Origin of the sequence: Marinobacter salexigens, assembly GCF_018860765.1 — a bacterium.
Taxonomy (GTDB): domain Bacteria; phylum Pseudomonadota; class Gammaproteobacteria; order Pseudomonadales; family Oleiphilaceae; genus Marinobacter; species Marinobacter salexigens_A.
In genome coordinates this window covers 1-114361 of sequence record NZ_JAHKPV010000006.1, presented here as the reverse complement: position 1 = coordinate 114361, position 114361 = coordinate 1, and the positions used below count along the sequence as shown (strand labels likewise).

The 114361-nt window shown below is 52.2% G+C and carries 109 protein-coding genes and 1 pseudogene (1 of these 110 cut by a window edge); 62 read left to right on the top strand and 48 right to left on the bottom strand.

All coding sequences use genetic code 11. From position 1 onward, the window contains the following. From KO508_RS06105 to KO508_RS06060, 10 genes are all read right to left on the bottom strand, one after another. Positions 1–184 carry the start of a carboxypeptidase-like regulatory domain-containing protein gene (locus tag KO508_RS06105; RefSeq protein ID WP_252737947.1) on the bottom strand. It extends 350 nt beyond the left edge of the window, so 184 of the gene's 534 nt are visible here — the first part of the coding sequence; its start codon is at positions 182–184; its stop codon lies off the left edge, out of view. A gap of 327 nt (positions 185–511) precedes the next feature. Continuing rightward, positions 512–1693 carry an AAA family ATPase gene (locus KO508_RS06100; protein ID WP_216007466.1) on the bottom strand — a complete coding sequence of 394 codons (1182 nt, stop codon included), beginning with the start codon at positions 1691–1693 and terminating at the stop codon, positions 512–514. An 11-nt stretch (positions 1694–1704) separates the two neighbouring features. Continuing rightward, positions 1705–2325, bottom strand: a complete 621-nt coding sequence (locus KO508_RS06095; RefSeq protein WP_216007465.1) for a DUF2894 domain-containing protein — start codon at positions 2323–2325, stop codon at positions 1705–1707. Continuing rightward, positions 2325–2975 carry an OmpA family protein gene (locus KO508_RS06090; RefSeq protein ID WP_216007464.1) on the bottom strand — a complete coding sequence of 217 codons (651 nt, stop codon included), beginning with the start codon at positions 2973–2975 and terminating at the stop codon, positions 2325–2327. Before KO508_RS06090 ends, KO508_RS06095 begins: the two co-directional genes overlap by 1 nt. Then, positions 2975–4834, bottom strand: a complete 1860-nt coding sequence (locus tag KO508_RS06085; RefSeq protein ID WP_216007463.1) for a DUF802 domain-containing protein — start codon at positions 4832–4834, stop codon at positions 2975–2977. The genes KO508_RS06090 and KO508_RS06085 overlap by 1 nt, the downstream gene beginning before the upstream one ends. Next, a complete protein-coding gene (locus KO508_RS06080; RefSeq protein ID WP_216007462.1) occupies positions 4831–5505 on the bottom strand; it encodes a DUF3348 family protein in 675 nt (224 codons plus the stop codon). Before KO508_RS06080 ends, KO508_RS06085 begins: the two co-directional genes overlap by 4 nt. A 164-nt stretch (positions 5506–5669) precedes the next feature. Next, positions 5670–6407, bottom strand: a complete 738-nt coding sequence (locus KO508_RS06075) for a glutathione peroxidase (RefSeq protein WP_216007461.1) — start codon at positions 6405–6407, stop codon at positions 5670–5672. Between the two features lie 59 nt (positions 6408–6466). Beyond that, positions 6467–7729, bottom strand: coding sequence for a TRAP transporter large permease (locus KO508_RS06070; protein WP_216007460.1), 1263 nt, complete (start codon positions 7727–7729; stop codon positions 6467–6469). Then, positions 7726–8244 (bottom strand): TRAP transporter small permease, encoded by a 519-nt coding sequence (locus KO508_RS06065; protein ID WP_216007459.1) that lies wholly within the window; start codon positions 8242–8244, stop codon positions 7726–7728. Before KO508_RS06065 ends, KO508_RS06070 begins: the two co-directional genes overlap by 4 nt. After that, a complete protein-coding gene (locus KO508_RS06060; protein WP_216007458.1) occupies positions 8245–9240 on the bottom strand; it encodes a TRAP transporter substrate-binding protein in 996 nt (331 codons plus the stop codon). It lies immediately after the preceding gene. A 260-nt stretch (positions 9241–9500) separates the two neighbouring features. Here KO508_RS06060 and KO508_RS06055 point away from each other — a divergent pair, with 260 nt between their 5' ends. The 12 genes from KO508_RS06055 (at position 9501) to KO508_RS06000 (ending at position 22454) form a co-directional block, all read left to right on the top strand. Further along, the gene (locus KO508_RS06055; protein ID WP_216007457.1) at positions 9501–12530 is read left to right on the top strand and encodes a sensor domain-containing protein; all 3030 of its coding nucleotides are present in this window, start codon (positions 9501–9503) and stop codon (positions 12528–12530) included. A 248-nt stretch (positions 12531–12778) separates the two neighbouring features. Further along, positions 12779–13702, top strand: coding sequence for an urease accessory protein UreD (locus tag KO508_RS06050; RefSeq protein ID WP_216007456.1), 924 nt, complete (start codon positions 12779–12781; stop codon positions 13700–13702). Positions 13703–13874: 172 nt separating this feature from the next. Beyond that, positions 13875–14177 carry an urease subunit gamma gene (gene ureA / locus KO508_RS06045; protein WP_200367259.1) on the top strand — a complete coding sequence of 101 codons (303 nt, stop codon included), beginning with the start codon at positions 13875–13877 and terminating at the stop codon, positions 14175–14177. A 10-nt stretch (positions 14178–14187) separates the two neighbouring features. After that, a complete protein-coding gene (locus KO508_RS06040; protein ID WP_216007455.1) occupies positions 14188–14505 on the top strand; it encodes an urease subunit beta in 318 nt (105 codons plus the stop codon). After that, the gene (gene ureC, locus KO508_RS06035) at positions 14502–16205 is read left to right on the top strand and encodes an urease subunit alpha (RefSeq protein WP_216007454.1); all 1704 of its coding nucleotides are present in this window, start codon (positions 14502–14504) and stop codon (positions 16203–16205) included. Before KO508_RS06040 ends, ureC begins: the two co-directional genes overlap by 4 nt. A 20-nt stretch (positions 16206–16225) precedes the next feature. Then, positions 16226–16726 carry an urease accessory protein UreE gene (ureE, locus tag KO508_RS06030; RefSeq protein ID WP_216007453.1) on the top strand — a complete coding sequence of 167 codons (501 nt, stop codon included), beginning with the start codon at positions 16226–16228 and terminating at the stop codon, positions 16724–16726. Next, positions 16710–17402: an urease accessory protein UreF gene (locus tag KO508_RS06025; protein WP_216007452.1), complete on the top strand. Its 693-nt coding sequence runs from the start codon at positions 16710–16712 to the stop codon at positions 17400–17402. The genes ureE and KO508_RS06025 overlap by 17 nt, the downstream gene beginning before the upstream one ends. A 168-nt stretch (positions 17403–17570) precedes the next feature. Continuing rightward, complete coding sequence (gene ureG, locus KO508_RS06020) at positions 17571–18209, top strand: urease accessory protein UreG (RefSeq protein WP_216007451.1); 639 nt, start codon at positions 17571–17573, stop codon at positions 18207–18209. A 44-nt stretch (positions 18210–18253) separates the two neighbouring features. Beyond that, positions 18254–18829 carry a HupE/UreJ family protein gene (locus tag KO508_RS06015; protein ID WP_216007450.1) on the top strand — a complete coding sequence of 192 codons (576 nt, stop codon included), beginning with the start codon at positions 18254–18256 and terminating at the stop codon, positions 18827–18829. Positions 18830–19430: 601 nt separating this feature from the next. Beyond that, positions 19431–21491 (top strand): P-loop ATPase, Sll1717 family, encoded by a 2061-nt coding sequence (locus tag KO508_RS18810; protein ID WP_252737946.1) that lies wholly within the window; start codon positions 19431–19433, stop codon positions 21489–21491. A 53-nt stretch (positions 21492–21544) separates the two neighbouring features. Then, positions 21545–21967 (top strand): DUF4174 domain-containing protein, encoded by a 423-nt coding sequence (locus tag KO508_RS06005; RefSeq protein ID WP_252737945.1) that lies wholly within the window; start codon positions 21545–21547, stop codon positions 21965–21967. A 103-nt stretch (positions 21968–22070) separates the two neighbouring features. Continuing rightward, positions 22071–22454, top strand: coding sequence for a hypothetical protein (locus KO508_RS06000; protein WP_216007448.1), 384 nt, complete (start codon positions 22071–22073; stop codon positions 22452–22454). 922 nt (positions 22455–23376) lie between these two features. Here KO508_RS06000 and KO508_RS05995 read toward each other — a convergent pair. The 3 genes from KO508_RS05995 to KO508_RS05985 all read right to left on the bottom strand — a co-directional run bounded on the left by KO508_RS05995 (position 23377) and on the right by KO508_RS05985 (position 25919). Continuing rightward, a complete protein-coding gene (locus KO508_RS05995) occupies positions 23377–23700 on the bottom strand; it encodes a thioredoxin family protein (RefSeq protein WP_216007447.1) in 324 nt (107 codons plus the stop codon). Positions 23701–23771: 71 nt separating this feature from the next. Further along, positions 23772–24509, bottom strand: coding sequence for an NYN domain-containing protein (locus KO508_RS05990; RefSeq protein ID WP_216007446.1), 738 nt, complete (start codon positions 24507–24509; stop codon positions 23772–23774). Between the two features lie 63 nt (positions 24510–24572). Further along, positions 24573–25919: a hypothetical protein gene (locus KO508_RS05985; RefSeq protein WP_354668013.1), complete on the bottom strand. Its 1347-nt coding sequence runs from the start codon at positions 25917–25919 to the stop codon at positions 24573–24575. A gap of 145 nt (positions 25920–26064) precedes the next feature. Between KO508_RS05985 and KO508_RS05980 the strand changes: the two genes are divergently transcribed. The 3 genes from KO508_RS05980 (at position 26065) to KO508_RS05970 (ending at position 27791) form a co-directional block, all read left to right on the top strand. Beyond that, complete coding sequence (locus tag KO508_RS05980; RefSeq protein WP_354668012.1) at positions 26065–26289, top strand: nuclease-related domain-containing protein; 225 nt, start codon at positions 26065–26067, stop codon at positions 26287–26289. Between the two features lie 111 nt (positions 26290–26400). Continuing rightward, positions 26401–27420: a hypothetical protein gene (locus tag KO508_RS05975; protein ID WP_216007445.1), complete on the top strand. Its 1020-nt coding sequence runs from the start codon at positions 26401–26403 to the stop codon at positions 27418–27420. A 5-nt stretch (positions 27421–27425) separates the two neighbouring features. Then, on the top strand, positions 27426–27791 hold the full coding sequence (locus KO508_RS05970; protein ID WP_200367293.1) for a hypothetical protein: 366 nt from the start codon (positions 27426–27428) through the stop codon (positions 27789–27791). 137 nt (positions 27792–27928) lie between these two features. On the opposite strand, the gene KO508_RS05965 is transcribed toward KO508_RS05970, so the two are convergent. Together KO508_RS05965 and KO508_RS05960 are read right to left on the bottom strand one after the other, a co-directional pair. Continuing rightward, a complete protein-coding gene (locus KO508_RS05965; protein ID WP_216007444.1) occupies positions 27929–28609 on the bottom strand; it encodes an arginine N-succinyltransferase in 681 nt (226 codons plus the stop codon). A gap of 243 nt (positions 28610–28852) precedes the next feature. Then, positions 28853–29593, bottom strand: a complete 741-nt coding sequence (locus tag KO508_RS05960) for a hypothetical protein (protein ID WP_216007443.1) — start codon at positions 29591–29593, stop codon at positions 28853–28855. 388 nt (positions 29594–29981) lie between these two features. Here KO508_RS05960 and KO508_RS05955 point away from each other — a divergent pair, with 388 nt between their 5' ends. After that, positions 29982–31244, top strand: a complete 1263-nt coding sequence (locus KO508_RS05955) for a dicarboxylate/amino acid:cation symporter (protein WP_216007442.1) — start codon at positions 29982–29984, stop codon at positions 31242–31244. 48 nt (positions 31245–31292) lie between these two features. Here the strand turns inward: KO508_RS05955 and KO508_RS05950 are convergent, their stop codons facing one another. After that, positions 31293–32099 carry a DUF3750 domain-containing protein gene (locus KO508_RS05950; RefSeq protein ID WP_216007441.1) on the bottom strand — a complete coding sequence of 269 codons (807 nt, stop codon included), beginning with the start codon at positions 32097–32099 and terminating at the stop codon, positions 31293–31295. A 238-nt stretch (positions 32100–32337) separates the two neighbouring features. On the opposite strand from KO508_RS05950, the gene KO508_RS05945 reads away from it, so the two are divergent. Beyond that, positions 32338–32907: a DJ-1/PfpI family protein gene (locus tag KO508_RS05945; protein WP_200367303.1), complete on the top strand. Its 570-nt coding sequence runs from the start codon at positions 32338–32340 to the stop codon at positions 32905–32907. A gap of 51 nt (positions 32908–32958) precedes the next feature. Then, entirely contained in the window at positions 32959–33339 is a 381-nt protein-coding gene (locus KO508_RS05940; protein WP_216007440.1) for a ribbon-helix-helix domain-containing protein, read from the top strand. Between the two features lie 45 nt (positions 33340–33384). On the opposite strand, the gene KO508_RS05935 is transcribed toward KO508_RS05940, so the two are convergent. Further along, the gene (locus tag KO508_RS05935; RefSeq protein WP_216007439.1) at positions 33385–34272 is read right to left on the bottom strand and encodes an alpha/beta fold hydrolase; all 888 of its coding nucleotides are present in this window, start codon (positions 34270–34272) and stop codon (positions 33385–33387) included. A 222-nt stretch (positions 34273–34494) separates the two neighbouring features. On the opposite strand from KO508_RS05935, the gene cysK reads away from it, so the two are divergent. The 3 genes from cysK (at position 34495) to KO508_RS05920 (ending at position 36510) form a co-directional block, all read left to right on the top strand. Then, entirely contained in the window at positions 34495–35466 is a 972-nt protein-coding gene (gene cysK / locus KO508_RS05930; RefSeq protein WP_216007438.1) for a cysteine synthase A, read from the top strand. Positions 35467–35548: 82 nt separating this feature from the next. After that, complete coding sequence (locus KO508_RS05925) at positions 35549–36163, top strand: 2'-5' RNA ligase family protein (RefSeq protein WP_216007437.1); 615 nt, start codon at positions 35549–35551, stop codon at positions 36161–36163. Between the two features lie 185 nt (positions 36164–36348). Next, positions 36349–36510 (top strand): hypothetical protein, encoded by a 162-nt coding sequence (locus tag KO508_RS05920; RefSeq protein WP_216007436.1) that lies wholly within the window; start codon positions 36349–36351, stop codon positions 36508–36510. A 93-nt stretch (positions 36511–36603) separates the two neighbouring features. Here the strand turns inward: KO508_RS05920 and KO508_RS05915 are convergent, their stop codons facing one another. After that, the gene (locus tag KO508_RS05915; protein ID WP_216007435.1) at positions 36604–37152 is read right to left on the bottom strand and encodes a hypothetical protein; all 549 of its coding nucleotides are present in this window, start codon (positions 37150–37152) and stop codon (positions 36604–36606) included. A gap of 187 nt (positions 37153–37339) precedes the next feature. On the opposite strand from KO508_RS05915, the gene KO508_RS05910 reads away from it, so the two are divergent. From KO508_RS05910 to KO508_RS05900, 3 genes are all read left to right on the top strand, one after another. Beyond that, complete coding sequence (locus KO508_RS05910) at positions 37340–37819, top strand: FKBP-type peptidyl-prolyl cis-trans isomerase (protein ID WP_216007434.1); 480 nt, start codon at positions 37340–37342, stop codon at positions 37817–37819. A 78-nt stretch (positions 37820–37897) separates the two neighbouring features. Further along, a complete protein-coding gene (locus KO508_RS05905; protein WP_216007433.1) occupies positions 37898–38203 on the top strand; it encodes a hypothetical protein in 306 nt (101 codons plus the stop codon). Between the two features lie 12 nt (positions 38204–38215). Beyond that, positions 38216–38545, top strand: coding sequence for a thioredoxin family protein (locus KO508_RS05900; protein ID WP_216007432.1), 330 nt, complete (start codon positions 38216–38218; stop codon positions 38543–38545). Between the two features lie 42 nt (positions 38546–38587). On the opposite strand, the gene KO508_RS05895 is transcribed toward KO508_RS05900, so the two are convergent. Beyond that, entirely contained in the window at positions 38588–40336 is a 1749-nt protein-coding gene (locus KO508_RS05895) for a sensor domain-containing protein (RefSeq protein ID WP_252737944.1), read from the bottom strand. Between the two features lie 224 nt (positions 40337–40560). Between KO508_RS05895 and KO508_RS05890 the strand changes: the two genes are divergently transcribed. The 4 genes from KO508_RS05890 to KO508_RS05875 all read left to right on the top strand — a co-directional run bounded on the left by KO508_RS05890 (position 40561) and on the right by KO508_RS05875 (position 45068). Continuing rightward, complete coding sequence (locus tag KO508_RS05890; RefSeq protein WP_216007431.1) at positions 40561–42339, top strand: DEAD/DEAH box helicase; 1779 nt, start codon at positions 40561–40563, stop codon at positions 42337–42339. 107 nt (positions 42340–42446) lie between these two features. Further along, entirely contained in the window at positions 42447–43340 is an 894-nt protein-coding gene (locus KO508_RS05885) for a DUF4124 domain-containing protein (protein ID WP_252737943.1), read from the top strand. A gap of 95 nt (positions 43341–43435) precedes the next feature. Beyond that, a complete protein-coding gene (locus tag KO508_RS05880) occupies positions 43436–44578 on the top strand; it encodes an iron-containing alcohol dehydrogenase (protein WP_216007430.1) in 1143 nt (380 codons plus the stop codon). 28 nt (positions 44579–44606) lie between these two features. Next, positions 44607–45068, top strand: coding sequence for a DUF4112 domain-containing protein (locus tag KO508_RS05875; RefSeq protein ID WP_216007429.1), 462 nt, complete (start codon positions 44607–44609; stop codon positions 45066–45068). 62 nt (positions 45069–45130) lie between these two features. Here KO508_RS05875 and KO508_RS05870 read toward each other — a convergent pair whose 3' ends face one another. Further along, positions 45131–45628, bottom strand: a complete 498-nt coding sequence (locus tag KO508_RS05870) for a DUF2780 domain-containing protein (protein WP_216007428.1) — start codon at positions 45626–45628, stop codon at positions 45131–45133. A gap of 85 nt (positions 45629–45713) precedes the next feature. After that, positions 45714–46610 (bottom strand): haloalkane dehalogenase, encoded by an 897-nt coding sequence (locus tag KO508_RS05865; RefSeq protein WP_216007427.1) that lies wholly within the window; start codon positions 46608–46610, stop codon positions 45714–45716. Between the two features lie 108 nt (positions 46611–46718). On the opposite strand from KO508_RS05865, the gene KO508_RS05860 reads away from it, so the two are divergent. After that, positions 46719–47174, top strand: coding sequence for a GatB/YqeY domain-containing protein (locus tag KO508_RS05860; RefSeq protein WP_216007426.1), 456 nt, complete (start codon positions 46719–46721; stop codon positions 47172–47174). Between the two features lie 72 nt (positions 47175–47246). Here the strand turns inward: KO508_RS05860 and KO508_RS05855 are convergent, their stop codons facing one another. The 3 genes from KO508_RS05855 to KO508_RS05845 form a co-directional block, all read right to left on the bottom strand. Next, positions 47247–47915 (bottom strand): glutathione S-transferase, encoded by a 669-nt coding sequence (locus KO508_RS05855; protein ID WP_216007425.1) that lies wholly within the window; start codon positions 47913–47915, stop codon positions 47247–47249. Between the two features lie 91 nt (positions 47916–48006). Continuing rightward, complete coding sequence (locus tag KO508_RS05850) at positions 48007–48900, bottom strand: patatin-like phospholipase family protein (protein ID WP_216007424.1); 894 nt, start codon at positions 48898–48900, stop codon at positions 48007–48009. A 94-nt stretch (positions 48901–48994) separates the two neighbouring features. Further along, entirely contained in the window at positions 48995–51976 is a 2982-nt protein-coding gene (locus KO508_RS05845) for an EAL domain-containing protein (RefSeq protein WP_216007423.1), read from the bottom strand. A 153-nt stretch (positions 51977–52129) separates the two neighbouring features. On the opposite strand from KO508_RS05845, the gene KO508_RS05840 reads away from it, so the two are divergent. From KO508_RS05840 to KO508_RS05820, 5 genes and pseudogenes are all read left to right on the top strand, one after another. Next, positions 52130–52765 carry a DsbA family oxidoreductase gene (locus KO508_RS05840; RefSeq protein WP_289851834.1) on the top strand — a complete coding sequence of 212 codons (636 nt, stop codon included), beginning with the start codon at positions 52130–52132 and terminating at the stop codon, positions 52763–52765. A gap of 213 nt (positions 52766–52978) precedes the next feature. Then, positions 52979–54997 (top strand): oleate hydratase, encoded by a 2019-nt coding sequence (locus tag KO508_RS05835; RefSeq protein ID WP_216007422.1) that lies wholly within the window; start codon positions 52979–52981, stop codon positions 54995–54997. Positions 54998–55114: 117 nt separating this feature from the next. Continuing rightward, positions 55115–56233: a cell division protein ZapE gene (gene zapE / locus KO508_RS05830; protein ID WP_354668011.1), complete on the top strand. Its 1119-nt coding sequence runs from the start codon at positions 55115–55117 to the stop codon at positions 56231–56233. Positions 56234–56355: 122 nt separating this feature from the next. Further along, positions 56356–57648 carry a diguanylate cyclase domain-containing protein gene (locus KO508_RS05825; RefSeq protein WP_216007420.1) on the top strand — a complete coding sequence of 431 codons (1293 nt, stop codon included), beginning with the start codon at positions 56356–56358 and terminating at the stop codon, positions 57646–57648. 234 nt (positions 57649–57882) lie between these two features. Then, positions 57883–59527 (top strand): annotated as a pseudogene (locus tag KO508_RS05820) (cation:proton antiporter domain-containing protein). 27 nt (positions 59528–59554) lie between these two features. Here KO508_RS05820 and KO508_RS05815 read toward each other — a convergent pair. After that, positions 59555–60355 carry a DUF1206 domain-containing protein gene (locus KO508_RS05815; RefSeq protein ID WP_216007419.1) on the bottom strand — a complete coding sequence of 267 codons (801 nt, stop codon included), beginning with the start codon at positions 60353–60355 and terminating at the stop codon, positions 59555–59557. Positions 60356–60579: 224 nt separating this feature from the next. On the opposite strand from KO508_RS05815, the gene KO508_RS05810 reads away from it, so the two are divergent. After that, entirely contained in the window at positions 60580–60951 is a 372-nt protein-coding gene (locus KO508_RS05810; RefSeq protein ID WP_354668010.1) for a hypothetical protein, read from the top strand. 12 nt (positions 60952–60963) lie between these two features. Here the strand turns inward: KO508_RS05810 and KO508_RS05805 are convergent, their stop codons facing one another. Then, entirely contained in the window at positions 60964–62106 is a 1143-nt protein-coding gene (locus KO508_RS05805; protein WP_216007418.1) for a cytochrome P450, read from the bottom strand. Between the two features lie 137 nt (positions 62107–62243). Further along, positions 62244–63671, bottom strand: a complete 1428-nt coding sequence (locus KO508_RS05800) for a PLP-dependent aminotransferase family protein (RefSeq protein WP_216007417.1) — start codon at positions 63669–63671, stop codon at positions 62244–62246. A gap of 93 nt (positions 63672–63764) precedes the next feature. Here KO508_RS05800 and KO508_RS05795 point away from each other — a divergent pair, with 93 nt between their 5' ends. The 3 genes from KO508_RS05795 to KO508_RS05785 all read left to right on the top strand — a co-directional run bounded on the left by KO508_RS05795 (position 63765) and on the right by KO508_RS05785 (position 65291). Beyond that, on the top strand, positions 63765–64361 hold the full coding sequence (locus KO508_RS05795; protein ID WP_216007416.1) for a pyridoxamine 5'-phosphate oxidase family protein: 597 nt from the start codon (positions 63765–63767) through the stop codon (positions 64359–64361). A gap of 122 nt (positions 64362–64483) precedes the next feature. Beyond that, a complete protein-coding gene (locus tag KO508_RS05790; protein ID WP_216007415.1) occupies positions 64484–64828 on the top strand; it encodes a PBPRA1643 family SWIM/SEC-C metal-binding motif protein in 345 nt (114 codons plus the stop codon). A gap of 37 nt (positions 64829–64865) precedes the next feature. Next, positions 64866–65291 carry a DUF3010 family protein gene (locus KO508_RS05785; protein WP_216007414.1) on the top strand — a complete coding sequence of 142 codons (426 nt, stop codon included), beginning with the start codon at positions 64866–64868 and terminating at the stop codon, positions 65289–65291. Between the two features lie 28 nt (positions 65292–65319). On the opposite strand, the gene KO508_RS05780 is transcribed toward KO508_RS05785, so the two are convergent. Continuing rightward, a complete protein-coding gene (locus KO508_RS05780) occupies positions 65320–65763 on the bottom strand; it encodes a YtoQ family protein (RefSeq protein ID WP_216007413.1) in 444 nt (147 codons plus the stop codon). A gap of 86 nt (positions 65764–65849) precedes the next feature. Then, entirely contained in the window at positions 65850–66359 is a 510-nt protein-coding gene (locus tag KO508_RS05775; RefSeq protein ID WP_216007412.1) for an acyl-CoA thioesterase, read from the bottom strand. Between the two features lie 163 nt (positions 66360–66522). On the opposite strand from KO508_RS05775, the gene KO508_RS05770 reads away from it, so the two are divergent. After that, a complete protein-coding gene (locus tag KO508_RS05770; RefSeq protein ID WP_216007411.1) occupies positions 66523–67482 on the top strand; it encodes a DnaJ C-terminal domain-containing protein in 960 nt (319 codons plus the stop codon). A 16-nt stretch (positions 67483–67498) separates the two neighbouring features. Further along, complete coding sequence (locus tag KO508_RS05765) at positions 67499–67846, top strand: chaperone modulator CbpM (protein ID WP_216007410.1); 348 nt, start codon at positions 67499–67501, stop codon at positions 67844–67846. A 34-nt stretch (positions 67847–67880) separates the two neighbouring features. Here the strand turns inward: KO508_RS05765 and KO508_RS05760 are convergent, their stop codons facing one another. Continuing rightward, complete coding sequence (locus KO508_RS05760; protein WP_216007409.1) at positions 67881–68054, bottom strand: DUF6435 family protein; 174 nt, start codon at positions 68052–68054, stop codon at positions 67881–67883. Between the two features lie 198 nt (positions 68055–68252). Here KO508_RS05760 and KO508_RS05755 point away from each other — a divergent pair, with 198 nt between their 5' ends. The 4 genes from KO508_RS05755 (at position 68253) to KO508_RS05740 (ending at position 74670) form a co-directional block, all read left to right on the top strand. Continuing rightward, positions 68253–69683, top strand: a complete 1431-nt coding sequence (locus KO508_RS05755; RefSeq protein WP_216007408.1) for a DUF5666 domain-containing protein — start codon at positions 68253–68255, stop codon at positions 69681–69683. Between the two features lie 77 nt (positions 69684–69760). Continuing rightward, positions 69761–70639, top strand: coding sequence for a DUF6502 family protein (locus KO508_RS05750; protein WP_216007407.1), 879 nt, complete (start codon positions 69761–69763; stop codon positions 70637–70639). Positions 70640–71091: 452 nt separating this feature from the next. Then, positions 71092–72573: a DUF5666 domain-containing protein gene (locus tag KO508_RS05745; protein ID WP_216007406.1), complete on the top strand. Its 1482-nt coding sequence runs from the start codon at positions 71092–71094 to the stop codon at positions 72571–72573. Positions 72574–72729: 156 nt separating this feature from the next. Then, complete coding sequence (locus tag KO508_RS05740; protein WP_216007405.1) at positions 72730–74670, top strand: methyl-accepting chemotaxis protein; 1941 nt, start codon at positions 72730–72732, stop codon at positions 74668–74670. 31 nt (positions 74671–74701) lie between these two features. Here the strand turns inward: KO508_RS05740 and KO508_RS05735 are convergent, their stop codons facing one another. After that, complete coding sequence (locus KO508_RS05735) at positions 74702–75667, bottom strand: NAD(P)H-dependent flavin oxidoreductase (RefSeq protein ID WP_216007404.1); 966 nt, start codon at positions 75665–75667, stop codon at positions 74702–74704. 125 nt (positions 75668–75792) lie between these two features. Between KO508_RS05735 and KO508_RS05730 the strand changes: the two genes are divergently transcribed. The 3 genes from KO508_RS05730 (at position 75793) to KO508_RS05720 (ending at position 78431) form a co-directional block, all read left to right on the top strand. Beyond that, positions 75793–76524: a thioredoxin domain-containing protein gene (locus tag KO508_RS05730; protein WP_216007403.1), complete on the top strand. Its 732-nt coding sequence runs from the start codon at positions 75793–75795 to the stop codon at positions 76522–76524. Between the two features lie 140 nt (positions 76525–76664). Then, the gene (gene trhO, locus KO508_RS05725; protein ID WP_216007402.1) at positions 76665–77651 is read left to right on the top strand and encodes an oxygen-dependent tRNA uridine(34) hydroxylase TrhO; all 987 of its coding nucleotides are present in this window, start codon (positions 76665–76667) and stop codon (positions 77649–77651) included. Positions 77652–77681: 30 nt separating this feature from the next. Continuing rightward, entirely contained in the window at positions 77682–78431 is a 750-nt protein-coding gene (locus KO508_RS05720) for a DUF481 domain-containing protein (RefSeq protein WP_216007401.1), read from the top strand. Between the two features lie 19 nt (positions 78432–78450). Here KO508_RS05720 and KO508_RS19040 read toward each other — a convergent pair whose 3' ends face one another. From KO508_RS19040 to KO508_RS05695, 5 genes are all read right to left on the bottom strand, one after another. Continuing rightward, complete coding sequence (locus tag KO508_RS19040) at positions 78451–79398, bottom strand: YbgA family protein (RefSeq protein ID WP_216007400.1); 948 nt, start codon at positions 79396–79398, stop codon at positions 78451–78453. Continuing rightward, entirely contained in the window at positions 79395–81632 is a 2238-nt protein-coding gene (locus KO508_RS05710) for a glycosyltransferase (RefSeq protein WP_216007399.1), read from the bottom strand. Before KO508_RS05710 ends, KO508_RS19040 begins: the two co-directional genes overlap by 4 nt. Then, on the bottom strand, positions 81629–82687 hold the full coding sequence (locus tag KO508_RS05705; RefSeq protein WP_216007398.1) for a lysylphosphatidylglycerol synthase transmembrane domain-containing protein: 1059 nt from the start codon (positions 82685–82687) through the stop codon (positions 81629–81631). Before KO508_RS05705 ends, KO508_RS05710 begins: the two co-directional genes overlap by 4 nt. Before the next feature lie 39 nt (positions 82688–82726). Further along, complete coding sequence (locus tag KO508_RS05700; protein ID WP_252737942.1) at positions 82727–83749, bottom strand: DUF6160 family protein; 1023 nt, start codon at positions 83747–83749, stop codon at positions 82727–82729. Positions 83750–83938: 189 nt separating this feature from the next. Beyond that, complete coding sequence (locus KO508_RS05695) at positions 83939–84601, bottom strand: GntR family transcriptional regulator (RefSeq protein ID WP_216007397.1); 663 nt, start codon at positions 84599–84601, stop codon at positions 83939–83941. A gap of 194 nt (positions 84602–84795) precedes the next feature. Here KO508_RS05695 and gloA point away from each other — a divergent pair, with 194 nt between their 5' ends. After that, positions 84796–85344 carry a lactoylglutathione lyase gene (gloA, locus tag KO508_RS05690; protein WP_216007396.1) on the top strand — a complete coding sequence of 183 codons (549 nt, stop codon included), beginning with the start codon at positions 84796–84798 and terminating at the stop codon, positions 85342–85344. 105 nt (positions 85345–85449) lie between these two features. On the opposite strand, the gene KO508_RS05685 is transcribed toward gloA, so the two are convergent. Both KO508_RS05685 and KO508_RS05680 read right to left on the bottom strand, forming a co-directional pair. Then, entirely contained in the window at positions 85450–85719 is a 270-nt protein-coding gene (locus KO508_RS05685) for a ComEA family DNA-binding protein (protein WP_216007395.1), read from the bottom strand. Positions 85720–86174: 455 nt separating this feature from the next. Then, positions 86175–86318, bottom strand: a complete 144-nt coding sequence (locus KO508_RS05680; RefSeq protein WP_216007394.1) for a DUF3096 domain-containing protein — start codon at positions 86316–86318, stop codon at positions 86175–86177. Positions 86319–86478: 160 nt separating this feature from the next. Between KO508_RS05680 and KO508_RS05675 the strand changes: the two genes are divergently transcribed. Beyond that, positions 86479–87273, top strand: coding sequence for an SDR family oxidoreductase (locus tag KO508_RS05675; RefSeq protein ID WP_216007393.1), 795 nt, complete (start codon positions 86479–86481; stop codon positions 87271–87273). A gap of 18 nt (positions 87274–87291) precedes the next feature. On the opposite strand, the gene KO508_RS05670 is transcribed toward KO508_RS05675, so the two are convergent. From KO508_RS05670 to KO508_RS05655, 4 genes are all read right to left on the bottom strand, one after another. Then, positions 87292–88137 (bottom strand): DUF72 domain-containing protein, encoded by an 846-nt coding sequence (locus KO508_RS05670; RefSeq protein WP_216007392.1) that lies wholly within the window; start codon positions 88135–88137, stop codon positions 87292–87294. 37 nt (positions 88138–88174) lie between these two features. Further along, positions 88175–89302 (bottom strand): hypothetical protein, encoded by a 1128-nt coding sequence (locus tag KO508_RS05665; protein ID WP_216007391.1) that lies wholly within the window; start codon positions 89300–89302, stop codon positions 88175–88177. A 105-nt stretch (positions 89303–89407) separates the two neighbouring features. Then, the gene (locus KO508_RS05660; protein WP_216007390.1) at positions 89408–90313 is read right to left on the bottom strand and encodes a response regulator; all 906 of its coding nucleotides are present in this window, start codon (positions 90311–90313) and stop codon (positions 89408–89410) included. Then, on the bottom strand, positions 90300–93683 hold the full coding sequence (locus KO508_RS05655) for an ATP-binding protein (RefSeq protein ID WP_216007389.1): 3384 nt from the start codon (positions 93681–93683) through the stop codon (positions 90300–90302). Before KO508_RS05655 ends, KO508_RS05660 begins: the two co-directional genes overlap by 14 nt. 307 nt (positions 93684–93990) lie before the next feature. Between KO508_RS05655 and urtA the strand changes: the two genes are divergently transcribed. The 9 genes from urtA to KO508_RS05610 all read left to right on the top strand — a co-directional run bounded on the left by urtA (position 93991) and on the right by KO508_RS05610 (position 102812). Further along, a complete protein-coding gene (gene urtA, locus KO508_RS05650; RefSeq protein ID WP_216007388.1) occupies positions 93991–95259 on the top strand; it encodes an urea ABC transporter substrate-binding protein in 1269 nt (422 codons plus the stop codon). Between the two features lie 84 nt (positions 95260–95343). Further along, on the top strand, positions 95344–96270 hold the full coding sequence (urtB, locus tag KO508_RS05645; RefSeq protein WP_216007387.1) for an urea ABC transporter permease subunit UrtB: 927 nt from the start codon (positions 95344–95346) through the stop codon (positions 96268–96270). Positions 96271–96279: 9 nt separating this feature from the next. Continuing rightward, positions 96280–97467, top strand: a complete 1188-nt coding sequence (gene urtC / locus KO508_RS05640; protein WP_216007386.1) for an urea ABC transporter permease subunit UrtC — start codon at positions 96280–96282, stop codon at positions 97465–97467. After that, positions 97467–98225, top strand: coding sequence for an urea ABC transporter ATP-binding protein UrtD (urtD, locus tag KO508_RS05635; RefSeq protein ID WP_216007385.1), 759 nt, complete (start codon positions 97467–97469; stop codon positions 98223–98225). The genes urtC and urtD overlap by 1 nt, the downstream gene beginning before the upstream one ends. 2 nt (positions 98226–98227) lie before the next feature. Further along, positions 98228–98917 (top strand): urea ABC transporter ATP-binding subunit UrtE, encoded by a 690-nt coding sequence (urtE, locus tag KO508_RS05630; protein ID WP_216007384.1) that lies wholly within the window; start codon positions 98228–98230, stop codon positions 98915–98917. Positions 98918–98977: 60 nt separating this feature from the next. Beyond that, positions 98978–100024, top strand: a complete 1047-nt coding sequence (locus tag KO508_RS05625) for an aliphatic amidase (protein ID WP_216007383.1) — start codon at positions 98978–98980, stop codon at positions 100022–100024. 15 nt (positions 100025–100039) lie between these two features. Then, positions 100040–101083 (top strand): AAA family ATPase, encoded by a 1044-nt coding sequence (locus KO508_RS05620; protein ID WP_216007382.1) that lies wholly within the window; start codon positions 100040–100042, stop codon positions 101081–101083. A gap of 136 nt (positions 101084–101219) precedes the next feature. Then, the gene (fmdA, locus tag KO508_RS05615; RefSeq protein WP_216007381.1) at positions 101220–102452 is read left to right on the top strand and encodes a formamidase; all 1233 of its coding nucleotides are present in this window, start codon (positions 101220–101222) and stop codon (positions 102450–102452) included. A 6-nt stretch (positions 102453–102458) separates the two neighbouring features. Beyond that, positions 102459–102812: a zinc ribbon domain-containing protein gene (locus KO508_RS05610; RefSeq protein WP_216007380.1), complete on the top strand. Its 354-nt coding sequence runs from the start codon at positions 102459–102461 to the stop codon at positions 102810–102812. A 154-nt stretch (positions 102813–102966) separates the two neighbouring features. On the opposite strand, the gene KO508_RS05605 is transcribed toward KO508_RS05610, so the two are convergent. The 5 genes from KO508_RS05605 to KO508_RS05585 form a co-directional block, all read right to left on the bottom strand. After that, the gene (locus tag KO508_RS05605; RefSeq protein WP_216007379.1) at positions 102967–103710 is read right to left on the bottom strand and encodes a class I SAM-dependent DNA methyltransferase; all 744 of its coding nucleotides are present in this window, start codon (positions 103708–103710) and stop codon (positions 102967–102969) included. 90 nt (positions 103711–103800) lie between these two features. After that, positions 103801–105669: a protein kinase domain-containing protein gene (locus KO508_RS05600; RefSeq protein WP_216007378.1), complete on the bottom strand. Its 1869-nt coding sequence runs from the start codon at positions 105667–105669 to the stop codon at positions 103801–103803. A gap of 5 nt (positions 105670–105674) precedes the next feature. Then, the gene (locus KO508_RS05595) at positions 105675–106970 is read right to left on the bottom strand and encodes a 2-oxo acid dehydrogenase subunit E2 (protein ID WP_216007377.1); all 1296 of its coding nucleotides are present in this window, start codon (positions 106968–106970) and stop codon (positions 105675–105677) included. Positions 106971–106996: 26 nt separating this feature from the next. Next, entirely contained in the window at positions 106997–107974 is a 978-nt protein-coding gene (locus tag KO508_RS05590; protein WP_216007376.1) for an alpha-ketoacid dehydrogenase subunit beta, read from the bottom strand. A 1-nt stretch (position 107975) separates the two neighbouring features. Further along, entirely contained in the window at positions 107976–109160 is a 1185-nt protein-coding gene (locus KO508_RS05585; protein WP_216007375.1) for a thiamine pyrophosphate-dependent dehydrogenase E1 component subunit alpha, read from the bottom strand. A gap of 328 nt (positions 109161–109488) precedes the next feature. On the opposite strand from KO508_RS05585, the gene KO508_RS05580 reads away from it, so the two are divergent. From KO508_RS05580 to trxC, 3 genes are read left to right on the top strand one after another with little or no spacing between them, the layout of a single operon-like run. Further along, positions 109489–112068 carry a DUF2339 domain-containing protein gene (locus KO508_RS05580; protein ID WP_216007374.1) on the top strand — a complete coding sequence of 860 codons (2580 nt, stop codon included), beginning with the start codon at positions 109489–109491 and terminating at the stop codon, positions 112066–112068. A 29-nt stretch (positions 112069–112097) separates the two neighbouring features. Next, on the top strand, positions 112098–112481 hold the full coding sequence (locus KO508_RS05575; protein WP_216007373.1) for a DUF2750 domain-containing protein: 384 nt from the start codon (positions 112098–112100) through the stop codon (positions 112479–112481). A 33-nt stretch (positions 112482–112514) separates the two neighbouring features. After that, complete coding sequence (gene trxC / locus KO508_RS05570; RefSeq protein WP_216007372.1) at positions 112515–112955, top strand: thioredoxin TrxC; 441 nt, start codon at positions 112515–112517, stop codon at positions 112953–112955. A 167-nt stretch (positions 112956–113122) separates the two neighbouring features. On the opposite strand, the gene KO508_RS05565 is transcribed toward trxC, so the two are convergent. Further along, entirely contained in the window at positions 113123–113242 is a 120-nt protein-coding gene (locus KO508_RS05565; RefSeq protein WP_252737957.1) for a phage integrase N-terminal SAM-like domain-containing protein, read from the bottom strand. A 775-nt stretch (positions 113243–114017) separates the two neighbouring features. Between KO508_RS05565 and KO508_RS05560 the strand changes: the two genes are divergently transcribed. Further along, on the top strand, positions 114018–114254 hold the full coding sequence (locus tag KO508_RS05560; RefSeq protein WP_216007371.1) for a hypothetical protein: 237 nt from the start codon (positions 114018–114020) through the stop codon (positions 114252–114254). Positions 114255–114361 lie beyond the last annotated feature (107 nt).

Genomic DNA, 114361 nt, shown 5'->3' with positions numbered 1-114361 from the left:
GAGGTACTCCATTATTGCGGACACTTCCGTGCACCTCCGGGGAGAGGTGAACATCGTATTTCTTAAAAAATTGCGTTATCAGATCAAACATACCTGCATTGGCCTCATGAGGAATAACCATGCCTGCAAGAAACAGCAAAGCTATAGCGGGAGGGAGAAGCAACGAGTGTGATTTTATCGACATGCTTACTACCAGTGGTGAACGCCTTAATCTATGTATAGTCGGCGTGGTGCTCGGCAAGGTGCTGGCTTTTCAGTACATAGGAGCAGAGTATTTCGCGAATGGGTGCGAAAGCACAGAGCATAGGGGAGAGGGATTTCGGGCAGTCCATTGGCAACATATCCTATGTTGAATTTCGCCACGCTTGGGGGCGGGCCATCCTTGAAAAGCACGTCAGATGTGCTCCGAAAACATTAAGCTACTTGAGCAAAGATCTCAAGGGGCTGGGCGGTTTTTCGAGAACGATGACTTCAAATGGTGTTCTTATTTCGCTCGAAGTAGCTTGGATTGTTAATCAGCCCACTGCCAAGGCGGCGAATCGAGCAACCCCTGTCCTTGAATGATTGTTTCACCAAGCTCTTTATTCAGGGCGATGGAGTTGCAGTCGGCGTGTTTTTCTAACGTGGCGACTAAGCGGGGTGCATGGGAAACCACCCATACTTGTGTCTCGCGCGAGGCACGGATAATCAGGCGGCCCAGTGCGGGAAGCAAATCCGGGTGTAGGCTGGTTTCTGGTTCGTTTAACACAAGCAGGGAAGGGGGGCGGGGCGTTAGCAAGGCTGCTACCAACAGCAGGTAGCGCAGTGTGCCATCTGAAAGTTCAGCTTGGTTTAAGGGGCGCAAAAGCCCGTCTTGCAGAAACTGCAACACGAAGCGGTTGCCTGCGTCTGCGGTAAAGTTAATCGTGGCGCCCGGAAATGCATCCTCGATTGCGTGGTATAGCGCCTCTCTGTCGCCAATCTCGTAGATGGTTCGAAGGGCGGCAACCAAGCTATGGCCGTCATGATCAAGTACTGGCGTGCGTGTGCCTATCTGTGGTGTGCGAATGACGGATTGCGGGTCGGTTCTGAACTGATCGTAGAAGCGCCAATTGCGGATGGTTTGGCGAACGGCATGCACCTCGGGCACGGCTACCGGGTCGCTGATTTCGTTCAAGATGCTTTCGTACGAATTAAGGTGCGCGTTATACACCTCCCACGTTCGGCCGGAGCGTACTTTCACCACGGGGCCTACGCGGTCGATCAAGCAGCTACTGGGTCTGCAAACATCGCCAACCCAAATGCACTCGCGTTTTATCTCTGGGTCGAACTGAAACATGGAAGGCTCTTGGTAGCCCGCAAACCCCTGCGGTGCTGGCATCCCAAGCGATATGGCGTAACCGAAGTCTTCGCCTACAAAACCTAATCTCAGGCGAGGGTTTTGTTTTTTGGCGGAGCCTTGAACGGGTGCAGAACCCTCCCTCATGCCTTTGGTGAGTTGATCCGGCCCGGCCCAGAATGTGTAATCCAGACCGCCCTCTTGAGCGATCGATGAGATAAGGTTGCCTTTCGCGGTTTCTGCGAGTAGCCGCAACGATTTATACAGGTTGGACTTACCGCAGCCGTTAGGCCCGGTAACCACGTTTAGGCCCGAAAGGGGAGAGACAATGTTCTTTAAACTGCGGTAGTTGGATACTGCAAATGCTTTGATCATAGACCCACCTTCTACCCCTTCCGCGCTAATCTTTCCAGCGCCATCAATGTATCGGTGTAATTCACAAACCGGTTTAGATACGAAGGTGACAGCTTCTGCATTTCTGCCATTGCCCGGCTTACCAACCGGTGTGCGTTTATGGGACCTGCATCTTGGGGTACTTCCTCAATGGCATGGCGAATACGCTCTTGGAGGGCTTGCTCGCCACGGCCTGCATTTACTCTGGCCATGGCTTTCAGAGGCTTTTGCGTGTTGGCAGGTACAACGTGTTGTGAAGCTTTCGAGCCATCACCTGACACTCCAAAAATCAACTGTTCTAGCGTTGACTGGGGCGCTGTTGCTAGCACATCCGGGGCTTGGTTCAGTTTGTCTAGCAGGGTTGATAGCGGTGACGGAGGGCTCGTTTCAAAGGCCTGCGAAAGCTCTGCTGACGACTTGTGAGCAGCTGTATAGTCTGCGATAGCCTGTTCCAGCTTTTGCCAATGCCGCGTGTGTTGCAGGCCTCTGGTTTGAAGTCGCAACGCTAGGGCTTCCAGATAGCGGAAGCGGACTGGCGCTAGTTGGTCTGCGCCGCAGCGCCTGAGAGCGTCGATTTTCGGGTGCAAGGGGGCAGTCTCAACCGAGGTGGCCATCAGTTCTCTGCCTTCTCGCTTTTGCTTGCTGCTTCCGGTGCTAAAGGTACGGTACTGATTTCCACCCGCCGGTTTTGAGCTCGGGATTCCGCATCTATGTTGGGCACAGCAGGGTGGTGCGGGCCAAACGCGGCAGCGAATACGCGGTCGTTGGGTAGCCCAAGCTCCATTAGTGTTCGAGTGACCGTTAGCGCCCGTTGGGCCGACAGGCCCCAGTTGTCCTGATATCGGTTGCCGCTGTGCATGGGCAGATCATCGGTGAAACCGCTGATCATCAGGAGTTCTTCGTGCTGGGCGAGATAGGTTTGCAGTGGAGCTATTAGCGCTTCGAGCACCTCCACACCATCTGCCTGTAACTGATCCGAGTTCAGCTCAAACAGTACGTTGCCGCTGATGCCAATGCGGCCGTTCTGAAAGGTAACTAAGCCTTTGGTAAGTGGATCTTCAAGCGCTTGCTCCAGAGCAATACGCCGCTGCTCTTCGGCTTCGCGCTTAGCTTTTTCCTCTTCCAGTGATTGGCTGAGCTCCACCTGAACGCCGATCACCCACACTAAGATCAGCACCAAAATGCCCACCAGAGCGGCCATCAGGTCTGAGAAAATCGCCCAAATTGGCGTAGATTGCTGTTCGCCGTCTTCCAGATAGTCCATTAGCTGGCTCCGCTGGTCTCGGCGTGATTGGTGATCAGGGCCGAGGCCGCGTCAATCACATCCTTCTGGGAGCTAACGGAGAGATCGATTACCTCACGGGCTTGTGCAACGTAATAGGCCAGTTGCTCATCGTGGCGGCTCCCGGCGTTATCCAGTGCTTTTTGGATGTTGGCTAGGCTTTCCTGAAGCTGGGTATTGGAAGTGCTGAACAGCTCCACCGCTTGTAAGAAGGCTTCGCTAAGTGCGCCCACTTCCTGACTGCTGCCGGTAATGTCTTCGCCCAGTTTTCCGAGCTGTTGGCTTTGCTCCTGAATCAGAACATTGAAGCGTTCGCTGATCCCGGTGAGGGTGTCCCCTGCGCCAGTGATCAGAGAGTACACTGCTTGGCGCTGGCTGTCGGCATTGCTGCGTTGGGATTCGAGCAGGCTGTCGAGTTCTTGCACCAGCCGTTGACGCTCTTCCAGTAATTGGTTTTCCCGTTCGCTGTTACGTGCCATCTCGTCTTGCAGCTTGGAAATCACTTGAGCGGCGGCTTTCGGGGTTTCCGAGGCGGTTTCTATCAAACGGGTCATGGGGGCTTCCAGTCCGGAGCCCAGTTCGTTTAGGTGCTTGGTGACCGTAGCTTCGAGTTGAATCAATCGTTCGTTGGCAGCGCTGCCCTGAGCCGCTTCTTGCTCGTGCAGTTTAGAGAGCTGCTCGCTGATGCGTGTAATGAGCGCATCCAGACCTTGTTGCTGATGGGTGGCAAGCTTGGCGCTTTCGTCCCGGAAGTGGGCTTGGTATTCCTGCAAGGTACTTTGCAGATTATGTATTAGTTTTTCTGCGGTTTGCTGTTGTTGATCAAAACCCATTTGCCAACGTTCACCTGCCTCGTGGCTGGTTTTCTGGAACATGTTTGTGAGGTCGGCCAGCTGCTGATTGGCGGTCGCAGACCAGCTTTCATGTAGCTCTCCGGCATGGGACTGAAGAGTTGCCATGGCTTCCGCCACGATCGGCTCTATGCGTTCGGCGGTAATGCGAGAGCTGGATTCCAGAGCTTTCTCTAGGGACTGAGCAACAGAGTCCGCCAGACTCCGGTAATGCGTGCCCACGGTGCTGTGAAATTCCTGCTGGTTTCGGGTTAGGGACTGCTCCAGTTGCTGGCCAAGCTGCTCCATGCGGGCTGTCATGGATTCCATGGCTGTGGCCATTTGGGGTAGAGCAGTGGCTTGGGATTCCAGTGCTTTGAAAGCTTGCTGGCGTTGGTAGTCTGCCGACAAGTGGTGTAACCGTTGGCGTAAGGTTTTATCCAGCTGGCGTGATACCTGTAAGCGTTCGCGGCGGCTTAAGGTGGAAGCGAGACCCAACATGGCGGAGGCTGCCACACCGGCAATAGACGTACCAAAGGCCAGACTCAACCCAGCAATGGGAGCCGCAAGAGCGCCACGGATTACGCTAAGATCGGTGCTGCCGTCCAGAGCTGAGGCGGCGCCGCTTAGGGTTACGATCATGCCTGCAAAGGTTCCCAGCAAACCGAGCATCACCAGCAGCCCGACCAGATACGGTGTTAGTTGCGGGCTGGGCAGTGCTGCAACGTGTCCATCAACTCGCTTCTGTACCGCAAACTGAACCTGCTCCGGCAGGCCAGAAAGCCAGTCTTCAAGTTGCTCGCGGCTCTGCGGAATACTGCTAAGCCGATCGGCAAGCTGTCGGGTAGTGCGACGGAACCCCATCAACTCGATAAAGCCCAATCCGTATACACACGCAATAATACCCGTCACTGAAAGGGCGAGAAGGTCTGAACCTAGAAAGCGTTGGCCTATCCAAGCCACAACGGCCAGGCCTATGGCAAACGCGAGAAAAAAGAAAAGTCTGCTCATGGAGAGTTCGTTACCTCGTTTTGGCAAGCTTCAAGCAGCCCCAATACCGGCTCCAGCCGAACATCCAGTTCAGCGAGTAAAAGATTCTGCGCTTCTTCGCAGTAACGGTGGAGCCCGTTATATGGGGTGCAGCTGGTATCGTGTGCTAGCGATTGAAACCGCTGTTCCAGCACTTTGGGAATGTGGGAGAAACATTGGCCGGTGTACCCGGCCATGGCGTGATCAAACGTTGCATCCAATTCTGCCAGCCGGGCCAGAGTTTGGCTGTGATCCTTCATCGCTTTTCGGGTTTTGTCCCGAAGCTGGCGGCTAACGGCGATGACTTTGCGTTGCAGCGTTAGCCATGAGTTCAGGTAGTGCTCGAACTCCACGCAGTCGGTGGGCTCAAGGTCATCACTATAGGTCTTGATTTTGCGTATCAGCGCTTGGCGACTAGTGGCCAGTTCCTGAATGACACGATCAAAGACAGCCCTCTGATCCATGCCGGTTTGGCGCGCGCGAAACGCGATGGCTGAATCTAGAACCAGAGTGTCGGAAAGCCCAAACAGGCGCCCCAGCCGTTCTCCGCAACAGGGGAGAGGGCCGTCAGTAACCGGTGCTCCAGATTGGGCTAGCAGCTGCAGCAATCTTTGCTGCGAAGTTCCGGCAGAGAGTGAGGGTATTTGAGTCATCGAATAATCGCGCACAGGTTGGATACCAGTGATAATCCCGAGCTTTCAGGGGCGACTATTCTAAAGGGTATACAGGGCGATTGATAATGACATACTCGACAGGGCTGGCAATGACGAGCGCCTGAACGTGTATCTTCAGGCGCAGGTCCATCAGGCTAAGGCGATTACCGCTTCGCCATCACCGCTTCGAGTTCATCGGCGCCACCAATCAATTGGCCGTCGATAAATACCTGAGGGGTTGTGCCTTTGCCAGTTACCGCCTGCAAGGTGCTGTATGACAGGCCACCGGCGCCCAGAGTTATCTCTTCATACTTATAGCCTTTTTGCTGTAGTAGCGTTTTGGCGCGAGTACAATGTGGACACCCGGGTTTTGTGAAGACGCTCACCCGTGCCGGTAAGGTTACATCTGGCTTGATGTAATGCAGCATTGTGTCAGCATCCGATACTTCAAACGGATCGCCCGGCTTGTCTGGCTCAATGAACATTTTTTCAATGGTTCCATCTTTTACCAGCATGGAATAGCGCCAGCTGCGGCCACCAAAGCCTATGTCGCTTTTGCTAACCAGCATTCCGATCTCACGGGTGAAGTCGCCGTTGCCGTCCGGAATAAATTCGATGTTGTCTGCGTGTTGATCTTCTGCCCATGCCTGCATAACGAATGGGTCATTCACCGATAGGCAGATTACACGATCTACACCCAGCTGTTTGAAGACGGGCGCCAGCTCGTTGTATCGCGGTAAGTGGGTGCTTGAGCAGGTGGGTGTAAATGCTCCCGGCAGGGCAAATACAACAACGGTTTGATCGTTAAACAGCTCATTGCTCGTTATCGATTCCCACTCATTATCAACGCGAATGGGAAACGTAACTTGAGGGACTTTTTTACCTTCCGATGAACTTAGCATTTTAAATTCCTTGGAGTTCGTTGGATGAGTTAGTAAGGGAATAATTGGGTGGCCGGAGTTTAGTTTCCGGACCAACCGATCAAAATTGGAACATACACAATCAATAGAAGCACACTGACCAAGGTAAGCAAGTAGGGAATAATTGCGCGAGTGATGCGTTCCAGTGGCAGTTGCGTGATTGAAGAAGCTACGTAAAGGTTGATGGCCACGGGCGGGGTGATCATGCCGATTGCTAAGCCCACAACGATGACGATCCCGAAATGAATAGGGTCGATGCCCAGCTGAAGTACCAGCGGTAGCAATACAGGTGTGAGGATTATCAAAGCGCTGGCGGTTTCAATGAACACACCAGTAAGCAAAATTATTCCTACTACTAACAGCATGATGATGTAGGGGTTAGTGGAGATAGATAACACGGCTTGAGCAATGGCGCCAGGCACCTGCCAGCTGGAAAGCGTCCAGCTCAGCACCGCGGAAGTGGCGATTACCAACATGATCACTGAGGTGGTAATGGCTGAGCGAATCAGAATGCGATATACGTCTTTCAGTTTGAGATCACGATAGATGAACAGAGAGACCAACAGCGCGTAGTTGACGGCCACCACTGCCGCCTCGCTGGGTGTGAAAATGCCTGAAAATATGCCGCCCAGAATGATGACTGGGGTCATTAGCCCCCAGCTCGCGCTTTTGAGTGTGCGCCAAATGGTGCGCAGCGAGAGAGGAGTGCCTTTGGGATATTGGCGTTTGTAAGCCTGAGTGATAGCAATGGCCATTAGCCCCAGCCCCATGGCCAGCCCAGGCAAAAAGCCGTTCAAGAACAACTCAGTTACCGACTGCTGAGCAATGACGGCATAGATAATCATGGGCACGGAAGGCGGAATGACCACCCCAAGGGTGCCACTTGCAGCAATCAGGCTCGCGGCAGACGCCGGGTCATAACCTTTCTTGCGTAATTCCGGCACCAGGCTTGAACCTACTGCGGCGGTAGTTGCTGCCCCGGAGCCTGAGATCGCGGCAAAAAACATCCCTGCCATCACGGATACTAACGACAAGCCTCCACGCAAAAAGCCGAAGAGAGAATCAGCAAAATTAACCAGCCTCTCGCTAACCTTGCCTTGGGCCATCAGGTCGCCGGCAAGGATGAACATGGGAATGGCTACCAGGGCGAACGAGTTAATGCCTTGAAACATTTGCTGAGTGACGACCATCAGCGGCACGTCAGCCTGACTCAGTGCAACCATGGTGCTGGCACCTATCGCCAAAGCAATTGGCACACCAAATAGCATGAGCGCAAAAAATAGCCCAAATAGAAGCAATGTCATTGCGCGGACTCCCCAACACGTTCGCCTTTCACGATCAGCTCTACCAAGTCCACCAAGGCATACCAGCACATTATGGCGGCGCTAAGCGGGATCACGGCGTAAACGTAAGTCATGGAAAGCCGCAATGAGGCAGATTTTTGATAGCTTTGTACCTGCATATAGCGATAGCCAATCACCACAAGTGCTATCAGAAAGGCCAGTACAGCCAGTGTGGCGAGGATGCGTGCGCCTTTTCTAAGCTGAACCGGCAGGGCATCTACCGCAAATGTCACGGCAATGTGCCTGCCGCGTTGAAAGGCCAAAGTGCTGGCTAAAAAGGTAATCCATACCAGTAAAAAGCGGCTGACTTCTTCGGTCCAGCCGACCGCGCTGAATAACACCCGGGACACAATCTGCAGGGTAATCACCCCAATCAGCGCCGCCATGGTTGCAAAGACCACGGGCTGGAGTAGTGCATCCAGCCCGTGCTCAACTCGCTTCAACAACGTTAGCAGCGATCGAGTTGCTTCTGTCACTTACTTTAGAGCCTTCTGAATACGTGGCAGGTAATCACCGAACTGCTTGCCGTACTTTTCATACACCGGAGCCACTGCCGATTGAAAGGCTGCAATATCCGGATTGTCGTTGATCTGCATACCGGCTTCGGTCAGCTCGGCCAGCTGCTTAGACGCCATTTCGGCGTTTACTTTGCGCTCATGCTCGGCGGCCTCTTGAGCGGCCTGAGCTAGCACATCTTGAGCAGCTTCGGGTAGCTTATTCCAAGCTGGCATGCCCATAACAAAAATGGCAGGGGCGTATGTGTGGCGCGAAAGAGTCATGTGGTTCTGAGTCTCGTTGAGCTTGAAGGAGTGAACCACGTTCACCGGGTTTTCCTGCCCATCAATGGTGCCTTGTTGCATTGCGGTCAAAGCTTCTGTCCATGCCATAGGAATAGCGTTGGCGCCCAGCGCGCGGAAAGTATCCACATACACCGGGTTTTCCATCACACGAATGCGTAGGCCGTCCATGTCTTCCGGCTTGTTGACCGCGCGCTCGCTGTTCGTCAGGTTTCGAAAACCACGCTCGGCATAGGCCAAACCTTTCAGGTTAACATCAGAGAGCTTATTCAGGAGTTCCTTGCCGATGGGCCCATCAAGCACATCGTAAGCGGCTTGCGGTGAAGGAAACAAAAACGGAAGCTCGAAAACCGCCATTTCTTCAACAAAGTTAGCGACCGGGCCATTGGTGATCACGCCCATATCAACGGTGCCGATCTGCATGCCTTCCAACAGAGTGCGTTCATCACCCAGTGAAGCGTTAGGGTAAAGCTCAATGCTCACAGCACCTTCGGTGCGCTCTGCAACCAAGTCCTGAAACTTTACAGCAGCAATATGAAATCCATCCTGCTCGTTGACCACGTGTGCCAAGCGCAGAGTGACCGGATCCATGTCGGTAAAGTCGGAAGCAAAAGCGGTGCTGGCTAGAGCCAGAGATAGGCTCAGGGTAAGCGTATTCAAAGTGAGTTTTGTCATTGTAATTTCCTTGGTAAATCAGGCGGTAGCGCTTTTGATGAGCGTGCCTACGCTAAAGATAAAGAACGAACGCTGAGCTTAGTGGATTTCAAACAGAAAATCGATTGGAGAGAAGGCTATCCCAATCACAGCTTTTTCAGCCGAATAAAACAGTGCGCCAGCTTTCATCTTTCAACTATACCGCCTATGTTGAAGTGACAGATATCTGCCGGAACCAACGCACAGGATTCATTTCAGGGAGTGCAATAAGGAAGGGCACCATGAATGGCGTCAGTTGCTCGCAAAATACGAATGTTCCGAGTTCGCAAGAAAACTACAAACGGATCATTCGCTGGATTGGCTGGTTAGTTATCACCGTCGCTGCTCTGGTTATTTTGTCGTGGGTTTTCGATATTGAGGCAGGAAAACGCCTACTGCCAGCCTTCCAATCCATGAAGTTCAATACGGCACTTTGCTTTCTCATCTGTGGCCTTATTCTTCAGCGAATATCGATGCCTGTCAGGGCCGCGGGCCAAGATCCCGTCGTCGCCTTTCTGGCTGTTTTCATACTCTTAATATCGGGGATGACGCTTCTCGAATATGGAATAGGCTGGCAACTGGGCATCGATGAGCTCGTGGTTGAAGACCCTGAAACGCCACCCGAAGAATGGCCGGGGCGCATGTCGGCCGCCACCGCATTGTGCTTCAGTGTGATAGGTGCTGGCTGGCTGGCCACAGTGCTTACGGCTCGCTATGCAGCGCTGGCTCTGCAGGCGCTTGCCTTGCTAGTAATCTTGTTCAGTGGCTCAGCACTCATTGGTTATGCGTTCGGTGTGCACAAGTTCAAGCTGGTTGTTTTCTCCACCATGGCGCTGCACACGTCTTTGCTGTTAGTGCTCTGCGGTGCCTGCATGCTCTTTGCACGGCCTGATGAAAGCCTTATGAGGTCCGCAGCAAGTTCATACATCGGCGGGCGCACCCTGCGTCGACTAATGCCTTTCATTATCGTAACACCGGTGCTAACTGGTTGGCTGAGTATGCAGGGTGTGATGGCGGAATATTATTCGACCGCATTCGGTTTCGCATTGAGCAGTCTCGCTAGCATTTTGGTGCTTGGTTTTGTTGGTTGGCGTGGGGCGGATGCCCTGAACCGCGAAGAGGAACGATTCCGCACAACGATAGACTCATCTCCTGTTGCCACGGTCATGATCGACGACAGTGGCACCATACAAATGGCCAACCGACTCGCGCATTCTTTGTTCCGCTACCCAGCAGGCCAGCTATTGGGTCAGTCGGTAGAGCAGTTGGTTCCTGACAGGGCTCGCCAGGGCCATGTAGGGTATCGCAATGACTACCAGCGCAACCCTGAGCAGCGAATGATGGGGGCTGGCCGAGACCTGTTTGCTTTGCGTCTGGATGGAACGGAGTTTCCGGCCGAAATCGCATTGAACCCTGTGCAAACCGCCGGTGGGCGTCATGTATTGGCTGCGATTGTGGATATTACTGAGCGTGTGGAGGCCAAGCGTAAAATCTTGCGATTGAACCGCATCCACAAAGTTCTTAGCGGAATTAATACACTGATTGTGCGTGTCGAAAGCTGCGAAGCGCTATATGAAGAGGCCACACGAATCACCGTGGAAGAGGGTGACTTACCAGCAGCGCTGATCGTGCAGCAAGACAAAGAAACGGGTAGATGCGACATTCTGTATGCCTACGCTACCGAAGAACGGCTACAGGATCGGCGCTTGTCTAACTTTGAGATTAATACCGTTCGTGAGTGTTTGAACAACCACCGGGTCGTTATTCGTAGTGATTTAGCAGAGCGGTGTGACAGCGTGGATTGTGAAGGCTTGGCTGGCCATGGTGTGCGAGCGCTTGGGGCCTTTCCGTTGACAGCGGGGGACAGTGCTCAAGGCATAGCGTTAGTGCTTTATCGGGATGAGCCGTTTTCGTTTGATGAAGTAGAAATGAAACTGCTTCATGAGGTTGCGGGTGATATCGCATTTGCGATCGACAACTTGGAAAAAAGTCGACAGCTGGAGTATCTGACGCACTTCGACAGTGTGACGGCGCTTCCGAATCGATTGTTGCTGGCCGACCGGTTGCAGCAAGCGTTGTTTCAGGCTGATAGCCAGCAAGGCGTCCTTTGCATTTTGTATGTAAACATAGACCGCTTTAAACAGATCAACGACAGCTTGGGGCACGCTGGTGGTGATGATGTGCTTAGGGAAGTGGCGAAACGGATAGGCTATTGTATCGGCAAGGGCGACACCATATCCCGCTGGGGAGGCGATGAGTTTATCGTATTGCTTCCAGGCCAGAGAGCCGCAGAAGTATCGGATATCGCGAAAAATATAGTGGGTGAGTTGCACTCAGTTATCGTGATGAAAGACGGTCGCGAGCTCTTTGTCTCATGCAGCATGGGCATTGCAGAATACCCGCGTAGCGGGAAGAACATGGATGCGGTGATCAACAGTGCCCGAAGTGCTATGGCAACTATTAAAGCACAGGGTGGCAATGACTATCAGCACTTCGACCCTGTGAGCGATGATACGCGCGGTGATGGTCTTGCCTTGGAAACCTCTTTGCGGCATGCGCTGCGTGAGAACCAGTTCCAGCTGCATTATCAACAACAGATCGAGATTGCCTCTGGGCAAGTTGTGGGTCTGGAAGCCCTTTTGCGTTGGCAACACCCGACGGAGGGTATGATAGCGCCAGACCGCTTTATCCCTTTGGCAGAAAAAACAGGGCTCATCGTTCCAATCGGTGAATGGGTGTTGCGCGAAGCCTGTCGTCAGGGAGCCGCCGGCCCCGGACTAAAAATGGCTGTGAATCTCTCCGCCCGCCAATTTCACCAGAAAAACCTCGTTGGCGTTATTCAACAGATCCTGAAAGAAACCGGCATGCAACCGGCTAACCTGGAACTGGAGATCACCGAAAGCGCTCTGCTATACGACGTTGAATCTGCAATAGAGACAATGACAGAGTTGGCAGGCTTGGGCTTGAGCATTTCTCTGGATGATTTTGGTACGGGATACTCAAGCCTGAGTTATCTCAAGCGCTTCCCCATAGATACCCTCAAGATCGACAAATCCTTCATCGCAGAGGTAACAACAGATTCGGGCAGTAGAGTCATTGTGAATACCATTATCGCCATGGCTCATGCGCTAGAACTTAAGGTTGTTGCGGAGGGCGTGGAAACCGAGGAGCAACTCGTGCTGCTCTATGACCGCGGTTGTGATCAGGCCCAAGGTTACCTGTTTGCCCGACCGCTGCCCTACGATGAAGCGATAAATGCAGGGCGATCTTAACCAAGCCACGGCATTCCCCCCAAACCAGATTGCACCAAAACTGAGCGCCATGCTTTAGGGTGCACGCTTTTGGCTCCTCGCTTTTTGTTTGTAGCTTTTATTTATTCGTTTTTTAATTCTAACCGTTTGAGAAGATTGAGTAATTTAGGTTCTGGAACGGCTCGTGCTGAAAGTGGTTGCGTTATTGACGAACTGCGCCCGGATGCTATCCGGCCTGACCGACCAACTCATCAAAAGCATCTCACGGTATGACAGCTTTTCAGCGGGCAGACTATTTCCACCAGCTAGACCAGGGCTCGGGACACCGCTTCGATTCTGAGCGCCGATGGGCTGCCCGTTTATCGCTCTGTTTTGAGGCGAAAGAAGACGCAGAGAATAGAGACGGTGCTAAACGCGTTACCCGCTTGGTACACCGAAAACATCACGGCCCTCTCAGAGTGCAGCGACCGTTTTATCCGGAAGGGCGTAATGGCTGCTGCCACGTGTACCTGTTGCACCCACCGGGCGGGCTGGTGAGTGGCGATGAGCTTCGTATTGATGCATCGGTGGGTAAGAGTGCACACGTGCTACTGACTACGCCCGCAGCGGCAAAACTCTACAAGGCTGACAGCCATGGAGTTGGCTGGGGCCAGCACACCCGCTTGCAGGTTGCTAACAACGGCATCCTCGAATACCTACCTCAGGAGACGCTCGCCTTTGACGGCTCCAAAGGTGAGCAGAGCACCACCATCGAATTGGAAACCGGCGCAAAGTGTATCGGCTGGGAAATTCTCGCCCTTGGCCGGCCAGCCAGCAATCTGCCGTTTGTCTCCGGCCATCTGGAACAGCGTTTTCGCCTGCTAATGAACGGTCGCCCTCTGTGGCTCGAACGCCAGTTGATGGATCCCGCGCACCCCCGCTTCAAAGGCCACTGGGGTCAGGGCGGCGCTACCGTACAGGCAACCCTCTGGGTGGTCGGCCTTGAAGACGAAGCCGCTGCCCTAGAAGAACTCAGAGAAATCCTGCCCGCCAACCATCGCTGGGCTGTCACCCGCCGCCGTGGCGTAGTGCTGCTGCGCTACCTAGGGCAGGAGAGAAACGAAGCTTGGGCGCTGTGCCAGCAAGTCTGGGAGCTGCTGAGGCCAAGATTAACCGGCCAGCAGGCCATGGTGCCTCGAATATGGCTGACCTGACCTTGGCAGTTGGAACAGGTCGGGAGGAACCGTTCGGGGCACGCTGTGAATACGTCCCTGTACGCTTGACAAAAACACCCCTGTTTTTGACATCCCCGGACGGTTTGCCCCGCTCTGTTCATAAGCATTTGGTATCGGCCTGCTAAGAAATACGAGTTAAACGGAGAACAAAATGGAACTGACACCTAGAGATAAAGACAAGCTGCTGCTATTTACCGCAGCACTGCTAGCCGAGCGCCGCAAAGCCCGCGGCCTCAAACTGAATTACCCCGAAGCCATCGCCCTGATCAGCGCTGAAATCATGGAGGGTGCCAGAGCGGGGCGGTCCGTCGCGGAGTTGATGAGTAGCGGCGCGGACATTCTTACCCGCGAAGACGTCATGGATGGCATCGCCGACATGATCCCGGAAGTGCAGGTGGAAGCCACCTTCCCGGACGGCACCAAGCTTGTCACCGTCCACAACCCGATTGTTTGAGGAGCCAGCCATGATTCCCGGCGAATACCAACTCAAAGACGACGACATAGAACTGTGCGCTGGCCGACCGCGAATCACGCTGGATGTAGCCAACACTGGCGATCGCCCGGTTCAGATCGGCTCTCACTACCACTTCGCCGAGGCGAATCCTGCTCTGATTTTTGATCGCGAAAAAGCAAAGGGCTACCGCCTGGATGTCGCTGCGGGCACGGCCATTCGTTTTGAGCCGGGTCAGTCGCGGCAGGTGACCCTGATTCCCTTTGCTGGCGGTCGTGAGATTTACGGCTTCCGGGGCGACGTGATGGGCAAACTGGAGGCGCAGAAATGAAGATTACAAGGCAGGCATACGCCGACATGTACGGCCCCACCGTTGGCGACCGGGTAAGGCTGGGCGATACCGAACTGTGGATTGAAGTCGAAAAAGACCACACCCATTACGGCGACGAAGTGAAATTCGGCGGCGGTAAAGTTATCCGCGATGGCATGGGCCAGAGCCAGCGTGCCGATGATGCAGTGATGGACACGGTGATCACCAACGCCCTGATTCTGGATTGGTGGGGCATCGTTAAAGCGGATGTAGGCATCCAGAAAGGACGCATCGCCGCTATTGGTAAATCCGGGAACCCGGACACCCAGCCAGATGTTGATATCGTGATCGGCCCAGGCACTGAAATCATCGCAGGCGAAGGCAAAATCCTCACTGCTGGTGGCATCGACCCGCATATTCACTTTATCTGCCCCCAGCAGGTGGAAGAAGCCCTGATGAGCGGCATAACCACCATGCTGGGTGGCGGCACCGGCCCGGCAACCGGCACCAACGCAACCACCTGCACACCCGGTGCCTGGCACATGGGTAAAATGCTGCAGGCGGTAGACAGTCTGCCCATGAACATCGGCTTTCTGGGCAAAGGCAACGCCAGTCTGCCAGAGGCACTGGAACTGCAGATCAAAGCGGGCGCTATCGGCCTCAAATTGCACGAAGACTGGGGCACCACCCCGGCCAGTATTGATAACTGCCTGATTGTGGCTGATAAGTACGACGTGCAGGTTGCTATCCATACCGACACATTGAACGAATCCGGCTTTGTGGAAGACACCCTGGCGGCGTTCAAAGAGCGTTGCATTCACACCTTCCACACCGAAGGTGCGGGTGGTGGCCACGCGCCGGATATCATCACCGCCTGTTCCAAACCCTACGTGTTGCCGTCTTCCACCAACCCCACGCGCCCGTACACGGTGAACACCATCGACGAGCATTTGGACATGTTGATGGTTTGCCACCATCTGGATCCCAACATTCCGGAAGACGTTGCCTTTGCCGACTCCCGCATACGCCGGGAAACCATAGCGGCGGAAGATATTCTTCACGACATGGGTGTGATCTCCATGATCTCCTCCGACTCACAGGCCATGGGCCGGGTAGGGGAGGTGATCTGCCGCACCTGGCAAACGGCTCACAAGATGAAAACCCAGCGCGGTCTGCTGCCGGAAGATGAAGAACTGGGTGCCGACAACTTCCGCGCTAAACGCTACATCGCCAAGTACACCATCAACTCCGCCATTACCCACGGCATCGCGCACGATGTGGGTTCGGTGGAAGTGGGCAAGCTGGCGGATCTGGTGCTCTGGAGCCCGGCATTCTTCGGCGTGAAACCCGCCTGCATCATCAAGGGAGGCATGATTGCCGCTGCGCCCATGGGCGATCCCAATGCGTCGATTCCCACGCCGCAGCCAGTGCACTATCGCCCCATGTTTGGTGCCTTTGGTAAAGCCGCCAGTGCCACCCGCCTGACCTTCGTCAGCAAGGCTGCGCTGGAAGCCGGTATTGGCAAAGAGCTTGGTCTGGACAGCCCCCTCTCTGCCTGCACCAACGTGCGGCAAGTGCGGAAGAGCGATATGAAACTGAACGATGCCTGCCCGCACCTGACCGTAGACCCGCAAACCTACGAAGTGCACGCAGACGGCGAACTACTGACCTGTGAGCCAGCTTCCGAACTGCCGCTGGCGCAACGCTACCACTTATTCTGAGCTGGATGCCGGAGAACCTTATGTTGGAACTGATCAAACGCATCACCAATGTGGAAACCACTGAAATTTTAGACAACCTCACTTTGCCCTACGAACTGCGCATGCGGGGCCGGTTACGCGCCACCACAGAAACCAGCCAGGACGTTGGCCTATTTCTGGACCGTGGCCCGGTATTGCGCGACGGCGACCTGCTGCAAGCCAAAACCGGCGAGGTTATCCGCGTCCGCGCTGCGGAAGAGCCCGTGGTAACCGCTCGTATACATGGCGGCCTACCGTTGGCACGTTTGTGCTACCACCTGGGTAATCGCCATGTTTCCCTCGCCATAGGTGAAGATGAGTTGGGCAGCTGGATTCGCTTTCCGCCAGACCACGTTCTTGAAGAACTGGCTGAGAGGTTAGGCGCTGTGCTTGTTCGCCATACAGCACCCTTCGATCCCGAACCGGGTGCTTATGCGCAGGCCGGAAAAGCCGACGGCGGCCACAGCCATAGCCACGGCCATCATCATGCTCACTCCCACTAACGCCGCATCAGGCGATCTGGCACTGCTGGGCCTGATGCAACTTGTCAGCCCCGCGCTGCCCATAGGTGCCTTTGCCTGGTCCCAAGGGCTGGAAAGCGCCTTTGAACTGGGCTGGGTAAACAACGAAGCCGAGCTGCAAGAATGGCTGGAAGGCGTGCTTGAAGACGGCCTGAGCCGCTGCGAGCTACCGTTGCTGGTGCGCCTGCAACGTGCCTGGGCGGCCGGGGATGCCGACACCATTGCCCAGTGGAACGACTGGCTGCACGCCACCCGGGAAACCGCAGAACTGAGTGACGAAGACACCCGCCTGGGTGCGGCGCTGGTCACCCTGTTGCGCAACCTCGGCTTGCTGCCGGAGGCAAAGCTGATTCCAGACGAACCCGGATACATCACCATGTTCGCCTGGGTAGCCCATTACCGGAAAGTACCCGAGCGCCAGACTTTAATCGGCTTCACCTGGGCCTGGCTGGAAAACCAGCTGGCGGTTGCCTGCAAAGCACTGCCCCTTGGCCACACCGCCGCCCAGCGCATAACCGAACACATGCGCCCCTTATTAGTAACCGCCGTAGAGATCGCCCTGCAGCGGGATGACGAAGAACTTGGCCCCATTCTGCCCGGCCTGGCCCTCGGCAGCGCCTTACACGAAACCCAGTATTCACGGCTTTTCAGAAGCTGAAACATAAAGACATGCACTCCGGAGTATGGAGCGGCGGTCAGTCAGTCCTTCCGGGACTGTCTGCAGCATGGATGCTGCAGTCAAGCGTACAGGGATGTATTTACAGCGTGTCCCGGAAGGACTTACTGATCGACGCAGACGCGGAGTGTTACGAAAGAGGATAAAGCTATGACACATTGTTTGAGAGTTGGAGTCGGCGGCCCGGTCGGTTCCGGAAAAACCGCCCTCTTGCGCCAGTTGTGCAAGGCCCTGAAAGACCACTACGACATCGCCGTAGTCACCAACGACATCTACACCCGTGAAGACGCTGACTTCCTGCTGAAACACGACGCCCTGCCAGCCGACCGCATCCTCGGCGTGGAAACCGGCGGCTGCCCCCACACCGCCATCCGCGAAGATGCCTCCATGAACCTGGCCGCCATCGACGACCTGCAAAGCCGACACCCCAACTTAGAACTGGTACTGGTGGAATCCGGTGGCGACAACCTTTCTGCCACCTTCAGCCCGGAACTGAGCGACCTCACTCTCTACGTGATCGACGTATCCGCCGGCGACAAAATCCCCCGCAAAGGCGGCCCCGGCATCACCAAATCCGATCTGCTGATCATCAACAAAATCGACATTGCCGAACAGGTACACGCCTCCCTCGACGTGATGGAGCGGGACAGCAAAAAAATGCGCGGCGAACGCCCTTTTGTGTTTACCAACCTGTACGACGGGGTAGGGCTGGAAACCATTATCAGCTTCATTCTTGAGCGCGGCATGCTGCCGGAACGACGCCCCGAAAAACTTGCCGAAACAGCCTGAGCCAACCGAATCCGAACGAATTCAGAACCACCAGGAGAAATACCATGAAACTCACAGCCAAACTCCTTACCGCCGCCGCGCTGCTGACCGCCTTCGCCTCTGCCATGGCCCACCCCGGCCATGCTGAAGGTGGATTCACCAGCGGCCTGTTGCACCCCATGCTGGGCCTGGACCACCTGCTGGCCATGGCCGCTATCGGTTTCTGGAGCGTGCGCCAGAACAAACTCATGAAAAACGCCACCCCGGCCTTCGTGATCGGCGGCATGATCCTTGGCGCAGCCCTCGCTTGGGGAGGCCTGAGCCTGCCCGGCGTTGAAACCGGTATCGCACTCTCGGTGCTGCTGGCCGGTATTCTTATAGCCACCATGGCCAAGCTTCCCACCGCTGTAGGCGGAACACTGGTCGCGGCCTTTATGGTATTCCACGGCTTTGCCCACGGCACCGAAATGCCGGCTGGCTCCGCGCTTGTGGCATACCTGACTGGCTTCTCCATTGGCACGCTGGCACTTACCTTTGTAGGCCGGGGACTTGGTGCTTTGATGCAGAAAGCGGATAACCGGTTTGGCCGATGGCTGGGTGGTGTGGTTGCTGCGATTGGAGCTGTACTGGCGGCAGGGTAACCGTTTTGGCTTAAAAACAGAGTAAGGCGGAAAGCTGTGCGGGATGATCGCACAGCTTTTTTTGTGGGCTGAGAGTCAGATTTTTTTTGTGGTGGGGAAGACAGGTAGGGCTTGAATCGTCTAAGGTAATTAGTCAATTCTATTGAAGCATCGTTTGTTACGGATAACAGCAATGGATATTTTAGCACCCAATCAGTTCTTGCTTGTCCTCTGGTATTCTTTGCCCCTCGTGCTGATCGTAAATATCTTGCACTCTCTCTGTTTTAAGGGGCTTCTGCTCGATTTAACGCTAGAGCAATTGCTCGCCTGTATTTCTATAAAGTTCTTGGGCGTGTTGGGGCGGGGTAAGTGGGTATAATTAATTTCATAAGTCATTGTAAAATAATTTCACCTTTTAAAGTGGTGCTTTAAAATATTTGATGATTTCAGGGTTTATTTTTTAGAAAAGGTGAGTGAGTTTTATTTTAGCGGGTTTCTCGGTTGTGCAAATGTTTATTTATTATCTTTAGGATGTTTATAATATTCTTGGATGATTTTAGGCTTTCGGCGGTTTAGAAAGTGCACTTGTTTTTTTCGACTCTAATAGTGAAGGTGTAATTAAATGAAAGGCAATGTTTTAGGGGATATTAGGGCTGAGCAGGATACAACAATGCTCGACAATGCTTTTTGGGAGTCGTCGGACTATAGGTCTTTGTTGGAGTCCTATGATAGGCCAATTGTTGTTGGTCGGCGAGGTACAGGGAAGAGTGCGCTGGCGTACAGGCTGGCAAAACATTGGGCTGGAAAGCCAAAAACACAGATCATAAAAATATCGCCAGAAGAAGAACAGGTTATAGGTCTTAGAGACATTTTTGAACAGTTTGGTGGAAAGTATTTGCATATAAAAGCTGGCACAAAAATGGCGTGGCGATATTCCATATATATGGAGATAATTGTAGAGATTGCAAATCATTATAAGTTTAAGTCAAATCTAGATTTAAGTCATATTCGGGATCACTATTTATCTTGGGGGAGTAGGCGGCAAAGTATTTCATCAAAGATTCGTCGAAAATTAAAAGATATTTTTGATGGTTCAGAATCAACTCAGTCAAGAATTGCGGAGCTCTCTGACAAGCTTGAGTTGGAATTAATTGAAGAAGTTCTTTTGGAAGCCTTAGAGAAGTCCAATGTTCAGTATGTGGTGTTTGCGGACAGGCTAGATGAAGGTTATAGCCCAGACAATCTCGGCGTGGCGATAATTGATGGTTTTGTTCAAGCGGCAATTGACATTAAGTCCCGGTTGAACGAGCGAGTTATTGCTTTTGCATTCGTGAGAGATAATATATATAGAGCGATATCTGCTTTAGATCCAGATTTCACAAGAAATATTGAAGGGCAGACGTTGCGCTTGCACTGGGATGAATACAACCTATTTAATTTGGTCTGTAATCGTATAAAGATCGCTTTTGGTTGTACTCAAGAAAATAGTGTTCGGATCTGGAATCAATACGCAGTCCGAGAATTAAAAGGAAGAGAAGGTTTTAGATTGGCTCTTAAACTGACACTCTACCGACCAAGAGATATTTTGGTATTGCTTAATGAAGCGTTTCTCCGTGCAAACTCTCACGGGAGAAAAGAAATTGTTTTGGAGGATATTGATTCTACAGCTAAGACTATATCAATAAATCGTTTGAATGATTTGCACAAAGAGTATGAGTATATATTTCCTTCTCTAGATGAGTTTACTCGCTCGTTTTATGGGTCTGATTCCGAAATTACGGTTACTGACGCTATTGATAGAATTGATCCAATTCTAAAAAATGATCGGCTCGAAAAAAACAAGCAGCGTGATATATTTCTTTTTGATGATGCAAGGCAAGTATTGCAAAGATTATACAGTGTCGGATTTTTTGGGATTCATAACGAGCAGTCTGCTTCTTTCGTTTTTTGTCATGATGGAAAAGACCCAGATCGGGAGTTTACAGGTGGTACTCGTTTGCTTTTGCATCCGTGTTATTGGTTAGCATTATCAACTACGCGTTCTAACATGAACTTGGAGGAAGCCGAAGATATTCATGATGAATATGATATAGAAATTGCTTCTGAAACTAAAAACCAAAGAAATCAAAGGATAGAGGCTTTGGTTAAGGAATTGAGCGAGATAAATGAAGGGCAAGAAGGAGCGCACGATTTTGAAGCTTGGTGCTTAAAGGCGGTCAAGATAATTTTCGCCGGTACACTGTGCAATGTTGAGTTACATCCAAATAAAAATGCTCTTCAACAAAGAGATATAGTTGCCACAAACTTAGAAGAAAGCAAGTTTTGGCGAAGAGTATTTAAAGATTATAAGTCGAGACAGGTGATATTTGAAGTAAAGAATTTTAAGGATTTAGGGTCTTCTGAATATCGTCAATTGCACTCGTATTTATGTAATGATTATGGTAATTTTGCCTTCATTGTAACTCGATCTCTAAATAATAATTTGGAGAAGGGTAGGGAGCTGAATTGGGCGCGAGAGCTCTATTCTGACCATAAAAAAGTAGTTATAAAGCTATCAGCAAAGTTTTTGGAAAAGCATCTTAAAAAGCTAAGGAATCCTCAGAAACATGATGCTTTAGAAAAAGAGCTGAATGCCTTGTTAGATACTTATGTCAGGACATATTTTCCTAATAAGTGTAAGTAGTTTTAGAAGTATCGGGACAGATTTATTCTCTGATGCTTTGCGGAGGATCTGATTTGAACAATGGCCGACGGTTTTTGGCAATGCTGCTCTTGCTTATTTCGCTAACGGCTTACGGAGCGGAGATGAACAATCTGGGCGACTATCAATGGAAAAGCCGGCTGATCCTGATTCAGTCAGCGTCGGAAACGGAGGGTGCTGTTGAAAGCCTTAGAGATGCCCATGCCGAACTGGATGACCGTGACATTATCTGGTTCGTGAACACCGGGGCTGGTCTGGTCTCAAATCAGGCAAGGGTGTCCGGTGGTGTTGAGCACGACGTCAACGAACTGTTTGCAAAGGTCCGCTCTGAAGATCGGGTGCTGCTGATCGGGAAAGACGGTGGTATCAAAAGCCGCGAGCCCAGTCTCGATCTTGAGGCTATTTTCCGCCGAACCGACGCTATGCCAATGCGCATTCGTGAGATGCGTACAGATTGAGCTAATCGCCCCCTTTGCTCGCCGCTGTATTGGTGGTTGGTTCTCTGTGGATCAAATTTGGGGAAAGGTTTTTCTACAGCCTCGTTAAACATAGGACGAGATAGTGTTGAGAAAACTGTTTGAAGAAAAGGTGTACGTAAAGGTTTCGCGGAACCGCTTTGAGATCATGAAGGTGTCCGGTGAGCCTGTTGTCGAAGTCGTTTGTTCTCCGGAACCGTTCAGCACATCCCGCCTACTGATTGGAGAGTTCGTAAGGGCCGAGCATGAATTGCTCAATGGCATAAAGAGGGTGCTTCCGAAAAAACTTATAAAACGAAGCCCGGCTGTACTAATGCACCCTATTGAGATGATCGAAGGCGGATTGTCTGAAGTTGAGGTGAAAGTGCTTCGGGAAGTTGCCTTTGGGGCTGGTGCTCATAGGGTCGAGCTTTGGGAGGGGGAAGAGTTATCTCCTCGGCAGGCTTATGAAAAACTGGAAAGTGCATAACCAGCGAAAACCTGGACCTATTATTTCCCTGGCTCTAATCGGGCGGGTGAGGGCTGATAGGTAAGTAAAGTGTCGGTTCCAATTCAGGCTAAGGGATGACGTGCGGCGGCTACTGTCTTAGCAGGCATTTTCGGGAATACTCCAGACTCAATTCCCGTCTTTCACGCTTGAGCCGGTTCATATATTGAGCAGAGCCACCTCGTCTCAGGAGAGAATCGTAGTGATCGATTCGTTCACTAAGGCGCCCACAGTATTCTTCGTGTTCTTTTTCTTCTTCAGCCTTTAGCCTTTCCTCACGCTGACGATCCCTTATCGCCTGCTGTTTCCGATAAGTTGTTTGTGCGGATGTTGAAGAGGAGCCAGCTATGTTCAAGACGTCGGAACTATCTTGCCCAGAGAAACGCTCATAACGAGCGCAAGCGGCGTCCCGGTATTGTTTGCTCTGTTTGGTACCGTCCTTTCTATACTCAGCATTCCAGAAACGACACATTTCTAAACTGGACCGGATAGCGGATAGGTTTCTCTCTCGCTCTGGGGATGAATTGGAGGGTCGGGACCGAGGCGCTTTAGTGTTGGAAGAGCGTGGCGTAACGGTCATGGGCTGTATGTCTGAAAGGCGTGACTGGGGAACGCCCTTTGAGGGGGTGGCAGGTTCAGAACTGCTTCGAGGAGAAGCAAGCGGGGCCACGAAGAGGGAGTGCAGCCCCATCTCGTAGAGCATCATCTGCCCGTGATCAGACTTGAAATAGAAGTAGGCACCGGCCAAAAGGAAGAGTGTCAGTAGATTGGCTACCAGTACAGCGAGGACAGTCCCTGTAAATCTCAAAACCAGCTCCTTTGATCCTGTAAACATAGTTCTAGTGTACGAGCATAATAGCGATTAGCTCGAAGGATTGGCAGGCAGCAATTGCTGGCGCCGGCCTTAGTTAATTTTTAGCAGTGCATCTTCGATGTCGCTGCTGTCTTTCGGGCGGACGACCCGCGCTATCTCTTCACCATCCTTCAAAAAAATCAGGGTCGGCCAGAGCTTAACGCCAAACGTCCGCCCCAATCTGCGGCCTTTGCCATCCTCAACCTTCACATGCGAAATGTCTGGGTGATTGTCCATTGCCGCCTTGATGTCCGCCTGAGCACTCTGGCAGATCCCGCACCAGTTGGTGCCGAATTCGATCACCATTGGGCCGGTGGTCTGGTCCAGTTCATCCCGGCTCAGGGTTTCGGGTGTATATCGGCTGGTGTAGGACATGGTGTCTCCCGGTTGGAGTATCCGTCTGGAAAATTAATTTGTTCCGGTTTTCTCTGAAGAGCGGCTCAGATTCATTTTTCGGGGCTTCGGATATAGAATACGCTCTTATCTCGTACACTTATCTCGAAGAGTTCACTGGCTCGTATAAGATCGCTCAGCTTCTTGTAGCCGTAGTTCACAGGCGAAAAGGAGCTGTTATTGGAAATGTACTGGCCAACCTTGCCTAGATGGGCCCAGCCATCGTCATCAGCAGTTTGTTCCACCGCAGTTCGCAGAGTCCGCACTAAGACGGTATCGCCCCGCAGTTTGTTCCGCTCCCACTTGATTTCAACGGGTGGTTTTGGCGCGCTGGCGTTATCGGGCTCCTCGGATTCTTCGCGCAGGTTCTCTGTGTAGATGAATTGCGAACAGGCGTTGACGAAGGGCATGGGAGTTTTGCGCTCGCCGAAGCCGAAGACTGGCAGACCGGCTTCAAGAATCCGCATCACCAGGGGCGTAAAGTCTGAGTCGCTTGTCATGAGAGCGAATGCATTTACGTTTCCGCTGTAGAGTAAATCCATGGCGTCTATGATCATTGAGGCGTCAGTGGCGTTTTTGCCAGTCGTGTAGGCAAACTGCTGAACAGGCCGAATGGCATTAGCGTGAAGCTTTTCGATCCAGCCACCCAGCTGTGGACCGTTCCAGTTTCCGTGGGCATGGCGCACGTTAACAGCTCCGTACTTGGCAAGCTCCTGCAAGACCCCTTCGATAGATTGGTGGCTAACGTTGTCACAGTCGATGAGTAGAGCGATTTTGTAGTTGCTGTTCATGTTCTTTGAGCAGTCCTTGTCTCGGATGGTGGATCTGAATGTTAGCCGCAAAACCGGGACAGACTATTTTTCCAGTTCCGTTTCCTCGTCTTGGGCTTTCAGCTCACCATCAGGTTTCGATATTTTGGGGGGCGGCGGAGTCCAGGCCTTCAGCAATTGCCCCGCTTCCTGATAAAAATGCGGCACTGCTTTTTCCAGCTCTTCAACAAACACCTTCCTTCCGCTGAACTTCCCTGCAAGATCTACTTCGTACACGACCTCCAGCGTCGTGGCGGCGCTTTTGGACGTATCCGATTCCAGTAACTCCGGCGAATCCCGCAAGTCTTTTAGCATTTGATAGGTCGTTTCCCCCTTACCGGGCCTGTTGGCGCGAATGAAGAACCCCGCTGGTTCGGTTTTCTTGAGTTGACGCAGGAGCCAGTTAACTCTGGCTTTGGTGCTTTGCTTGTCTTTTGGTGCGGTAAGGCGCATTGAACAGTAAATCATTCGTCGCTGAAGGTCTGCCGTTACTTCCAGATCTGCCGCAGCATTGATGATGTTGAGCGCACAATGCAGTGCCGGTGTTTTACAGAATGCGTCTGCATCGTCCTTCAGGCGCAAGGACGGATCGAGGCGATGGTCATTCTTCAATTTTAGGGAAACGTCGCTGCCCGTTAGTCGAGACATGATCAAACAAAGGTCCCGCTGCTCTTGATGCCAGGCGGCAATGGTGTTCTGAACTTCATCGCTGGTTTTCGCGAGAGACGCATTGCTCTTCACTTTGTTGACGACATCTTTCCATTCGGCATTCATTTGATCGAAGTGGCTTATGCCGGAGCGGTCGCTTTCAAGGTATCGCAGTATTTCGCTAAGGATGAACACCTGATCCTCATCTTCAACTCCATCGTTCTTGAGCAGAAGTTGGCACTGAGTCCGGATAAATGCCCACGACCAGTGATAGAGCGCCACAGACTTGGTGGCGTTTTTCGGGAGCTTTACCGGGTGGTGAGTTGGCAGTGCTGCAAACTGGTTGGTAATGGTGATCACGGCATCCAGCTTGTGGGTTTTCGCCTGTTGCAGGTAGCGCGATACCTGATCTTCGCCAATGGTATCGTTGTTAACCTTGGCTTCAATCAACGCTCGCCATTCTCGGCGGCCTGTGCGAAGGATCAGGAGGCCATCTGGTCGATCCTTTTGCTTAACGGCATTCTTGTCTTCGTTCTGAAAAACTACTTCTGTCCAGGCTTCTAATGTAGCGCTGGTTCCTACGCGCACATTAAGAGATTTCAGCAATGATTGGCGTAATTCAAGCACGGAGCGAAGCCCTGCGAGAATAACGGAGACGGATTTCTGTTCTCTTGCACTGTCTGCCGTTATCGGAATTAGTCGGGCAGGTTCCCCACCGGTGAGGAAATCAGGTCGGTTTGTCACAGGTAGCTCCATGCTTTCATTGGATTTAGGTTCCTATCAAATCCTAGCAGTAATTTATACTTCCGCCCGCACTTGAGGTAATAGAATGTTAAATACGAGAGGGCACGGACAGTTTTGCCGTAGTTTCTCGTGACTTGGAGCCAATTTGAGCTATTGCCAATTGACGCGCAGCGACGGTACCTACAGAATCCTCAACAATCTTATGGTTGAGGTGAGCGGTTTTAATTCTCAGATTGATCACTTTATCATGTACAAAGCTGGCTTCATCGTCGTTGAAAGTAAGAGTATTCAGGGAGCAGTGCGGGTCAATTCCTTGGGTGAATGGGAACGGTTCGGCGTTGAACACCGGGACAGATTTATTTGTAGGTAATTTGATCCTTAGAAAACCTCATGTGCTTCGCCATAGACATTCCAAAGTAGCCTCGCTACCATTCTTCCTGAATCAATGGCATCCCACCAAAATGACTTAAGGAACGAGTCTATGCCCGATATTTTCTTCGCCCAAAAACCGACTTCAGCCTCTGCCCTGGTCGGCGACGACCCCGCTACCCTTCAAGCTTTCCTGCGCAGCAACGGCCTCACCGAAAGAGAAATGATCCAGCCCGGACGAGCCTATTCTCTTGAGAATGACGACGTCTTTACCCTATCCACATTGCGTAGACTGAACTCCTTGCCAATGCCGGAGCGCATGTGCCTTGCGCGCAGTGCAGAGACCATGGGTGAGGAAGCTCATATTTTGAAAGTGTTTTTCGAGACTCACCTTTCACCTGAAAAGATACAAGAGATTAACGGGCTGGTTGGGGCAGGAGCCACGGCAGCATTTGCTCGACTGAATGGCTTTCAGCAGGCGTTGGTAAAGTATCAGGAAGCCTTGCTCAACCTTACAAGGGCTCATAAATCCGGTGGCACCGGGGTAGGCGCACGACGCATTCAGGCCGAGAACATGGCGCGTAGTGCCTACCAGACCCTGCAAAAGGCTTATCAAACTGAGCTAAATCGAATCTCACCGGAAGCCTTGCGTGGTAAAAATCGCGGCAATGCTCTAAGTAATGCAGATCGCGGAATACTGCTTGCTTCACGCAGTTCGAGCGCGAGACCAGATGCCCGTCTTTTCGTTGCGGACGCTACCGATGCCGGGCGCATGGGGTCCCTCAGCCGAATCCTTAACAATACCGGGCGTTTGGCTATTGTAGCGGATGCGGGTCTTCGGGCTAATAAAATTCACGCGACCTATGAGAACGGAGGCGATTGGTTGCGGGAGTCATCTGTTCAAATGACTGGGTTTGGGTTTGCAGGGGCTGCTGGCGGCCTGACTGGAAAATATACGATACTTGCGGGTACAGCTTTGGCTGCAAAAGCAGGACTTCTTGTTGCAGGCCCAGTTGGTTGGGCAGTGCTTGGAGTCATTGTGACGGTAGGTGTTTTTGCTGGGCTGGGAGCAGGGTCCATTGCTGACAAGCGGGGTCGGAATATTGCAGCCGGCATCTGGGACAGGAGTTGATTTAGATGTTGGATGGTACACCGGAAGGTTGGTACTACTTCGTACTGCTGGTTGTGTTTGCGATTATGGCGGTAGTCTGGATAGGGTTCGCCCGTTTCTCAATGGCCAGAATCGAGCGTCAGATGAAGAAGGACGGAGTAAAACGCCAATCTTCATGGGACGGTGTGGGGCTTCGGGTACTCTGGTACGCCTCTGCCATTGCTTTTCCTGTGGGCATTTTCAATCAAGCAAATGATCCGCTCATAGATGTGCCTACAGTGCGCCGTTACTCAACTCGCTTTGACCGTTATTTGGGGTGGGCATTGATGATTTCCGGTTTGATCTTCCTTGCCATCGTGCTTTTAGGTGGGTTCTTTTTCAATCTTGATTGAGTAGAAAAAGGCCGGCTTTTCGGGATCCACTTCAGTTATCGGCGGCACTGCGTTAGCTGCAAAAGCGGGGTTCGTTGTTGTGAGAAAATCGGGACAGATTTGTTTTCGCGCTTGATAAAGAGATTTGCCCCGGTTGTCTATTCCTTTAGCCGGACAAGCAGCCGGCCATCCTCAACCTGAATATAGTCCACACCCGCTGCAAAGGATTGCCAGAATCCCGGGTTGGCGCCGAACTCGTTAACCAGGTCCACATTCTTGAGGTTACCCAGCCAGGCATTCGGAATGGGTACGCCCATGAGGCTGACGCCCTTTAACTTAACCAAGGGGCGACCGTTGGCAAAGGACAATTCCACGCCGGCATTTACTCGGAGAGTTCTGCCGCCGAGTACAGGGAATCCCTCTTCAAGAGGCACCAGAAGCAAGGCGCTCACCAGATCGTCCGAAAGGTCTACTGCGAGTCTCTGAGCCAGATCGGTGTTATTGGCCAGCATGCCGTTAAGCTCCCGCTCGCTGAAACGTGCCTCCCGGCTGGCGCCTTCTTCACTGTAGGGTACCGGCTGCAACGGGCTGCCAGGTTCACCGCCTTGGGTATCAATGCCCAGAGTATTGAGTTTGTTGTTGAGTGAATCCTGTTCACTGGCATTCAGGGTTACCGGTTCGAAGTTCTCAGGAAACACATAGTGGCTTAACCACCAGTAACCAGCGCCTAAGGTGGCAACGATGGTGAGCAGCACAATGCCAAAGACATGCAAGCCACTGAAGCCCTTCTTTTTGGGTGGCGGTGCTGATGCTGTTTTATCCTCGGTCGTTTTATTCATCGCTGATGACACCTGAACGCTCTCTAAGCCCTTTGACGCGGTCTTTGGAACAATACCCTAGTTTGCTTACACTCGGTCAATAATCCCACACAACGCATCCAACCCCAACTATCCGGAAGAATCTGGCTGCCCATTTTGCAGTGTTTCTTTTTGGGGTTACTGGCTTGTTGTTATGGTTTTTGGCTGGCAAGGCGTGAGCTCTCAATATCGGGGAAAATCTATTGTCAGTGCGGAGAATGTAGGCTACTGCCTAAGTTGCTGTTCCCGCCGATAGCGTTCAAGTACTCGAGATAAGACGGGGGCAACGGCGTCTGCCAGTGCTTTGTGATCTTTATGCAGCACGTGGTAGATAGGGAAACTTTCCAGTACCGCCCAGTTCAGGTTGTATTCCTCAGTCTTGGCTTGGTGCGGGTGCAGTTCTGAAGATACATACAAGGCGTATTTGAATCGGCCAATTGAAAGCATCTCCTGTGATTTGATCAGGCTATGGCTGACAGGCATGAAATTGGCCGGGTAAGTGGCAATGAAACGGCGTACTACGGCCGTTTCGGTGGGGATTAGGATGCGGTTTTTTGGATCTCTGAGCGCATTGTCCGAACACTCTACCTCGCGGACGCATAACAGAATTATTTCCGCCCGGTCCAAAGCGGTTGGCACCGCCATTAAGTTGGGATAGTCCTGCAGGGCCTCGGAGAAACGAGCCACGTCGCCGTCCACGTGGCGGGCGTTCGCTTCTACCAATCCTCGGTGGGTCGACATCTCCTGAAATTCTACGGCCATTTGCAACTCAGAGTAGACTTCTTTGAGAATCGGGATGTAGATGGATTTAATGGCCGGATGCGGGGCATGGGAGAGCGTGAAAGGTTCCGCCAGAGAATTGGTAGAAAGTAAAACCATGGCAATGGTCAGTGCAAAAAGCGTTCGCTTGAGCATTTCCGAAAGTTCCTCGGGCGAGAGGGATTTAGGTGTGAAATAACGATCCATGGCATTGCTCTATTAATCTAAAAATGGCACATCAGTAATTCCACGTCCAATTAGACCGGTTTAAAGATGACTCCGAGATGGGGCTTGCGGGCACCATGCTCCGATAACCTTATTGCCGCAGCTTTCCTTCATGCGCCTGCTGAGACGGATTGTCTATATTCATATAGCCTCACTGTATAGGCCATTTTTGCATCAGTTTCCCAAAAGCCTTGGGGTACAGGGTCTCCGACGGTTTAACCCCCGGTCGCCAACAACTTTATCCACAGGTTTTGTGAGTAACGTACGTGGGAATACCGGTTTACCCATAGGCCAGTGCTGACCAGAATCCCCAGCCCAGACGTATTTGAACGTTTGCTCATTAACGAGTCAGGGTGAAACGGGATTCTCCATGAAAGCTGTACTTGATGTTTATCTGAAGTCTTCTCTGGTGCTGCGCATTGGTATTGCGCTTGTTCTTGGCTTGGTTGTAGGCCTGCTAGGCGGCCCGGTAGTGGCCGAATGGCTTAACCCGTTAGGGGAATTGCTGCTCAGGTTGTTGAAGTTTCTTATCGTGCCGATTGTCCTGTTTACTTTGATGGTGGGGATCAATCAGGCCAATCTTTCCAGTATGGGCCGCGTGGGCCGGAAACTGCTGGGTTTCTATGTGTTGACCTCGGCTCTGGCCATTACGGTGGGGCTGGTTGTCGCTTCCGTATTTGAACCCGGCATCGGTCTGGATCTGTCACCTTCGGCCAGTGTTGAGGTGCCGGAGAATCCGGGCTTTGTGCAGGTGCTTCTGAGCATCGTTCCCGCCAATATCGTCGAGGCATTTGCCAAGCCGAACCTGTTAGGGATTATTTTTACCGCGATTGTGTTTGGCATTGCCCTGCTGAAGCTGCGCGAGTCAGATACTCACGGGGAAGCCGGAGCCAGAGTGTATGAGGTAGTTTCTGGCTTGAACGAAGTCACGATGAAGGTGATGGCCGGGGTTCTGCAGTATGTGCCGATTGGCGTGTTTGCGATTGTGGCCAGTACCGCAGGTGAGCAGGGCATAGCCACGATACTGGCTTTGGGCGATATGGTCATGGTGTTGTATCTGGCCTTGGGGGTGCAACTGCTGGTCTACGGGGTTCTTATGCGCCTCAATGGTGTGAGGCTGAGGGATTTTATTCGTGAGGCTCGGGCTCCGGTCGCCACCGCGTTTGCCACCCAGAGCAGTTCAGGCACTCTGCCCCTAACGCTCAACGCTGCTCGGCGTTTAGGCATTCCCCAGAGCATCTACGGTTTCAGTCTGCCTTTGGGCGCCACCATCAACATGGATGGGGCGGGTATCCGTATTGCTATTTCTGCTGCCTTTGCCGCGAATGTGGTGGGGGTGCCTCTGGACGTCGTCACCATGCTAGAAATTGTTCTGATCGGTACCTTGGCTTCCATAGGCACGGCTGGTGTGCCGGGTGCGGGTATCGTAATGATTGCCACTGTGTTTGCTCAGGTGGGCTTGCCCATTGAAACGGTGGCTCTGTTGGTGTCCATTGATGCCCTTGTAGGTATGGGGGCTACCGCCATGAATGTAACCGGAGATCTGGCGTGTACCTCCGTGATTGCCCGTTCCGAGCAGGACGATGAGGCGGTGATGGAAAGGTCTTCGGTGCCGGAGAAGGTGTTGTCGTAGGGCCATCTCTGTAAGAAAACCGGTGCGGGCCTATTTTTCAAGATTGATTTATGGGCTGGTTTTTGAAACCTGCTCCTCTGAAGGGGGTTGGTGCCACGTTGAGCGGTCCATCCAAGGGTCGCGCAGGCCAATGTGCCCGATCCCGGGCAATTTGACAGCCAAAGCCAGAGGGTCAATGCCAATGTTAAGGCCTAGAATGTTCAGCTCGATACCTTCCCGGATACTCGCCATAAGGCCGAAATAACCTTTGAGGGAGAGTTGATAGCCTGAACCGCTGGGCGCTTTCGCAACAATGCCTTCGGCGAGATAGTCTTTTCCGATGGCAATGTTGGGCAGTGCAACATCTAGTTCGGGCACCTGCCGGATTACCCAGGCTACAAAAGTGTTGCTGTTGGGTCCGGGCCAAGCTTTGTATTTGTTCTGGAAAGGGTAGGCGCCGATCGCTGTCCGGATATTGATGATAGCGGCCTCCGCTTTCTCACCACGGAGGTCGGCGAGCAACATCGGCGGGTTGCCATACCAGGCAGTATCGGGCTCACCGGGGCGGGATCGCACCGCGTTATAACCCCAGCCAGTTACATCGTGAACCTCGTAGGAGGATGCCCCGCGCATTTTGGTCGCAATCCAAGTGTGGATCGCAAAGTTGCCGCGCCAATTATAAGCTCGGGCACCGTAAACTTGCACAATGGCTTCCTCAGCCTGATCGGGCAGTGGCGCAATGCCTGCGCTGGAGCGATCAGTGTCACGCCAGCTCTGGCTAGACTGACTGCTACAGGCCGCAATCAGTGCAGGGCCCGCTAGCAGAGCCAATAAAAATATTGTGGTTCTGGTGAGCCATTGAAGGGATTTCACCATGCCAGAGGGTACCTCGAGCTGCATGCATTGGTTGATGGTCAAGACCGAGTCAGTATACGGCTCATATAGCCTCAAGTATCAATGCGAGGCATTACCAATCGTTGTTGTTCGGAAAACCGGGGCAGGTTTTTTTCCAAGCGCCCACTCTGGAAGGCTTGTAGTAGTCTCTTAATACCCACTTCATCATTGCCACTGCTACTGTTTCCAAGCTCATCAAAACAAGCATAAGGAGATAGTCATGAGTGGGAAGAAGATTCTGATGATTACCGGTGATTTCACCGAAGATTACGAAACCATGGTGCCGTTTCAGGCACTGATGGCCGTCGGCCACACGGTTCATGCTGTTTGCCCGGACAAAAAAGCGGGCGATACCGTTGCCACGGCTATCCATGATTTTGAGGGCGACCAAACCTACACAGAAAAGCCGGGCCATCGATTTGCCCTGAATGCGGATTTTGATGGGTTGGACCCGGCGAACTATGACGCACTGGTGGTGCCTGGTGGCCGCGCACCTGAATACCTGCGTCTTAACGAAGACGTGAAGAATCTGGTTCGCCATTTTTTCGAAACCAACAAACCGGTAGCGGCGATTTGCCATGGTGCTCAATTGTTGGCGGCTGCGGGAGTTCTGGATGGCCGCAAGTGTTCAGCCTATCCGGCTTGCCAGCCGGAAGTGGAATTGGCTGGCGGTACCTTCGCCAGTATTGAGGTTGATCAGGCTGTAACCGATGCTAATCTTGTAACAGCGCCCGCGTGGCCCGCTCATCCGGCCTGGTTGGCGCAGTTCTTCAAATTGCTGGATCAATAAAACAACAGGGGCTGGCCACACCGGCCCCTCAACGCTTCCCGGGAGGCTGTAATGTGTAAGCTCTTTATCAACGCCGACCCGGAGCTTTGGGTAAGCCGGACCCACTCTCTGCGTATTGATGGCATGGTCACCAGTGTGCGCATGGAAAACGCTTTTTGGCATGTACTGGCAGAACTGGCCGAGCGGGACGGCATGAACCTCCCGCAGATGATCACCCGGCTTTACCACGAATCCATTGACGCTGGCCACGATCTGGGCAATTTCACGTCCTTCCTGCGGGTTTGTGCGCTCCGCTATCTTGAGCTGCAATTAGACGGCGATGTTCCAAGGGATACCCGAGTGCCGATCGCTTCACTGAATGCTGACCGGATTCTCGCAAGCAAACCCTGTGAGGCGGTAATGCCGAAGGTGATCACCAAAGCAAGGCACTGAAAGTGTTGGCATGGACCTGCCCCGGCTTTGATCGCTTACTGCTGATCAGGTGCTGTGTCGGCGGATAAAGCCAACCAGCGCTTCGGCGGATCGCCGCGGCGTCTCGAGCATGGGGAGGTGGCCCACACCCCGAAAGACGTGGAGTTCTGCGTGCGGGGTGGCCTGACCGAACCAGTCGACGCAGCGAGTGGGGGTAATCACATCCCTTTCGCCCCACTGAATCTGCAGAGGCGGTGATTCGGGGTTCAGGTAGCGTGCCGGAGCCAGCCCGTCTGCCACTAAGTCCTGAAATATGTGCGTGAGGGCATCGGCCCTACTCAGAAGGTCGGGCCCAAGGAGGCCGGCCATGGCTATTCCAGAGAGGGTTGGCTTGCCGTTGCCGACGCTGTTAAACAACCGGTAAACACCTTTCCAGTCTTGGGGGATGAGAATGCTGTCGCGGTCGGATTTAAAAGGCGCATGAATGTCGACGTCGGTATGCTCCGGGATTCCGGCGCTGTTCATGAGCGTTAGGGATCGCGGGGCCGCACTCATTGTGTGAGCAAGGATAGCGGCAATCCCACCGCCCATGGAGCTGCCGACCAGATGCACATTGTTTGTGTCGAAGCCTGCAAGCCATTCGCCTAATCGCTCGGCCTGAGGCTCATAGCGGTAAGGGGCCTCAGCCAGATAATCACTTTCTCCGAATCCTGGTAGGTCCGGCGCCAGTATGTGCCAGTGTTTGGGCAGTTTTGTTAGAAAAAATCCCCAGTTTTCTTTCATGGCGGCGAAACCATGAATCAGTACAATTGTCGGGTTATTAGGGCCGGGTCGTCCCCGCTCTAAAAACACCATTTTATGGCCGCCTACAAGGGCTTCACGGCGCCGGGCGTTGAGCAAAAAGCGTTGTCCCGTGCGGGCAGCGGGCCAGAGGTTAGGTGCAGGGATGTTCATGGCGATTAGCTGTCACTGGTTTAGAGTCGGCTTGCCAGTTTAGCGGGATTAACCGCCCGCACCTTGGCTTCAATGCCTCTGGGTTATGGCGGATGGGCAACCTCGCTGAATGTGATGACCAAAGCAAGGCATTGGAAGCTGGATCGGAAAAAACTATGCCGGTTTTTCAGTGATATCGTGAGTTTGTGGTTTTATACTCCGAACCTTTTAAGGAGATAAACGATGTCCCGCATATATGAAGACAACTCTCAGTCCATTGGCAACACACCGTTGGTTAAGCTTAACCGTGTTAATGGTGGCGCTACTATTTGGGCCAAAATTGAAGGCCGCAACCCGGCCTACTCGGTGAAGTGCCGAATTGGTACCGCCATGGTACTGGATGCCGAGAAGCGGGGCGCGCTAAAGCCGGGTATGACCATTATTGAGCCCACCAGCGGTAACACCGGCATAGCTTTGGCTTTTGTAGCTGCGGCCAGAGGCTACAAAATTATTCTAACCATGCCAGCTTCAATGAGCTTGGAGCGCCGCAAGGTGTTGAAAGCGCTGGGTGCCGATTTGTTACTCACAGAGCCCGCCAAAGGCATGCCCGGCGCGATCGCAAAAGCAGAAGAATTGGCTGCTGCCGAGCCCGAAAAGTACTTTTTGCCACAGCAGTTCAAGAACCCGGCCAACCCGCAGATTCACGAAGACACCACTGGTCCTGAAATCTGGAATGACACCGATGGCGCTGTGGATATTTTTGTTGCCGGTGTAGGTACGGGTGGCACGCTTACAGGCGTATCACGCTACATCAAGAACACGCAGGGCAAAGCCATCACCACCGTTGCCGTTGAGCCTGCCGATTCACCCATTATCACTCAGGTGCGAAACGGAGAAGCCCTCAAGCCCGCTCCCCACAAAATCCAAGGCCTAGGCGCTGGTTTTGTGCCCGAGAATCTAGACCTGAGCATGGTTGATCAGGTAGAAACGATAACCAATGAAGACGCCATGGCTATGGCCCATAGGTTGATGCAGGAAGAGGGCATTCTGTGTGGCATTTCCTGTGGTGCGGCCGTTGTAGCGGCTGTTCGCGTTAGCCAACAACCGGAACACAAAGGCAAGAACATTGTGGTCATTCTGCCGGATTCAGCTGAGCGTTATCTCTCCAGCGCTTTGTTTGCTGAGCAGTTTGGCGACGCGGAGAACGTGCAGTAAAAACGGCCTGTTCATTATTGGCGCCCCAGCTTCTGTTGGGGCGTCAGGTTGCTCCCGCAGATCAAAGCCCAGTTGTTTCATTATGTTTTCCGATTTCTTAAACAGTAAAACGACCTACGCTACCGAGTTGCGGGACTTTTATGAATGGCATAAGGGCGTTGAGTATTTTGGGTTTTGGGCGATTGAAGTATCGGGCTCTGATTGCCTGAAAAAAATACGGTTCCATCGAGATTATCTTTCCGAACGGTTGCATTCCGGCTACTTGCGCCAGCCTCATATTACTCTGGCTTTGGAAGGGTTGCTGAAAGATTCACCTTCGCTGAAGCCTTCGATTCGGAAAAGTATTCGGCAGTTGGAGGCTTCCAAACTACCTGCTTTCCCTTTACAGCTGGCCAGTTGCAACAGTTTTGCCACCTGCCCTTATTTGGAAGTGATTGACCCAAAAGGTTATTTGAACACTATCCGTAGCTGTTTGAATAGCGATGAACAGGGGCAGAATCCAAAAGCATACACGCCACACGTCACTCTGGGTTTTTACAACGAAGCCTATGACACTTCACGCATAGCTGAAGAATTATCAGGAATACAATCGCAAGATGTCGAGTTTACGGTTGATGAAATAGTATTTGCTCAATACAGAACTCGTGAAATACAAGGGCCTTATCAGGTTTTACATCGCATCAGATTGGCGCGGTAGGTTGCCCCAGAGGCTCATGTTGGTTGATTGTCGCTCCATAAGTGAGAGCTGTACGGCAGCAATTGAGTCTCTATGGATTTGCTCTTATCAAAGAACGTCTCTCATTCCAAACAATTATTTCCTATTTGGAATATCATGACGGTTTGAGGCTGGTGATTAAGCCAACCGATTACTTGGAGAATAAAATGAGCAAGAGCCCCACAAAAGCGACATTAACTACCGCCATGATTGAGGAACAGACAGCTGCTTTTTTAAAGTCAGGCGGCGCTGTTGAGTACGTTGGCAAGGGTAAGAGTGGCCAATTTGCCTCTACTGGCACGAAGCAGATTAGTTTGAAAGCACGCTGATATTAGAAGGGGGGGGGGGAGGCTAGAACTGCTGCCGGTGCTTTAGCAGCAGTTCTGTATACACCCTAAGAACGCTCTATTGATTGGGAGTGCTTAGTTTTGCCGATAGAACGGGCGGTCGTAGTCTAGGCTGGTTGGCCTTTGCAATGGCGAATCTGTTTCGCCATCTCCCGCATAGAGAATATCGTTGTCAACGTAAACAATGTCGTATTCTTTGATGTCGAAAAAGGCGCCATCGAATTGGGTCGTATGTATATTGAATTCGGTAGCGGTGAGACCATCGCTCAGCAAGACATCGTCGCCCAATGCGAAGTTGCCTGATGACGTTGGGTTCGGAGCGAACGGTTGTGGGGTAGTGCAGCCACTATCGATGTAGTTTTCGATATCGGTGGTAAATTCGCCACGGCTAAACGATACGGTCACGATATCATAGTGCGGTTCGCCCTCAACGGGGCCGCATTGCTTCTTCCAGGTGCCGTCGAGCACTGTTATCTGGTCGCTTGGGGTTACTGTACCGCTATCCTCGTTTCCGGTTTCGGGATCGGCATTTTCTTCTGTTTCTTCCACAACGCTGCCGCTGCCCCCGCCTCCGCAGCCAACCATCATTACTGAAACCAGAGTGCAAAATAAAAGCTTCTTCATAGCGGTGTTTCCTAGCGATATCATATGTTTGGGTTGCGGTTATGACATTATTGCATAAGGCGAATGGCGGCGACACACAGTTTCTAGTAGCTTGTATGAATCACCTCTGTCTGAATGAGAAAACACCCCTGCAGCCAAGACTGTCACTGGTTATAATGGCGACCCTTTAATCATCCCAGAGAACCCTATGCCAATCGAAAAGAATCAAGTGGTTTTGTTCCATTACAACGTCTGCGATGAGCAGGGCAACGTTGTTGAAAGTTCCCGCGGCGGCGAACCGAATGCTTACCTGCATGGCCACGGAGGCATTATCCGAGGTTTGGAAGAGGCACTGGAAGGCCGAGAGGCTGGCGATACGTTCAGTGTTACTGTTACTCCAGATAAAGCTTACGGCCCACGCAAGGCTGACGCAGTGCAACGCGTGCCAGTTAAACATTTAATGGGTGCTAAACGCTGGAAGCCGGGCATGATCGCGCAGGTAAAAACCGAGCAGGGGCCGCGCCATGTGAGTGTGGTTAAGGTTGGTTTAAAGTTTGCGGATGTTGATACCAATCACCCGATGGCCGGTAAAACCTTAACCTTTGATGTCGAAATCATCGAAGTACGCGCTGCCGACCCAGAAGAGATCTCGCACGGCCACGCGCATGGACCCGGTGGACACCACTGACGTTTTAGAGTGCTGTTGTGGCGTTGTCAGCGGCTATAGCAGTTTCATGATTGAAGTATCACAGCAAAGGAAATGCGGATGACTCTAGGTTGGGTAGTTGCAGGCAGTATTGGTCAGTTTCTCCTGGCGTATATGCTGTTTCTATTGGCGGTGTTCGGGTTTAGTGCCGTTGGTGCTTCTCACCGCCCTACGCCATTTGATTCTTCGGTATTGGACTCGGCTTTTTATTCATTACCGGCAAGCTGTATTGTGAGTGCTGTTATTGTAATTGGGCTGTATCGCGCGGGTGCGGGCAAGCTTGCGTACCTTTGGTATGTGGCACCGATTTTGTTGTTTTCTGGCTATTTGTTATACATCAAGCTGTTTATCGAACGGGAAGCCTAAGGGTACTGAGCTTTGAAAAACGTCTGTTCTGAAGAAGCTTTATCCGACCTGCTAGAGTCCAGCGCTGCAGTGCTTCTTCTCTTCGGCGGAGCCCACTGCGGCGTCTGTCAGGCCATCAAGCCCCAACTTGAAAAGCTAGCCAGTGAGGAATATCCGAGATTGGTAACAGTCTATATTGATTGCCAGAAAGCCGCCGCCCCACTATGCGCGGCTCGCGGTATATTTTCTCTGCCTGTTGTTCAGCTGTGGTTTGGTGGGCAACGATTCACAGAGTTCGCTAGAGTCTTTTCCATCAGCGACGTGCGCGCTGCGCTGGAGCGGCCTTATCGGCTTTTGGAGTGACAACTTAAGCTGAGGACATTCCCACCCAACCAGTGATTGGGCTCAAACCTCAACCTGAAAAGCTAGCATATCAGCTGCGGGCATTGGTCTCGCGTAGAAAAATCCCTGAGCTAAGTCGCAGCCCCGTTCGCTCACTATGCGATCTTGTTCCAACGTCTCTACACCTTCAACAAGCACTGCCAACCCAAGGCGGTGGCCCACTGTGATGATGGCTTCCATGATGGCCATATCGCAGTCATTCTCCATAGCATGGTGCAGAAATGCTCTGTCAATTTTAAGGCTGCATATTGGAAGCTTGCGGAGGTACACCAGAGACGAATAGCCGGTGCCGAAATCGTCAATGGAAATATGCACACCCGCTTGTTTTAATGTTTCCAGTTGCCTTATTTGTCCATTGTCTCCACCAATAACTTCATTTTCAGTAAGCTCTATACCCAGCTGAGAGGGGCGTAGGTGATATTTCTGTAGGCTGGAGAGAATTTGTTCTGCCAGATGCGGTTTGGTCAACTGTTTGCCCGACAAGTTAATGTCGACCCGAAGGGTTTCGAGTTTGGTGCCTTGCCAGGCCTGTAGCTGCTTACAAGCCTCTTCAATCACCCAGTCTCCGATATCGTTAATCAGCCCTGATTTTTCTGCTACAGGGATAAATTCAGCAGGAGATATGGGGCCAAAATTCTTATCAAAGCATCTTAATAGCGCCTCACAGGAACGCACTTTCCGGGATTTAAGGTCAATTTGCGGCTGATAATAGAGTTGTAGACCATTGGTTGCTAACGCGTTGCGTAGCAGTGTTGTCACCTCTTGATAATGGAATAACTGGTCATTGATGTCCGAGGTGTAAAAACAGATGCTGTTTCTGCCGTTGTCTTTCGCCTGATACATTGCGGCATCTGCGTTCCCCATCAATTCGGTTACGGTGGTGCCATTGTCCGGGAATAGGCTGACACCAAAGCTCGCTGTTACGGGGTAACAAACACCGTTCAGAACAAAACCCTGATCAAGTACGCAAGTTAGCCGCTGAAGAAGCTCGTTTATACCTGCAAAATCATTGAAGTCGGTGAGCAACAAAACAAACTCATCACCACCAAATCTGCTTATAAAATCACAGGTTCGGATTTCTTTTTGCAATCCTTCTGCAACTACTCGCAGTAATTCATCGCCATGGTGATGCCCGAGGGTATCGTTGATCAGTTTGAAGTTATCCAGATCGATAAAAACGACCGCTAGATCACTTTGTGACCCTCGCTCTGCTTTGGCAAGTCTCGCAGATAGCTCGATTTCGAGCATTCGTCGGTTGGGCAAATGGGTTAAATCGTCAAAATTAGCCATCTGGCTGAGCTTTTCGTTCGCCTTCTTCTGTTCCTCCAAACTGATATCAATACAGAACATTTCGCACTCGCCCGTGTTCTGCTTGATCATTACGTGGCTGGAGTAAACAGGAACAAGGTGGCCGTGCTTGTGCTTTAGCTCAATTTCGTCAGCAGGGATGCTGACATTGTTCGTCAACCAGTTTTTGTGCGCTGTGATGAGGCTGTCACGCATAGTGTCTGGAATAATAAGGTCTTCCAGTAATTGACCGTACGCCTCCTCCCGGGTGTATCCGTAAAGACGTCTACTGGCTTCATTCCAATATATAACCTGTCGATCCTTGTTATACCCCTGAACCGCAACCATCGGCAGGCTTTCAATCAGTTCGTGGAATTTCTGTCCGCTGTCACCACTATCACGTGACCCGCCTGTTTGGCGATTATCTGATGAAACCGGCATATTCGTATCGTTGGTTTTTGACATTCCTTATCCCCTGAACACCTCGCCTCAAAATCGTAGAGTAGGAAGTCTATGCTGGGAGTGTACATGTCAGTGTAGAAGGTATTTCCATGATCGCCCAGCAAGCCCGAGTATTAGTTTTACGCCCAAGGGTTCTGGCTGGATCTTCTCGGGTGAGAATCTGGTGCGCGTATTCGCAACCTTTAGTATGATCGCGCTCTACACCGAAACCGATTAAACACTGCACCATGCCTCCTCCTTTCAAGCTGCGCCCATACCAACAAGAAGCCGTAGATGCCACCTTGAGGCACTTTCGAAAAACGGATCAGTCTGCGGTAATCGTGTTGCCGACCGGTGCAGGTAAAAGCTTGGTCATTGCTGAGTTGGCTCGTCTTGCTCGCCGCAAGATTCTGGTGTTGACCCACGTTAAAGAGCTTGTTGAGCAGAATCATGCGAAATACCAGAGCTATGGGTTAACGGCCAGCGTTTTTTCCGCCGGGTTGAAGCGCAAGGAAAACCAGCATCAGGTGACCTTCGCGAGTGTCCAGTCTGTATCGGCCAATCTGGATTGGTTCAGAGACGAATATTCGCTACTCATCATCGATGAGTGCCATCGGGTTAGTGGTGATGAAAACAGTCAGTATCAAAGAATTATTGAGCTCCTGCGGCAACAGAATGATTCCCTTAAAGTACTCGGGCTAACCGCCACACCCTATCGTTTGGCTATGGGCTGGATTTATCGCTATCACTACCGGGGATTTGTTCGCGGCTCTGATGACGAGCAGGAAAAGCCCTTTGTGCATTGCATCTACGAACTGCCATTGAGTTATATGATCAACCGGGGGTATCTCACAAAGCCCGAGTTGGTCGATGCAGCTGTCGCGCAATACGATTTCTCCGCGCTACCTCGGAATCAGTTCGGTGAATACACGGAAAAAGATGTAAACCAACTGTTGAGCAAACATCCGCGTGTAACCCGAGCCATAATTGAGCAAGTAGTGGAGCTTGCGGTTGAGCGCAAGGCGGTGATGATCTTTGCGGCAACGGTGGACCATGCGAAGGAGATCACCGGTTATTTGCCGGAACACCACACCGCCTTAATTACAGGCGCTACTGATCAGAATGAGCGGGATTTGCTGATTCAGCGCTTTAAACAGCGAGAGTTAAGATATTTGGTGAATGTGTCGGTACTTACTACAGGCTTTGATGCGCCCCACGTGGATTTTATTGCCATTCTACGCCCAACCCAGTCAGTGAGCCTGTATCAGCAAATTGTGGGGCGAGGCCTTCGCTTGGATGAAGGTAAGCAGGATTGTCTGGTGATTGATTACGCGGGAAATAACGTGAATCTGCACCACCCTGAGGTGGGGGAGAAGAAACCAAACCCGGATAGCGAGCCGGTGCAGGTATTTTGTCCAGTCTGTGGGTTTGCCAATATCTTTTGGGGCACAACCGATGATGAAGGGCAGGTGGTTGAACACTACGGTCGCCGTTGTCAGGGCATTTTGGAACTTGCTGTAGGCAATGAGCTGACTGAGCGGGACGGGCGCCCCGAACAGTGCGATTACCGCTTTCGTTTCAAAGAGTGCCCCCACTGCAATGCCGAGAATGATATTGCCGCCCGCATGTGTCATCAGTGTAATAAGGCTATTATCGACCCGGATGATCAGCTAAGAGATGCCCTGAAATTGAAGGATGCCATGGTAATCCGCTGTGCAGGACTGACTGTGGGCGCCAATGGCAGGAAACTGAAGGTCACTTATCACAGCGAAGACGGCGAAGAGCTAAACGAGACGTTTGATTTCAGCAAACCGGCCCAGCGCCATGTTTTCAATAGGCTGTTTGGGCGGCGTTTTGCCAACAGCCAGACTCCTCAGGAGTTCGGCCGAGTTGAAGAGGTGCTTGAGGTTCAGGCCTTGTTGTCAGCGCCGGACTTTGTGATTGCTCGGAAGCAGAAGCATTATTGGCAAGTACAGGAGCGGATTTTTGATTATCAGGGCAGCTATCGTAAGGCGCATGAAACGTAAGCGCTGTTGAGTAATAAGTCTGCTCAAAAGCACTCTCCAACAGGTAAAACTAAGTGATTATAGAGTTAAGGAAGGCCATACATTCAATCGTTTTTTTTTCGCTGTTTATGACTGCTGCAAACACAGTTGATGCAGAGATTTATAAATGGGTAGACGGTGACGGAAAAGTTCACTTCAGCGACCGAAAAGACTACAAGGTTGAGCAGCAGATTGTTAACGTGAAGCCCAGCGTGTCGAAATGGTCGCGATTTAATATCGATATTAATGCCGTTGACTTAGAGCTGACCGACGAGGAAAACCAGCAAATTGTTGACGGCACGAACAATGTCTACGAGTTTTTTGATCGTGTAATGTCCTTTGATATGTACCGGACGGTGCCCGTCAATATTCTGATTTTTAAGGGTAGGGCAGAATATCGGAATTACCTGATCCGCAATAATCGAGGTAAGGCGGTTGCGTCTTATGGCTTGTACATACCTTCCGAAAATCAGATCGTCGTCTATATGCAGAAAAACAGAAGGCTCACCTTTAAAACGATTAAGCATGAGGTGAGTCACGCAATCATCGATACCATAGTTCCTTATGCGCCAGCTTGGTTAAACGAAGGCCTTGCCGAGCAGATGGAAATGCTGGAACGCGACGGGTCGGGCCTGTATTTCAAGCGACACCGAGAAAATCAATGGGTTGTCGCTCAAGCCCGTGAGTTGGGCCGATTGCAGGGAATCGATCAGTTTTTGAAGCTATCCAGCGATAAGTGGCTGCATTCAGACGCGTCTGGGAAAGGGAGCTTAAGAGCTCAGGCTGGTCAGTTCATTTACTTCCTGCTCTCCAAATCGACCAGCCGCAACTTCTTGGTGCGGCTAATGCACCATTTTAATAGGGGGGATCGCACACTGTCGTATTATCTTGTTGATGATAATTACATCGGTGGTGTCTCCATGTTGAGTTTGGACTGGGGGCGCTGGCTGCATGGCCAAGGTAGAGAGAGTATCAGGCTGTAGTCTGGCTGTTACTTTATTGGCTCTGAACGTGCATGGGCTTGCCTCGGTGGCGTAGAGTGAAAGCATCTTTTAAACCCTAAGGACGATCCTGGTTTATGTTAAGCACATTTAGCTTGGTAACCCCAACTGAGATCCTGTTCGGGCGGGGAGTGATAGCTCAACTGAACGAGCGGGTAGCAAATCTGGGTAGGCGCGTACTGATTGTGCACGGTAAAAATCCAGACCGGCTTTCCGGGGTGTTCGAGTCACTCAAGGGTGTTGATATTGCCCAGACCTTGTCCGTTGAGAAGGAGCCAGATCTCAAAGCGCTGATGGCGGCTATTGATCAGGGTAAATCCTTGGGTATTGATCTAGTGATTGGTATTGGCGGTGGCTCTGTAATGGACTCAGCCAAAGTGCTCGCAGCCATGCTGCCAAGCCAGACGGATTTGATGAGTCATTTGGAGGTTGTCGGTAGCGGGTTACCATTATCGGCGAGGCGCTTGCCGCTAGTTCTTGTGCCAACCACCGCGGGCACAGGGGCGGAAGTGACTCGAAATGCGGTTATCGATGTGGTGGAAGTACAGCGCAAGGTCAGCCTCAGAGATAACCAATTACTTCCTGATTTAGCCGTGGTAGATCCGGCACTCACTGATAACTGCCCCCGAGAGGTCAGCTTACATTCCGGGCTGGATGCCGTTACTCAGGTTATAGAGCCTTATCTCTCGTCGCGCTCAAACCTATTCACGGACATGCTGTGTAAAGAGGCTATTCCCAAAGGCCTTCATGCGTTAAAACAATTGATGGCGGAAGAATCCACAGAGGCACGTGACGCTCTAGCTCAGGTGAGTCTATTTGGTGGTCTCGCGCTTGCGAACTCGGGACTGGGGGTTGTGCATGGCATTGCCGGGCCGCTGGGCGGATTGTGTGGTGCGCCCCACGGTGCAATATGCGGTGCTTTGTTGCCGGCGGGCATAGCAGCAAACCGTGATCACGTGGTCGATGCGAATCAAAAGGCCCGTGTTGATCAGGTGATTGGCTGGATTGCTGAGGTGTTTGAAACATGCTCTGATCAGGCTCTGCCGCAGTTCCGTGAATGGATTGCACAAAATGGCCTACCCGGGCTTGCTTCGATTGGGGTGACGGACGATCACATTGTTTTAGCTTCGCAGGCAGCTGCGAGCTCTTCTTCCATGAAGGCGAACCCGGTTGTATTGTCGACAGAAACCATAGAAAACATTATGCGCCAATCGTTTTGATTAAACGTCGCCGCTCCAGAGGCCTGAAATGACTAAGCCAACCGAGGCCCGGCAGCGGGCGATACTTAAGCGGCTGGATAAGTTCAGCCGATTTACCGACAACAGCATTAGTATCCCCTTTACGCCATTTAAAATTGGTGCAGAGGCCGTTATAGGCCTGCTACCGGTTGTAGGCGACGCTGTAGGGCTGGTATTGGCGAGTTATGTGTTGATTGAAGCTCAACGTGCGGGGGCCAGCAAGAAGGTGAAGCTGCGCATGTTGCGCAACATGGGCGTCGATTTTCTCGGTGGCCTGATTCCCGTAGTGGGGGACGCTTTTGATGCCGTTTTTAAGGCCAATATTCGCAATACGAGGTTACTGAGAAACTACTTGGAAGAACAGCTCGCCGATGAACCACCTACGCCACCCTTTCCGTGGAAGGTCTTAATCGGGCTATCCATCTTTTTTGGAGTTGTTACTGCTGGTTTGATGTTTGTTTTTGAAAGTTGATACCTTTAAGGAGCCGTTCACGACTCCCCTCAGAGTGCCTTCAAGTGGCTCAAGGTTGCTACTCAGCTAGCCGGCGCCCAAAGACCTTGAAGCTGACCTAGCAGTGCGGATCCCACTCCTTGATCGCCCAAAAAGCCCATCACAATCGGCACAAATTGTTGGATCATGGCGCTATCCATTCCCAAAGCTGAAAATGCGGACTGGACACCATCCATAGATGAGATGTTGGATAACAGGCTTGATCCCATGCTGTTATCGGCACCCAGCAAGCCAGAAAGGCCCGGGGCTTTGGATTTTACTGTGTTCATCGTATCTGCGCCCAGCTGGCTCTTAGCCAATTGCAACAGTGCGCCGGTACCGCCCGCTGCTTGTGTTTCGGTTACGCCGAGGTCGTTCTCAAGCTGCCCTAAAAGCTGCTGGGCTTCGCCACTGACCTCTGTTGCAGAAGAGAGCGCTTGGGTACCACTGGCGATGGCTTCGTCAAGATTAAAAGCACCAGCGGTAGGGGCTAGAAGGTAAATGCTTGAGACAAAAAGGAACTTCTTGAGAATCTCGTTCATTGTCATGTCCTGAGGTGTGGGGCTAAATATCTTTCTATATATTGGGGGCGTGAGGCAAAATTAAAGTGTCGCACTCTTAGATAGATTAATTTTCTGACTCCGAGGCAAGCAGATCATTAATCCCCCGGGCAAAGGCCACTGGCGAATCTTCTTGCAAGAAGTGGCCGCCTTTCAGAGTTGCGTGCGGCTGGCCCTTGGCGCCCGGAATTCGTTTTTGCATATAGGCGGCACCGCCACGAGTGATTGGATCGCCATTACTGAATAGCGTGAGAAACGGTTTGTTCCAGCGTTCCAGAACCGCCCATGCCTCGCGGTTGGCCTCACTCGCTGGGTCATCTGGGCGTACAGGCACTAAACGTGGAAACGCACGGGCGCCAGCTTTGTGTTTTTTGCTGGGAAAGGGGGCGTCGTAAGCTCTCAGTTCGTCAGGGCCCAGTTTGCGGAATGATCCAGCGTTGATAATTCGGGCAATGGGGAACCAGGGGCTGTGTAACGCAAAGTTTTTCCAGATATTGAAAGCGGGTGGCGTTTTTTGGTCTCCGGTGGGTAGCATCCCGTTACCGACCACAATGGCACGAAAGCGCTCTGGGTTTTCGGCAGCGAGCCGCAAGCCCAGTAGTGAGCCCCAGTCCTGACATACAAGTGTCATGTTGTTCAGTTCGAGCTTGTCGATGAACTGCTGCATCCACTCCATATGTTGTTGATAGCTGTAATCTTCCGCAGCGGTGGGTTTGTCAGACTTGCCAAAGCCGATAAGGTCCGGCGCAATCACTCGATGGCCAGCCGCCGCGCATATGGGGATCATATGGCGATAGAGGTAAGACCAAGAGGGCTCACCGTGTAGCATGAGTATCGGGCTGGCATCGGCTGGCCCTTCATCCACATAGTGCATCCGTAAGTTATCGACATCTTCATAATGCGGTTCAAAGGGATAGTCGAGTAGACGCTCGAAACGTGCGTCGGGGGTTCTGACGAAATCCATAATCGTTGCCTTGTTGTTCAGTATTGTGTGTGGCCGATTTTCCTATAGATCTACCCTTGTGCATCATGCAAACTTACCGGTCTTAATCCATAGAGTAGGAGACAGATAATGTCTGAACTAACACTCAAAGAGCAACTGACCAGCGCGGTAAAAGACGCGATGCGCAGTAAGGATAAACTCCGTCTTGTCACTTTGCGCATGGCTCAGGCTGCCATTAAGCAGATCGAGATTGACGAGCGCCGCGAGCTGAGTGATGAGGATGTCCTGAAAGTATTGGATAAAATGCTCAAGCAGCGTCGCGATGCTGCCACTCAATACGATGATGCCGGTCGTGAAGAGTTGGGCGACAAAGAGCGAGCAGAAATGGTGATCATTGAAGAATTCATGCCAGCCGCTCTTACAGAGGACGATCTGGATAGCCTGATTCGTATGGCACTTAGCTCAACCGATGCCAAGGGAATGCAGGACATGGGCAATGTGATGAACGAGCTGCGCCCTCAAGTGCTAGGCCGTGTTGATATGGGGCATCTAAGCAAGAAGGTGCGTGCTGCGTTGGCAGGTTGATGTAGCTTTATGCAGAAAAGTCAAAGGGAGGCGCTTGCCTCCCTTTGTTCATCTTAAATAGATAGTAAGCTCTCAGGCGAAATCGTAGTCTCCGCCCTTCTCAAGCGCTTTTTGGTATGTAGGTCTGGCGTGTACCCGTTTTACCCATTCTGTGATGTTAGGCCGATTCTTGCCTACGATACCGCGAGCCACTGAGGCTTCTAGCGGAAAGCTCATCTGTATATCCGCAGCGCTGAGTTTGTCTCCAAGAAACCAGGTGTTTTTTGCCAAATGCGACTCAACAAAATCTAAGTGTGTTTTGATCATGGGGCCGATAAACACTTCATTGGTTTTATCGGCAATGCCTTTCGCTACGGGCTTGATAAAAAACGGCATCGGGCTGGTTTTCACCTTTTCAAACACTAACCGCATTACCAACGGAGGCATCAACGAACCTTCGGCGTAGTGTAGCCAGTAGGTGTAATCCAGCCACGCCTGCCCCCCAGCCTCTGGCAACATAGTATCTTTACCGTAGGTGTGGGCAAGGTATTCGATAATAGCGCCAGACTCTGCCACTACCAGATCGCCGTCCGTGATCACGGGTGATTTGCCCAGTGGGTGTATTTTTTTAAGACTTGCGGGTGCAAGCATGGTTTTGGCGTCACGCTCGTAATGCTGAATCTCGTAGGGCACTCCCAGCTCTTCCAGCATCCAGAGGACACGTTGAGAGCGAGAATTGTTGAGGTGATGAACTGTAATCATGCAGAAGCTCCGTTCGCATCAAAAAACGAGTAGGGATTATAGAGTAGTCTGCAAATCGCTTTTTGGTTCACTGCGATTGTGATTTAAGTCGTCAGCTCCGATGCCGGCGGTCGAAAACATGACTTTTCAAGTCTTCGATAATCTCTGGCACCTTGAGGGGCAGAAGTTTTTTGGCGGCTTTGAAAAGATACATAATAACGTTTGCCCGTTTGTACCAGAGCACACGTTGAATCTTCTTCATCATTGGGTGATAGCCTTCCATGTATAGCTCCTGCACAGACTTGGCGTTGTTGGTGAGGCTATACCGGCTCAAATCCAGCGGTACTACAATATCTGCGCTTTTTAGCTGCTTCCGGGTATTAAAATCGATAGCGATGTTGATGGCATTGCTGATGACATCAAAGGTATCTTCGGGTTTTTGGTATCGGCTTACATGGCTCAGGTCAACGGCCACAGTGATGCCGGCGCCCATTTCGGCCAGCGGGGAGATGGGGACATTTTCAACCAGACCGCCATCTACCAGAGTCCGGCCACCCACCTCCACCGGTACGAACAAGCCGGGTACGGCCATGGATGCACAGACGGCGTCTGCAAGATTCCCTTCCCTAAATATCAATTGCTCGCCGGTTTCGATATCTGTGGCGCAAATAGCCAGAGAAATGCAGGCATCTTCGATTCGACAATCCCCCAGATCCCTGTGAATCATGTCTCGAATGGCTTGAGTGCTGAACAGGCCGCCACGCTCAAAGGTAAAGTTGAGAATCTTGGATAGATTTAGAGCGGAGCCAATGGAAAGGATAGACTCCACCGGGCGGCCGAAAGCGTAATAACTGGCGACCAATGCCCCTACGCTGGTGCCCGAAATGCAGTGAATTCGTATCTGCTCTTCCTCAAACGCCTTCAAAACACCGATGTGAGCAATACCTTTGGCTGCACCGCCCCCAAGGGCAAGACCAATACGGGTATTAAAGGGGTTGAGTTTCATGCATAACGGCCTGTTAGGACTTTAGTTCAGGGAGGAAACGTTAGGGCCGATTCTAACAGGTTTGGCAGGGCTCTCTGTTCCGCATTTTGAAGTTTTAGGCGACCGGTTTTACCAAGAACTCTTCAAACGCTGCAGCGGGCAGAGGACGGGAGAAGAAGTATCCTTGGCCGTGATCACAGCCGATTTCCAAAAGTAGATGTCGCTGAGCCTGAGTTTCTACGCCCTCAGCGATAACGTTAAGACCAAGCCTGTGAGCCATCATCACAATGGCTTCAGAAAGCACTAGGTCGTTCTGGTTTGTTTCGAGATTCTGAATAAAAGACTGGTCAATTTTGAGGTAGTCGATATCGAATCGCTTGAGATAAGACAGCGCAGAATAGCCCACGCCAAAGTCGTCAATGGCAACCTGAATGCCTGCATCCCGGAACCTGAGCAGCTTTTCTTTGACGTCATCACTGGCATTCAGAAGCAGCCCTTCGGTGATTTCGATACTCAGGTGATTCGCATCCAACCCAATCTCATTCAGGTGATGCAGCCAGTCTTCGATGCTCAACGCATCACTTTGAAATTGCACAGGCGAAACATTCACTGATATCTGTAGCCCGATATCATACAGCTCACACCAGCGTTTTGCCTGAGCGGCAGCCTCTCTAAATACCCAGTCACCAATTTTGACGATTAACCCAGACTCTTCCGCTAGAGGAATAAACTCGGCCGGGCTGATCATTCCGCGCTCCGGATGATTCCAGCGTATCAAGGCTTCGGCTTTGCTGACGTGCCCGCTCGCAAAATCAATAATGGGTTGGAAGTGGAGTTCAAACTGGCGATTCTCGACGGCAAAATGCATATCATGCATCAGTTTTAGGCGATTCTGAGCTTCATCGTGTAGTGATTGGGTAAAGTAAGCAAGGCGGTTTCGCCCCGATGTCTTCGCGGCGTACATAGCCTGATCGGCGTTACTGATTAACTGAAATGCCTCTGCGGCGTCCTGTGGGCAGAAACTGATGCCAGCGCTGGCCTGAACATAAATCGTTTCATTATTAATAATGTAGGGTTTTGCCAGCACATGGATGATCTGCTCGGCTACCTTCTCACCGTCGAGTGTGTTTGCAAGTCTGGGGAGAATAACGGTGAACTCATCGCCACTCATGCGAGCGACCGTATCTGAGTCCCTCACACAACTGCTAATTCTAACGGCCGCTTCCACCAACAGTTGGTCGCCAACTGGATGCCCAAGTGTGTCGTTAACATCTTTAAAGTGGTCGAGGTCAATAAACAACAGCGCTAGCAATGAGTTGTGACGCAGCGACTTGCGAATTTCTTGCTCCAAGCGATCTTGAAACATATACCGGTTTGGTAAGTTGGTCAGGAAGTCGTAGTTTGCTTGGCGCCAAATCAGTTCGTCCGAGCGCACCTTACCACTGATGTCGGAGCCAATAACCACATGCCTCTGAACATCACCGTTTTTATTGCGAATAACGTTAATGGTGAGCCACGAAGGAAAGGCCTCGCCATTTTTGCGGCGATTCCACACCTCGCCCTGCCAAAACCCCTGCTGAGTCACATCTTGCCAGATCGCCTTAAAAAACTCGGCGTTGTGGCGGCCGGAGTGGAGAATAGAGGGGTCTTTGCCACGCGTGTCTTCAAGCGTATAACCGGTGACCTTCGTAAAGGCGGGGTTGATTGCAACGATACGGTTGTGGGTGTCAGTCACCATCACGGTTTCTGAGCTGTTGCGGTAGATGGAAGATGCAAGATGGAGTTCTTCCTGTGCATGTGCCCGCTCAATGGCGATCCCAACAAGATTGGCGGCGCTCTCAATCAGTGCGATTTCTTGCGTGTCTGGAGCACAGGGCTCCTTGCGGTAGATCGCGAAGGTGCCCAGCACCTTACCAGACGCAGCATGTATAGGCTCCGACCAGCAAGAGCCGAGACCCGCCTCGGCGGCAAGGTCTTTAAAGTTCTCCCAGTAAGGATGGGACGCTATGTCTTCTACAACAGTGCGCTTTCGGGTAAAGGCTGAGGTGCCACAGGAGCCAACACCCAGGCCAATGCTCACGCCGTTGATGGCTTCGGTGAAAAAGCTGGGTAAGCTGGGCGCTGCGCCACAAAGAAGGTGTTTCCCTTCATCGTCCATAATGAGAATGGAACACATGGAGTTGGAGTAGATGGATTCGACAGACTCGATAACCTGCAACATAACCTCTTCTAGCGAACCACCTCTCGCGACTTTTTCCAGTGTTTGTCGTCGCATTTGCTCGCGCCGTGCGGCCATTTTGCGGGAGGAAATGTCTTCGACCAGCGCTACTGCATAATCGAAACTGCCGTCAGGAAATCGAATTGCACGCACAGCTAAATGGGTGTCGAGAAAATCCCCGGATTTTTTGATAAACCGTTTTTCAACGGAAATCTCATCAACAATTCCGTCAATGAGTTTTCTATAGTTTGTGTGACTGAGCTCCAAGTCATCAGGGTGGACTACATCTGCCCATGTTGTTGCCATGAGCTCTTTCGCTGTATAACCGAGCATGCTGCACAGTGCTTGATTGACTTCTATCCAGCTTTTCGCTGGACTGAACGCGGCCATGCCAAACATGGATCGCTCGAAATAGGCTCGGAAGTGTTGCTCGCTGGAGTGCAGCGCTTCCAATGCGTTGCGGCGTTCGCTCTCTCGATCAAAGCTGTCGAATGCGAAGGTAATGTTGAGAGCCAGTTCATTGAGACGGGCGGTCATCTCACTGTCAAAAAAGCCCTCATCCTCGTGGTAAGCCGACAATACGCCAAAAGGCTGGCCACCCCGCTTAACGGGAAATTGGGCAGTTGCCAGTAGGGAGTGATCTTTCAGGTCTGCAATCCCAATCCACCTGAAACGGATGCCGCAGACATCGCTGGCAATTTGGCACACCAAAGGAAGTAATTCATCTTCGTGACGTGTTCGGATGATGGCTTGGTTCATTTCGCTCAGAGCACGGTCCACTAGGGCCAGTCTTTGAGTGCGCGCAGCCGCAGACGCTTCGTGATCAGCGCCTGAGCTTGGTTTTGCGTGATCGGCCTCGCTGTTAGAAGATGACGTCACGATGCTGCTCGCTGTGGCTCGAAATTGATTGATCTTTACCTTAAGAGTGTTGGATCTTTTTGTGCAAAGTACAAGTAAATTACGAGGGAAGCCTGTTTATGGTTCAGGTGTTTCCCACGAATTTGACAGATGGCAGGGCCTATGATGAATAAAATGCATATTGATATCGTTTCCGACATTGCTTGCCCTTGGTGTGCCATTGGCTACGCTCGTTTAAAGCTCGCAATGGAGCAGTTGTCGACAAATTATGAATTTACAGTTCAGTGGCATGCATTTGAGTTAAACCCGGATAAAAGCGGAGATGGTGAGCCTATTTTGCCAGCTCTGGCGCGCAAATATGGCCGGAGCGAGGAAGAGCTGCGCGTAACTCAAGATCAGATGATGACGATCGCAAAGGGGCTTGGCTTGAATTTTGAAAAGATTCAGGAGCGACTTGTCTGTAATACCTTTGATGCCCACCGGTTGGTAAAATGGGCGGGTGAGCAGGGATGCCAAACGGAGTTGAAGCACGCATTGTTTGAAGCCTATTTTGGCAGGGCTGAGAACGTGGCCGAGCACGATGTTCTCCTCGAGTGTGTTGACGCCCTTGGGTTGGATGTGAAAAAGGCCCGGGATGTGCTGAATTCAGACCAATACGCTGTTGCCGTGCGCAAGGATGAGGCTACTTATCAGAAGGCGGGCGTCTCAGCTGTTCCAGCATTTATTGTTAACGGGAAGTATCTTATTTCCGGCGCTCAGGAGCCCGATACTTTGGTGCAAGCGTTGCAGGAGATGGCAGAGTCTGATTAAAAAAGATCTTAACACCACGTGATGAAGGTCGCCTTCAACGAGACACCCTTCGCCGGAAGTGGTTTTGGTTTGGGTGGTTTGCTGTGATTCATTTCTCGAAGCCAGAATGATTGTTAATTGCAGGCACGTGCAATTAGTTTGATGCATATCATTAGCAACCTTAGAACTTGGTTTAGACTTGGTTAAGTCGTCGTTCGTCAAGGAGAACCTGCAATGCCTAACCCAAAAGCCAGTAAAGCCTTAAAATCGCCTCTCGACGCCCATATTGACGCGCTGCGTGCAAAGAATGTCAGTGTGACGCCAGACGCCTCTGCACAGCACTTGCATAACGGCATTGATACATCTTTGCCGCCAGCGGACCTTCATGGCAGCTATGTTAACAATCGTCCGTTGCCTACCGAGGGTATTGCGGACCGCAGAGCATTTATCATTGGCAGTGGTATTGCAGGGTTGTCTGCTGCATTTTTTCTTATCCGCGATGGCCACATGCCAGCAGAGAATATTGTCTTTCTAGAAGAGCAGCCTGTTGAAGGGGGCTCGTTGGACGGTTCCGGAAATGCTGAAGAAGGCTATCTTGTTCGCGGTGGTCGGGAAATGGAGATGACCTATCAGAATTTCTGGGACGTGTTCTCGGAAATACCGGCGTTGGAATTGCCCAAGCCTTTTACGGTGTTAGACGAGTACCGCATTGTGAACGATGCGGACAAGAACTCATCGAAAGCTCGGTTGTTGGAAAAACAGGGTCAGGTTAAGGACTTTTCGACCATGGGGCTGACACGCTTGCAACAGCTTGAAATAGTGAAGTTGTTGCTGGCACGCAAGGAAGACTTGGATGATGTCACTGTAGAAGAATGGTTCAGCGAAGGATTTCTCAACAGCAATTTCTATATGTTTTGGCGAACCATGTTCGCTTTCCAGAACTGGCATTCGGTGTTGGAGATGAAGCTCTACATGCACCGCTTTCTTCACCTAATGGACGGACTCAACGATATGACATCGCTGGTCTTTCCGAAATACAACCAGTACGACAGCTTTGTTCGCCCTCTCATGGGCTGGTTGAAAGATCAGGGCGTGCATACCGAGTATGGCACCATTGTGAAGAATCTTGAGATGGTTACACGCGCTGGTAGTCGAACCGTTACTGGAATCCAGTGCCAGAGTGAGGAGGGTGAAAAAACGCTTCAAGTGAGCGAGACCGATTTGGTATTTGTGACAACGGGCTCTATGACCGAAGACACCGCATACGGTGACGATGACACTGCGCCCGAGCTTATAGACAAAGACCGCGCTGAGTCGGGCTCTGGCTGGCAGCTCTGGAGGAATCTCGCAGAGCAATCTGAGGTGTTTGGGCGCCCGGATAAGTTCTGCGGCAACATCCCGCGCTCGACTTGGGAATCCGTAACGTTGACCTGCAAGCCCTCGCCTTTGATGGATAAGCTGAAGGAGCTGTCCGTCAACGATCCCTATTCTGGTTTCACTGCAACGGGAGGGATTGTTACGTTCACTGATTCTGCTTGGCTCATGAGCTTTACCTGCAACCGTCAGCCACATTTTCCTGACCAACCCGATGATGTGATTGTTTTATGGGTTTATGCCCTGCTCATGGACAAACCTGGCGATTATGTTCCCAAGCCCATGCCAGAGTGTACCGGGGCCGAGATACTTGCGGAGATGTGTTATCACTTGGGGTTACTGGATCATCTGGATGAAATTCTTGCAGCCACAAAGACTCGAATTGCACTGATGCCCTATATTACCGCGCAATTCATGCCGCGAGCACAGGGTGACCGGCCTCAGGTAGTCCCTGAAGGTTGCACCAACTTGGCGTTTATGGGGCAGTTTGTTGAAACCCATAACGATGTGGTCTTCACGTTGGAAAGTTCAGTGCGAACCGCCCGGATTGGCGTGTACAGTCTGCTCAACATTGCGAAGCAGGTACCAGATATTTACCCTGGTCAGTACGATATTCGCCGCTTGCTTCAGGCCACTCGCACCTTAAACAATGATGAACCTTTCCCGGGTGAAGGGTTGCTGCAATGGATTCTTGGCGGTACCTATTTTCAGCATATACTGCCGCGTGATCCGGACGGAAGTGCGGGCGGAAAACCACAGCCGGGGTTGTTTGAACAGCAGCTTCAGGCTGTGCGCGGTCTTCTCGAAGACAACCATACGCTAGACGACGCCAAGGGCTGGCTCCAGAGTGCGCTAGGCAAATTTCGCGACCGTCTCTAAGAGCATTCAGGTAATCACCCGCCAGACCCTGGCGGGTGGTTCCAGTTCTGAAATCGAGCATTAACTTGTAGTATGTTTAAATAGTCATTGAACCCTCCTATGGTGTCGAGTAACTCTGTGACTAGCTCACTTCCTCCCTACGAAGCCTATCAAGCCGCGCTAGCTTCCGGCTTTGAAGACGACCCCGCCCAACAGCATGCGGCCACGTGTTTGCAGCGCTGCTACGAACAACTTCGAACCGGGCAGTCAGATATTAAGGGTGTCTATCTTTGGGGGCCTGTTGGTCGTGGCAAAACCTGGTTGATGGACCGTTTTCACCAGTCGCTTACCGTGCCAGCGCGTCGGCAGCACTTTCATCATTTTATGCGTTGGGTGCACCGGCGGCTGTTTCAGTTAACCGGGCAGGAAGACTCGCTCGGTTTGCTTGCGCGAGAGTTGGCGTCTGAAGCACGGGTGCTGTGTTTGGATGAGTTGTTCGTCAGTGACATTGGTGATGCCGTGTTGCTTGGTGGCTTTTTTCAGCAGCTGTTCGCTCAGGGCTTGGTTCTGGTGACCACGTCTAATCAGCCACCGGATGACTTGTACAAAGACGGCTTTAATCGCGAACGACTACTGCCTGCTATTGATGCTCTGAAACAGTATATGCAGGTAGTGAGTGTGGATGGTGGCCAGGATCACCGGCTTCACTCTGGCGAGCGCCAGCAGCGTTATTGGGTTGACCAGCCGCAGGCGCTGGAAGCCGTATTTGGGGAGTTGCTTTGCGAGGATGAGCAGGTAAACAGTGAGCCCCTTCGCTTGGGCCACAGTGATATCAGGGTAGTCCAACGTAGCAAACTCGCGCTTTGGTGCCGCTATGAAGAATTATGTGAGCAGAAGCTTGCGGCGCAGGACTTTATAGAACTTTGTGATCGCTTTATCTATGTGTTTTTGAGTGAAGTTCCTCAGCTCGCCGGAGGTGGGCAGCAAAAAGCCATCGCTCGTGGCACTGAAGATGGAGTGACTCGAGTTGAGGCCGGAGATCGCCAGTTACCAGCATTGACCCACTTAGATGATGGCGCGCGCCGCTTTATTGCCCTGGTGGATGAATGTTACGACCGTGGGATTCCACTTTATCTCGACGCTGCGGTGCCGTTGAGTGAACTCTACAGTGTGGGCGCACTGACTTTTCCCTTCCGCCGCACTTTGAGCCGCTTGCAGGAGATGCAGTTGCAGCGCTTTGGCCAAACAGGTCACTAGCCTTGGTGCATGCTATTTACATTAAGAATTCCCGAGATTGTGCTAAATTTGTAGCTCACATCGAGCGTGTTATCGCCAAGGATTCATCCCCGGAGCTCGAACACTATGCCCAGTAATGGCTCATGAGTATAAAAAAAGATAAAGGGCAAAAGGAACATGCGGTCAGTTTAGGGAACGACCAGCTCATTAGAACCATCATAGATGATGCGCCAAATATGATGGGATATTGGGGCAGAGATTTACGCTGTCGCTTCGCCAATGCAGCATACAGTCAATGGTTTAGGACACCGCCCGAGAAAATTATAGGAATGCGGTTTCAGGATTTGGTGAGCGAGGAACTGTTTGAACTGAATGAGCCTCATATTCTCGGGGCTTTGGCAGGAGAGTATCAGCGCTTTGAGCGCACACTAAACAAAGCAGATGGAAGCGTTGGGCATATCATCGGGCACTACATTCCGGATGTGGATGCTGATGGTATGGTCAGAGGCTTCTCCATTCACGCCAATGAAGTAACCGTTCTCAAGGAAATTGAGGCGAAACTCAAACTAGCTGCGCGTGTTTTTGAGAACACACTTGATGGTGTGCTGATCACCGATACCTGCGGGACGATCCTATCGGTTAACCCTGGCTTTACTGAAATTACGGGCTACACAGCTGATGAGGCTGTCGGACAAACCCCTCGCATTCTGCAATCCAAGCAGCATGATCAGCCATTTTATGCCGCTATGTGGGAAGAGATAGAGGCCTGTGGCCGTTGGCATGGGGAGATCTGGAATCGTCGTAAAGACGGAGAGCTCTATTTACAACGTATGACAATCAACATGGTGCCTGATGACTCTGGCATGCCAGAGCGTTACGTATCAGTGTTCAGTGATATTACGGCGCTTTGGCGTAAAGATGAGCATATTAAGCATCTGGCATTTCACGACGCTTTGACCGACTTACCGAATCGCACGCTGTTGATGGATCGGATTGACCAGCAGCTACTACATTCCAAACGGGATCAGACTCACTTTGCACTGATGTTTCTGGATCTTGATGGGTTTAAGCGGGTTAATGACCAGTTGGGGCATTATGTTGGAGACGATCTATTAAAAAATGTGGCGAAACGGCTTCTGGCGCTGGTGCGTAGATCGGACACAGTGGCCCGCGTAGGTGGCGACGAATTCATCTTCATTCTTAATAATCCGCAGGGAAAGGATGAAATCACCCAAGTGGCGAACCGCATTGTTAGCTCGATTAATGAGCCAGTAGAGATTCTTGGCGACCAGCTTCAGATAGGAGTGTCCATTGGCATTGCCACGTATCCTGCTGGTGGACACACATCTGTTGATTTAATAAGAAATGCCGATACGGCGATGTATGCAGCCAAAAGTTCGGGTACGAACAATATCCGCTTTTTTTCAACTGATTAATCCTAACCAAAACCAATCACCAACGCGCGGCCGATCTCGTAAGCAAAGTACATCATGAGCTTATCCCACTTTAGTTCTGGGTTGTGGCGTCGTCCTTGTGATCCTTAGGCAATTAGTGATCTTCACATTATTGCGTTTTCGCTGAACCGGATCTGACTACAAACGCGGCTTGTGCTCTTGGTTGCAGATAATGTACTTATGGCCTTCCCCAACATCTATCGAGCTCTGGTTTATATGACTACCTATTTCATTCAGGCGTTCATTTATCTCGCGGCTGCGGTGATTGCAGTGCCATTGGCGAAGCGCTTTGGTTTGGGCTCCGTGCTGGGTTATCTAGTCGCTGGCGTTATGATCGGGCCAGTCATGGGGCTTGTTGGGCAGGAAGCCAGCACTATTCAGCACTTCGCCGAATTCGGTGTTGTGATGGCGGAATGTCTTTTCTGTGCTGCTATTTCAGGACATCGCAGTTATCCCTATGCTCGCCTTGATTCCACTCTTGGCGTTGCCGGGCTTAAAGGGTGGTAGCGGTGCTGAGTCACCTGCCGATGCAGGGCTTAGCCTTGTTGCTGGTCTACCGGGCTGGGCTCATGCTTTGGTAGTGGTGGGTGCGGTCGCTGCGGTTATTGTTGGCGGTTATTACCTGAGCCGACCGCTGTTCCGCTATGTGGTGAAGTCGGGACTACGGGAGGTGTTCACGGCCACAGCGTTGATGCTGGTGATTGGTATTGCTGCCCTGATGAGTGTGGTGAATCTTTCCCCAGCGTTGGGTGCTTTTTTGGCCGGTGTGGTTTTGGCCAACAGTGAATTCAGGCATGAACTAGAAGCCAACATTGAGCCGTTCAAGGGTTTGTTGCTCGGCCTATTTTTTATCACCGTGGGCGCAGGCATCAACTTCGAGGTGTTGGTGGCTGAGTGGAGCGTTGTTGTTTCGCTGGGTTTAGCCGTGATTGCAGTAAAGGCTTTGATTTTGCTGGGTCTGGCCCGATTGTTTGGTATTCGTAGCAGCAACGGCTGGCTATTTACGCTGGGTTTGGCGCAGGCAGGCGAATTCGGTTTTGTGTTACTCACCTACAGCGTTCAGAGCCATGTGATTTCGTCGGAAATCGCTCAGATTCTATCGTTGGTTGTTGCGCTCTCCATGTTCCTCACGCCTCTACTGTTTATTGTTTACGACCGGGTTGTATTGCCCCGCTATCGGCGCTCGAAGAACGATGAGCGAGACGCCGACATCATTGATGAGCAAGGCCCAGTTATTGTGGCTGGGGTAGGACGGTTTGGGCAGATAATTTGCCGCTTACTAAGGGCGAACAATATTCCTATTGTTGTGCTAGACCACGAACTCGAACAGATCGAAAACGTTCGCCAAATCAACATCAAGAGCTTTTTTGGCGATGCCAGCCGCCCCGACCTGTTGGAAAAAGCAGGCATCGAAAAGGCCCGCTTGTTAGTTGTGGCGATTGATGATCGGGACCGCTCGGTAAAGATGGTGGAGCATGTGAAAAAGTTTTTCCCGGGTGTTTGGGTGCTGGCTCGCGCCTTTGACCGTGGCCACAGCTACCAGCTTAGGGAGGCGGGTGCCGACGATGTTATGAGCGAGACCTACCATTCCGCTCTGGAACTGGGTGGCCATGCGTTAACGGCTATGGGTGTGCACCCGATGCGAGCGAAGTAAATGACCTGGGCGTTTGTGCAAAACGAGAAGGCCCACGAGGCGGAGTTATTCGAAGCTTGGAAGGAGATTGAGCAAGGCATTAAGTTTAGCCCGCGCTATGGCGAGCTGTTCATGAAGCTTGAAGAATCACTAAGCAGTTCTATGCACCGGGACTGGAATGAACCCAAGCCAGAGGATGTTCCAATTTGGGTTCCGCCGGAAAAGTGAGTGCCCCTGCCGATAGCAAGCTCTGAGTTATTTAAGCTCGGATGCTGGGTTTACGCGGCGGTAAAATGCCTCCAGTATGCTGTAAGAGCCAAATGCGAACAGTCCGACAGCGACCAGTGCCATCAGTGGCGTTCCGAAGGGTTGTTGGCGAAACGTATCGAACACCTCTGCTATGCCGCCGGCTTCTTCAGGGTTGAGGTGATAAGCAGCCATAAGAAAAAACGTGCCAGTGGCCATGAACACCAAGCCGCGAGACATTAGCCCGAATCGGCATACAGGGTAGGCCCAGCGTTGAGTGTTACGTGGCATGTCAAAGTGACGGTCAAACTGTGCTTTTGCGCCTTTAACACCATGAGCCATACCTGCGGAGATCATCACTGCACCAACTGCTCCAACTAACCACCGCCCATAAGGCTGTGCCATTAGCCAGCTCGCGGTGCCTGCGGAGCCGCCACTTGAGTCGTTGCCGCCCAGCGTAAAAATCAACTTAATTGCGAATACGGCAAGAAGCGTGTGGGTGACAGCGCTTATAGCTAAGCTGGCCCGAATTGTAAGACCCTTCGGGCTTTTTCCGTGGTGGTCGGTATCTGTGAATGCTTGCACGCACCGCCATAACGCATAACTTATGAGGCCCAGTGCTAAGGTGCCCAACAGCACATTGCCCATGGGCGCCGTTAATAATTGCGCTAGCGCCCCCTTGCTACCGGTGGTTTTACCGCCCTGATCAACCGCCGCCAATGTAGCAAGACCGCCGATCAATAAGTAGACAATGCCTCTGGATGCATAGCCAAGGCGGGCGACGAGAGTGAGTAGGTTTTCAGGAGCCATTGTCGCTAACAGTTGCAAATGCAACTTGGTAGACGTGTTTTAGGCGGCAGCAAATGAGAGGTACTTTTATCATGATCACGCCTTTTATGGTTGTTGCGTTCAGTCTACTATCCCAGAAGATGTTTGCGTAATCTTTGCATTCACTTGGCAAAATCAAACTTAGTGGTAACCCATGACTGGCCCAATGATTAGCTTGATTAAACCTGCTGCGGCGGTGATAGAGCGTGTTTGAAAATCGAATAAAATTCCCAGCTGTTACGGTTGCCCTCGTATTGGTTGCGTTGCTTTACGTTTTTTGGGATCAAACCCGCGAGCCGCCCCAACTGGTTGACGCAGGCCGCTTTACCAACCTTCAGAATAATCCCGTAAAGCTCAGCACAACTGTGGACTGGGTGGTCACCCAGATCCCCTCGTTCTGTGAACAGGCCTCCGACCGGAGCGAAAAAGCCCAAGCGAGTTGTGTTGAGTACGCACAGACACGCACCTCAACCTGCCGGCGCGGAGTGTATGACCGCTTCCCGAGCGTTGTGGCCTCCGAAGCGGTTTTTCGGGATGTTTCGATTACCTTGATTAACTGCCTTGTGCAGGCTCCATAACCTTAGCGCTCCTCACCTTAGCACTACCGGCACCCGGTGATACCCGCCCACCGGCGCTACTTCACGCTCTAGCGGTTGATCTGCTGCCAGTTCAATTGTTTGAAGTGAAGTGAGCATAGTCTGTAATGCAATCCTGAGCTCCCATGTGGCCAGCAGACGGCCCGGGCAGGCGTGTTTACCCGCACCGTAGAGCAGGTTTGCCGCGGCGTTGCCTTGCGGATCAAACCGAGTGTTGTCGAAGACGGTTTCATCGCGGTTGGCGGAGGTCCAATTCAACTTTACCTTTGCGCCACTGGGGATATCGCGGCCACCGATGTGAAGAGGGCAAGTCGTTACACGTCGATTGGAGACAAATGGGTTATCTAGGCGCAATATTTCATTGATGGCCGCTTCCACTTCATTGTTTGAAGCCGCTCGCATCTTCACCGCCAACTCGGGGTGCTGGGCTATATGAGCGATGAGTACACCAACACAAAGTGCGATCGAGCCCAAATCACCCCCCGTCCAGTTGCGTAGAATTGAGACCAACTCCGCCTCTGTTAATGGCTGCCCATTCACCGTCTCGCGACACAGTTTTGTAGTTAGATCGTCGGGCGCCTTATTACCGACTGAACGGCGCGGCCGGATAATCGAACGAATAATTTCATCAAACTGCTCGGCAACATCTGCCATCTGGGCGTTGTCGCCAGAGCGGGTGGCGGCATGGTTTTCTTGCATCCATGCCAACAGCTGTGGCTCCAGCTCGTCAGGCCAACCCAGCCAGGCACACTGGGCGCGAACGGCAAATACAGCGCCTATGTCGCTAACGGCATCGAGTACTTTGCCCTTAGGGAGCTCCGCCATCAGCTGCGAAGCAACACGCTTGAAAACGGGAATGAAGGGTTCTAGTGCTTCACGGGTAAGGTACTTTTCAATAACCTTGCGGTAGCGGGTGTGCTCCTCGCCATCTAATCCATTAGGAACCTGGAGGTAGCGTGAGACGTGACTGGAAAATCGCTCATGGTCCAGAGCTGCAGCTAGAACGTCGGCATGCCGGAGCAGTACCCACTCGCCCTTAGTATTTCGCACGACAGGATGTTTGGGGCGCAACTCATCAGTGTAGGCCCTCAAATCACGGCCAGCTGCGGACAAATCATCCGGCATGTGGTCTGTCATAGTGACTCCTTTTCCATCAACAATAGCTTGCCTAACCAGCATACCCGCAATTGCCGAAATCAAAAATGCGAAAGAACAAGAGCTGTCAAACGTTGCTGTGATTGCTGGAGACCTGCGTGAGTTAACGGCCTAAACCATCACGGTTCTTGCAGGAGCGACTTCAGTGCCAGTACCCCGGCTTTGATCTCTTGGGTGCTGGCGCTGGCAAAGCCCATCACCAGACCGTTTCGTATTTCCTCCCCGATAAAATGAACACTCAAGGGTGTGCTGCCAAACCCTTTCGCTCTGAGCTTTTGGCTGATGCCTGCGTCGTCGAAGTCGCCCTCCAGAACCAGATGCATCCCGGCACTCTCCGCCACCGGAGTAGCCAGCCCGCCCAATTGCTCTAACACAAGCTTTTGGAAGTAGCTCCATTTCTCCTTATAGAGCTGCCTCATGCGCCGCAGGTGGCGGGTGAACTGCCCACTTACGATGAACTCAGCGATGGTCGCCTGAGTGAGCAGTGGCGTTTCACCGCCGGTAACCCGCTTGGCCCACAGGAATGCCTCCACCATGGGTTCGGGCACAACCAGATAACCAACTCTGAGACCGGGAAGAAGGGTTTTACTGAAGCTTCCTACATAGAGAACGGGCGTGTTATCGAATAACCCCTGAATAGCGGCAAAGGGTTTGTTGTGAAAATGGAATTCGCTGTCGTAGTCGTCTTCAATGATCCAGGTTTGATTACGCTGTGCCCATTGAACCAGTGCCATACGCTGTGCAATATCCAGAATTCCACCCATGGGATATTGGTGTGTGGGGGTGCAGAACAACAGTTTGGCAAGACCCATACCCGCAAGTGCATCCACATCCAACACCTGATCTTTCAACGGCACGGGCAGTATTGGGTTGCCATAACGCCCGAGCGCATAACGAGCGCCACGATAACCCGGGTTCTCGCAGAATACTTGGTCACCAGTTTTAAGCAGCACATCTGCAATCAGAGACAATGCCTGCTGTGCACCGTTGGTAATGATGATTTGATGCTCGTGGCAGCGCACCCCGCGAGACTCCCGTGCATATTCTGCAACGGCTTTCCTTAGGGGTTGGTAGCCTTGAATGCAGTCGTATCCTCTGATCAGTCTGCGGCTTTCCTGATGATGTAGGATCCGGTTCCAGCTGCGGATCGGGAAGGCATCCAGGTCTGGCAGGCCGGGCTGAAAGGGCAGGTTGGCGTCTTCCCCTAGCCGCATGCTGTGCCTTGGCACACTGGGTAGTGGTGGCAGTGGCTCAGCATTATTTGGCGCGTGCGAGGGCGCTTGGTCCGGCTTGTTCAGGCTGGCGCGGATATCCTCGTTGACGAATACGCCTTTGCCCGGACGGCTTAGCAGAAAGCCTTCTGCTTTAAGCTGGTCGTAAACCGCATTTACGGTATTTCTGCTCACCCCAAGATCGGTTGCCAGTTGCCTGCTGGATGGCAGTTGGCTGCCAGGCAGGTAGCGCTGGTTAATGATGCGTTGGGACAGCTGCCGGTACAGTTGTTGTTGCAGCGGAGTGGCGGAGTCCAAACGAATATCGTTAATCATTTTGTCTGGTCCTATTGAAAATCATAATCTGGATCTTTTGATGGTATCAGATGTTTTCTTTAATAGCGGGGTACTTAACGAAAGGAAACTATGATGTCTTTGAAGGAAATCGACCCCGCTGCAATGTCTTCTCTTTCCTGCTGCCCGCGCAGTCAGGTGAAACGGGCCGCTAAACGCGCAAGCTATGAACGCACTGACGCCTATGCCCTGATTGACCGGTTAAAAACGGCCCACGTTGGGTTTGTAGAGGAGGGCGAGCCCAGAATTATTCCGCTTACGGCCTGGCGCCTGGGGGATGATCTTTATCTGCATAGCTTGAACGGTGGTCGTGTGTGCAAACAGTTGGAAGCCGGTGCGCAGTTGTGTATCTCGTTTGCGGTAACGGAAGAGTGGGTAATGAGTAAATCGGCCTATCACCACAGCGCAAATTACTCATCACTGGTGTTGTTCGGCAAGGCCCAGCGAGTGCTGGATGCGACTGCCTTTGATGAAGCGTTCAAGGCCATTATCAACCAGCTTTCGCCAGGACGCTGGGATCAGGTTCGCGCGCCCAATGCTAAAGAGCGTAAAGTCACCGCGCTGTTTCGTGTGCCTATTGAAGAAGGAGCGTTCAAAAGCCGAACCGGCGGCCCTAACGAGGAACCGGAAGATATGGCTTTGCCTGTGTGGCATGGTACGCAAGCGGTGTAGGTTTCAGTATTTCTCTAATCCGCTATATAACCTAAGTTGCAAGCATGCTAAAAGATGGCCGTCTCAGTGGCGGCCATGCTCAAAAGCAAATAGCCTCTCTACTAATTCATCAGGGTTTCAGCATGTCTGACAAGTTTTTCTTCAAAGGCCGGCAGGATGCACGGCAGCATCACACGGCCTACGGCGGCTTCAAAACTAACGCCAGTCAAAAAAGTGGTAGCAAGAAGTTTCCACTGCAACTGGTTGTAACCAGTGAAGATCGCAAGCAAGAGGTTGGGGCGTTGGTTGCAGAGGCCCAGTTGCACGCAGACATTACCGTTGATGCCCGGGAGGATGCCGTTGAATCCATAACGGAGCTTACCGCCATTTTGAACAAGGGCGGCACTGTCACTCAGGCTAAGATGCCTTCCCGAAACGATCCATGCAGTTGTGGCAGCGGGAAAAAATTCAAAAAGTGCTGTGCCTGATACACAGAAATCCTTATTGATCGAAAAAGGAGTACCCATGCTTATTTGTGGTGTTGAATTGAGCGGAAGTGAAGCGGTGGTGTGCTTGTTGAACTTGGATATGGGGCAGTTCAGCCTGCCAGAAAACAATGTTCGAAAGATTACTTTGAAGAAGAACCATACCCGTGAAGATCTAAAGCAGTTTCAGGCATCTTTTGCGACGTTTCTGGCAGAGCATGATGTGAAAAAAGTAGCCATCAAAGAGCGCATGCCCAAAGGCAAGTTTGCTGGTGGGGCAATCAGCTTCAAAATGGAAGCGGCTATTCAGTTGATGGCTGATGTTGAAGTGGAGTTGCTTTCCTCAGCAACCATCAAAGCGACATTGTCTGCCAAGCCGCTGCCCATTTCTTTTGCAGAAACAGGATTGAAGGTATTTCAGGAAACCGCGTTTGTTGCGGCTTATGTAGGGCATCTGGCGAAGTAGCCGGTGCTCTTCGCCAGATCAAAAAACCTTATTGAGCGGTTGTAACGTACTTCAGAATCTCAACGATTTGCTCGGGTGTTTGCGCCCATGCCATGGCGGAAGCGTCCACTTCTTTCAGGGGGTGGATAATATCTTTTGCGTGCAGGGTAACGTAGGGCGTGCCCATAGCCGCACAGAAACCGGCATCAAAAGCCGCGTTCCATTGCTTGTACTTGTCACCAAACCGAATCACTGCCAAATCGCACTGCTCCAGCAGGGTTTTGGTGCGAATGCCGTTTACCTTGGATGACTGGTGATCACGCCAGAAAGCCACTTCCGGCTTACCTAACATATCGCCCGCCGCATCGCTGGCTTCGTGGTTGGTAGCAGGCGCAGTAAATTCCACGGGCAATCCAGCTGCTTCTGCCCCAGCCTGAATCTGCTCACGCCAGTCAGTGTGAATTTCGCCAGAGAGATACACAGTCCAGATCATGAAGTTCTCCTAAGTAAAATGGGTAAGGAAGGTTCGAGCTTGCGAGACCCTATCATAGCCCGGAGGTTTACAGAATCTCAGCCCGGTTAATCCTCATCGTCATCGCTTACTTTGGCTAGTTGCGCCCGGGTTACCAGCCGCCCCTCGCGGCGAATCTCTGCATTCGCGAAACGCTGCCTCTGTTTACTTGTTTCCGGAATTACTGCAGGAACGTTTATGGGCTTGTCGTTTTCATCCAAGGCCACAAACGTAAAGAATGCAGACAGGATGTGCCGTGTTTCGCCGGTGTAACTATTTTCTGCGACAACCTTAGCGCCGATTTCCATAGACGATCCCCAACTACGGTTTAGGGATAAACTGAATAGCAGAGTGTCGTTGCCTTTCGCTGGGGCACGAAAATGGATCGAATCCACCGCAGCCGTCACACAAACATGGGCAGAGTGGCGCTCAGCAACCACCAGAGCCAGACGGTCGCATTTCGCCATAATCATGCCGCCAAAAACGGTTTCATGAGAGTTCATATCATTAGGGAAAACTTTATAAACGTGTTTCTCAATGGCGGAAGCGGATACGGGTTTTGGCGATTTTTCAGGCATAGCATCCTTTCTCTGTGTTGGTTTTAGGCTAAGGTTGTTCTCAAGGGTACTGTGAAGGGTACTACACCCTCTTTAAAATGCGCTGGGATGAGCTTGTATTTCCGGTATTTGCGCCAATCATATATAACCAGAGAACAATCTTTCATTAGATGCGAGGAGTTCAATGGACTTCAAAGACTATTACGCCGTACTCGGTGTGAGTGAGTCTGCCTCCCCCGAGGAAATCAAAAAATCCTACCGAAAACTTGCCCGGAAATATCATCCGGATGTCAGTAAAGAAGACAATGCCGACGAAAAATTCAAAGATCTTGGCGAGGCCTACGAAGTACTGAAAGACCCGGAAAAGCGCGCGGAATACGACCAGCTGCGGAAGTACGGCGCGCAGTCTGACGGTTCCTTCCAGCCGCCTCCCGGTTGGCAGAGTGCTTCCGGGTTTGGCGGTGGAGGATACACCGATACGGATTCTCGACAGTTCAGCGATTTTTTTGAGCAGATGTTTGGTGGCGGACAAAGCGCAGGTTCGGGTGCTGGTGGTTTCCGGCAGAACGTGCGGATGCGCGGTGAAGACGTTCACGCACGGTTGGCTCTGTTCCTTGAGGAAGTGTTTAACGGGTCCGAGAAGCAGGTTTCCTTCACTGTTCATGAGGCCGACGAGCAGGGCCGTGTTGTAGCCCGGCAGAAAACACTGAAAGTGAAAATCCCCGCTGGAATGCGCGAAGGGCAGCATTTGCGCCTGAAGGGCCAAGGATCTCCCGGTTATGGTGGCGCAGCACCGGGCGACTTGCTTATAGAGGTCGAATTGGCGCCGCACCCACTGTTCAGTGTAGAGGGGCGTGATGTGGTTGTGACCGTTCCAGTGGCGCCTTGGGAGGCCGCGTTGGGTGCGACCGTTACAGTGCCAACAGTGGGTTCAAAGGTGAATGTGAAAGTGCCCAAGGGAACATCTTCCGGCCGCAAGCTCCGCTTAAAAGGCAAAGGCTTGCCAGGCAAGCATCCCGGCGATCAGATTGTTATTCTACAGATAGCCATACCGGAGCAGCATTCTGCGGAAGCAGAAAAGCTCTACGAGCAGCTTGCCGAGGCTGAGAAAGCATTTAACCCACGCAGCAAACTGCACCTGTGAAGGGGAAGCCTAAAGCATGAGTGATAGAAACAGTGTTTTGACCGTTGAAGTAATGGACTCAGATGGCAGCACCTTCACCCTTCACGAGGTGTGCGAGCGTGGTGAGTGCCACGCGGAGTTTGTAATCAAGCTGGTAAGCTACGGCATTATTGCGCCAATAGAACCGGCAGAGGAAGCACGCCAGTGGCTGTTTGATGTGGCGGCGTTAGCTCGGCTGCATAAGGCCAGACGTTTGCAGCGTGATTTGAAGATGAATCTGCCGGGTCTAGCCATGTCCCTAGAGCTTTTGGATGAGGTTCAGGACATGCGCAAGGAAGTAGAACGACTCAACCGGCAGTTACAGCAGCTAACAGGGGAGTGGTAGCCAAGGTTGGCACCACTCATTATTAAAGCGGCTTTTACCGGTTTTCTTCGTGCGCTTTGATCTTGGCGTAAATCCTCTCTGCCTCTTCCATAAACGTTCCGTGGCTTCTTAAATCCCCGTTTCGCTGTGCATGAAGCGCTTTTTCAAGCTTGTCTTCGTACTCTTTCTGTAATTTTTTCCTTGGATCGCCCTTCAAAAATCCTAGCATTTCTCATCTCGCAATCTGTTGGTGGTCATAAGGTTACGCTCAGACTGTCTGAAAGTTCATGAATTCAAAGTAAAGTCCGCTGGACAAAAGCGCTAATTGGGAATAAATTCCCAATATTGGTTTTGGGAAAATAATCCCATCTCGTAGGTGCGTCAAATTTGATTGCCTAAACTTTGTACAGTGGCCCGGAGATACGTGATGAAACACAACCTTTTAGCTTCAGCCGTTAAGTTCGCTTTAACCGGCGCTCTTGCAAGCTCTCTTATTGCCTGTGGTGGTAGTGGCTCCGAGAGCTCTAGCCCGAGTCAAACTTCGTCGGGTACCAGTGTCGGCCCAATCTCTGGTTTTGGCAGTGTGTATGTAAATGGCACAAGGTTTAGAACAGACGGCACTGTTCTTAGTAGTGACGGTGTTGAGCGTGAGGGGCAGCTGGACAAAGGCATGATCCTGAAAGTTCAGGGCGATTGGGGTCGACAAGGAGAAGGCGAAGCGAGGGTCGTCAGCTATGACGACACCTTACGTGGCCCGGTTAACTTTATGTCTTGGGATGCTGACAGCCGTGTGGGCGAGATCAATATGCTTGGTCAGACCGTAATTGTTGATGGCCAAACCGTTTTCCGTGGTGTAGCACCCGTTGAGTTGGCAAGTAGAGCCGCGGATTATCGGGTTCGCATCAGTGGCTGGCGAACAGCGGAAGGTAAGTTCCGAGCAAGCTACGTGGGCGTGAAAGGGATTGATTTTGATTTTGAGGACGCTAACGACGTAGAGATTGAGGGCGTCGTTGAGAACTTGGACAAGCTGGCTCAAACCTTCACGATCAGAAATTTCCCGATCGATTATACAAGTGCACAGCCGGAAGACGGGTTTGATTTAGACATTTTGGCTGATGGCATGACGGTGGAAGTAGAAGGAACGCTGTCTTCCGACAAACAAATGCTCCTTGCTGCAGAAATCGATAAGGAAAACCACTGGTTGGATGATGAAGGTGATGACGTCGAAATATCCGGCGACCTGTATGACTATGACGAAGCTAACCGCCACTTCTATATTAACGGCGTACTCGTGAGGGTTACAGATAAAACAGAGTTTGATGATATCCGCGAAAATAGCCTGCTAAACGGTATGCATGTTCAAGTGGAAGGCGAGTTTCGTGAGGGTGTTTTGTATGCTGAAGACATCGAAGGTCAAGAATCGAATGTCGAACTGGAAGGCGCTGTTGAGTCGATTGATTTCGTAAATGAAAGACTCATGGTTGGTGGCGTGAAGGTTCAGTTAACGGCCAGCACTCTTATCGACGAAGGTGGCGATGATGAGCGCCGTACCCGGGTTCTCGATATCCAAAGCTTCAACGTTGGTGATTATCTGGAAGTAGAAGGCTTTCAGCGCGATAGCGATGGTGGCTACTTAGAAGCTAACAGTGTGAAGTACGAAGGCGAAGGCGATGATGATTGCGCAGAACTGGAAGCCAGAATTACAGTGACCGATTCGGGCTCAATCCACGTTATGAACTTGGAGATACTGCCCGGTCCCTTTAACCATGACGACTTGGAGCTGCAGAAAGAAGTTGAGCTTGAGTATTGCACCACGGGTGCTGGCGAGTATGCGTTGATCGAAAGTCCAGATCAGTAGTACGGAGACAGAGCGGGTAAGTTTATCTTGCCCGCGCTTCTGGCTTTTAGTGGCGCCATGGGAATACAATCCCAAATATGATTGAGCCCCGCACCAACCCATTACACCAGGCTTTGTTTCGTATTTTGCGGCCCCTTGCGAGGCTGCTTTTGCGTAATGGCATTCCTTTTGGTGAGTTTTCCGAATTGGTTAAACGCGCTTATGTGGAAGCAGCGCTGAAGGATTTCTCTGGTGATCGACGCAAAGCAACCGATTCTGCAGCGGCGGTTATGACAGGACTAACGCGAAAAGAAGTTAAGCGCCAGCGCGAAATTCTAGCAGGGCGCCACACGGCTACCTTCGAGGTGCTTCATACGAACCGGGCATCTCGTGTTGTTTCCGGTTGGGTAAACGATGCGCAGTTTAAGGACGCCACTGGCGAACCTGCTGAACTTCCTTTTGAAGGTCCCGTGAGTTTTTGTCAACTGGCAAAAAAGTACAGTGGGGATATGCCTCCGCGTGCTGTATTGGATGAATTATTGCGGGTTAATCTGGTGTCTGTGCATGAAGACACTGGTGAACTATCTTTAAATCAAAGAGCCTATGTACCTGCTGGCGACAGTCAAAAAATGCTTCAAATTTTTGGAGAGGATGTGTCAGATCTTATCGCCACAATGGATCATAACTTAGCTTGTGGCAAAAGCGGCCAACAGCCACTTTTTCAGCGTACGTTGACCTATAACAACATATCTTCAGAGGTAATGGACGCTTGGCGCATGCACGCTGCGGAGCAATCCCAGAAAATGCTTGAGCAGCTGGATTCATGGCTAGGACCAAAAGATCGCGATGTGTCAGGGGAGTCGGTTGCTGGTTCCTCGTCAGAATCAATCAGAACAGGTGTTAGCGTGTTTTATTTTGAAGATCCACAGTGTAAAGAAACACGCTTGCTCAGTTCTCGCCAAGAGAACGCGTCATGAGGCCTGATAACCAATCAGAATTTATATGCCGCTGGGAGCCAACGGAACTCGCAAGCACACTGTTGTCCCCTTCCTGTCAGGAAGTGGTGAGCCATTGGATCAGCGCAATCGCGTTCCTTGACGAGAACGCACATCCGATCTTACTTGCAACCAACACGCAAAGTGAGCCTAACTTTAATCAACTTGCGCATGCAGTTAATCCCGGTTTTGTGCCTGTAGTGGTACTCAATGAACTTCTACGCAAAGGCTTGGTTGAACAACTGGATAGCGGACAGCTTCTCCTTAGACGAAGTGCCTATGTACACGATGCTCCCAGCTTGGAGTCCCCACCAGTAGTCAGACGGAAAACGTATAGTCCCGGCAGAAACGCAGGTAGACGGCATAACGACTAAGTCTGATATGAGCCACCAAAACAACCACACAAAGCCGACTTGTCCAACGCGGAGAGAGCAATGATTCTGATAGCCTGCAAACGTGTGCTCGTTGCATTAGCGACCGTGTTAACACTGGGTCTTTTTTCTGCGTGTGGTGGCGACTATCAAGTGGCAGACGGTGGCATCCGCGGCACTGGTTCAAGTGTGGGGCCGGTATCGGGCTTTGGCAGCGTATTTGTGAATGGCGTTGAATTTTTTACCGATGGTATCCGAAACAGAGAAGTGCAAAGCAATGATGGAGTTGCCACGGAAAATGACCTTAACGAAGGAATGATTCTGAGAATTGAAGGCGAATGGCAACCCGACGGCACGGGCGATGCTGATTCAATGGAGTATGACGACACCCTGCGAGGCAAGGTTTCCAATTTGCAAATGGATGCGAGTGGGGAATCGATCTCGTTCGAAATATACCGGCAAAAAGTTATTGCTGGCCGGCAAACGGTCCTCAAGAACAGAACGCTCGCGACTCTCGCAGAAGGTGATTATGTGCGAATCAGCGCTTGGCGTCAGTCAGATGGTAACTACCGAGCTAGTTATATTGGTTTCAACCCTGCGTCTTATGGTGATAACCGAGTAGAGCTGGAAGGACCTGTTGACGTGGGTTCAGTTGGAACAAGCCAGTTCACGATGAATGGTGTTGTGATTAAATTTGACGACCGCAGTTTCGTAGAAGGATTGTCTGCTGAAGATTTGAAACCCGGAGTGTACTTTGAGGTTGAAGGGAGTGAAGACTCAGTAAGTAACACGCTTATAGCCAAGCGAATACAGATTGATGATTTTCGTCGGTATCGCCCTGCCGGTGAGGATATCGAAATCGCAGGCCCAGTCTCTTCGAGCTACAACGAGGTTGACCAGACGTTTGGCCTCAACGGGCTGGTGATTCAGATAACACAAGAGACAGAGTGGGATGATCTAGCCCTGAAGGATCTCAAAGAAGGCTTGCTCGTGCAGGTTGAAGGCGAATTTGTATCTGGCAGGTTAGTTCGCGCTACTGAAATTGAAATTAGAGATGGCAATGCTGAGGTCGCAGGTACGATAGACGCTGTAGATCTGAGCACAGATAGCTTCTTGGTGGGTGGCGTTCGAGTGAGCGTAACGCCGAGAACAATTATTACAGATGATGATACGGATGAAGCACTGCTGCTCAGTGACCTGATTCCAGGGGTGGAGTCGATTCAAGTTGAGGTGTCTGGCCTGCAGAAAGAAGGTGGCGACGGCGAGGTTTATCTTGAAGCCCTTCAGGTAGAGCGTGAGCTTGAGGACAGCCCCGAAGATGCGTACCAGCTTGTGGGTGTGCCGGCAAAAGATGGTCTTTCTTACAGATTTATCACGATTCTCGGCGTGTCCATCAGGGTCGAGGATGATGCGTTTGAAGATGTCTCCCTAAGTGAGTTAGAAACGCTACTCAAGGGTGACGAGAAGGTTGTACTAGAAGTTGAATACAAGCGAAAGTCTAATTCTATGGATCAATACGAAGCATCCAGTGTCGAGCTTGAATGAGTCCGCTTGTCTCTGTTTTTTGAAAATATGCAACAAATCCCTACATAAAGAAGTCCCACTTTGTCATTTACTTTGCTACAACTACTATAAGGTGCATTTTGATAATTAAATTGGCAACTACTCCGGGTGTCGGAATAGTGTGTTGAGGGTTCGTTTATGGCCGCTCTTTTCTTGAAAAATCTAATCACCAGTCGGCTGATTCGACCTGTGTTTATTGCTCTTATTGTCGCCGGTGTGGCGCAGGTGGTGATCAGCCAGTGGCTGATCACGGACCAAGTCGAACGCTTGATAGGCACCGCTAGCTCAGCTCTTGAACAGAGCAGTGATCAACTCAGCGACTCTTTCGAAACCACCCGCGATGATGTTCGGTTGCGCTTGCAGGCCATGCGGGAAGAAAGCGTTAGTGAACTGGCTGCGGAGCTTACACTTAAGCAAAGCCAGCAGCAGAAACAGGTTGCAGAGAATGTTCGAAATGCCGTTATGGCAGAGGCACAAGGGCTGGCGGATGTTTTGGCAGCTGTTGCTGCGCCGCTGATCTGGGATCGGGATGTTCCGCGGCTTACCAATCTTGTGGAGCTGGCAGATGCTAGAGAATCGGTACTCTTCGCGATCTATTTTGACCAGTATGGAAAGCGTCTGACCCGTTATGTTGATCGCACTGATGAGCGCGTACTTGCACTCATGGAGCAGGGTGAGGGTCGAGGGGCGGCGAATCGCGTGCTGGAAGCTGCAACTCGTGATTCCAACGTCGTGATTATCACCGCAGACATCAAGCCCAAAGGTTCTGCAATTGGGCAGCTAAAGATCGGGTTGGCGTTGGATGGCATCAACCGCGATCTAGCACAGTTGGAAAAAGAATTCGGTACAGCGCTTGCCAGCAGCATTAACACGGCAAGGCAAACCCTTGAAACTGAAACCGAGCAAGTGAACCAGCGACTGCAACAGCAGCTCACGGATATCGGCGCAGACACGCAATCCCGTATTAGCGGGACGGTAGATGCGCTTCGCACGGAAGCATCGGGTTTGTCATCTAGCCTAACCTTGGTTGCTGTGAGTTCCATGATTGTGCTTCTGATTTTGATAGCAGCGGTACTCGGCGGTAGCGTATTGCCTAGAGTTTTACGGTTGAACTCCGCCATTCGCGGCATTGCGGATGGCGAGGCCGATTTGACTCGCCGTGTAAACCTGAAGGGCAATGACGAACTGACAGAAATGGCCCGAGGGGTGAACAAGTTTATTGCCCGCATTCAAGAGCTGGTAACCGATGTTAAAAGCTCTGCGGAATCTGCGGTAGGGCAGGCTCAGTCTCAAGGCGAGGTCAGCCGTGATGCGGTTGCAGCCGTAGGTGCCCAGCAGCAGGAAGTGGTGGAAGTGTCGGAAACCATGGCAGCTATGTCTCACAGTATTGCTGGTGTTGCCCAGAATATTGAGGAAATGGCAGGAGCGGTGCGAAGTGTCAGCACCGAGAGCGATGCAACAGCGGCCATATCTCGCGACGTGCTGAAGCGACTTGATGATGTTGTGCTTAATGTACAAAAGGCAGTGGAAGCTGTAAGCGCTTTAGATAAACAAAGCATGCAAATCACCACCGTGTTGTCGGTTATCGGCGCCATTGCGGAGCAGACCAATTTGCTGGCGCTTAACGCAGCTATAGAGGCGGCCCGAGCAGGCGAGTCGGGCCGTGGTTTTGCGGTTGTTGCCGATGAGGTAAGAACACTGGCCAGCCGAACACAAGCGTCTACTACCGAGATTGAGGCGATCATTGCAGGCTTGCAACAGGGCAGCAAACAGGCCGTATTGGTGATTGGTGAGGTATCGGAACAGGTTGCGGAATCGTCCGCAGAGTTCCGCCGTGCCGATGAGCACTTTGAGCAGATTAATCAGTTGCTAAGCAGCTTGCAGGAACGCGCTTTGGGTATTTCGTCGGTCGCCGAGCAGGAAGGCAGACAGGCAGAAAAAGCAAGCGTGAGCGTTGAGGGCATTGCCCATTCATCCGAAGCAACCGTTGAAGCTATCAAGCGTTCCGACCATGCGAGCCTAAAGATCAGTGAATTATTGGGGGCACTACAGGCCAACGCTTCCCAGTTCCGCGTGTGACGGAACTGGGTATCCGTTACCCTGAGCCTGCTTATTCGCAAAGCCGCGCACGGGCACTCTCGTATTCCTGCTTCAACCTTGAAGCTAAAGCCTCAACGCTGACCACATCATTGATTTGGCTGACACCCTGACCAGCTGACCATACGGTTTTCCACGCCTTGGCTTCGTCATCTACCGGTTTAAGCTTTTCACCGTAGTTGATTTCACCCGCCTGATTTAACTTATCCATTGGGAAGCCTGCGGCTTCTAAGCTTTGCCGCATAAAGCTGGCTGGTATCCCAGAAACCGCTGGGGTATGGATGATGTCGCTTGATACGGATTCAATAATCATAGTGCGATAGGCATCTTCTGCCCGGGACTCGTTGGTGTTAATAAAACGAGTTCCCATATACGCTAAATCCGCACCAAGAGCTTTCGCGGCCAGTACGTCTTCACCGTGAGAGAGTCCTCCAGCTAACAAAATAATGCCCTCAAACACCTCGCGGATTTCGTGCACCAGCACGAAGGGGTTGATAGTGCCCGCATGCCCTCCAGCACCAGCTGCAACAGCAATAATGCCATCCACACCAGCCTCGGCCGCTTTGCGTGCGTGCTTTTGATTGGTTACATCGTGGAACACAGCACCACCATAGCTGTGTACGGCTTCAACCACTTGGCTTGCTGCACCAAGCGAGGTAATGATAATGGGCACTTGATGCTTTACACATAGCTCTAGGTCGGCCTGCCAGCGCGGGTTGGAGCGGTGTACGATGAGGTTTACCGCATAGGGCGCAATGTTGGCTTCCGGGTTTTCTTCCTTTAACTTGGCAAGCCCCTCGTTCATCTGGATCAGCCACTCTTCGAAACCTTCACTCGTGCGCTGGTTTAGGGCAGGGAAGCTGCCCACGATACCCTCTCGACAACACGCCAGCGCCAATTCTGGCCCGGATATTAAGAACATGGGAGCTGCGACGAGGGGTAAACTGAGGGAATCTTTGTTGAATGAAGGAAGTGGCATGTGATCTCCTTAATTTGTATTGGAACTTATGTAGGATATAGAGGATCTTAGCCTGCCTGAGTGAATGTGGGAATGTTCGCCTGCTAACAATCATAGTACCTCTGAAAAATAGAAAGGAGCCAAGAATGGGTGAAGCAAAACGTCGCAAACAAACGGGTGCGCCGCCGCCAAAGAAAACAAGTTCGAAAAAACCCCTGATTATCGGGGTAAGTGTGCTGGTTCTCGCAGCTGTTTTGGTTGGTGTTTTTTTCCTGACGGCAGCGCCAACACCCACTTCGGATGAATTACCGGTTGCCGGGCCCAATGCCGATGCCTTTCCTGCCCAGTTGGATCAGTACGGTGTTTCTGTAGGCGCTGCAGATGCTCCGGTTGTTGTGCGGGAGTTTGCTGATTACCAATGTCCGGCCTGTAGCCTTTTTGCGAGCGCTAGCAAGCGCTTGAAGCAGGAGTATGTGGAGGCTGGGCAGGTTCGTTTTGTGTATTTTGATTTGCCTTTGCAGCAGCATCAGAATGCATTCCCCGCTGCACAGGCCACTCGCTGCGCTGGCGATCAAGGTGCTTACTGGGAAATGCACGAGCGTCTGTATGATTCGCAGACTGAGTGGAGCGGCTCGAACGACCCGGTGGCAACCTTTACCCGTTATGGAAATGATCTGGGCTTGGAAGAGCGCCGTTTCCGCCGTTGTATGACAACAGAACTACACCGGGAAGCCGTTGAAGCCAGCCGTCGCGTAGCTATGCAGTTACAGGTGAGCAGCACCCCAACCGTGCTTGTGGATAACATTCGCCTTACCCGTCCGGGTTGGGGCCAGTTGTCGGCCGTTGTGGAGCGGGAGCTTGCCAAGGCAACAAAATAAGTTTCGAGTGGCGGCTTCGGCCAGCACTGACTTGAACCTGAGCCAGAGTGGGTTAAAATCTGCGCCCTCTCTGGCTTAAACCCTCCAGATAAACTAACCCATGCCCCGGATTTACGATCCGGCCCGCAGGAGAATCTCCCATGAGCAACACTGTTGTTGTCTGCGCGCTCTACAAGTTCGCCGTTCTGAATGACTACAAAGCCCTTCGCCACCCACTGCTGGATATTATGCTGGCCCATGACGTGCACGGTACTCTTTTGCTCGCGCGCGAAGGTATTAATGGCACCATTGCCGGAAGCCGACAGGGTATAAACGCTGTGCAGGCCTTTTTAGGTGCGGATGCCCGGTTTGACGGCATCGATTACAAAGAGTCGTTTGTTGATATCCAACCTTTCAAGCGCACTAAGGTGAAACTCAAAAAAGAGATCGTCACCATGGGCGTTGATGGAATTGATCCCAAGCGCATTGTGGGCACCTACGTAGAACCTGCGAAATGGAACGCTCTGATTTCAGACCCGGAAGTCCTGCTTGTCGACACCCGTAATCAGTACGAAGTGGAAATTGGCACCTTTGAGCATGCCGTCAACCCTGCCACAGATACCTTTCGTGAGTTCCCTGACTACGTAAAACAGAACCTTGATCCAACAAAACATAAAAAAGTAGCCATGTTTTGTACAGGTGGAATTCGCTGCGAAAAATCAACAGCTTATCTTCGAGAGCAGGGTTTTGAAGAAGTTTATCACCTCAAGGGCGGTATTCTGAAATACCTAGAAGAGGTGCCAGAAGAGCAAAGTCTCTGGAAAGGTGAATGTTTTGTATTTGACGACAGGGTTACGGTCAATCATCGTTTGGAACGCGGTGCCTACGACCAATGCCATGCTTGTCGTCGTCCAATCACCGAAGCAGAGAAACAGTTTCCGGAGTACCAGCAGGGTGTCAGTTGTCACCGCTGTATCGATTCGCTGAGTGAGGAACAAAAAGCACGTTTTGCGGAGCGGGAACGGCAGATTCGTTTGGCCGAAGCTCGGGGGGAAGTGCATGTGGGCGGTGATGCTGCACGTATTATCGCTGAACGCAAAGCACGCAAAAAATCGGAGCGTGAACGCCAAGCGGAGGAAAAACACTAGTTCGCTTGAATCAGTTACCAAGGAGCCTTCATGAGTTTCAAGAAAGCCGTTGCGGTTATTGCCATTTTAGCGACACCAATGGCCTACGGGCAGGATGCTAAGAACTGGGAAGGCGAGGCGGAATTGGGTGTGCTCATGACATCCGGAAATACTGAAGAGACGAATATAAACGGGCGTTTGGGGTTGGTGCATGAGGTCGTAAGCTGGCGCAATATTGCAGACTTCAGCTCCAACTACTCTGAAGCCGAAGACGAAACCACGGGTGAAGATCAAACTACCGTTGAAAAGTACAAAGCGGCACTAGAAACCAATTACAAGTTTGATGAAAGCCAATACTGGTTCCTGCGCAGCACCTACGAGAAAGATCGCTTCTCCGGGTACGACTTCGAATCCACAGCCACCACCGGTTACGGGAATCGAGTTTGGCTGCGTGGCGAACGCTCGTTTCTTGATTTATCTACCGGTGCTGGTTATCGCTACAACAAACTGGAAGGCGTTAATGAAGAAGGCAAAGACGTTGAGAGAGAGGCCATTGCTCGGCTAGCCGCCCAGTTTAACTATGCGCTGTCTGAAAACGCCCTCTTTCGGCAAAAACTGAGCACAGAAATTGGCTTGGATGAGAACAACGTGATCAGCCAGTCAGAAACAGCAATAAAGGCAAATTTGGTCGGTAACCTATCCATGAAGGCGGCCTATCGGGTGAAGCATGTGTCAGATGCACCGGCAGGCACGGAATCTACAGACACCGAAACGGCAATTACCTTACTGTACGGTTTCTGATTAGCTCTGGCTCCAGATTTTAAACCTTGTTCCTGAGTCCCAAGGCATCCGGGTAGGGGCTCAGGTACTGCTGCAAGGTGAGGTAATCTGCCGGTTCCCTACGTTGTGCCATTCGCAGTAGTGTCATAGGTACCACCAGCGGTACCTCACCGCGACCGTAAGCCTCAATCTGCTCAATCAACACTTTACGATCTTCGTTACCCATGGCGTCCCGCAGGTAACCCATAAGGTGCTGCATCACATTTATGTGCGAGCCCCGGCTTACCTTTTTCGTCATGGCGTCCATGAAATCCTGAATGTACCGGCTGGCTATGGTTTCCAGCGCATCGGATTTCAGGTCGCCCAACATGGGGCCGAGCTGTCGGTATACTTTCTCTGAGTGTGCTAGCAACTGAAACTTGTGGCGGGTATGGAACTCGATAAGCGCTTTCGCGGTCAGTTTTTCGTCTGCTACGTTCTGCATCCAGTCGTCATAGGCAAACACTCGCTCAATGAAGTTCTCCCGTAATGCGTCATCATTCAGCCTGCCTTCTTCTTCAACCGGCAGCAGTGGGTAGGCACGCATAAGCGCCTCGGCAAACATGCCTTGGCCATCACGCCGCACTACTTGACCTTCGGGGTTGTGAACCTTTATGCGGGCCATGCCGCAGCTTGGGGATTTTGCCATGAGAATGTAGCCGCGTAGGTGGGCCAGTTCCGGCAAAATCCCGGTTGTGAATGCTTGCATGGCGTCGGTGTGGTCGGCCGTGCCCTTGGTTTCTGTTAGCCGCATACCGTCTGGGTATTCCCGCAAATGAATAGCGGGGCGGGGCACGCCCAAGCCGGCTTCCAGCTCAGGACAGATGGAGTGAAAATCAAAATGTTGTGACAGCACTTCCGTGCAATAACGGGAGTGTTTATGGCCACCATCATGGCGAACTTCTTTGCCCAGCAAACAAGTGCTGATTCCCACAGGAATGCCGCTCACGTTTCTCTCCGTTTTTTTAGTTTTTTATCATTCAGTGCCAGAGTGGTAGCGTAAATTGCGCGAACGTCACTGGCAAACTGTTCTACTGAATAATCTTTGGCGAATGCCAGAGCTTGCTTGGAAAGCGTAGCTCTTAGATCGTCGTCTTCAAGTAACCGCTTTACCTGTATGCACCACTGGTCTTGTCTTTCGGGTGTTTTGAAACCGTTGAAGCCTTGGCGTACAACATCGTCAATGCCGCTGGAGCGCACGGCCACAACAGGCAAACCGGCCGCCATGGCTTCCAGAATGACCATACCCTGAGTTTCAGATTTGGAGGCAAACAAAAACACATCTCCCAAACGGTACCAAACAGCCATTTCTTCTGGCGGCACAGCACCCACCAGCGTGATATGGGCTGCAAGATCAAGATCATGAATCTTGCTCTGAAGGCGTGCTTTCTGGTGGCCTTCGCCAATCATCAACAAATGAAAGGGCTCGCTCGTTTCCATACGCAATGCAGCCATGGCTTCGATCATAAAGTCGATATTCTTTTCATTCGACAGCCGCGATACACTAATAAAAACCTTGTCGTCGTTCAGCTTCAGGGTCTTCCGGAGCGTGGTTACTTCATTATCTGAGACCGACTGAAAACGCTTGTACTCAATCCCTGTCGGTTGCACGAAGGTGGGTGTCTTTACGCCGATCATCCGAAGGTATTCTTCGGTTGAGTAGGTAGGCACGATAACGCCATCGCACTTGTTGGCGAAGCGCTTGATCAGCGCGTGGGATATGAGGTTACGAAAGATCAGGCCCGGCAGTGGCACAAAATGGGCATAATGCTCCAGCCGCGTGTGGTAAGTATAGATGGCGGGCACCTTGAGGCGGCGCGCTATGAACAGCCCGAGCGAGCCCAGCCAGAACGGATGGTGCAGGTGAATAATGTCTGGGTGAAATGCCCGAACCCGCTTACGAATGCGGCCAAGAAAAATGTTGGCCAGCCGGAACTCTCGTTTCTCACCCATGGTAAGCAGTGAGGGGATCCTAAGTACGTGCTCTTCAACTTCTGGCTGGTTTTTATAGCGTGGAGCCACAACGAGTAGCTTGTCGCCAAGTTGTTCCAGACCTCGCCTCAGCCGGGCAATGGAGATGGGTACGCCACCAATGAACGGTAAGTAGTTGTTGGTAAACATGGCCACTCTTAACGGCTTTTCCAGCCATGGCGTGGGATCAAGGTTGTAGTCCGGGTAGTAATCCTTACCGACAAAAATGATGGCATAGAGCCTGATGGTAATGGCTGCAAACACAGCCACAATTAGAATGAAGTTGAGATACCCGGTGTAAAACAGCGAATACACGAAGAACCAAAGGCTTTCGAGGCGCTTAAGAATCGGATGCTGGCCAACTTCAAGCTGTTGCAGCTTATGGCTGACTTCGCCCTCTGGGCTAATGTTCACTTGTACGTAGTGGTAGAAGCTGGTGTCGTTGTTCAGTATCAGACCGCCAGCTCCGCCAGTGGTAATAAACCGCGTGCTGCCTATCTGCTTCTCTGAGTAGAGTGATAGATTGGCGGAAAACACCCTATCGATGCTGTGCGCTTCGACCACATCCATAAGTGCGTTGCGAAATTCAGTGGGCTTAAGGTAATCCTCGGCTTGGTCGAAGAGTGCATCTTCTGTAGGTTTCAGTGGGGGGTGGCTGATAAAAAGAATTCGGGCTTTTGAGCTGTCTTGGCTGAGTAGGTCATCCAGCCACCGAATTTGCCACTGCCAAGGCGTTTTCCCCGTGCTGTCCAGAAAAATCAACCGGCTGTTGCCGGCTTGAATGCTGTAGAAATGCGGCCCGAAGTGGTCATAAAAGCGGAAACTGCCAAAGTTGTCGTATTCGTGTGCGCCAAATGTCAGTAGATAAGGAATGTCTAGATGGCTAAGGCTTCCATAAAGAGCCCGGTATTTATCCTCGCCCCCACCGCTAACAGCATTGCCTGCTGACACCAGAAAATCCATCCCCGAGGCGTGCAACTCCGGAATAATGCGTTCTTCAAAAATACCGACCGAGTTGTTGATGTTGCCTACTACGGCAAAACTGAAGGGTTCCGCGGCAGATATTCTGCGATGGATTTGCTCCACTTGCTCGGTGTGCACGCCCGCGAAGTCTTTCATGAAAAAGTTCAGGTAGGCTTTGTACCCTACCAGCAATAGCACGATGAGCAGGCAGAGATAGAAAAGCAGCTTTAGCGGGTTGCGGAAGATCATCCGGATTTCCTGCGACTTTGAATAAGTTCTTTTTGCAGCACGAACAATCCAATGATCATGCCGAGATATATAGTGATGAGGCGCCAACTCACGATAACTAGAATGAGGTGGTTGCCAGACAGTATGTCATTGAAAAAACTACCAAAAACTCCTTCTGATATGCCGGAGGCGCCGGGTGTTGGGGAGAAATACATAATAAACGTAGTCACAACGAGCAATCCTAGCGACATAAGGTAGTCAATATCGTAGCCCAGACTGTAAATCAGTAGGGCGGGGAAGCTGAACAGGCTAAGTAAGAACAGTGCGGTGAAAACAACAGACAATGCGACGAAAAGAGGCCTGCCCCGCAAATAGTCTCCAAAGCTGTGGGAGAAACGCAACATTTCCCGCTTAGCTTTGAACTGCCAGTGCTTATGGCGAGTATTGCTGATGAGGTTCCAGCGGTTAAAGGTTCTAAGTAGTCCGCCGAGCGGGCCGATCAGCCAGCGGGTGCGAAACAGCAAAATAATGAAAAAGCCCAGATACAGCAGAATAAATACAGCCAATGCAGAGCCCACATCCCCGGCAATCGACTGGCCGTCAAAGGCATCCAGTGTAAGCAGAAAAACCGGTGTGAGAGAAAAGATAAAGAGCACAGCTAGCACGGTTCTGATGGTGGTCGCAGCTGTTGCGCTACCTACCGGGACGCCATGGCGATGCAGGTACCAGATCTGAGCAAAACCGCCCCCCGTGGCCATGGGAGTGACGTTGGAAAAGAACAGATTGATGAAAACCAGACGAAAGATGGTAGGAAAGGGTAAACGGTGACCGAGCGCCCGCAGCGTAAAGTGCAAACGCAAACCATCTGAAACAAAATACACCAGCAAAAGGGAGGTAACGGCCGCTAGGGTTTGTGGTGCAATCAGCTTGGAGTCAAAACTGATGCTGCGCCCTGCGAATTGATCGTAAACGGCGTAAAGCCCTGCAGCTGTCAGCGCGATAAAAAGTAGGCTGAACAGACTAAGGCGTTTTGCGGAGGTTCGTTGTTGGTAGCTGGTGTCGGTGTTATCAGTCATGAGCTGCCCGTCAAAAAGAGACGGGCAGTTTACAGGACTCTAGTGACCATAAACCATCATGGTGGTATCGGTAATGGCGAAGTCTGTGAACTGAACGCTGCCAATGCTGACCTGGCCTACTTTGAATACAGGCATATCTATGTCTGCCCGGAATTCAACCTCATGAATCGAAAGGCCTTCCTTGCCGGAAACCGACCCAGTACCTCGGGACAGTTTTGCCGTAGCACTGGCCATTCCAAAGTGGCCCAACGTGTCATCGCCCCGACGGTTATGAATTTGCAACCCTTCGATACCTACCGCTGCAAAATTGAACAGTAGGATGACATCTGCGGCATCCCAATTCAGGCTACCATCGGTGACTTCAAAGTGCGTGTCCAACTGCAATTCGGCCCCGGAAACGACATTGCCGTTGCTTAGAGTTTTGCTCGAACTGCCTTCGTTGCGAATGACCAAATCTGTGGGGCCGACATAACCTTGTAGCAACACATCAGAAAACAAAGTCGCCGAGCCTTCGGAACCGGTGGTGGTAATGCTGCCAACCTCTAACTCGAAATCCACCGCTTGTAGGTAGTCAGTTAGGCTAGTTGGGTCACCATAGTCGGTTGCACCCAGATGGATAACCAAATCGCCACTATTAAACTGCTTGCCGAACTCACTACCCATGGAGTACTTGGCTAGGGCGTCTGCAACATCCGTATTACTAGTGCTTAGAAGCCCAGCATCTGCTCTTCGGGCAATTTCTGAAAAGCCATGCTCAAGTACCTCACCGGTACCCGCTATATCGACGGTCAGCTTCAGGTTGTCCAAAACCGTATCGTTATGACCAGAAAGCCGCATATCGTTCACCCTCAGAGTGCCTTCATCTGTCCAGGCTAGGTGATCGATATTAATTTTGGTTTCCAGCTCGATAGTCACACCGGCCTGACCGGTTACCCCTGAAAGCGCACCATCATCCAGCGGCTGGAATTCCGCCATGGCCGTGGTAGGCAGCGAGAGTGCAAGCACCCAAAGGGAAAGCGTTGATGTTCGTGCCGTGCAGCGACGGGTGTGCGGCTTAATCATGATGGCCCCGGTTTTGGACTATTTGTTTTTGTTGGTAGAGAGCCTTAACCAAGCTCTCTGGCCGCAGGGGACAGCGTAACCAATGCAGCAGAAATAGAGTTTTGTTACACGTTGTTACGATAGTTAGGAAGCCGCGATGTGTCTGTGAGCTTAGTCACAGTTGAGGATCTATAAACCGGTTTGCAGACTTTAGGCAGAGGATAACGCTCTTTGAATCATTTTCTTCTGATGCTCAGCGAAAGCCTCAATTAAAGCTTGGGCTTGCGCCACATCCCGCGCCAATACAGCCTGCGGAAGGCGTGTAAAAAACTCACTCGTCTCAGTTAGGCCATGGCGATAACGCTCGGCGCTCAAATAGTAAGCGCGACTCACTGCCGGTTTGAAATTAGAAAGCGCTTCGGTGAGGTAGGGGTTGCCCACCAGTTCGCAGCACGCCTCCATCACCTCAAAGCTCGCCTCCACCACGGCCGTAATATCTGCTGAAGGTTCCCGCATTTGCGCCACCGCGCTGTCCACCACCGCCAACATTCGGTCTCGATCGCTGTCCTGCCAGCGCACACAAAGCCTTGCTGCAAGCATCATCAATAAGTGCATGTAAACGTCGTACAGCTCCGAGGCGTGGTTGGCGTCGAGCTTTGATGCGGCAGCACCTTTACGCGGCGTGATCTCCACTAAATGCCAGCGCTCAAGAGTGTACAACGCCTCTTTCACCGAGGCTCGGCTGACTTTAAGTTCAGTGGCCAGCGTGGCCTCCTGAATGCGCTTACCAGGCTGAATTTGCCCGATCATAATCCGTTCTGCCAGATAATTAGCGATTTGCTCCGCTAGGGTATTAGGCACCTTGAAATCCATAAAGGTTCTCTGAACTGGTTTTGAGAGCCGGCAGGCCATGGGTCGGCCCTGCTTCAGCAGGAGAATATGCGTGGAGTTTATCACACCCCTGCGACTTGCCCATTAGCCGACCATCGTAGAGCAGCGCCTTGAAATTTGGCCGCAACGCCCACATGTGTAGTTACTCAATTTGAAAAGTAATAAAGGGAAATCCCATGCCCAAGCACTTTGAGCAAGCCCCCGGCCTATACGAAGAACCGGTTCCAGAAACGGAAGGTTATGTATTTAACCAAACCATGTTGCGAATCAAAGATCCCGAACGCTCCATGGATTTCTACACGCGGGTAATGGGTATGCGGCTGGTGCGCAAGCTGGACTTCCCGGAAATGAAATTTACGCTGTATTTTCTTGGCTACCTTGATGACCGGCAAGCTGGGTCTGTGCCAACAGACGATGCGCATCGAACCACCTTTACGTTTGGTCGCGAAGCCATGTTGGAATTGACCCATAACTGGGGCACAGAGAACGACGATGATTTTGCCTACCACAATGGCAATGATGAGCCTCAGGGTTTCGGCCATATCGGGATAGCCGTGCCCGACGTGTATGCTGCCTGTGAGCGTTTTGAAAAGCTGGATGTTGAGTTCGTTAAAAAACCGGACGATGGCAAAATGAAGGGCTTAGCTTTTGTTAAAGATCCAGACGGTTACTGGATTGAAGTTCTGCAGCCGAATATGTTGGAGAAACAGCGCAAAAACGCCTGATCACTCGAATTCGCCCGCGTCGTGGAGGCGAGTTTGCGAACAGGGCTGAAAGACCGGCGGCAGCAAGCCGCCGTCTCTTGGGCTTTAGAGTATTATTCTCGCAATTTACTTCACAGTTAAACGCTCAGCGTTTTTCTCAACAGTGCGAGCGCCAATGCCTTTCACCTTGGCTAACCCTTCTGGCGTTTTGAAAGCGCCGTTGGCTTTGCGATAAGCAATAATGGCTTCTGCTTTGCTGCTGCCAATACCATCAAGGCTTGCCAGAGTTGCTGCATCTGCGCTGTTGATATTGATAGCTGGCTGCTCTGCAAAGGCAAATCCGCTTGCCAAGCTGAACAGTAGTACGAGTGTAGCGAAAAAAGATGAGTGCTTCATGTAAGTGACTCCTGAGTCTAACGTGCATCGTTATGGTTATGAGTCAGGGTGCAATACAGCAGGAATAGGTTGTTCAGGTTTTTCGGGAGAGAAAAAGTGTGAGGGGAGTTGGCAGAATAACGCTGAAAAAAAACAGTGCACGGGCAAGGACTACATTCCATGTAGTCCTATGTTCCGTGAACCCCGCCTCCTCCTTTAGGCCGCACTCTTCCTAAGCGCTTCATCCTTGGTCGTCCTTGAAAGCCCATATCCTTCGGGCTACTCCAAATCCCTTTGATAGCTCCGATTCCATAGAGCAGTCATCCCTGAGCCAACGTTCCTTGCTGGCTTGTCATCCCTAACACTGCCTATTCTAGCGGGAGCGAATTTGTGAGATACCGGAGATTGACTCGCTGGCTTGTGAGATATCTCCTACAGGTGTCGTGCGTTCGAACCCTGTCGACGAAAGCGATAGGTTATAGTGAGTGCCCGAGCAGCCCTAAAACACCAAGAGTAATCAAGTAGCCTGCAACGATATAGTTGAGCAAGCGTGGGAATATCAGAATGCCAATGCCTGCGCCCAAGCTGATAAGCGGGGCAAGTTCTAAATGAAGTGTCATAACTTTCCTCAGTAATCATTTTTGAAAAACGAGGGAAATCTTGGCATTGAAAGGATAAGTCGGCAACTCCCTGTTTCTAGGAGCGTGTTGACGAACATACTCGTTGGGCTCATAAAGTGTTTGATCTGGCCTTTAGTTCACTTTTCTGGAGTATATGGTAATGACTGATAGAACTATTTGGATAACGGGCGCTTCCTCCGGCATTGGCGAAGCGCTCGCTGTTCGTTTTGCTCAGGAGGGCGCCCGCCTTGTTCTTTCTGCCCGCAGGCAAAGTGAGCTAGAGCGTGTAGCCGAGCGTTGTCGCGATAATGGTCTTAGCGCAGATCAGGTGCTGGTTTTGCCTATGGATGTTACCAATTGGGAGGCCTTGCCCGGTGCGGTGCAAACCGTGCTCAACCAGTTTGGCCAGGTTGACCTGTTGATCAATAACGCCGGATTGTCCCAACGCTCCCTGTGCGTGGAAACAGAAATGTCGGTCTACCGCCAACTGATGGAAGTGGATGTAATGGGGCAAATTGCGCTTACCAAGGCGGTCTTGCCTCATATGCTTGAGCGTGGCGTCGGCCATATTGCCGTAACGGCCAGCGTGGCTGGCAAGGTAGGTGCGCCTCTGCGCACGGGTTATTGTGCAGCCAAACATGCGGTTATGGGCTTCTTTGACTCTTTGCGCACAGAAGTTGAAGGTCAGGGCGTGCATATTTCCACAATCGTGCCGGGTTTTATCCGAACGGACATTGCCCGCAGTGCGCTGGCCGGTGATGGGAAAGCCTCTGACCTGAAAGATGACGATATCGAAAACGGTATGGACGTGAATGACTGCGCCGAAGTAGTGGTCAAAGGTCTGAATGCAAAAAAACGTGAGATCCCGGTGGGAAAAGGCAAGGAAATGGCGGCCCTCTGGCTCAAGCGGCTCGCACCCGAAGTGTTGTTTCGTATGGCCCGGGCACACAAATAAGAGCGCCCAAACAACAGACTAAAACAGCCCCATTTGAGGCTGTTTTTCACTAAAGCGCAAGGCTTCTAGCTGGTCCACCCGCTCACTTATAAGACTCGTCCAGATCTCGGTCAGTGCGAGCGCATCACCTATGTCCGGCATGTGTAAAAAGAAATAGGGCCGCCGGCCTTCTTCAACCCAAGTGGCAACTCGTTCAACCCAAGGTGCCAGATAGCGGCGGTTACTTTCTAGATCCGGGTGCCCAATGTAGCGGATAACCGGGGCTGCATCACCGGGAAGCAAGTGCACCGGCACTCTTGGTTTTTTGCGCTGTGCTTCAATAGTGACGTCTTTATCTGGCGTTGCCGAAAATAAAGCACGTGTATCCATGCATACCCGTGCGACCCTGCGCTCACGAAGGCCACGGTTTAGAGCTTTTTCAGCATCACCTTTACTGAAAAAAGCGTTGTGGCGAACCTCAACTGCACATTCTAGTGGTGCTGGCAGGGCGTCAATAAAGTCCCATAGGTTGTGCAGGTGCCTTGGTCCAAATGCCGCAGGGAGTTGCAGGAGGAATGGGCCGAGCACATCTTCCAAAGGTGCAACAATGTCTAGAAAGTTGCGCACGCTTGCGTCCACGCCAGACAGCAGGCGGTCGTGAGTAATGTGACGAGGGAATTTTAGTAGAAAGCGAAAATCGTCTGGCACCTGCGCACGCCATTGCCGACACTGTTCTTGGCTAGGTGTCGCATAAAACGTTGTGTTGCCTTCAACACAGTTAAATACTTGACTGTAACGGCCCAGCGGACTTTCGCCTAGTGGTAGCAGGTTACCCCATGCTGGGTGTTGCCATTGAGGGCAGCCAAGAAAGTAGGGGAGTGCCATTGCCTGTGGTTCCGGATAGAAGGGCCTTATGTTTGTGCTATAGCTTACCGTATCCGGAATGGCGATGCCGCCTGCCGCTCAGGGTTGCCACAAGATGACTCAAGGCGTGGAATAATGCCGTCAATAGAGGGGCCAGAAGCCATAACAGCCAACTGCCGATGTACAGTACAGGAATAAGCAATAGCAGCCAGCCCAAAAACTGAACGGCGGCTACTGGGTAGCCAAGCACGTCTGCCACGCCAGCAAATAAGTCATTAATTAGGCTTGGGTGGGCAACAACAAGATAGCCTGCACCAATAAACAAGGGCCACTTGGCGTATCGGGCGCTGCGTAGAGTCAGTTTTCCGCTGCGGGCCACCCTCGCGGCCAGAGCAGCGGAGCGAGTACCCCGGCTAGCACTCTTAGTGGCAACTGCTGTTGCCCGCCCTACTTGAAGCACTTTCACGGCACTGGCAAAGACTAAGACATCCACCGAGGCCCAGCCAATATCGCCTGCGGTAATCTCACTGCCAGATCGGTAATTGCGTTCCAAATCACGAATGCCGCTGGCGAAAAACTGATTTAACCCTTCCAGTACCCGTTCTGTTCCGATCCATTGGGTTGTGCCCTGTCTGTCCACAACGAACTGACCCAGAAAGTCATGGCCTTCGCTTTGAATGAAATTGACGGCATACCAGCCACGTTCTTCCGGTGACAGGTTACTGCGTTCGTCGGGTTGCTTGTTGTCTGGTTCAGATGCCTCTGGAAGGCCGGTAAAAAAACGTTTGGCGGCCTGATACTGACGAGATGCCTTGTCCATCCACTCAATAGTGCTAATAGGCTGGTTTACAAAAAGGTGAATGGGCGGCAGAACCTCCTCGCCATACCGCCTTAGGATATCCTGAAACTCCGGCTCGGAAGCGTAAAGCGGAAGCAGGGCTCGGGCCATATCTGGGTAGCGCATAAACGCTGCTTGCGTTTTCAGTAGCAGTAAAGGGTCATCCGACATATCCAGCAGTATCGCTTGAATCTCGACGGGCTCTTGCTCAATGTTCGGGAAATTATCGAGCTCCTCGCGAGCCTGGATGTTAATCAGCTTCTGCTCAATGGGAACGGGCTGGGCTATAGTGCTGAAAACAGCCGCCATGAGCAGGGCTAAACCACAAATCAGAAGTAACTTTTTCAAATCATCACCACCGTATATCGGTTATTTATACCGACCAGTCTAGCTTGAACAGATTGAAACAGGTGGTTGTGTGGGATGGATGATCGTAGAAATTCGCCGGTGCAACTACAGAGTTGCCAACAAGCGAATGGCACTGGCGGCGGCAGATGTCCTGTTTTCGACACCCAGCTTCCGGAACACTTGCTCCAGATGCTTGTTCACGGTGCGTGGGCTCATCTCAAGAATTTGCGCTATTTCCCGGTTCGTCTTGCCATTGGCTATCCACAGCAGCACGTCGGACTCCCTTTGTGTCAGTTGGAACCGATCTCTTAGAGCTGCGGTGGCACTGGATTGATTCTGCGGTGTTTTCAGTCGAAGCAGGTACTCCCGGCCATCCACCAATGCCAGATACTCTACCGAATGCTGGACGTCCATAGCATGCAGTGGCATCTGGTGCCCGGGCTCCAAATTGTGGCTGAGCCATTCCGTTAGGGTGGTTCGGATTACCTGATAGTCCGGGTGGGCCATGTCGGGCAAGCACCTACACACATGGGGCGTCCCCCAAAGCAAATTCCCCTCCCGATCCACTGCGAACAAGTTCTGGCCAGCTGTATCCAGAGCACTTCGGGCACTTCGTGTCATCCGGGCGTTGGCGAGATGGACGTCCATGCGTGCCAGTAGCTCTGTGGTGTTGATGGGTTTGGTAGCGTAGTCGACGCCTCCGGCTTTCAGACCCATTACCACATGCTCGGTATCACTCAGGCCGGTCATAAAAATGATAGGAATATCCGTGAAGGCCGGATTTTCCTTCAGTCGCCTGCAGGTTTCGAAGCCATCCATGTGCGGCATAAGTGCATCCATGAGTACGACATCCGGGGTAATGTTTTGGCTGATGGTGAGAGCCTGATTGCCTTCCAGAGCAACCAGTACGGTCATGCCCGCTTCCTCCAGCGCATCGCTGATCATTCGGATGGAGTCGATCGCGTCATCTACGACCATTACAACGGTTTTCCGGTCATCATGAGGCTTCATGTTCGGCTACCTTAAGAAGTTCAATTATTTTCTCAAACTGGAAGTCGTTGGTGAGACCTGTCAGCTCACGAGTAAATCGCTCATCAGCCTCACCGCTGTGTTTTAGTTCATGCAAGGATTCCAGAAGGCCTTTGCGATGGCCTATTCGAGCTAGGCTCGCGAGTGTTCGTCGGTGCGCTATGTCTGGAAGGGGCAGGGCACCGGGTTCGGGCAGGGGAAAGGGGGCCAGAGGTTCAGCACTTTTTTCGAAGCGCCACTCCATCGCCAGCACCCGAGCGATGGTGTCCAATAACAGGTTCAGCCTCACCGGTTTAATGATGTAATCATCGTACAGTGGCGTGGACTCCACCGAGTGATGGCCCTCGTTGGCATCGGCGGACACCATGACTACCGGCAGAGTGTGCTTTTGTGCACGCAACTGCTCGAGAACTTCCCAGCCTGTTTGGCCGGGCATGGATACGTCCATCAGAATCAAATCCGGTCGTTCTGCTTCAACGGTGTCCAGAACCTTGAGAGCATTGCCAGTTTCAATGATTTCAAAGCCAAGTGGCGACAACATGGCACGGATCACCTGACGATTCGAAGGGTCGTCGTCGACCAGAAGAACTTTGCGTCTGACTCCCTGATAGCCATAAATCCGACGGGCTGGAGCGGAGGTGGAGCGCGGGGTGGAACTGTGAACACTGGATAACATAAGACTGACTTTGAAAGTGCTGCCATGGCCCAACTTGCTGTCCACGCTGATGTCACCACCCATGATTTCGGTGAGCAGGCGAGTGATCGTCAGTCCCAAACCAGTGCCAATACGGCTTTCTCCTGGGAGTCGAATACGCTCAAAGGGGCGGAAAATACGTTCAATATTTTCCTCTGCAATCCCCTCGCCCGAATCCCGGACCGTAAATTCTGCTACCTGACTACGGTAGCGCAAGGTCAGAGAAACGCTTCCATGGTCCGTATATTTGATCGCATTGGACAGCAGGTTAATAAGGATCTGGCGCAGGCGCTTCTCATCGGTGGTGACCATCTCTGGCAGTGGGTTGGGACAGTGGTAATCAAAAGCCAGACCTTTCTCTTCAGCCTGCAACCGGAACATGGTCACCATTTGTTCCATCAGTAAGCCGATGCGCACCTGATCCCGGTGCAGATCGAGTCGACCGGCTTCGATTTTGGAAATATCCAGGAGCCCCTCAATCAGATCGGCCAGATATTCTCCGCTGTTGCGAATGACGCCCACGGCTTCTTTGCGGTGGGCCGGTATGGCTTCATCGTTTTCCATCAGCTGGGCATAGCCCAGAATCGAATTGAGCGGGGATCGAAGTTCATGGCTGATCCCGGTCAGATATCGACTCTTGGCGCCATTGGCTGCTTCCGCCTGCTCCTTGGCCTGCTGCAAAGCCTGATCAGTCCGTTTGTGCGCAACGATTTCTTCGGTCAGAAGCCGGGTTTGCCTTTGCGATTCTTCCTCTGCTACCACCCGGCTTTCGTGGGCCAGTACAAACAGCCAGCAAATCACTCCGGTGACAATCAGAAGAATAAAGAAAACCTTCCACAAGGTAAGGGAAAGCACCAGAGCTTCAGGTGCCGAGGCAACGGGTGTTTTAAAGTAAATGAGTGAGAGCAGTAGGCCAGACAAACCATTAATTAAAAAAAGAAGTGTCAGGAAATGACCAAGGCGAGAGCGCAGGCGGTTCAGTATGGCTTGGGGAAGCAGTTTGCTCAAAAATTCCTGAAGCTGTTCGTGATAACCCGCGCCAGGCTTACAGATGTCGCCGCATCGAGCGTCAAGCGAGCAACACAGGGAGCATATGATGCCATCATAGGCTGGGCAGTTGGTAACGTCCTCAGGTTCGAGTTTGTGCTCACAGATGGTGCATTGCACCAGTTGATGGTCCGTGGCAAGAAGCACGAAAGGGCGAGCCGTATAGAAACGCCCTGCCGTTTTCCAGGCAATCAGTGGCGCAGTTATCAGAGCGACACCCAAGGCGATAAAGTGGGACAGGGCCTGAGCGTAAACCCCAAGGGCGCCGGTATGGCAGGTTATACCAACCACTGAGGCGGCAAGCATAGCGCCAACGCCTACGGGATTGATGTCGTAAAGATGCGCGCGCTTGAATTCGATATGCGGGGGGCTGAAGCCTAGAGGCTTGTTAATCACCAGATCAGCTACCAGCGCCCCGACCCAGCCGATGGCAATAATGCCATAGAACCCCAGAGTTTCCTCCAGCGCCCGGTACACCCCTAGCTCCATGACCAGCAATGCAATCGCTACGTTAAAAAATAACCAGACTACACGCCCCGGGTGGCTGTGAGTCAAACGGGAGAAGAAGTTTGACCACGCGATAGAGCCAGCATAAGCATTGGTCACGTTGATTTTAAGTTGGCATAGAATGACAAAAATACCCGCCAGTGCCAGAGATATTTCCGGGGAATGGGTGATGTAATTGAATGCCACAAGATACATTTGAGTTGGGTCTGCTGCCTCTTCCGCAGAGATGCCCTGATTTAGTGCAAGCACGGCCAGAAACGAACCGGCCAAAATCTTGAATATGCCGATGACAATCCAGCCTGGTCCGCCGGCCATAACGGCGAACCACCAGCGGCGTTTTTCCGCTTGGTTTTGAGGTTCGGGAATGAAACGAAGGAAATCCACCTGTTCGCCGATCTGGGCAATGAGTGAGAAAACAACCGCCGCCGCGGCGCCAAATGCCACAACATTGAGCCCTTGCCCGGCCACCGGGCTCAGACCTTCAAACTGTGTCCAGTCGCCAACGGAGGAGGCGTCCGCATAGATTATGAATACGAAGGGGGCCAGTTGTAACAGAATCCACACAGGCTGCGTCCATACCTGAAACCGGCTGATGGTGGTGATGCCGTGTATAACGAGAGGGATAACAGCGACTGCGCAGATGAGATAGCCAATCACCAGAGGAATGTTGAACAGCATTTCCAGAGCCATGGCCATGATGGCGGCCTCTATGGCGAAGAAAATGAACGTAAAGCTGGCATAGATGAGCGATGTGATGGTTGAACCAATATAGCCAAAGCCAGCGCCCCGGGTGAGCAGATCAATGTCCACACCGTAGCGGGCAGCGTAGTAACTGATAGGGATGGCAGTCAGAAAGATCATGAGGCCGACTGCAAGAATAGCCGCCACCGCGTTATCGAATCCGTAGTACAGCGTTATGGAGCCACCGATGGCTTCCATGGCCAGAAACGAGATTGCACCGAGAGCAGTGTTGGTAACCCGTCCCGCAGACCAGCGCCGTGCGCTCTTGGCGGTAAAACGCAGAGCGTAATCTTCGAGCGTCTGGTTGGCGACCCATTGGTTGTATCGACGCCTAACCCTGAAGATGTTCTGTCTTGCCGCCATTGCTGCCTTGTCTCTGGAATAGGAAGGGTGCCCGATTTTGGTGCGGTTTGACGCTCCTAAATGTCGGACAAGGAAGTCTTTACAACTTTTGTGCCAAAGCCTGCCTTGCAGGAATAAACGGATGCCATTAGTTCGTGCGGGTGTGGCATTTGCCCACGAAGAGGAAATGCGTCAAATGACGTAGTCTGCTGGGGCGATTACCGAATGGGCGCCCATTAAGGGGTCTAGCAGAATGTTTGGGGTAGGCGCTGTGCTCTCCTGAGGGTGGTGTGCAGCACCGGCTTTCCAAACACTGTGAGGATTCACCATGGGTACGACAGATACAACCGCCACCGGGCGGTCAGATGGCAAAAGATCAGGGTTTCGAAAGAGCCTGATGACACTGGCGGCGTCCGTCATGCTGGCGTCATCTGTGCAAGCAGCCACGCCAAGCACAGCTGAGGTCAACACCACAGAGCTGGCGGTTACCGATGACACCGTCACGGTCGGCATTCTGCATTCTATCACCGGCACAATGGCGATCAGTGAGATCGGTTCGGTGCAGGCGGAAAAACTCGCCATCGATCAGATCAACGCCTCCGGCGGCGTTCTCGGTCGCCAGATTGAGTTTGTTCAGGAAGATGGTGCCAGTGACTGGCCAACCTTCGCTGAGAAAACCCGTAAGTTGCTGCGTCAGGACAATGTTGCGGCTATTTTTGGTGCCTGGACTTCAGCATCACGTAAAGCCATCCTGCCGGTAATTGAACAGTTCAACGGCATGTTGTACTACCCGACTTTCTACGAGGGTCTGGAACAGTCCCCCAACGTTGTCTACACCGGGCAGGAAGCGACTCAGCAAATCCTCGCAAGTATCGACTGGGCAGTTGAGACCAAAGGTGCCAAGACATTCTACCTGCTGGGTTCGGATTATATCTGGCCTCGTACCTCCAACAAGATTGCCCGCAAGCACATCGACAAGCTGGGCCTGAAAGTCGTGGGTGAAGAGTACTACCCATTGGGCCATACCCAGTTCAACTCGGTTATCAACAAGATCAAGCTCAAGAAGCCGGACGTTATCTTTGCGTCAGTCGTGGGCGGCTCCAATGTGGCTTTCTACAAGCAAATGAAAGCCGCTGGTGTTGATTTCACCGATGAGAAGCCTCTGCTGCTGACCATCTCCGTAACCGAGGACGAAATTCGGGGTATCGGTGGTGAGAATGTGGAAGGTATCTACGCCTCCATGAAGTACTTCCAGAGCCTTGATAACCCCAACAACAAAGAGTTTGTTGCGGCATTCAAGGAAGCCTACGGCGATGACATGGTTATCGGCGACGTAACCCAGGCGGCCTACCTCGGCCCATGGTTGTGGAAAGCAGCTGTTGAAAAGGCAGGTTCTTTCGATATCGACAAGATCCGTGAAGAGTTCGCTGGCATCGAGTTCGACAAGGCGCCTGAAGGCTACGTACGTATCCACGAGAACCATCACCTCTGGTCCAAGACCCGTATCGGCCAGGCACAGATTGATGGCCAGTACAAAGTGGTTCACGAGACCGAAGAACTGATGGAACCGGATCCGTTCCCCGAAGGTTACCAGTAAGACCGGATAGCCGGCGCCTCAAGGCGCCGGCATCTTTTGCCTCTAAAACGCTAAGCATATTGGTTTGATCGGGGAGTACGAGTCATGTTCGATGGCTACACCAGCAGTGAATTGATGTCGATATTTGCCATGCAGGGGTTTGCCGGGCTCTCCCTGTTTTCAGTCTTCGTACTGATGGCTCTGGGCCTTGCGATCATCTTTGGACAGATGGGAGTGATCAATATGGCCCACGGGGAGTTCATGATCCTCGGTGCCTACACAACCTATCTGACATCTGGATTTTTTCAATCCTATCTGCCAGGACTGTTCGGCGGGTACTTCTTTATCGCCATGGTTCTGGCCTTCTTTATTTGTGCCGCGTTGGGAGCACTCGTTGAGTGGCTCATGATACGGCATCTCTACCACCGACCACTCGATACTCTCCTGGCTACCTGGGGCCTGAGCCTGATCATGCAGCAGGCGTATCGCTCTATCTTCGGAGCCCGGGAAGTGGGTGTTGATCTACCAGAATGGATGATGGGTGCAATCCCGGTAACCGACATGGTCGACCTGCCAATCAACGGCCTCTTCGTTATGGTCATCGCACTTTCGGTCGCGGTGGGTGTGTACTTGCTTATGTATCGCTCCGGCTACGGCAAGAAGGTTCGTGCTGTGGTTCAGAATCGCCCCATGGCGGAAGCCGTGGGCATCAACAGTGCGGGTATAGACCGGGCTACCTTTGCTCTTGGCTGCGGCATTGCCGGTATTGCCGGAGCTGCATTCACCATGATTGGCTCCACCGGCCCCTCGTCCGGACAGGCCTACATCGTTGATACCTTCCTGGTTGTGGTGTTTGGCGGTGCCCAAAGCCTGATTGGCACGATTGTATCTGCCTTCGGTATCTCGCAGGCCCAGTCCACCATGGAGTTCTTCCTCAGTGGTTCCATGGCCAAGGTACTGACCCTGCTGGTTGTTATCGGAATTCTGATGATACGTCCGGAAGGACTTATGGCCCTGAAGGTCCGTCGCTAGGAGATTGTCATGAAGCATTCATCCCTTATGAAGTGGTTTGTTTCCCGAGAGGGACTGTATTACCTGGCATTGGCCTTCCTGCTGGTGGTTATCTTGCCGCTTACCCTGGATTCGTTCCGTCTGAACATGGTGGGTAAGTATCTGACATACGCATTCGTGGCGATTGGTCTGGTCATGTGCTGGGGCAAGGCTGGTATCCTCAGCCTGGGCCAGGGCGTGTTCTTTGGCCTTGGCGGATACTGCATGGCCATGTTCCTTAAACTGGAGGCCTCTACGCCGGAGGCCACAGCTATTCAGTCCACGCCCGGCATCCCGGACTTCATGGACTGGAACCAGCTCACCGAACTGCCCTGGTTCTGGGAACCGTTCCACAGCTTCTCGTTTACCTTGTTGGCTGTTATTGGTGTGCCGGTTCTGCTGGCGTTTGTTATCGGTATTGCCATGTTCACCCGGCGTGTGGGTGGCGTGTATTTCGCCATCATCACTCAGGCTATAGCTGCGGTCCTGACCATCCTGATTATCGGTCAACAAGGTTATACCGGTGGTGTTAACGGCATTACCGATCTACAGACCCTTATGGGCTGGGACATCCGTACCGATGAGGCCAGGAACATCCTGTATTTCATCTGCGTCGCTATGCTTTTCCTCTGCCTGTTCGCAGCGCGTCTTGTTCAGAACCGCAAACTGGGTCGTATCCTGGTTGCCATGAACGCCCAGGAGATGCGGGTTCGCTTCTCCGGCTATGACGTGGCGGCATTCAAGATCTTTGTATTCTGCCTGGCTGCGGCGTTCGCCGGCATTGGTGGCGCTCTGTTCACCCTTTTGGTGGGCTTCATGTCACCGTCTTTCATCGGCATTGTTGCCTCCATCGAGATGGTCATCTTCTGTGCCCTTGGCGGCCGCCTGTCCATCCTTGGTGCTGTTTACGGTGCCCTGCTGGTTAATGCCGCCAAAAGTGGCTTCTCCGAGTCTTTCCCTGAGCTTTGGCCTTTTGCCATGGGTGCCCTGTTCATCGGTGTGGTGCTGGCATTCCCGGATGGCCTTGCGGGGCTCTACAAGAGCTACGTTATGCCCCTGGAAGACAAGGTGTTCAAGCGCAACAAGAGCAAATCTGCACCTGTGGGAGCTACTCCGGCTGCTAAAAAGGCCGATGACTACAGTCCGATGGCAAACACCTGCAGCCCGGAGAAATCGTGATGAGCATAGCCAAGAGCAAAAGCGGGGATTTTCTGCTGGCAGTTGAGGGCCTGACCGTCTCCTTCGATGGTTTCAAGGCAGTGGACGATTTGTCCTTCTACCTGGACCCCAAGGAAATCCGGGTCATCATTGGCCCGAACGGCGCGGGTAAAACCACGGTTCTGGATCTGATTTGTGGCAAGACCAAGGCCACATCCGGGTCCATCAAATTTGCGGGTAAGGAGCTGACCAAGCTCAAAGAACACCAGATTGTCCATTCAGGCGTGGGCCGGAAGTTCCAGACTCCGTCTGTGTTTGAGGACTTGACGGTATTCGAGAACCTCGAGGTCTCCTATCCACAGGGCCACAGTGTGATCGGCGCACTCGCGTTCAAGCGGGACGCGGCGGTTATTGAGGCTGTTGAAGACGTAGCGAAAACCATCTTCCTCACCGAAGCCCTGCACGAACCTGCAGCGCTCCTAAGCCACGGCCAGAAACAGTGGTTGGAGATCGGCATGCTACTGATTCAGAAACCGGACCTGCTGATGCTGGATGAACCGGTGGCCGGCATGTCTGTGGCGGAAAGGAAGAAAACGGCGGAACTGCTTCGGGTGATCACCAAGGATCATACGGTTCTGGTTATTGAGCATGACATGCAGTTTGTCGGCGACATCGCTGACCGGGTCACGGTCATGCACCAGGGCAAGGTTCTCTCGGAAGGATCCATCGATCACGTGAAGTCAGATCCTAAAGTCATCGAAGTCTACCTGGGGCATTGATCATGTTAAGCATCAAACATCATTTGGTGGCCTATGGCCAAAGCACCATCATCCAGGACCTGAACCTCGATGTGAAAAAAAACGAGATTGTGGCTGTGGTTGGCCGCAATGGCATGGGCAAGACTACGTTGATGAAGTCTCTTGTTGGCATGACGCCAACCAAAGGCGGCGAAGTCAGCCTGGACGGTGTTGACCTGACCCGCCTCAAAAGTTTTCAGCGTGTGCGCGCCGGCATCGGCTTTGTTCCTCAGGGGCGGATGATCTTTCCGACTCTTACGGTGCGGGAAAACATTGAAACCGGGCTCGCCGCAGTGGGCGAGAAGAAGGTACCAGAAGATCTGTACGAAATGTTTCCGGTGCTGAAAGAGATGCAGAATCGGCGCGGCGGCAACCTGTCCGGTGGTCAGCAACAGCAGTTAGCTATTGCCCGTGCATTGGCAACGCGACCGAAGGTGTTGCTGCTCGACGAACCCACCGAGGGCATTCAGCCCAACATCATCAAGGAAATTGCTCAAACACTACGACGCATCCGCGATGAGCGTGGGCTGTCGATCGTGGTCTCGGAACAGGTCCTTAGTTTTGTAATGGATGCTGCGGATCGAATTCTGGTGATCGAGAAGGGTGCGATCGTCCATGAAGAGAGCCGGGCTGAAGCGAATCAGGAGAAGATTGCCAGTTATCTGGCTGTTTAGTTTGGTGCAAGCCGCTGGGGCGGGGCAAAATTCTGAGTAAGATTTTCGGGAGAGTAATTTATGAGACACGGTGATATTTCCAGCAGTAACGATACCGTTGGCGTTGCGGTAGTGAACTACAAGATGCCGAGGCTACATACCAAGGCCGAAGTGTTGGATAACGCCCGCAAGATTGCGGACATGATCAAAGGCATGAAAGTCGGCCTGCCGGGTATGGATCTGGTGGTGTTCCCGGAATACAGCACCATGGGCATCATGTACGACAATGACGAGATGATGGAAACCGCCGCTACGATTCCTGGCGATGAAACGGCGATTTTCTCTGCCGCCTGCCGTGAATCCAACACCTGGGGTATTTTCTCCCTGACTGGCGAGCGTCATGAGGACCACCCCAATAAGGCCCCCTATAACACTCTGATTCTCATCAATAACGAAGGTGAGATTGTTCAGAAGTACCGCAAGTGTGTTCCCTGGTGTCCGATTGAGGGCTGGTATCCGGGTGATACCACTTACGTCAGCGAAGGTCCCAAGGGCATGAAAATCAGCCTGATCATCTGTGATGACGGCAATTACCCGGAGATCTGGCGTGATTGTGCCATGAAAGGCGCTGAGCTGATTGTGCGTTGTCAGGGTTATATGTACCCGGCCAAGGAACAGCAGGTGATGATGTCCAAGAGCATGGCATGGGCGAACAACTGCTATGTGGCGGTTGCGAACGCATCCGGCTTCGACGGTGTTTATTCCTACTTCGGCCATTCCGCAATCATCGGTTTTGATGGCCGCACTCTGGGTGAGTGTGGTGAGGAAGATATGGGTATTCAATATGCCCAGCTTTCAATCAGCCAGATTCGCGATGCCCGTGCCAATGACCAGTCCCAGAACCACCTGTTCAAACTCTTGCACCGGGGCTACACGGGTGTGCATAACTCCGGCGACGGCGACAAGGGCGTGGCAGACTGCCCGTTCGAGTTCTATCGCACCTGGGTGATGGATGCCGAGAAGGCTCAGGAAAATGTTGAGGCAATGACCAGAAAGACCGTCGGCACCGCCGAGTGCCCGGTGGGTTCCTTGCCGTTTGACGGCAAAGAAAAGTCTGCAGGAGCTTAAAGCCGGGAGGTGCTGATGCCGTTTATTAATGAGCGGCTGGAAGCCAACCGGGAGATCATTGAAAAGAACCGGGCCGCCTCAGGCCCGGTTCGTGCTTCCCGGTTTCGCTTTGAGCCAGATGTTGTTATGTCCCGCCTGCGGGAGAACATTGTGGGACAGGATGAAGCCCTGACTGCGATGGAATCCATGCTGGTACGAGTGAAGGCCGATATTGGCGAGGAAAATCGACCGCTGGCGGTGCATCTGTTCCTTGGTCCCACCGGCGTTGGTAAAACCGAAACTGTACGCCTCATTGCCGAAGCCATTCATGGCAACCGGGACGGGCTGTGTCGTATCGATATGAACACCCTGGCTCAGGAACACTACGCGGCTGCACTTACCGGTGCACCGCCGGGTTATGTGGGCAGTAAAGAAGGCCACAGCCTGTTTGATCTGGATAAGGTCCAGGGCTCGTTCAGCAAGCCAGGCATAGTGCTTTTCGATGAAATCGAGAAAGCCAGTAAGGAAGTGGTCCGCACTCTGTTGAATGTTCTCGATACCGGCCGGCTGGTTTTTCCCTCCGGAAACCGTGAAATCGATTTCCGCAACACGCTGATCTTCATGACGAGCAATGCCGGGGCGTTGGATGCCGAGGAGCACGAACAGCGCTATCAGAAGGGTTGGCGTCGTTGGCTGGGACTGTCGCCCGGTGAGAGTGAGTCTTTACGGGATGTCGCTCTACGCCGACATTTCGACCCCGAATTTCTCAATCGCATTGATCAGATTCTTACCTTTAACAGCCTTACCGATAACTGGCTTGAGGCGCTGCTGGACATAGAGTTGGCAGGTCTCAATCGCCGGTTGGGCAAAAAACAGGCAGAGCTGTCTCTGTCTACTAAGCTTAGGGGCGAGCTGTGTCGTGGCTACGATGCCCGCTACGGTGCCCGGGAGATGTTGCGGGCCTTTCGCCAGCGATTGGAACCGGCGGTAGCGAAGGCGTTGCTGGCCTATTCTCACTGCCAACGGTTTGAGGCCGACGTGCAGAACGGGACAGTTGTAGTGCACCAATACGTCGAATGACGTAGGTGCCGGGGGCATTTTGCGAATACCGCTCCCGGCGGCGATAACCGATAGTGAATCACGTCAGCGCGGAAGCCTTCGGGCACTGCGTGTTACCGCTTTGAACCCTGAAGCCAAGAACCTAGGAGCGCCCGTTATGGCCGAAACCCTGATCAAAATCGATAGAAGCAAATCTGCTTACGAGAATGAGCAAATTCATAACCGCTGGCACCCGGACATCCCTATGGCCGCGACGGTAAAGCCAGGAGATGATTTTGTTCTGGAATGCTACGACTGGACCGGCGGGCAGATCAAAAACGACGACTGCGCAGACGATATCCGCGACGTGGATCTTACTCAGGTGCATTTCCTTTCTGGACCTGTTGCCGTTGAAGGCGCAGAGCCCGGTGACCTGCTAGAGGTAGACATTCTGGATATTGGTGCCTTCCAGGACAGCCAATGGGGTTTTAACGGCTTCTTCGCCAAGAAGAACGGTGGCGGCTTTCTGACCGAGAAGTTCCCAATGGCGCAGAAATCCATATGGGATTTCAACGGCATGTTCACCAAATCCCGTCATATTCCTAATGTCGAATTCGCTGGCATGATTCACCCCGGTCTGATTGGCTGCTTGCCGTCCAAAGAAATGTTGACGGAGTGGAACCGCCGCGAGAAAGAACTTTACGACACAGAACCAAACCGGGTACCTGGGCTGGCCAACATGCCGTATGCCGACACTGCGCATTTGGGCAAGCTGGCAGGTGATGCAGCCAAACAAGCAGCGACAGAAGCCGCCCGTACCGTGCCTCCCCGTGAACACGGCGGCAACTGCGACATCAAGGATTTGTCCCGGGGTTCCAAAGCTTACTTCCCGGTGTATGTGAAAGGTGCCGGCCTGTCGGTGGGCGATCTTCACTTCAGTCAGGGCGACGGCGAGATCACCTTCTGTGGTGCGATCGAAATGGCTGGTTGGATTCACCTGCGGGTTAATCTGATCAAGGATGGCATGTCCAAGTACGGCATCAAGAACCCTGTGTTCAAGCCCAGTACTATCAAGCCACGTTACGAAGACTACGTGATCTTTGAAGGCATTTCGGTGGATGAGGAAGGCAAGCAGCATTACCTGGATGTGCAGGTTGCTTATCGTCAGGCCTGCCTGAACGCTATCGAGTATTTGACGAAATTCGGCTATACACCTGCTCAGGGCTACGCATTGCTAGGCTGTGCACCAGTGGAAGGTCATATCAGTGGTGTGGTGGACGTGCCGAATGCTTGTGCCACCCTTTGGTTGCCAACAGAGATCTTTGACTTCGATATCAACCCTACGGCGGAAGGCCCGACCAAGAAAGTTACCCCGGGAACCGACGTACCCCTGTCGCCAGATAAGGAGTAACAGACCATGCCGTTGTACGACTACAAGTGCCGCGAGCACGGTCTGTTTCAGGAGTTGGCTACCATGGCGGAGGCCGGACATCCGGCGAACTGCCCAGAGTGTAAGGTGCTTTCACCGCGAGTAATCCTTCTGCCTCCAGAGGTACTCGCCATGGACCCGGCTCTGCGCAAGGCGCAAGCCCGCAACGAGAAAGCCCGGCATGAGCCGATTATCTCCACTGCGGACCAGCGCGCACGGGATGCAGATCATCGCAAGAGCTGTGGCTGCAAGAAAAAATCAGACGGCAAACACATGCTGTTCTATACCGCCGATGGGAAAAAGATGTTCCCATCCATGCGGCCATGGATGATCAGTCACTGATTCGTTCGTGTTTAATGTTTCAAGTTTTAGCCCCTTCGGGGGCTTTTTTTGTTCTCTGCCTACAGATATCTTGAAAAAGGTTCGGGTGTGTTTATCTAATAATCAATCTGAGCTGGAAATGACCAGTGCTGATCTGGAACACCCAGTGACGGCGTTATGCCTTCACGCATACAAAAATCGCATTCCCCGACGTCTTGTCCCACGGAATGATTCTCTCGTAGTCGTGTTCAAGGATGTGGACATCAAAAAACGGTTCCAGAATTTTTGTCAGTTCTTCAAAACCTGAAGCCACCATAGGATGTACGTCTTCCCACGATTGGGTGACGCCTCCAGTTGTTTTCTTGATGCTGAGTTTCAGGGATTGTTTTCCGCCTTCGCCAGGGTAGTGCCATGCGGAGCGGAAGGTGAAAAGGCTACCCCCTTGATCGACAGTGTGTTGTTCAAACAGGTTGTTGTCGATCTTGTTTTTATCGACGGAATTGAAGCAAAACATGCCGCCTGGCTTGAGTGCCCTATGTGCACTGGCAATACACTGTTTTAGTTTTTCGATAGCGCCGCTGTAGTGAATGGAATACAGAAAGCAGGTGATCAAATCCAAAGGTTCATCAACCTGAAAATCGCACATATCCCCCAATGTAAATTGCGCTTCCGGACACCGAGTTTTTGCTTGCGCCAGCATAGGTGGGTTTATGTCAAGGCCGCTGCTCTGATACCCGAAATCGATAAAATAGCGCACGTGAGGCCCCGTTCCGCAGGCGAGATCTTGGTGGGCATTACCATCGTTGCCAAAAAGCTGGTGCAGCCTACGAACGCCGTAACTTTGCGCGTGGTAGTTAATGTCTGCGCACATCAGGTCGTAATAAGCGGATAAGTCGGTATATAAATAATTAGAGGACATGGCGACCTGACGGATTTAGCAGGGAAAAGGGTATGAGAGTCTGGCGGCGCATCCTAAACCAATCCGCAGTATTTGCGAAGCGGATAAAATCTAGGGAGACTCAGCTACTTCTAACCGGGGATTTCTCGGGTAGTAGCGCTCCGGCAGCCGTTCAATGTAAGGAAAAAAGCGGGCGTCTTTATAAGGCATTTTCATAAAGCCGGATACGCCCAACCCGGTGATTTGATCTACAGCCGCCAGAATTTCATCTAACCGCTGGCGGAACTCGCCTTCTTTATCTGGGTCCAACAGCCTGTATTGGCTGTGTATTTTTAGGTGAAGGGGTAAAGCCTCGAAAATAATCATCCCGGTGTGACGGATACTATTGAGCGCTTCGAGGGATTTGATGATGGATTGCGGCAGTACCAAGAATTCCTCCGGGTCTGGCCCATCTTCAAAGTAGGAATGCACGCGTGAGCGATCCTCTACTTCCGGTGCGGAACTTACCTGATAGGGCAGTCGCATTTCCGGTGGCGCTACGAACGGTTGGTCTTGTTCATTCCGTTCGATGTGCAGAGTGTCTCTGGCGTTGAACAGGCAGCTTTTGAATATGCCCTGCCGGTAGATCGCCTGAGCTAAGTGAACCATGTTGTTCACAGCCGTGGTGAAGGCGGTTCGGAGTTCGGGGTCGTGTAGGTTCAAAGAGGTGTCCACATAAACACCGTCAGGTTCCCAGCGCACAGCAAGGCCACCTTCTACCGGGTATCGGCCCAACCGACTTACTGCAGCCAGAAAGGCTTTTTCAGTGTCCCCCATGCCCTGCATGAAATTTTTGTAGTAGCGATCGAGCTGCACGTCGTTCACATCATTCAGAGATTCGTCGGCGCCTTCCTGCCGCAAAAAAGCTTTTCGGGAGCTGTAAACAACGGTGTCGATTTCACGATCCGAGATTCGCAACCAGATGGGCACCAGTTGTGTAGGAGGTGGTTCCGGCAGATCGATCATCACCGTGCGCCCCATGCGCGGCATCTCTTTCAGGTAATGATCACCGGCTCGCATGCGCAAGGCAGGATCTGGGTCCAGCATGCCGTCTAGCATGCGGGCAAACTCCATGGGCAAGCCGAGTGACGTTGCAGGAATGGCCAGATGGCCGAAACGGCAGGATTGCCCGGAGGCCAGCGCATAAAGAGTGGCTGCTGCACCTTGTTCGTCAAATCGCGGCGATGAGAGCCCACCGTAAAGCTGCTCCTCACCAATAAAGTACACATCGCCCAAGCGGGCGTTGGTTTGTTGCAGGTTGTCGGACATCAGTTCCATTACGCTGGGGCTGAGGAACTGTTGGTTGGCGTCCAGCTGTGCAAAGACTGAGGAGCCCCAGTCGATCAGGGCGATGTTCTCGGTTTCAGCATCAAACACCAGATTGGACGGTTTGATATCCCCGTGCACAATCGGGCGCCGTCCGTTATCGGTCTCACGTCGCAGATTGCGCAGTATATCGGCCAACTGGTCGGCGATACGTATAATCAGGCGTGGGCTTAGGCGTCCCTCCCGCAACGAGACTTCTTCCAGATTAAAACCGGGTGCGCGCTCCATAACCAGAATCGGCTGGCTACCCGCGCGGTGGTAGGCAACCAGAGCAGGTACCCGAGGATGCTCTACCTGCTCCAGAATATACGCTTCGTCTTCCAGCCGGTCATGCAGGTGCTGGGGCAGGGTGATGCGGGTGAACTTGAATACATGCTCAAGATCCCGTGCACCCTCCAGCGACAGCCGACCGGCAAAGACAAAACCAAAGGCGCCTTTGCCAATCATCGCAACATCGGCGTAGCCCATCTGCTTGAGCTGGGTTGTGCATAACTCAACCCAATCTTTCAGCTTTCGCGCATCGTCGTGGCTGAGCAAGTATATGGACTGCTCTTCCGGGATGTAGAACTGCTGAAGCTGCGCCTGTCGCGGCGATGACGGGTACGGTGGCGCCATACCGGTTAGCCCATGTGCAGAAGCATGGTTTGCGGTGATTCCAAATAGCTCTTCCACAGGTTATTGAAGCGAGCGATGGTGCCGCCATCAATAATGCGATGATCTCCCGCCCAGCTGATCGTCATAATTGAACGTTCCACTACTTGCCCGTTGGTATCAAAGCGCGGCAGCTTCTGTGTGCGCCCCAAGGCCACAATCGCCACTTCCGGAGCATTGATAATGGGCGAAGCATAGGTGCCGCCCAGTGCGCCAATGTTGGAAATGGTGATGGTGCCGCCTTTGAGATCTGCCTGGCTGACCCGCCCTTCCCGGGCGGCTTCTGTTAGGCGGGTTACCTCGTCGGCAATTTCCAGCAAGGTTAGCTGGCCCACGTTTTTAACATTAGGTACAAGCAGCCCGATTTTGCTGTCTACCGCCATCCCAACGTTACAACTCGGCTGGTAATGGATTTCGGTAACGTCCTCGTTAATCTGGCTGTTGAGTATTGGGTACTCACGCACGGCGAGAGCAATGGCCTTCATAATGAAAGGCATCAAGGTTAGGCGGGAACCACGGGCTTCGGCTTCCGGCTTTAGCTGCTGGCGCAGGTTTAGCAATTCCGTCACATCAATATCTTCGCTGAAGTTGAAGTGCGGAATGGTAGATGCAGACGCCACCATGCGCTTGGCCATCACAGCCTGCATACCCTTGATGGGTTCTACGCGAACCTCTTGGCTTTGTTCCGGCCTATGTGGTTTGCTTGTTGAGGCTGACGAACGCTCTGCAGCAGGCTGCTCAAGGTGCGATAACACATCTTCTTTGAGCACACGGCCGTCTTTGCCAGAGCCTTCGATATCCGACAGCGTCAGCTCATTCTCGCGCACCAAGCGGCGTACCGCAGGGCTGGCGGGAATTCGTTGCCCGTCTTGTCGTGCTGAGGGAATGGCAGCAGGTGTCTCTGCAGACTCTGGGCTGGCTTTTGGTTCAGGGCTATTTTTCGACTCAGGGCTGCTCCCAGACTCGCGGCCCTTCTCGGGCTCGCCGCTTTTACCTTCGGCGCTGGCCTGACCATCCGAGTTTTCACCGCTCTCATCCACCAACTCAAACAACGGCGCGTGTACTTTGGCTATGTCGCCTTCTTTCCAGTACAGCTTGGTAACCCGGCCCTTATAGGGGGCGGGGATTTCCACCAGCGCTTTGTCGGTCATCACTTCTGCAACTGGCTGATCCTCTTCGATCAGGTCACCTTCACTCACCAGCCATTTAACCAGTTCACATTCCACGATACCTTCGCCGATATCGGGCAGTATAAAATCGCTCATCATTGTTCTCCTGTCCGGATATCCGCTTAGAATTCGACGCTTTCCCGAATGGCCTCATAGACCTTCAGGTGGTTGGGGAAGTGCTCTTTCTCAAGCACCAGCGGGAAGGGGGTATCCATCCCGGTAACCCGTGCGATAGGCGATTCCAGATAGAGGAAACAACGTTCCTGAATCGTTGCGGCTATCTCTCCGGCAAAGCCTCCCGTAAGAGGTGCTTCGTGGGTGATGACCAAACGCCCGGTTTTGAGTACGGATTCAGCGACGGTTTCCACATCCCAGGGCAGGATCGTGCGCAGATCAATGACTTCGCAGGAGAAGCCTTCTTTCTCGGCCATCTCGACGGCTTTGTCGATGACTTCCATCTGGGCGCCCCAGCCCAGCACCGTCACATCGGTGCCTTCTTTAAGGACTTCGGCTTCGCCCAGAGGCAGCTGATACTCGCCCTCAGGCACTTCGCCTACAGAAGCCCGGTACAGGCGCTTTGGTTCGAAGAACAGGGTGGGGTTGGGGTCGTTGATAGAGGCCAGCAGCAGCCCTTTCGCTTGGTGCGGGTTGCGGGGTACCACTATCTTCAAGCCCGGGGTGTGGGCGAAATAGGCTTCCGGTGACTGCGAGTGGTAAAGGCCACCGGCAATACCACCGCCGTAAGGGGTACGGATAGTCATGTTGCCCACGTTGAATAGATTGCCCGAACGGTAACGAAACTTGGCCGACTCGTTAACAATCTGATCAAAGGCGGGGAATATGTAGTCTGCAAACTGAATCTCGGCTACCGGGAAAGAGCCTTGGGCCGCAAGCCCGTTAGCGAAACCGATAATGCCTTGCTCCACCAGAGGCGTGTTGAAGCAGCGACCTTTGCCGTACTTCTGTTGCAGGTTGCTGGTGGCCCGAAATACACCACCAAAAATGCCCACATCTTCTCCAAAGCACAAAACCTTGTCGTTGGCAGCCATCGCCAGATCAAGGGCGTTGTTGATGGCTTGCAGCATGTTCATCTTGGCCATGTTATGCCCCTCCTTGAACGTGAATAGCCGACTTGGGGTATTCATCGGGATACTTGCGAATGTGTGCCTTCAGTTTCTCAAACTGCGCGTTCAGCAGCGGAGGCACTTCGTCGTAAACATCCGTTACCAGAGTTTCCAATGGGGGTGGTGGCAGTTTCTGGGCCCGCTTCATGGTTTCGAGTACTTCGCGGCGCAGGCGTTCCTGCAGCTCTTTTTCTTCACCCTCACTCCACCATTTTTTCTTGGTGATCCAGTTTTGCATGCGCAGAATGGGGTCTTTTTCGCGCCACACAGCTTCTTCGTCTTTGCTGCGATAACCCGAAGGGTCATCCGATGATGAATGTGCTGCCAGCCGGTAGGACATGGCTTCGATCAAAACAGGGCGGTTCTCTTCAACGGCCAGTTTGCGGGCTGCTTCAGTGGCTTGATAAACGGCTAGAATATCGTTGCCGTCTACGCGAATGGTGTCCATTTTGTAGCCATAGCCACGGGGCGCTATGCCATCGGCGGCAAATTGCTCGTCAGCAGGGGTGGAAATGGCATAGCCATTGTTACGACAGAAGAAAATCGCGGGTACGCGGTGTACAGCGGCCATGTTTAGGCCGGCGTGGAAGTCGCCTTCCGAAGCGGCGCCTTCCCCGAAGTAGACAATGGTGCAATGCCCCTCCCCGGCCATTTTCTGGCCATAGGCGTAGCCGGTAGCCTGTGGAATCTGGGTGGCCAGAGGAGATGAGATGGTCATGTAGTTGAGCTTGCTGGAGCCATAGTGAACCGGCATTTGGCGGCCCTTGCCGTAGTCCTTCTCATTGCCGAACAACTGGTTCATGAACTCGTCAATGGTAAAGCCACGATAAGCCAGTGCGCCTTGCTCACGGTACTGGCCCATGATCATGTCGGCATCGTCCAGCGCAGCGGTACTGCCGATAACGGAAGCCTCTTCGCCAGTGCACTGCATGTAAAAGCTCAGACGGCCTTGACGCTGGGCACCCAGCATACGCTCGTCCAACACGCGGGTGGTTACCATGGCGTGGTAGATTCGCAGAGCCTTTTCTTTATCAATGTCAGGAGCTTTGCCGCCTTTGTAGAGGGAGCCGTCCTGCTTGAGAAGTTTGAAGGTCGGTATGCGATATTCCGCACCGTCCGTAAAAACAGGGGTATAAACGGTTTTGGATTTTGTTGTTGTCATAATCCTCGTCCTGGGGTGATGGCTTGAGGAACAGAATGCCCCTTGTGAGGGCCTCGTTAAATTGTGGAGCTTTGTCCTATCTGCCGGTGTTTTTCCAGAGTATAGAACGCAATATGCAACCCTGCCGGTGTTGCAATGGGCTCCTTGTGCCAATTTTCCCGATTTGGGTAAAACCGAGTCTGACTGGCTGATGTTGACCTTAACGTAAAGTGCAGCTCTTGGATAGTCTCCTTTTGGGGTGAGCTATTGCTCCGAAAAAGCTAGACTGCCAAGCTGCGCTATCGGCTCGAATTACACCGGATGGGATTCTTAAAAAAGGTAAAGGGATTTGGAAGCGATACTTATTTTGCTTGGCGTTGGACTCGCACTGTTCATACCTGTGGGCTCTGCTCTGGGCCTTCTGGCTTTCCTAAAGCGGAATGAGCAAGACGCTCGTGTTGATGCGCTAAAGGCCGAGGTTGCCTCGCTGAGCCTTGAGCTGACCGAGTTGCGTTCGCATGTTAAACAGGGGCAGCCTTCAGGAGCCCAAGAGCAAGACACGCAGGCGTCGGTTTTTGTTGAGCCTGCCGAGGCGATATTGAGTGAGCCTGAGGAGCCAGAACCCGGACCCGGACCCACTGAACCCACGCCGCATACCCCAGTTTCGCCTCGTAAGCCGTCTCCTATAGTAGCCGCCCTAAAAGAAAACTGGATGGTTTGGTTGGGCGGCCTGAGTGTCGCGCTCGCTGGCATCTTTATGGTGAGCCATTCTATCAGCGCCGGACTGATAGGCCCTGTGCAGCAACTGTTACTTGCCCTGATTACGGGCGTTGCCCTGCACGCAGGCGCAGAATACCTGCGCAGGCGGCACATGAGCACAGATCAGGTGTTTGCCGCCTTGGCGGGTGGGGGCAGTATTACGCTATACGCCGCACTGCTCGCCGGTGTTCACCATTACCAGTTAATCAGCCCAGTTGCCGGGTTGATCATGCTCGCGGTTGTCTCCTTAGCCACCATGGTGTTCGCTCTTGTGCATGGCCCATTGTTGGCCATTATGGGGCTGAGTGGCGCCTATATTGTGCCTCTGCTTATCGGTGGGGAAGAGGGCAGCGTCGCCTTTGTGCTCTCGTACAGCTTCCTGATTACGGTCAGTTCTCTGTTGTTAATGCGTTACATTTTTCGTGATTGGCTTTGGTATGCCACGCTGGCCGGGGCCTTGCTTTGGTGGGCAGCCACTGTGGCTGCAGCGCCTACTGAACTGGCGACGGCCGTGTATCTGACCGCTTTGTTTATTGTTTTTGCGTTCTTGCCGGGACAAGAGCAGGCAGCCCCTTCACGTTTGCGCGAGGCACTTCTGCCGCTATTAGCGATCTGGGGTATTTCGATTGCACATCAATCTGGTGATAACCCGGCGTTTTGGAGCTGGCTGCTTATTCTGCCTGCTGCAAATTTGATTCCTCAGAGCCGGAGTACGCTGTGGTTTTTGCCGTGGGGTGCCGTGTTAGCCAGTGCTGCGGGTTGGCTGTTGTACATGGGTCGAATGGATGGCGATCAGTTTTATCTGATGCAGATTCCCATGGCACAGCAAGCTGGCTTTGTCAGCTATCTGATTGCTGCCGCCATCACCACCACTGGTTTGGGCCTTTGGCTGTGGGGGCGCTACGCTGACCAGCGACGCTGGGCCTCGTTGACCCTGCTTTCGCCGCTGGTATGGCTGGTGCTTGGCTGGCTGTTGCTGCAGGGCTATGGCGAAACATCGGTTGTTTGGGCGGTTGCCACCTTGGTGCTTGGGGCAATATACGGCGTTCTGGCCTGGCGGATGGAAGGGCTGGCCCGTTATGGGAGCGGCGTGGTCTGGGCATTGATGGCAGCGCACGTAAGTTACTCACTAGCGACCGTGATGGCCTTCCGTGAGGCATCACTCACTCTGGCCTTATCGGTTCAGTTCGTTAGCCTTACTTGGCTGGCCAGGCGGTATCAGATGCCTGAGCTGTACCTAATGTTAAAAGGCGTGTTAGCTCTGGTTGTTGCAAGGCTTACCTTCAACCCCTGGTTGCAAGGATATGATGCCAGTGTGCACTGGTCGCTTTGGACTTATGGCGGCGCCACTCTGCTGGCCGCTATGGCTACAAGGGTTGCGGAGAAAGGCCATTCTATTCGCCCTTGGTTGGAAGGTGCCACTCTGCATTTGCTGGTGTTGTTCCTGGGCGCAGAGCTGCGTTACTGGTTGTACGATGGCGATATATTTGCTCACGAATACAGTCCGATCGAAGCAACCATGAATACGCTGCTTTGGGGTGCTCTCAGTGTGACTTATGCGGTCCGGGCAAAATCCAGTCAGTCATTGGCTTGGCTCTACCGACTGTTCTCATGGGTTCTGCTGACCCTCTCCGTTATCAGCTACCTAACGCTGACCACTTTGCATAATCCTTGGTGGAGCGGTGACTTCATTGGCAGCACGCCCATCTTCAATATGCTCTTGCCTGCTTTTGGTGGCCCGGTACTTTTGGCTCTTGTTATCAGCCGGTTCCCGCAAATTGCGCCCAAGCTTTGGTCACTGTGTGTTGCTGGGGCAGGGTTCCTTCTATTCACTGCTTTGCAAATTCGCCAGCTCTGGCAAGGGAGCGATATCGAACTTTGGCATGGCGTAACAGAGGGGGAGCTGTATACCTATTCCGTAGTCGGCATGGTCTACGCCATTGTGGCAATCCTGTACTCCACTGTTTATTCCACGAAGAGTGCCCATATTATCTTGTATAAGGCTGGCATGGCTTTGTTGGGGATTGTAATTGGTAAAATTTTCCTTATCGATATGGCTGGTTTGCAAGGTTTGTGGCGCGTTGCGGCCTTTATGGGGTTGGGGCTCGCTCTGCTTGGCCTTGCATGGATGTACCGAAAAGCGCAGCGTTCCAGTACCCAAGCTCCGTAAGCTAAATTTATAAAACAGAGAACCAGACTATGAGTGATGAGCAGTTAACCAGCGTACTCGAAATGGATGGCGAAGAGAGATACGACTACTTTCTAAGCGCTGTTCTGGAAGAGCGGGAGATCTGGATCCTTGTTAATTCCGATAGCCGTTTTCTGTCCATCGTTTCAGAAGACGATGGCGTGGCCCACCTCCCGGTTTGGCCCAGCTCGGAGTTCGCGGCTGAATATGCCAAGGGATCTGATGAACTGACTCCGAAAAGCATTTCGCTGCCGGATTTTTTCAAAAAGTGGGTGCCGGGTTTATCGAAAGACGGGTTGTTGGTGGGGGTATTTCCGGGTGCAGACAAGACCCTGTGGATAACCGAAGCGAACGAGCTGAAAAAAGACCTGCAAGATGAACTGTCCAGCTTCTAGATTTACCAACTTTGTATATTGTGAGGTGGATGCATGAGTGACGATCTTAAACATGTGGTTTGTCCACACTGTGACAAGGTTAACCGTGTGCCTGCTGCCCGTTTGGCATCGGGCGGTAATTGCGGTGCTTGTAAACAGCCGTTGTGGCCAGAGAGCGTACTTGAGCTTACAGGGCAAAACTTTGCAGCCCATACGGGCCGCAGCGACTTACCGGTGCTGGTAGATTTCTGGGCGAGCTGGTGCGGCCCCTGCAAAATGATGGCGCCGCAGTTTGAGCAGGCAGCGCGTGGCTGGAAAGGCAAAGTGCGTTTTGCCAAGCTTAGTACGGAAGAGCACCCCGGCCCGGCAGGGCAATACAGTATCCGCAGCATCCCTACGTTGATTTTGTTCCGCAATGGCCGCGAGCTCGCTCGCCAAAGTGGCGCCATGAACAAGGGCCAAATCGACCAATGGCTGCAGAGTAACGGCTGCTGAAAAGGGTAGCTCAGCGCGGGATGTGATTGAGCAGTAAATAATCTGGTCAGTTAACGGTCATATTTGTCGAACGCCCGTTTTAACTGGCCTGAACTGGCTTGTCCCGCGCCTTTTCACAAAGTTATCCACAGATTTACGGGATAACTCTTAAACCGCGCGTTTGCCCGTCACCCCGAGGCGCTCTTTCTGTCATTAAACAGAATGAACTGGCGAACCCGGCTGAGATAGGTTTTCTCGGTTCGATAGCTGTACTGCTTGGCTCTAATTTCGGTGCGAACAGATTGCAGAAAGGTGATTTAGGCACAGCCGCACCTCCATGGCTGAAAGCTGAATGTAGCAAAGCATACCGGTTTCGACTGAGGTCAAGGGGTGAGGCGTAGCGGAGTTATACGAACGCATTCGCAAAACTCCAGAAGGGATATGAGAAATAGCTGTAACTATCTGATAAGGTTTGAAAGTAAGAGCAAGAACGGCGGAGTTATACGCCCATAGCGAAAGCGCGAACGACCCGAGAGAGGGCGTATAACTCCGGCGCTAGTCTTGGCGATTGATGCTCAAGAATCTGTTTTTATTGCGAAAATCTTTTTCTTTTAAGTGTGTTTGAATGGAGTTTTGCGAATGAGTGATATGCGAACTCGTTCGTATAATTAGCTGTTATAAGCCAAGGCTCTGGTGATTTTTTGGTGGTTGGGTGCATGGGCCTTGGCGGAAAACCTGGAGTAAAGATTTAAACTTTCGGTAACGGCCAAGGCCATCGAACTCTGCATCAAAATTGGTAGCCGGCATTGGTTTTTACGGGTTATCGGCAACGTGCCCAGGTTGTGGGGCTGTTCGCCGAAAGTTCTGAGTAGGCCGGGTAAGTTGGTGGTTTGTATCGGTGCCGGACCGCGAGCCAGTGCTTGGTTTTTTTGGAGTACGCATGGACGTTTTGGTGTGGACCGGAAACCATCGGGTGACCGGCTTCTAACCAATGCATTAAATACGTTCCGGGCCGATGGCCCTCCACCGGACGCCCTAGTCGGGCGCCGTTTATGCAGGCGTTAAGGGAAGGGAGGGCTCAATGTGAAAAAGAAGCGCAAAAGGAAGCAGAGTAAGCTTACCCAGATGAAAAATAACCTTGAGCAGTTACGGCGTGATCTTGCGGAAGCTGACACACAGGGGAAAAAGGCAAAGTTGACGCTTCGAATACTGTTGCTGGAACAAAAGGTCAAGCGGGAAGAATTTCATCGGGTCAGCGGCTTCAATCAAATCAGAACGAGTGAGATCCCGTCAGGAGCTCCAGGGCTTGGTAAACGCTAACGACCAACCCTTAACAAGACGGTCAACCGGACGCCAAAAGCGTACCGCTTTTGGTTCCCTCCGCTGCGCTCCGGCGCCGGTTACCTAAGCGTTATGTGTCTTTATGA

Bases quoted from the DNA above. Each gene is read 5' to 3' on its own strand.
- KO508_RS06100 (WP_216007466.1), bottom strand. From the start codon at position 1,693: ATGATCAAAGCATTTGCAGTATCCAACTACCGCAGTTTAAAGAACATT.
- KO508_RS06095 (WP_216007465.1), bottom strand. From the start codon at position 2,325: ATGGCCACCTCGGTTGAGACTGCCCCCTTGCACCCGAAAATCGACGCT.
- KO508_RS06090 (WP_216007464.1), bottom strand. From the start codon at position 2,975: ATGGACTATCTGGAAGACGGCGAACAGCAATCTACGCCAATTTGGGCG.
- KO508_RS06085 (WP_216007463.1), bottom strand. From the start codon at position 4,834: ATGAGCAGACTTTTCTTTTTTCTCGCGTTTGCCATAGGCCTGGCCGTT.
- KO508_RS06080 (WP_216007462.1), bottom strand. From the start codon at position 5,505: ATGACTCAAATACCCTCACTCTCTGCCGGAACTTCGCAGCAAAGATTG.
- KO508_RS06075 (WP_216007461.1), bottom strand. From the start codon at position 6,407: ATGCTAAGTTCATCGGAAGGTAAAAAAGTCCCTCAAGTTACGTTTCCC.
- KO508_RS06070 (WP_216007460.1), bottom strand. From the start codon at position 7,729: ATGACATTGCTTCTATTTGGGCTATTTTTTGCGCTCATGCTATTTGGT.
- KO508_RS06060 (WP_216007458.1), bottom strand. From the start codon at position 9,240: ATGACAAAACTCACTTTGAATACGCTTACCCTGAGCCTATCTCTGGCT.
- KO508_RS06055 (WP_216007457.1), top strand. From the start codon at position 9,501: ATGAATGGCGTCAGTTGCTCGCAAAATACGAATGTTCCGAGTTCGCAA.
- KO508_RS06050 (WP_216007456.1), top strand. From the start codon at position 12,779: ATGACAGCTTTTCAGCGGGCAGACTATTTCCACCAGCTAGACCAGGGC.
- ureA (WP_200367259.1), top strand. From the start codon at position 13,875: ATGGAACTGACACCTAGAGATAAAGACAAGCTGCTGCTATTTACCGCA.
- KO508_RS06040 (WP_216007455.1), top strand. From the start codon at position 14,188: ATGATTCCCGGCGAATACCAACTCAAAGACGACGACATAGAACTGTGC.
- ureC (WP_216007454.1), top strand. From the start codon at position 14,502: ATGAAGATTACAAGGCAGGCATACGCCGACATGTACGGCCCCACCGTT.
- ureE (WP_216007453.1), top strand. From the start codon at position 16,226: ATGTTGGAACTGATCAAACGCATCACCAATGTGGAAACCACTGAAATT.
- KO508_RS06025 (WP_216007452.1), top strand. From the start codon at position 16,710: ATGCTCACTCCCACTAACGCCGCATCAGGCGATCTGGCACTGCTGGGC.
- ureG (WP_216007451.1), top strand. From the start codon at position 17,571: ATGACACATTGTTTGAGAGTTGGAGTCGGCGGCCCGGTCGGTTCCGGA.
- KO508_RS06015 (WP_216007450.1), top strand. From the start codon at position 18,254: ATGAAACTCACAGCCAAACTCCTTACCGCCGCCGCGCTGCTGACCGCC.
- KO508_RS18810 (WP_252737946.1), top strand. From the start codon at position 19,431: ATGAAAGGCAATGTTTTAGGGGATATTAGGGCTGAGCAGGATACAACA.
- KO508_RS05995 (WP_216007447.1), bottom strand. From the start codon at position 23,700: ATGTCCTACACCAGCCGATATACACCCGAAACCCTGAGCCGGGATGAA.
- KO508_RS05990 (WP_216007446.1), bottom strand. From the start codon at position 24,509: ATGAACAGCAACTACAAAATCGCTCTACTCATCGACTGTGACAACGTT.
- KO508_RS05975 (WP_216007445.1), top strand. From the start codon at position 26,401: ATGCCCGATATTTTCTTCGCCCAAAAACCGACTTCAGCCTCTGCCCTG.
- KO508_RS05970 (WP_200367293.1), top strand. From the start codon at position 27,426: ATGTTGGATGGTACACCGGAAGGTTGGTACTACTTCGTACTGCTGGTT.
- KO508_RS05965 (WP_216007444.1), bottom strand. From the start codon at position 28,609: ATGAATAAAACGACCGAGGATAAAACAGCATCAGCACCGCCACCCAAA.
- KO508_RS05960 (WP_216007443.1), bottom strand. From the start codon at position 29,593: ATGGATCGTTATTTCACACCTAAATCCCTCTCGCCCGAGGAACTTTCG.
- KO508_RS05955 (WP_216007442.1), top strand. From the start codon at position 29,982: ATGAAAGCTGTACTTGATGTTTATCTGAAGTCTTCTCTGGTGCTGCGC.
- KO508_RS05950 (WP_216007441.1), bottom strand. From the start codon at position 32,099: ATGGTGAAATCCCTTCAATGGCTCACCAGAACCACAATATTTTTATTG.
- KO508_RS05945 (WP_200367303.1), top strand. From the start codon at position 32,338: ATGAGTGGGAAGAAGATTCTGATGATTACCGGTGATTTCACCGAAGAT.
- KO508_RS05940 (WP_216007440.1), top strand. From the start codon at position 32,959: ATGTGTAAGCTCTTTATCAACGCCGACCCGGAGCTTTGGGTAAGCCGG.
- KO508_RS05935 (WP_216007439.1), bottom strand. From the start codon at position 34,272: ATGAACATCCCTGCACCTAACCTCTGGCCCGCTGCCCGCACGGGACAA.
- cysK (WP_216007438.1), top strand. From the start codon at position 34,495: ATGTCCCGCATATATGAAGACAACTCTCAGTCCATTGGCAACACACCG.
- KO508_RS05925 (WP_216007437.1), top strand. From the start codon at position 35,549: ATGTTTTCCGATTTCTTAAACAGTAAAACGACCTACGCTACCGAGTTG.
- KO508_RS05920 (WP_216007436.1), top strand. From the start codon at position 36,349: ATGAGCAAGAGCCCCACAAAAGCGACATTAACTACCGCCATGATTGAG.
- KO508_RS05915 (WP_216007435.1), bottom strand. From the start codon at position 37,152: ATGAAGAAGCTTTTATTTTGCACTCTGGTTTCAGTAATGATGGTTGGC.
- KO508_RS05910 (WP_216007434.1), top strand. From the start codon at position 37,340: ATGCCAATCGAAAAGAATCAAGTGGTTTTGTTCCATTACAACGTCTGC.
- KO508_RS05905 (WP_216007433.1), top strand. From the start codon at position 37,898: ATGACTCTAGGTTGGGTAGTTGCAGGCAGTATTGGTCAGTTTCTCCTG.
- KO508_RS05895 (WP_252737944.1), bottom strand. From the start codon at position 40,336: ATGTCAAAAACCAACGATACGAATATGCCGGTTTCATCAGATAATCGC.
- KO508_RS05890 (WP_216007431.1), top strand. From the start codon at position 40,561: ATGCCTCCTCCTTTCAAGCTGCGCCCATACCAACAAGAAGCCGTAGAT.
- KO508_RS05885 (WP_252737943.1), top strand. From the start codon at position 42,447: ATGACTGCTGCAAACACAGTTGATGCAGAGATTTATAAATGGGTAGAC.
- KO508_RS05880 (WP_216007430.1), top strand. From the start codon at position 43,436: ATGTTAAGCACATTTAGCTTGGTAACCCCAACTGAGATCCTGTTCGGG.
- KO508_RS05875 (WP_216007429.1), top strand. From the start codon at position 44,607: ATGACTAAGCCAACCGAGGCCCGGCAGCGGGCGATACTTAAGCGGCTG.
- KO508_RS05870 (WP_216007428.1), bottom strand. From the start codon at position 45,628: ATGAACGAGATTCTCAAGAAGTTCCTTTTTGTCTCAAGCATTTACCTT.
- KO508_RS05865 (WP_216007427.1), bottom strand. From the start codon at position 46,610: ATGGATTTCGTCAGAACCCCCGACGCACGTTTCGAGCGTCTACTCGAC.
- KO508_RS05860 (WP_216007426.1), top strand. From the start codon at position 46,719: ATGTCTGAACTAACACTCAAAGAGCAACTGACCAGCGCGGTAAAAGAC.
- KO508_RS05855 (WP_216007425.1), bottom strand. From the start codon at position 47,915: ATGATTACAGTTCATCACCTCAACAATTCTCGCTCTCAACGTGTCCTC.
- KO508_RS05850 (WP_216007424.1), bottom strand. From the start codon at position 48,900: ATGAAACTCAACCCCTTTAATACCCGTATTGGTCTTGCCCTTGGGGGC.
- KO508_RS05840 (WP_289851834.1), top strand. From the start codon at position 52,130: ATGCATATTGATATCGTTTCCGACATTGCTTGCCCTTGGTGTGCCATT.
- KO508_RS05835 (WP_216007422.1), top strand. From the start codon at position 52,979: ATGCCTAACCCAAAAGCCAGTAAAGCCTTAAAATCGCCTCTCGACGCC.
- KO508_RS05825 (WP_216007420.1), top strand. From the start codon at position 56,356: ATGAGTATAAAAAAAGATAAAGGGCAAAAGGAACATGCGGTCAGTTTA.
- KO508_RS05815 (WP_216007419.1), bottom strand. From the start codon at position 60,355: ATGGCTCCTGAAAACCTACTCACTCTCGTCGCCCGCCTTGGCTATGCA.
- KO508_RS05805 (WP_216007418.1), bottom strand. From the start codon at position 62,106: ATGACAGACCACATGCCGGATGATTTGTCCGCAGCTGGCCGTGATTTG.
- KO508_RS05800 (WP_216007417.1), bottom strand. From the start codon at position 63,671: ATGATTAACGATATTCGTTTGGACTCCGCCACTCCGCTGCAACAACAA.
- KO508_RS05795 (WP_216007416.1), top strand. From the start codon at position 63,765: ATGTCTTTGAAGGAAATCGACCCCGCTGCAATGTCTTCTCTTTCCTGC.
- KO508_RS05790 (WP_216007415.1), top strand. From the start codon at position 64,484: ATGTCTGACAAGTTTTTCTTCAAAGGCCGGCAGGATGCACGGCAGCAT.
- KO508_RS05785 (WP_216007414.1), top strand. From the start codon at position 64,866: ATGCTTATTTGTGGTGTTGAATTGAGCGGAAGTGAAGCGGTGGTGTGC.
- KO508_RS05780 (WP_216007413.1), bottom strand. From the start codon at position 65,763: ATGATCTGGACTGTGTATCTCTCTGGCGAAATTCACACTGACTGGCGT.
- KO508_RS05775 (WP_216007412.1), bottom strand. From the start codon at position 66,359: ATGCCTGAAAAATCGCCAAAACCCGTATCCGCTTCCGCCATTGAGAAA.
- KO508_RS05770 (WP_216007411.1), top strand. From the start codon at position 66,523: ATGGACTTCAAAGACTATTACGCCGTACTCGGTGTGAGTGAGTCTGCC.
- KO508_RS05765 (WP_216007410.1), top strand. From the start codon at position 67,499: ATGAGTGATAGAAACAGTGTTTTGACCGTTGAAGTAATGGACTCAGAT.
- KO508_RS05760 (WP_216007409.1), bottom strand. From the start codon at position 68,054: ATGCTAGGATTTTTGAAGGGCGATCCAAGGAAAAAATTACAGAAAGAG.
- KO508_RS05755 (WP_216007408.1), top strand. From the start codon at position 68,253: ATGAAACACAACCTTTTAGCTTCAGCCGTTAAGTTCGCTTTAACCGGC.
- KO508_RS05750 (WP_216007407.1), top strand. From the start codon at position 69,761: ATGATTGAGCCCCGCACCAACCCATTACACCAGGCTTTGTTTCGTATT.
- KO508_RS05745 (WP_216007406.1), top strand. From the start codon at position 71,092: ATGATTCTGATAGCCTGCAAACGTGTGCTCGTTGCATTAGCGACCGTG.
- KO508_RS05740 (WP_216007405.1), top strand. From the start codon at position 72,730: ATGGCCGCTCTTTTCTTGAAAAATCTAATCACCAGTCGGCTGATTCGA.
- KO508_RS05735 (WP_216007404.1), bottom strand. From the start codon at position 75,667: ATGCCACTTCCTTCATTCAACAAAGATTCCCTCAGTTTACCCCTCGTC.
- KO508_RS05730 (WP_216007403.1), top strand. From the start codon at position 75,793: ATGGGTGAAGCAAAACGTCGCAAACAAACGGGTGCGCCGCCGCCAAAG.
- trhO (WP_216007402.1), top strand. From the start codon at position 76,665: ATGAGCAACACTGTTGTTGTCTGCGCGCTCTACAAGTTCGCCGTTCTG.
- KO508_RS05720 (WP_216007401.1), top strand. From the start codon at position 77,682: ATGAGTTTCAAGAAAGCCGTTGCGGTTATTGCCATTTTAGCGACACCA.
- KO508_RS05710 (WP_216007399.1), bottom strand. From the start codon at position 81,632: ATGATCTTCCGCAACCCGCTAAAGCTGCTTTTCTATCTCTGCCTGCTC.
- KO508_RS05705 (WP_216007398.1), bottom strand. From the start codon at position 82,687: ATGACTGATAACACCGACACCAGCTACCAACAACGAACCTCCGCAAAA.
- KO508_RS05700 (WP_252737942.1), bottom strand. From the start codon at position 83,749: ATGATTAAGCCGCACACCCGTCGCTGCACGGCACGAACATCAACGCTT.
- KO508_RS05695 (WP_216007397.1), bottom strand. From the start codon at position 84,601: ATGGATTTCAAGGTGCCTAATACCCTAGCGGAGCAAATCGCTAATTAT.
- gloA (WP_216007396.1), top strand. From the start codon at position 84,796: ATGCCCAAGCACTTTGAGCAAGCCCCCGGCCTATACGAAGAACCGGTT.
- KO508_RS05685 (WP_216007395.1), bottom strand. From the start codon at position 85,719: ATGAAGCACTCATCTTTTTTCGCTACACTCGTACTACTGTTCAGCTTG.
- KO508_RS05680 (WP_216007394.1), bottom strand. From the start codon at position 86,318: ATGACACTTCATTTAGAACTTGCCCCGCTTATCAGCTTGGGCGCAGGC.
- KO508_RS05675 (WP_216007393.1), top strand. From the start codon at position 86,479: ATGACTGATAGAACTATTTGGATAACGGGCGCTTCCTCCGGCATTGGC.
- KO508_RS05670 (WP_216007392.1), bottom strand. From the start codon at position 88,137: ATGGCACTCCCCTACTTTCTTGGCTGCCCTCAATGGCAACACCCAGCA.
- KO508_RS05660 (WP_216007390.1), bottom strand. From the start codon at position 90,313: ATGAAGCCTCATGATGACCGGAAAACCGTTGTAATGGTCGTAGATGAC.
- KO508_RS05655 (WP_216007389.1), bottom strand. From the start codon at position 93,683: ATGGCGGCAAGACAGAACATCTTCAGGGTTAGGCGTCGATACAACCAA.
- urtA (WP_216007388.1), top strand. From the start codon at position 93,991: ATGGGTACGACAGATACAACCGCCACCGGGCGGTCAGATGGCAAAAGA.
- urtB (WP_216007387.1), top strand. From the start codon at position 95,344: ATGTTCGATGGCTACACCAGCAGTGAATTGATGTCGATATTTGCCATG.
- urtC (WP_216007386.1), top strand. From the start codon at position 96,280: ATGAAGCATTCATCCCTTATGAAGTGGTTTGTTTCCCGAGAGGGACTG.
- urtD (WP_216007385.1), top strand. From the start codon at position 97,467: ATGAGCATAGCCAAGAGCAAAAGCGGGGATTTTCTGCTGGCAGTTGAG.
- urtE (WP_216007384.1), top strand. From the start codon at position 98,228: ATGTTAAGCATCAAACATCATTTGGTGGCCTATGGCCAAAGCACCATC.
- KO508_RS05625 (WP_216007383.1), top strand. From the start codon at position 98,978: ATGAGACACGGTGATATTTCCAGCAGTAACGATACCGTTGGCGTTGCG.
- KO508_RS05620 (WP_216007382.1), top strand. From the start codon at position 100,040: ATGCCGTTTATTAATGAGCGGCTGGAAGCCAACCGGGAGATCATTGAA.
- fmdA (WP_216007381.1), top strand. From the start codon at position 101,220: ATGGCCGAAACCCTGATCAAAATCGATAGAAGCAAATCTGCTTACGAG.
- KO508_RS05610 (WP_216007380.1), top strand. From the start codon at position 102,459: ATGCCGTTGTACGACTACAAGTGCCGCGAGCACGGTCTGTTTCAGGAG.
- KO508_RS05605 (WP_216007379.1), bottom strand. From the start codon at position 103,710: ATGTCCTCTAATTATTTATATACCGACTTATCCGCTTATTACGACCTG.
- KO508_RS05600 (WP_216007378.1), bottom strand. From the start codon at position 105,669: ATGGCGCCACCGTACCCGTCATCGCCGCGACAGGCGCAGCTTCAGCAG.
- KO508_RS05595 (WP_216007377.1), bottom strand. From the start codon at position 106,970: ATGAGCGATTTTATACTGCCCGATATCGGCGAAGGTATCGTGGAATGT.
- KO508_RS05590 (WP_216007376.1), bottom strand. From the start codon at position 107,974: ATGGCCAAGATGAACATGCTGCAAGCCATCAACAACGCCCTTGATCTG.
- KO508_RS05585 (WP_216007375.1), bottom strand. From the start codon at position 109,160: ATGACAACAACAAAATCCAAAACCGTTTATACCCCTGTTTTTACGGAC.
- KO508_RS05575 (WP_216007373.1), top strand. From the start codon at position 112,098: ATGAGTGATGAGCAGTTAACCAGCGTACTCGAAATGGATGGCGAAGAG.
- trxC (WP_216007372.1), top strand. From the start codon at position 112,515: ATGAGTGACGATCTTAAACATGTGGTTTGTCCACACTGTGACAAGGTT.